This is a genomic window from Streptomyces sp. NPDC097595 (genome assembly GCF_044761525.1).
Classification (GTDB): Bacteria; Actinomycetota; Actinomycetes; order Streptomycetales; family Streptomycetaceae; genus Streptomyces; species Streptomyces drozdowiczii_A.
The window spans coordinates 55,008-168,038 of the sequence record NZ_JBIWCN010000017.1; the positions used below are offsets into that span (position 1 = coordinate 55,008).

At 69.0% G+C, this 113,031-nt stretch carries 102 protein-coding genes, 1 tRNA gene and 2 pseudogenes (1 of these 105 cut by a window edge); 54 read left to right on the forward strand and 51 right to left on the reverse strand.

Annotated features, from left to right (window positions below):
• The first annotated feature begins 95 nt into the window (after window positions 1-95).
• From hemL to ACIQZN_RS24695, 9 genes are all read left to right on the forward strand, one after another.
• On the forward strand, window positions 96-1,412 hold the full coding sequence (hemL, locus tag ACIQZN_RS24655; RefSeq protein WP_403997768.1) for a glutamate-1-semialdehyde 2,1-aminomutase: 1,317 nt from the start codon (window positions 96-98) through the stop codon (window positions 1,410-1,412).
• Complete coding sequence (locus tag ACIQZN_RS24660; RefSeq protein WP_403997771.1) at window positions 1,409-2,098, forward strand: histidine phosphatase family protein; 690 nt, start codon at window positions 1,409-1,411, stop codon at window positions 2,096-2,098. The genes hemL and ACIQZN_RS24660 overlap by 4 nt, the downstream gene beginning before the upstream one ends.
• 163 nt (window positions 2,099-2,261) lie before the next feature.
• Window positions 2,262-3,533, forward strand: coding sequence for a hypothetical protein (locus tag ACIQZN_RS24665; RefSeq protein WP_403997774.1), 1,272 nt, complete (start codon window positions 2,262-2,264; stop codon window positions 3,531-3,533).
• Between the two features lie 67 nt (window positions 3,534-3,600).
• Window positions 3,601-4,209: a TlpA family protein disulfide reductase gene (locus ACIQZN_RS24670; RefSeq protein WP_403997777.1), complete on the forward strand. Its 609-nt coding sequence runs from the start codon at window positions 3,601-3,603 to the stop codon at window positions 4,207-4,209.
• Between the two features lie 25 nt (window positions 4,210-4,234).
• Window positions 4,235-4,975: a cytochrome c biogenesis CcdA family protein gene (locus tag ACIQZN_RS24675; RefSeq protein WP_403998113.1), complete on the forward strand. Its 741-nt coding sequence runs from the start codon at window positions 4,235-4,237 to the stop codon at window positions 4,973-4,975.
• A gap of 6 nt (window positions 4,976-4,981) precedes the next feature.
• A complete protein-coding gene (locus ACIQZN_RS24680; RefSeq protein ID WP_403997780.1) occupies window positions 4,982-6,703 on the forward strand; it encodes a cytochrome c biogenesis protein ResB in 1,722 nt (573 codons plus the stop codon).
• Window positions 6,700-7,782, forward strand: a complete 1,083-nt coding sequence (gene ccsB, locus ACIQZN_RS24685) for a c-type cytochrome biogenesis protein CcsB (protein WP_403997783.1) — start codon at window positions 6,700-6,702, stop codon at window positions 7,780-7,782. The genes ACIQZN_RS24680 and ccsB overlap by 4 nt, the downstream gene beginning before the upstream one ends.
• 77 nt (window positions 7,783-7,859) lie before the next feature.
• The gene (locus tag ACIQZN_RS24690; RefSeq protein WP_403997786.1) at window positions 7,860-8,762 is read left to right on the forward strand and encodes an aminoglycoside phosphotransferase family protein; all 903 of its coding nucleotides are present in this window, start codon (window positions 7,860-7,862) and stop codon (window positions 8,760-8,762) included.
• A 54-nt stretch (window positions 8,763-8,816) separates the two neighbouring features.
• Complete coding sequence (locus tag ACIQZN_RS24695; RefSeq protein WP_403997789.1) at window positions 8,817-9,557, forward strand: hypothetical protein; 741 nt, start codon at window positions 8,817-8,819, stop codon at window positions 9,555-9,557.
• 35 nt (window positions 9,558-9,592) lie between these two features.
• Here the strand turns inward: ACIQZN_RS24695 and ACIQZN_RS24700 are convergent, their stop codons facing one another.
• Complete coding sequence (locus tag ACIQZN_RS24700; protein WP_403997792.1) at window positions 9,593-9,988, reverse strand: PLD nuclease N-terminal domain-containing protein; 396 nt, start codon at window positions 9,986-9,988, stop codon at window positions 9,593-9,595.
• A 73-nt stretch (window positions 9,989-10,061) separates the two neighbouring features.
• Window positions 10,062-10,871, reverse strand: a complete 810-nt coding sequence (locus ACIQZN_RS24705; protein ID WP_403997794.1) for a class I SAM-dependent methyltransferase — start codon at window positions 10,869-10,871, stop codon at window positions 10,062-10,064.
• 89 nt (window positions 10,872-10,960) lie between these two features.
• On the opposite strand from ACIQZN_RS24705, the gene ACIQZN_RS24710 reads away from it, so the two are divergent.
• The 5 genes from ACIQZN_RS24710 to ACIQZN_RS24730 are packed head-to-tail and all read left to right on the forward strand — an operon-like array spanning window position 10,961 to window position 15,200.
• Window positions 10,961-11,695, forward strand: a complete 735-nt coding sequence (locus tag ACIQZN_RS24710) for a GntR family transcriptional regulator (RefSeq protein ID WP_403997797.1) — start codon at window positions 10,961-10,963, stop codon at window positions 11,693-11,695.
• A gap of 36 nt (window positions 11,696-11,731) precedes the next feature.
• Window positions 11,732-12,070 (forward strand): hypothetical protein, encoded by a 339-nt coding sequence (locus ACIQZN_RS24715; RefSeq protein ID WP_403997800.1) that lies wholly within the window; start codon window positions 11,732-11,734, stop codon window positions 12,068-12,070.
• Window positions 12,071-12,120: 50 nt separating this feature from the next.
• Window positions 12,121-13,578 carry a menaquinone biosynthesis decarboxylase gene (locus tag ACIQZN_RS24720; RefSeq protein ID WP_330312495.1) on the forward strand — a complete coding sequence of 486 codons (1,458 nt, stop codon included), beginning with the start codon at window positions 12,121-12,123 and terminating at the stop codon, window positions 13,576-13,578.
• Window positions 13,575-14,492, forward strand: coding sequence for a menaquinone biosynthesis prenyltransferase MqnP (gene mqnP, locus ACIQZN_RS24725; protein ID WP_403997803.1), 918 nt, complete (start codon window positions 13,575-13,577; stop codon window positions 14,490-14,492). The genes ACIQZN_RS24720 and mqnP overlap by 4 nt, the downstream gene beginning before the upstream one ends.
• A gap of 60 nt (window positions 14,493-14,552) precedes the next feature.
• The gene (locus tag ACIQZN_RS24730) at window positions 14,553-15,200 is read left to right on the forward strand and encodes a UbiX family flavin prenyltransferase (RefSeq protein WP_403997806.1); all 648 of its coding nucleotides are present in this window, start codon (window positions 14,553-14,555) and stop codon (window positions 15,198-15,200) included.
• Window positions 15,201-15,226: 26 nt separating this feature from the next.
• On the opposite strand, the gene ACIQZN_RS24735 is transcribed toward ACIQZN_RS24730, so the two are convergent.
• On the reverse strand, window positions 15,227-15,364 hold the full coding sequence (locus ACIQZN_RS24735) for a hypothetical protein (protein WP_199879188.1): 138 nt from the start codon (window positions 15,362-15,364) through the stop codon (window positions 15,227-15,229).
• A 132-nt stretch (window positions 15,365-15,496) separates the two neighbouring features.
• On the opposite strand from ACIQZN_RS24735, the gene ACIQZN_RS24740 reads away from it, so the two are divergent.
• From ACIQZN_RS24740 to ACIQZN_RS24760, 5 genes are all read left to right on the forward strand, one after another.
• Entirely contained in the window at window positions 15,497-15,952 is a 456-nt protein-coding gene (locus tag ACIQZN_RS24740; RefSeq protein WP_199879187.1) for an Lrp/AsnC family transcriptional regulator, read from the forward strand.
• Between the two features lie 46 nt (window positions 15,953-15,998).
• Complete coding sequence (gene mqnE / locus ACIQZN_RS24745) at window positions 15,999-17,162, forward strand: aminofutalosine synthase MqnE (RefSeq protein ID WP_403997810.1); 1,164 nt, start codon at window positions 15,999-16,001, stop codon at window positions 17,160-17,162.
• A 124-nt stretch (window positions 17,163-17,286) separates the two neighbouring features.
• On the forward strand, window positions 17,287-17,811 hold the full coding sequence (locus ACIQZN_RS24750) for a GNAT family N-acetyltransferase (protein WP_403997812.1): 525 nt from the start codon (window positions 17,287-17,289) through the stop codon (window positions 17,809-17,811).
• 132 nt (window positions 17,812-17,943) lie between these two features.
• Entirely contained in the window at window positions 17,944-18,198 is a 255-nt protein-coding gene (locus tag ACIQZN_RS24755) for a DUF4229 domain-containing protein (RefSeq protein WP_403997815.1), read from the forward strand.
• Between the two features lie 409 nt (window positions 18,199-18,607).
• A complete protein-coding gene (locus ACIQZN_RS24760; RefSeq protein ID WP_403997818.1) occupies window positions 18,608-19,936 on the forward strand; it encodes a dicarboxylate/amino acid:cation symporter in 1,329 nt (442 codons plus the stop codon).
• Here the strand turns inward: ACIQZN_RS24760 and ACIQZN_RS24765 are convergent.
• Window positions 19,933-21,462 carry a recombinase family protein gene (locus tag ACIQZN_RS24765; RefSeq protein WP_403997821.1) on the reverse strand — a complete coding sequence of 510 codons (1,530 nt, stop codon included), beginning with the start codon at window positions 21,460-21,462 and terminating at the stop codon, window positions 19,933-19,935. The genes ACIQZN_RS24760 and ACIQZN_RS24765 overlap by 4 nt on opposite strands.
• Window positions 21,463-21,646: 184 nt before the next feature.
• Between ACIQZN_RS24765 and ACIQZN_RS24770 the strand changes: the two genes are divergently transcribed.
• Window positions 21,647-22,267 carry a TetR/AcrR family transcriptional regulator gene (locus tag ACIQZN_RS24770; RefSeq protein ID WP_403998115.1) on the forward strand — a complete coding sequence of 207 codons (621 nt, stop codon included), beginning with the start codon at window positions 21,647-21,649 and terminating at the stop codon, window positions 22,265-22,267.
• On the opposite strand, the gene ACIQZN_RS24775 is transcribed toward ACIQZN_RS24770, so the two are convergent.
• Window positions 22,257-23,069: a MaoC family dehydratase gene (locus ACIQZN_RS24775; protein WP_403997824.1), complete on the reverse strand. Its 813-nt coding sequence runs from the start codon at window positions 23,067-23,069 to the stop codon at window positions 22,257-22,259. The genes ACIQZN_RS24770 and ACIQZN_RS24775 overlap by 11 nt on opposite strands.
• Before the next feature lie 4 nt (window positions 23,070-23,073).
• The gene (locus ACIQZN_RS24780) at window positions 23,074-24,393 is read right to left on the reverse strand and encodes a 3-oxoacyl-ACP reductase (RefSeq protein ID WP_403997827.1); all 1,320 of its coding nucleotides are present in this window, start codon (window positions 24,391-24,393) and stop codon (window positions 23,074-23,076) included.
• Between the two features lie 76 nt (window positions 24,394-24,469).
• On the opposite strand from ACIQZN_RS24780, the gene ACIQZN_RS24785 reads away from it, so the two are divergent.
• The gene (locus tag ACIQZN_RS24785) at window positions 24,470-25,747 is read left to right on the forward strand and encodes an acetyl-CoA C-acetyltransferase (protein ID WP_403997830.1); all 1,278 of its coding nucleotides are present in this window, start codon (window positions 24,470-24,472) and stop codon (window positions 25,745-25,747) included.
• Between the two features lie 303 nt (window positions 25,748-26,050).
• A complete protein-coding gene (locus tag ACIQZN_RS24790; RefSeq protein ID WP_403997833.1) occupies window positions 26,051-27,964 on the forward strand; it encodes an AMP-dependent synthetase/ligase in 1,914 nt (637 codons plus the stop codon).
• 86 nt (window positions 27,965-28,050) lie between these two features.
• Here ACIQZN_RS24790 and ACIQZN_RS24795 read toward each other — a convergent pair whose 3' ends face one another.
• The 3 genes from ACIQZN_RS24795 to ACIQZN_RS24805 all read right to left on the reverse strand — a co-directional run bounded on the left by ACIQZN_RS24795 (window position 28,051) and on the right by ACIQZN_RS24805 (window position 31,199).
• On the reverse strand, window positions 28,051-28,431 hold the full coding sequence (locus ACIQZN_RS24795) for a hypothetical protein (RefSeq protein ID WP_403997836.1): 381 nt from the start codon (window positions 28,429-28,431) through the stop codon (window positions 28,051-28,053).
• 436 nt (window positions 28,432-28,867) lie between these two features.
• Window positions 28,868-30,178 carry a dTMP kinase gene (tmk, locus tag ACIQZN_RS24800; protein WP_403998117.1) on the reverse strand — a complete coding sequence of 437 codons (1,311 nt, stop codon included), beginning with the start codon at window positions 30,176-30,178 and terminating at the stop codon, window positions 28,868-28,870.
• 304 nt (window positions 30,179-30,482) lie between these two features.
• Window positions 30,483-31,199 carry a helix-turn-helix domain-containing protein gene (locus ACIQZN_RS24805; protein WP_403997839.1) on the reverse strand — a complete coding sequence of 239 codons (717 nt, stop codon included), beginning with the start codon at window positions 31,197-31,199 and terminating at the stop codon, window positions 30,483-30,485.
• Window positions 31,200-31,460: 261 nt separating this feature from the next.
• On the opposite strand from ACIQZN_RS24805, the gene ACIQZN_RS24810 reads away from it, so the two are divergent.
• The 7 genes from ACIQZN_RS24810 (at window position 31,461) to ACIQZN_RS24840 (ending at window position 37,932) form a co-directional block, all read left to right on the forward strand.
• Complete coding sequence (locus tag ACIQZN_RS24810) at window positions 31,461-32,129, forward strand: hypothetical protein (RefSeq protein ID WP_403997843.1); 669 nt, start codon at window positions 31,461-31,463, stop codon at window positions 32,127-32,129.
• Between the two features lie 41 nt (window positions 32,130-32,170).
• Window positions 32,171-33,157 (forward strand): ATP-binding cassette domain-containing protein, encoded by a 987-nt coding sequence (locus tag ACIQZN_RS24815; RefSeq protein WP_403997846.1) that lies wholly within the window; start codon window positions 32,171-32,173, stop codon window positions 33,155-33,157.
• Entirely contained in the window at window positions 33,154-33,930 is a 777-nt protein-coding gene (locus ACIQZN_RS24820; RefSeq protein ID WP_403997849.1) for an ABC transporter permease, read from the forward strand. The genes ACIQZN_RS24815 and ACIQZN_RS24820 overlap by 4 nt, the downstream gene beginning before the upstream one ends.
• 238 nt (window positions 33,931-34,168) lie before the next feature.
• Window positions 34,169-35,401, forward strand: a complete 1,233-nt coding sequence (locus ACIQZN_RS24825; protein WP_403997852.1) for an MFS transporter — start codon at window positions 34,169-34,171, stop codon at window positions 35,399-35,401.
• 117 nt (window positions 35,402-35,518) lie between these two features.
• The gene (locus ACIQZN_RS24830) at window positions 35,519-36,349 is read left to right on the forward strand and encodes a hypothetical protein (RefSeq protein WP_403997855.1); all 831 of its coding nucleotides are present in this window, start codon (window positions 35,519-35,521) and stop codon (window positions 36,347-36,349) included.
• Window positions 36,350-36,469: 120 nt separating this feature from the next.
• Window positions 36,470-37,300: an LLM class F420-dependent oxidoreductase gene (locus ACIQZN_RS24835; RefSeq protein WP_403997857.1), complete on the forward strand. Its 831-nt coding sequence runs from the start codon at window positions 36,470-36,472 to the stop codon at window positions 37,298-37,300.
• Window positions 37,301-37,335: 35 nt separating this feature from the next.
• On the forward strand, window positions 37,336-37,932 hold the full coding sequence (locus ACIQZN_RS24840; RefSeq protein ID WP_403997860.1) for a hypothetical protein: 597 nt from the start codon (window positions 37,336-37,338) through the stop codon (window positions 37,930-37,932).
• A gap of 31 nt (window positions 37,933-37,963) precedes the next feature.
• Here the strand turns inward: ACIQZN_RS24840 and ACIQZN_RS24845 are convergent, their stop codons facing one another.
• Window positions 37,964-38,143, reverse strand: coding sequence for a hypothetical protein (locus ACIQZN_RS24845; protein WP_403997863.1), 180 nt, complete (start codon window positions 38,141-38,143; stop codon window positions 37,964-37,966).
• A gap of 88 nt (window positions 38,144-38,231) precedes the next feature.
• On the opposite strand from ACIQZN_RS24845, the gene ACIQZN_RS24850 reads away from it, so the two are divergent.
• The 3 genes from ACIQZN_RS24850 (at window position 38,232) to ACIQZN_RS24860 (ending at window position 40,128) form a co-directional block, all read left to right on the forward strand.
• Window positions 38,232-38,687, forward strand: a complete 456-nt coding sequence (locus tag ACIQZN_RS24850; RefSeq protein ID WP_403997866.1) for a hypothetical protein — start codon at window positions 38,232-38,234, stop codon at window positions 38,685-38,687.
• Window positions 38,688-38,776: 89 nt separating this feature from the next.
• Window positions 38,777-39,400 (forward strand): RraA family protein, encoded by a 624-nt coding sequence (locus ACIQZN_RS24855; protein WP_403997869.1) that lies wholly within the window; start codon window positions 38,777-38,779, stop codon window positions 39,398-39,400.
• Window positions 39,401-39,477: 77 nt separating this feature from the next.
• Window positions 39,478-40,128 carry a DUF4333 domain-containing protein gene (locus tag ACIQZN_RS24860; protein WP_403997872.1) on the forward strand — a complete coding sequence of 217 codons (651 nt, stop codon included), beginning with the start codon at window positions 39,478-39,480 and terminating at the stop codon, window positions 40,126-40,128.
• 91 nt (window positions 40,129-40,219) lie between these two features.
• Here the strand turns inward: ACIQZN_RS24860 and ACIQZN_RS24865 are convergent.
• The 6 genes and pseudogenes from ACIQZN_RS24865 to ACIQZN_RS24890 form a co-directional block, all read right to left on the reverse strand.
• Window positions 40,220-40,653: pseudogene (locus tag ACIQZN_RS24865) on the reverse strand (IS5 family transposase); the annotation flags it as partial.
• A 53-nt stretch (window positions 40,654-40,706) separates the two neighbouring features.
• Complete coding sequence (locus ACIQZN_RS24870; RefSeq protein WP_403997875.1) at window positions 40,707-41,294, reverse strand: hypothetical protein; 588 nt, start codon at window positions 41,292-41,294, stop codon at window positions 40,707-40,709.
• Between the two features lie 155 nt (window positions 41,295-41,449).
• Window positions 41,450-41,734, reverse strand: a complete 285-nt coding sequence (locus ACIQZN_RS24875; protein ID WP_403997878.1) for a hypothetical protein — start codon at window positions 41,732-41,734, stop codon at window positions 41,450-41,452.
• Window positions 41,731-41,985 (reverse strand): type II toxin-antitoxin system Phd/YefM family antitoxin, encoded by a 255-nt coding sequence (locus tag ACIQZN_RS24880; RefSeq protein ID WP_403997881.1) that lies wholly within the window; start codon window positions 41,983-41,985, stop codon window positions 41,731-41,733. Before ACIQZN_RS24880 ends, ACIQZN_RS24875 begins: the two co-directional genes overlap by 4 nt.
• A gap of 81 nt (window positions 41,986-42,066) precedes the next feature.
• Window positions 42,067-42,312 carry a DUF397 domain-containing protein gene (locus ACIQZN_RS24885; protein ID WP_403997884.1) on the reverse strand — a complete coding sequence of 82 codons (246 nt, stop codon included), beginning with the start codon at window positions 42,310-42,312 and terminating at the stop codon, window positions 42,067-42,069.
• A complete protein-coding gene (locus ACIQZN_RS24890) occupies window positions 42,309-43,175 on the reverse strand; it encodes a Scr1 family TA system antitoxin-like transcriptional regulator (RefSeq protein WP_403997887.1) in 867 nt (288 codons plus the stop codon). The genes ACIQZN_RS24885 and ACIQZN_RS24890 overlap by 4 nt, the downstream gene beginning before the upstream one ends.
• A gap of 133 nt (window positions 43,176-43,308) precedes the next feature.
• On the opposite strand from ACIQZN_RS24890, the gene ACIQZN_RS24895 reads away from it, so the two are divergent.
• The gene (locus ACIQZN_RS24895) at window positions 43,309-43,728 is read left to right on the forward strand and encodes an ATP-binding protein (RefSeq protein ID WP_403998120.1); all 420 of its coding nucleotides are present in this window, start codon (window positions 43,309-43,311) and stop codon (window positions 43,726-43,728) included.
• A gap of 5 nt (window positions 43,729-43,733) precedes the next feature.
• On the opposite strand, the gene helR is transcribed toward ACIQZN_RS24895, so the two are convergent.
• Window positions 43,734-45,908 carry an RNA polymerase recycling motor ATPase HelR gene (helR, locus tag ACIQZN_RS24900; RefSeq protein WP_403997890.1) on the reverse strand — a complete coding sequence of 725 codons (2,175 nt, stop codon included), beginning with the start codon at window positions 45,906-45,908 and terminating at the stop codon, window positions 43,734-43,736.
• Window positions 45,909-46,166: 258 nt separating this feature from the next.
• Between helR and ACIQZN_RS24905 the strand changes: the two genes are divergently transcribed.
• Together ACIQZN_RS24905 and ACIQZN_RS24910 are read left to right on the forward strand one after the other, a co-directional pair.
• Entirely contained in the window at window positions 46,167-47,537 is a 1,371-nt protein-coding gene (locus ACIQZN_RS24905) for a serine/threonine-protein kinase (protein ID WP_403997893.1), read from the forward strand.
• Between the two features lie 35 nt (window positions 47,538-47,572).
• Window positions 47,573-50,155, forward strand: coding sequence for a bifunctional FO biosynthesis protein CofGH (locus tag ACIQZN_RS24910; RefSeq protein ID WP_403997896.1), 2,583 nt, complete (start codon window positions 47,573-47,575; stop codon window positions 50,153-50,155).
• 4 nt (window positions 50,156-50,159) lie between these two features.
• Here ACIQZN_RS24910 and ACIQZN_RS24915 read toward each other — a convergent pair whose 3' ends face one another.
• Window positions 50,160-51,080: an aminoglycoside phosphotransferase family protein gene (locus ACIQZN_RS24915; RefSeq protein WP_403997899.1), complete on the reverse strand. Its 921-nt coding sequence runs from the start codon at window positions 51,078-51,080 to the stop codon at window positions 50,160-50,162.
• A gap of 169 nt (window positions 51,081-51,249) precedes the next feature.
• Here ACIQZN_RS24915 and ACIQZN_RS24920 point away from each other — a divergent pair, with 169 nt between their 5' ends.
• On the forward strand, window positions 51,250-52,362 hold the full coding sequence (locus ACIQZN_RS24920; RefSeq protein ID WP_403997902.1) for an ADP-ribosylglycohydrolase family protein: 1,113 nt from the start codon (window positions 51,250-51,252) through the stop codon (window positions 52,360-52,362).
• Here the strand turns inward: ACIQZN_RS24920 and ACIQZN_RS24925 are convergent.
• The 4 genes from ACIQZN_RS24925 to ACIQZN_RS24940 all read right to left on the reverse strand — a co-directional run bounded on the left by ACIQZN_RS24925 (window position 52,350) and on the right by ACIQZN_RS24940 (window position 56,605).
• The gene (locus tag ACIQZN_RS24925) at window positions 52,350-53,918 is read right to left on the reverse strand and encodes a sodium:solute symporter family protein (RefSeq protein ID WP_403997905.1); all 1,569 of its coding nucleotides are present in this window, start codon (window positions 53,916-53,918) and stop codon (window positions 52,350-52,352) included. The two genes, ACIQZN_RS24920 and ACIQZN_RS24925, sit on opposite strands and share 13 nt — an antisense overlap.
• Before the next feature lie 442 nt (window positions 53,919-54,360).
• The gene (locus tag ACIQZN_RS24930) at window positions 54,361-54,561 is read right to left on the reverse strand and encodes a DUF397 domain-containing protein (RefSeq protein WP_403997908.1); all 201 of its coding nucleotides are present in this window, start codon (window positions 54,559-54,561) and stop codon (window positions 54,361-54,363) included.
• A gap of 223 nt (window positions 54,562-54,784) precedes the next feature.
• The gene (locus ACIQZN_RS24935; RefSeq protein WP_328900726.1) at window positions 54,785-55,642 is read right to left on the reverse strand and encodes a helix-turn-helix transcriptional regulator; all 858 of its coding nucleotides are present in this window, start codon (window positions 55,640-55,642) and stop codon (window positions 54,785-54,787) included.
• Between the two features lie 240 nt (window positions 55,643-55,882).
• Window positions 55,883-56,605: a GPP34 family phosphoprotein gene (locus tag ACIQZN_RS24940; protein ID WP_018104284.1), complete on the reverse strand. Its 723-nt coding sequence runs from the start codon at window positions 56,603-56,605 to the stop codon at window positions 55,883-55,885.
• Window positions 56,606-56,784: 179 nt separating this feature from the next.
• On the opposite strand from ACIQZN_RS24940, the gene ACIQZN_RS24945 reads away from it, so the two are divergent.
• A complete protein-coding gene (locus tag ACIQZN_RS24945; RefSeq protein WP_403997912.1) occupies window positions 56,785-59,094 on the forward strand; it encodes a serine hydrolase in 2,310 nt (769 codons plus the stop codon).
• Window positions 59,095-59,274: 180 nt separating this feature from the next.
• The gene (locus ACIQZN_RS24950; RefSeq protein ID WP_403997915.1) at window positions 59,275-61,101 is read left to right on the forward strand and encodes an MFS transporter; all 1,827 of its coding nucleotides are present in this window, start codon (window positions 59,275-59,277) and stop codon (window positions 61,099-61,101) included.
• Window positions 61,102-61,314: 213 nt separating this feature from the next.
• Here the strand turns inward: ACIQZN_RS24950 and ACIQZN_RS24955 are convergent, their stop codons facing one another.
• Window positions 61,315-62,199 (reverse strand): GNAT family N-acetyltransferase, encoded by an 885-nt coding sequence (locus ACIQZN_RS24955; RefSeq protein WP_403997917.1) that lies wholly within the window; start codon window positions 62,197-62,199, stop codon window positions 61,315-61,317.
• Window positions 62,200-62,249: 50 nt separating this feature from the next.
• Complete coding sequence (locus ACIQZN_RS24960; RefSeq protein ID WP_403997920.1) at window positions 62,250-64,340, reverse strand: restriction endonuclease; 2,091 nt, start codon at window positions 64,338-64,340, stop codon at window positions 62,250-62,252.
• A gap of 151 nt (window positions 64,341-64,491) precedes the next feature.
• Here ACIQZN_RS24960 and ACIQZN_RS24965 point away from each other — a divergent pair, with 151 nt between their 5' ends.
• Both ACIQZN_RS24965 and ACIQZN_RS24970 read left to right on the forward strand, forming a co-directional pair.
• Window positions 64,492-64,629, forward strand: coding sequence for a hypothetical protein (locus ACIQZN_RS24965; RefSeq protein ID WP_403997923.1), 138 nt, complete (start codon window positions 64,492-64,494; stop codon window positions 64,627-64,629).
• Window positions 64,630-64,803: 174 nt separating this feature from the next.
• Window positions 64,804-66,561, forward strand: a complete 1,758-nt coding sequence (locus ACIQZN_RS24970) for a hypothetical protein (RefSeq protein ID WP_403997926.1) — start codon at window positions 64,804-64,806, stop codon at window positions 66,559-66,561.
• Window positions 66,562-67,195: 634 nt separating this feature from the next.
• Here ACIQZN_RS24970 and ACIQZN_RS24975 read toward each other — a convergent pair.
• Both ACIQZN_RS24975 and ACIQZN_RS24980 read right to left on the reverse strand, forming a co-directional pair.
• Complete coding sequence (locus ACIQZN_RS24975; RefSeq protein WP_403997928.1) at window positions 67,196-67,393, reverse strand: hypothetical protein; 198 nt, start codon at window positions 67,391-67,393, stop codon at window positions 67,196-67,198.
• A 13-nt stretch (window positions 67,394-67,406) separates the two neighbouring features.
• A complete protein-coding gene (locus tag ACIQZN_RS24980; RefSeq protein ID WP_403997931.1) occupies window positions 67,407-68,162 on the reverse strand; it encodes a GntR family transcriptional regulator in 756 nt (251 codons plus the stop codon).
• Between the two features lie 78 nt (window positions 68,163-68,240).
• Between ACIQZN_RS24980 and ACIQZN_RS24985 the strand changes: the two genes are divergently transcribed.
• The 5 genes from ACIQZN_RS24985 to ACIQZN_RS25005 are packed head-to-tail and all read left to right on the forward strand — an operon-like array spanning window position 68,241 to window position 69,905.
• Complete coding sequence (locus tag ACIQZN_RS24985) at window positions 68,241-68,519, forward strand: hypothetical protein (RefSeq protein WP_403998123.1); 279 nt, start codon at window positions 68,241-68,243, stop codon at window positions 68,517-68,519.
• Between the two features lie 12 nt (window positions 68,520-68,531).
• Window positions 68,532-68,831: a hypothetical protein gene (locus tag ACIQZN_RS24990; protein WP_403997934.1), complete on the forward strand. Its 300-nt coding sequence runs from the start codon at window positions 68,532-68,534 to the stop codon at window positions 68,829-68,831.
• Window positions 68,828-69,007 (forward strand): hypothetical protein, encoded by a 180-nt coding sequence (locus ACIQZN_RS24995; RefSeq protein WP_403997937.1) that lies wholly within the window; start codon window positions 68,828-68,830, stop codon window positions 69,005-69,007. The genes ACIQZN_RS24990 and ACIQZN_RS24995 overlap by 4 nt, the downstream gene beginning before the upstream one ends.
• Window positions 69,004-69,228 carry a hypothetical protein gene (locus ACIQZN_RS25000; protein ID WP_403997940.1) on the forward strand — a complete coding sequence of 75 codons (225 nt, stop codon included), beginning with the start codon at window positions 69,004-69,006 and terminating at the stop codon, window positions 69,226-69,228. The genes ACIQZN_RS24995 and ACIQZN_RS25000 overlap by 4 nt, the downstream gene beginning before the upstream one ends.
• Window positions 69,222-69,905, forward strand: coding sequence for a GntR family transcriptional regulator (locus ACIQZN_RS25005; RefSeq protein ID WP_403997943.1), 684 nt, complete (start codon window positions 69,222-69,224; stop codon window positions 69,903-69,905). The genes ACIQZN_RS25000 and ACIQZN_RS25005 overlap by 7 nt, the downstream gene beginning before the upstream one ends.
• A 389-nt stretch (window positions 69,906-70,294) precedes the next feature.
• On the opposite strand, the gene ACIQZN_RS25010 is transcribed toward ACIQZN_RS25005, so the two are convergent.
• The 3 genes and pseudogenes from ACIQZN_RS25010 to ACIQZN_RS25020 all read right to left on the reverse strand — a co-directional run.
• Window positions 70,295-70,582 carry a hypothetical protein gene (locus tag ACIQZN_RS25010; RefSeq protein WP_403997946.1) on the reverse strand — a complete coding sequence of 96 codons (288 nt, stop codon included), beginning with the start codon at window positions 70,580-70,582 and terminating at the stop codon, window positions 70,295-70,297.
• 108 nt (window positions 70,583-70,690) lie between these two features.
• Window positions 70,691-72,346 (reverse strand): tetratricopeptide repeat protein, encoded by a 1,656-nt coding sequence (locus ACIQZN_RS25015; protein ID WP_403998126.1) that lies wholly within the window; start codon window positions 72,344-72,346, stop codon window positions 70,691-70,693.
• A 156-nt stretch (window positions 72,347-72,502) separates the two neighbouring features.
• Window positions 72,503-73,309, reverse strand: a pseudogene (locus tag ACIQZN_RS25020) (NB-ARC domain-containing protein); the annotation flags it as partial.
• 265 nt (window positions 73,310-73,574) lie between these two features.
• Here ACIQZN_RS25020 and ACIQZN_RS25025 point away from each other — a divergent pair.
• Window positions 73,575-74,570 carry a tyrosine-type recombinase/integrase gene (locus ACIQZN_RS25025; RefSeq protein WP_403997949.1) on the forward strand — a complete coding sequence of 332 codons (996 nt, stop codon included), beginning with the start codon at window positions 73,575-73,577 and terminating at the stop codon, window positions 74,568-74,570.
• Between the two features lie 76 nt (window positions 74,571-74,646).
• On the opposite strand, the gene ACIQZN_RS25030 is transcribed toward ACIQZN_RS25025, so the two are convergent.
• From ACIQZN_RS25030 to ACIQZN_RS25045, 4 genes are all read right to left on the reverse strand, one after another.
• Window positions 74,647-74,722 (reverse strand) — tRNA-Arg (locus ACIQZN_RS25030).
• A gap of 210 nt (window positions 74,723-74,932) precedes the next feature.
• Window positions 74,933-76,441 (reverse strand): hypothetical protein, encoded by a 1,509-nt coding sequence (locus ACIQZN_RS25035; protein WP_403997952.1) that lies wholly within the window; start codon window positions 76,439-76,441, stop codon window positions 74,933-74,935.
• Window positions 76,438-77,352, reverse strand: a complete 915-nt coding sequence (locus ACIQZN_RS25040) for a hypothetical protein (RefSeq protein ID WP_403997955.1) — start codon at window positions 77,350-77,352, stop codon at window positions 76,438-76,440. Before ACIQZN_RS25040 ends, ACIQZN_RS25035 begins: the two co-directional genes overlap by 4 nt.
• A 217-nt stretch (window positions 77,353-77,569) precedes the next feature.
• Complete coding sequence (locus tag ACIQZN_RS25045) at window positions 77,570-78,511, reverse strand: hypothetical protein (protein WP_403997958.1); 942 nt, start codon at window positions 78,509-78,511, stop codon at window positions 77,570-77,572.
• 118 nt (window positions 78,512-78,629) lie between these two features.
• On the opposite strand from ACIQZN_RS25045, the gene ACIQZN_RS25050 reads away from it, so the two are divergent.
• The gene (locus tag ACIQZN_RS25050) at window positions 78,630-78,992 is read left to right on the forward strand and encodes a helix-turn-helix domain-containing protein (protein ID WP_403997961.1); all 363 of its coding nucleotides are present in this window, start codon (window positions 78,630-78,632) and stop codon (window positions 78,990-78,992) included.
• Between the two features lie 219 nt (window positions 78,993-79,211).
• Here ACIQZN_RS25050 and ACIQZN_RS25055 read toward each other — a convergent pair whose 3' ends face one another.
• A complete protein-coding gene (locus tag ACIQZN_RS25055) occupies window positions 79,212-79,883 on the reverse strand; it encodes a hypothetical protein (RefSeq protein WP_403997964.1) in 672 nt (223 codons plus the stop codon).
• A 2,078-nt stretch (window positions 79,884-81,961) separates the two neighbouring features.
• Here ACIQZN_RS25055 and ACIQZN_RS25060 point away from each other — a divergent pair.
• Complete coding sequence (locus ACIQZN_RS25060) at window positions 81,962-82,141, forward strand: hypothetical protein (RefSeq protein ID WP_403997967.1); 180 nt, start codon at window positions 81,962-81,964, stop codon at window positions 82,139-82,141.
• A gap of 418 nt (window positions 82,142-82,559) precedes the next feature.
• Here ACIQZN_RS25060 and ACIQZN_RS25065 read toward each other — a convergent pair whose 3' ends face one another.
• The 5 genes from ACIQZN_RS25065 to ACIQZN_RS25085 all read right to left on the reverse strand — a co-directional run bounded on the left by ACIQZN_RS25065 (window position 82,560) and on the right by ACIQZN_RS25085 (window position 89,285).
• A complete protein-coding gene (locus ACIQZN_RS25065; protein WP_403997970.1) occupies window positions 82,560-83,363 on the reverse strand; it encodes a hypothetical protein in 804 nt (267 codons plus the stop codon).
• A complete protein-coding gene (locus ACIQZN_RS25070) occupies window positions 83,360-85,525 on the reverse strand; it encodes a Hint domain-containing protein (RefSeq protein ID WP_403997973.1) in 2,166 nt (721 codons plus the stop codon). The genes ACIQZN_RS25065 and ACIQZN_RS25070 overlap by 4 nt, the downstream gene beginning before the upstream one ends.
• A 414-nt stretch (window positions 85,526-85,939) precedes the next feature.
• Window positions 85,940-87,655 (reverse strand): hypothetical protein, encoded by a 1,716-nt coding sequence (locus tag ACIQZN_RS25075; RefSeq protein WP_403997976.1) that lies wholly within the window; start codon window positions 87,653-87,655, stop codon window positions 85,940-85,942.
• A complete protein-coding gene (locus tag ACIQZN_RS25080) occupies window positions 87,652-88,608 on the reverse strand; it encodes a protein phosphatase 2C domain-containing protein (RefSeq protein ID WP_403997978.1) in 957 nt (318 codons plus the stop codon). Before ACIQZN_RS25080 ends, ACIQZN_RS25075 begins: the two co-directional genes overlap by 4 nt.
• A complete protein-coding gene (locus ACIQZN_RS25085) occupies window positions 88,605-89,285 on the reverse strand; it encodes a hypothetical protein (protein WP_403997981.1) in 681 nt (226 codons plus the stop codon). Before ACIQZN_RS25085 ends, ACIQZN_RS25080 begins: the two co-directional genes overlap by 4 nt.
• A gap of 498 nt (window positions 89,286-89,783) precedes the next feature.
• Here ACIQZN_RS25085 and ACIQZN_RS25090 point away from each other — a divergent pair, with 498 nt between their 5' ends.
• The gene (locus ACIQZN_RS25090; protein WP_403997984.1) at window positions 89,784-92,591 is read left to right on the forward strand and encodes a BTAD domain-containing putative transcriptional regulator; all 2,808 of its coding nucleotides are present in this window, start codon (window positions 89,784-89,786) and stop codon (window positions 92,589-92,591) included.
• Window positions 92,592-93,116: 525 nt separating this feature from the next.
• Here the strand turns inward: ACIQZN_RS25090 and ACIQZN_RS25095 are convergent.
• The 12 genes from ACIQZN_RS25095 to ACIQZN_RS25150 all read right to left on the reverse strand — a co-directional run bounded on the left by ACIQZN_RS25095 (window position 93,117) and on the right by ACIQZN_RS25150 (window position 108,303).
• The gene (locus tag ACIQZN_RS25095; protein WP_403997987.1) at window positions 93,117-94,454 is read right to left on the reverse strand and encodes an MATE family efflux transporter; all 1,338 of its coding nucleotides are present in this window, start codon (window positions 94,452-94,454) and stop codon (window positions 93,117-93,119) included.
• 52 nt (window positions 94,455-94,506) lie between these two features.
• Complete coding sequence (locus ACIQZN_RS25100) at window positions 94,507-95,733, reverse strand: MFS transporter (RefSeq protein WP_403997990.1); 1,227 nt, start codon at window positions 95,731-95,733, stop codon at window positions 94,507-94,509.
• Between the two features lie 44 nt (window positions 95,734-95,777).
• Window positions 95,778-97,088: a Gfo/Idh/MocA family protein gene (locus ACIQZN_RS25105; RefSeq protein WP_403997992.1), complete on the reverse strand. Its 1,311-nt coding sequence runs from the start codon at window positions 97,086-97,088 to the stop codon at window positions 95,778-95,780.
• 66 nt (window positions 97,089-97,154) lie between these two features.
• Window positions 97,155-98,498, reverse strand: coding sequence for a M20/M25/M40 family metallo-hydrolase (locus tag ACIQZN_RS25110; RefSeq protein WP_403997995.1), 1,344 nt, complete (start codon window positions 98,496-98,498; stop codon window positions 97,155-97,157).
• Window positions 98,491-99,399: a sugar phosphate isomerase/epimerase family protein gene (locus tag ACIQZN_RS25115; protein WP_403997998.1), complete on the reverse strand. Its 909-nt coding sequence runs from the start codon at window positions 99,397-99,399 to the stop codon at window positions 98,491-98,493. The genes ACIQZN_RS25110 and ACIQZN_RS25115 overlap by 8 nt, the downstream gene beginning before the upstream one ends.
• Window positions 99,396-100,514 (reverse strand): DegT/DnrJ/EryC1/StrS family aminotransferase, encoded by a 1,119-nt coding sequence (locus ACIQZN_RS25120; protein WP_403998001.1) that lies wholly within the window; start codon window positions 100,512-100,514, stop codon window positions 99,396-99,398. The genes ACIQZN_RS25115 and ACIQZN_RS25120 overlap by 4 nt, the downstream gene beginning before the upstream one ends.
• Entirely contained in the window at window positions 100,511-101,680 is a 1,170-nt protein-coding gene (locus tag ACIQZN_RS25125) for a DegT/DnrJ/EryC1/StrS family aminotransferase (protein WP_403998004.1), read from the reverse strand. Before ACIQZN_RS25125 ends, ACIQZN_RS25120 begins: the two co-directional genes overlap by 4 nt.
• A complete protein-coding gene (locus ACIQZN_RS25130) occupies window positions 101,664-102,581 on the reverse strand; it encodes a hypothetical protein (protein WP_403998007.1) in 918 nt (305 codons plus the stop codon). The genes ACIQZN_RS25125 and ACIQZN_RS25130 overlap by 17 nt, the downstream gene beginning before the upstream one ends.
• A 158-nt stretch (window positions 102,582-102,739) precedes the next feature.
• Entirely contained in the window at window positions 102,740-104,029 is a 1,290-nt protein-coding gene (locus ACIQZN_RS25135) for a nucleotide sugar dehydrogenase (RefSeq protein ID WP_403998010.1), read from the reverse strand.
• Window positions 104,030-104,128: 99 nt separating this feature from the next.
• A complete protein-coding gene (locus ACIQZN_RS25140; protein ID WP_403998012.1) occupies window positions 104,129-105,220 on the reverse strand; it encodes a hypothetical protein in 1,092 nt (363 codons plus the stop codon).
• Between the two features lie 100 nt (window positions 105,221-105,320).
• On the reverse strand, window positions 105,321-106,613 hold the full coding sequence (locus ACIQZN_RS25145; RefSeq protein WP_403998015.1) for a glucarate dehydratase family protein: 1,293 nt from the start codon (window positions 106,611-106,613) through the stop codon (window positions 105,321-105,323).
• Between the two features lie 157 nt (window positions 106,614-106,770).
• On the reverse strand, window positions 106,771-108,303 hold the full coding sequence (locus ACIQZN_RS25150; RefSeq protein WP_403998018.1) for a hypothetical protein: 1,533 nt from the start codon (window positions 108,301-108,303) through the stop codon (window positions 106,771-106,773).
• Between the two features lie 361 nt (window positions 108,304-108,664).
• On the opposite strand from ACIQZN_RS25150, the gene ACIQZN_RS25155 reads away from it, so the two are divergent.
• The 5 genes from ACIQZN_RS25155 to ACIQZN_RS25175 form a co-directional block, all read left to right on the forward strand.
• On the forward strand, window positions 108,665-109,951 hold the full coding sequence (locus ACIQZN_RS25155; protein WP_403998021.1) for an ATP-grasp domain-containing protein: 1,287 nt from the start codon (window positions 108,665-108,667) through the stop codon (window positions 109,949-109,951).
• On the forward strand, window positions 109,948-111,228 hold the full coding sequence (locus tag ACIQZN_RS25160; protein ID WP_403998024.1) for an MFS transporter: 1,281 nt from the start codon (window positions 109,948-109,950) through the stop codon (window positions 111,226-111,228). The genes ACIQZN_RS25155 and ACIQZN_RS25160 overlap by 4 nt, the downstream gene beginning before the upstream one ends.
• Complete coding sequence (locus ACIQZN_RS25165; RefSeq protein WP_403998027.1) at window positions 111,225-111,935, forward strand: SDR family oxidoreductase; 711 nt, start codon at window positions 111,225-111,227, stop codon at window positions 111,933-111,935. Before ACIQZN_RS25160 ends, ACIQZN_RS25165 begins: the two co-directional genes overlap by 4 nt.
• Before the next feature lie 164 nt (window positions 111,936-112,099).
• On the forward strand, window positions 112,100-112,441 hold the full coding sequence (locus ACIQZN_RS25170; RefSeq protein ID WP_403998030.1) for a transposase: 342 nt from the start codon (window positions 112,100-112,102) through the stop codon (window positions 112,439-112,441).
• Window positions 112,442-112,508: 67 nt separating this feature from the next.
• A protein-coding gene (locus ACIQZN_RS25175) for an IS701 family transposase (RefSeq protein ID WP_403998033.1) crosses the window boundary here: on the forward strand, window positions 112,509-113,031 show its 5' portion. 716 nt of this gene lie beyond the right edge of the window; only the first 523 of its 1,239 coding nucleotides appear in the window; its start codon is at window positions 112,509-112,511; its stop codon lies off the right edge, out of view.

The window sequence follows — 113,031 nt, forward strand, 5'->3', positions numbered from 1 at the left end:
CCCCCGCCGTGCAACCCGATCATCGTGTCAGTGACCTCCCCCACGGGCGTGCGGTGAAACACCTGTCCGCAAAGACCGTCCGTGGCTCTGACACCATGGCATGTGTGAGCTTTCCCTATGACGCCCCAGTTTCGCAGACGCTTTTCGACCGCGCGTCCCTCGTGACGCCCGGCGGCGTGAACTCTCCTGTCCGTGCCTTCCGGGCCGTGGGCGGTACGCCCCGGTTCATGGTGTCCGGTACCGGTCCGTACCTCACCGACGCCGACGGGCGGGAGTACGTCGACCTCGTGTGCTCGTGGGGGCCGATGATCCTCGGCCACTCCCACCCCGAGGTGATCGCCGCAGTCCAGGAGGCCGTCGCACGCGGCACCTCGTTCGGTACGCCCGGCGAGGGCGAGGTCGCGCTCGCCGAGGAGATCGTCGCGCGCGTCGAGCCGGTCGAGCAGGTGCGGCTGGTGTCGTCCGGGACCGAGGCGACGATGTCCGCGATCCGCCTCGCCCGCGGGTTCACCGGCCGGGCCAAGATCGTGAAGTTCGCCGGCTGCTACCACGGCCATGTGGACGCCCTGCTCGCCGCGGCCGGGTCCGGCGTCGCGACCTTCGGGCTTCCGGACACCCCCGGGGTCACCGGCGCGCAGGCGGGCGACACGATCGTGCTGCCGTACAACGACCTGGAGGCCGTGCGCGCCGCGTTCGCCGCGCAGCCCGGCGAGATCGCGTGCGTGATCACCGAGGCGTCGCCCGGCAACATGGGCGTCGTCCCGCCGCTGGACGGGTTCAACGCGGGGCTCAAGGAGCTCTGCGCCGCCAACGGGGCGCTGTACATCTCCGACGAGGTGATGACCGGATTCCGTACGTCGAAGGCCGGCTGGTACGGCGTCGACGGGGTCCGCCCGGACCTGATGACCTTCGGCAAGGTCATGGGCGGCGGCTTCCCGGCCGCGGCGTTCGGCGGGCGCGCCGACGTGATGGCGCACCTGGCCCCGGCCGGCCCGGTCTACCAGGCGGGCACGCTGTCCGGGAACCCGGTCGCCACCGCCGCCGGGCTCGCGCAGCTGCGACTCCTTGACGATGCCGCGTACGCGAAGGTGAACGCGGTCTCCGCCGAGATCCGGGGTCTGGTGAGCGCCGCCCTGGACAAGGAGGGCGTCGCGCACACCGTGCAGGCGGCCAGCAACATGTTCTCCGTGTTCTTCACGGACGGACCCGTCCGCGACTACGAGGACGCCAAGCGGCAGGAAGCCTTCCGCTTCACCCCGTTCTTCCACTCGATGCTGGCGCAGGGCGTCTACCTCCCGCCGTCCGCGTTCGAGTCGTGGTTCGTGTCCACCGCCCACGACACGCAGGCCGTCGAGCGCATCGCCGCCGCCCTGCCCGCCGCCGCCCGCGCCGCCTCGGAGGCCACCGCATGAGTGAGAAGAATCCCGACGACATCACCGTGGTTCACCTGATGCGCCACGGCGAGGTGCACAACCCGGAGGGCGTGCTGTACGGCCGCCGGCCCGGGTACCACCTCTCCGACCTGGGCCGGCAGATGGCCGACCGGGTCGCCGAGCACCTGGAGAAGCGCGACATCACGTACGCCGTCGCCTCCCCGCTGGAGCGCGCCCAGGAGACCGCGACCCCGATCGCCAAGGCGCACGGCCTGGACCTCGCCACGGACGAACGGCTCATCGAGGCCGCCAACGTCTTCGAGGGCAAGACCTTCGGCGTCGGCGACGGCGCGCTGCGCAAGCCGGACAACTGGAAGCACCTGACCAACCCGTTCCGCCCGTCCTGGGGTGAGCCGTACATCGAGCAGGTCGTCCGCATGATGGGCGCGCTCGACGCGGCGCGGGACGCGGCCCGGGGGCACGAGGCGGTCTGCGTCAGCCACCAGTTGCCGATCTGGATCGTCCGCAGCTTCGTGGAGCGGCGCCGACTCTGGCACGACCCGCGCAAGCGGCAGTGCACCCTCGCCTCGCTGACCAGCTTCACGTACCGCGGCGACAAGATCGTCTCCGTCGGCTACTCGGAGCCGGCCCGCGATCTGGTCCCCGCGCACCTGCGGGCCGGCGCGAAGCCGGTGAAGGGCGCGTCGAAGGGCTTCGGCGCGTAGCGCCCCCCGGGGGCGGGGCTAGTACCTCTGTTCGGTCAACGTCCGGGGCTGGTTTCGTAAAGAATTTTGTGCTATCTGGGGGAACCTCCGTGTGGCTCCTCCCATCTAAGCGATTGCCAGTTTGTATGGACTTCAGGCAAAACGACCGCAGATGGGAAGCCGCATGCGTGAGATCAGCCGAAGGGGATTGCTCGGAGCCGGTCTCGGTGCCGCGGCCGCCGCCGGAATGGCGGGGTGCGGCACCACCGGTGCCTCCGGCCCCGGTGCCGGGGACGGAAGCCCGAGTCCGGACAAGGGCGCCGCAGGACAGAAGGCGGCCGGCGGAACCTCGAAGGGCACCGGGAACAAGAAGGACGTCCGCGCCATCGGCGACGGTTCCACCGCCTACACCGGCAAGCAGCCGAAGCAGCCGCAGGCCCCCGTCCCCCTGGAACCCGGGCAGAAGCCGCCGCAGTTCGTGATCTTTTCCTGGGACGGGGCCGGCGAGGTCGGCAACGGACTCTTCCCGCGCTTTCTGGAACTCGCCCGGGAACACGAAGCGTCGATGACCTTCTTCCTCTCCGGCCTCTATCTCCTGCCGGAATCGAAGAAAACGCTCTACCGCCCGCCGAACAACCCCGTCGGCGCCTCCGACATCGGCTATCTCACCGATGCCCACCTCAAGGAGACGCTGAAGAACGTCCGGCAGGCATGGCTCGACGGCCACGAGATCGGCACCCACTTCAACGGGCATTTCTGCGCCGGCTCCGGATCGGTCGGCAACTGGACCCCCGCCCAGTGGCAGAGCGAAATCGACCAGGCGATCTCCTTCGTCACCCAATGGCGCACCAACACCGGCTGGGACAACGAGGAATCGCTCCCCTTCGATTACCGCAAGGAACTCGTCGGCGGCCGCACCCCCTGCCTCCTCGGCCAGGACAATCTGCTGCCCACCGCCAAGAAGCTCGGCTGGCGCTACGACGCCAGCTCGCCCGGCGGCACCCAGGTCTGGCCCGTCAAACGCCAGGGCGTCTGGGACCTGCCGCTCCAGGGCATCCCCTTCCCCGGGCACACCTTCGAAGTCCTCTCCATGGACTACAACATCCTCGCCAACCAGTCGCAGAACTCGACCAAGGGAATGCCCTCCCGCTATCCCGGCTGGCGCGAACAGGCCACGCAGTCCTACCTCAGCGGATTCAAGCGCGCCTACGAGACGAACCGCGCGCCCTTCTACATCGGAAACCACTTCGAGGAGTGGAACGGCGGCATCTATATGGACGCCGTCGAAGAAGCGCTCAAGCAGATCGCCGGGAAACCGGATGTGCGCCTCGTCTCCTTCCGGCAGTTCGTGGACTGGCTCGACGTCCAGGACCCGGCGGTCCTCGACAAGCTCCGTACACTCCAGGTGGGCGAAGCACCCGCGGGCGGCTGGAACACCTTCTTTAAACGAGCCTGACAACGGGCTTTACGGGCACCGAGGGGGGCGCCCAAGATCCCCGGAACGGCCATGCGAAACTTTTCACATGAGCCATGGCCGCGCACCCCGACGCCGCTTCACGCTGCTCGCCGCCCCCCTGGCGGCCGCCGCCCTCGCCGTCACGCTGACCGCGTGCGACTCCGGCAGCAAGACCAGCGGCGGCGGCGACACCAACTTCGTCACGGGCAGCGGCGGCATCGCCACCGCGCCCAAGGGCGAGCGCACCGACGCGCCGGAGCTCGACGGCGAGACCGTGGACGGCAAGCAGCTCGATCTCGCCGACTACAAGGGCAAGGTCATCGTCCTCAACGCCTGGGGCTCCTGGTGCGCCCCCTGCCGGCTCGAAGCGAAGTACTTCAAGCAGGTCGCCGAGGACACGAAGGACAAGGGCGTGCAGTTCGTGGGCATCAACACCCGCGACAACTCCAAGAGCAACGCCGTGGAGTTCGAGAAGAGCCACGGGACGCCCTACCCCAGCTTCTACGACCGGACCGGCAAGCTCCTGCTGCGCTTCCCCAAGGGAACCTTCAGGCTCCAGTCCATCCCGTCGACCGTCGTCATCGACCGGGACGGCAAGCTCGCCGCCCGTTTCGTGGGCCCGATGGACGACACCGATCTGCACAAGATGCTCGACCCGCTGATCGCGGAGAAGTGATCAGGTGAGCACCCTCGCCGCCGCCATGCAGAACAACACCGTGCTCAACGGTGCCCTGCTGGTCGCCCTGCCCATCGCCCTGCTCGGCGGGCTCGTCTCCTTCTTCTCGCCCTGCGTCCTGCCGCTCGTCCCCGGCTACCTCAGCTACGTCACCGGGGTCAGCGGCGCCGACCTCGCCGAGGCCCGGCGCGGCCGGATGGTCGCGGGCGCCTCGCTGTTCGTCGTCGGCTTCACCGCCGTCTTCGTCTCCGGCGGCGCCCTCTTCGGCTACTTCGGCGACACCCTCCAGGCCAACAGCGGACCCCTCACGAAGGTGCTCGGGGTGCTGATGATCCTCATGGGCGCCTTCTTCATGGGCCTCATGCCGTGGATGACGCAGCGCGAATTCCGTATCCACCGGAAGCCGGTGACCGGCCTGGTGGGCGCCCCGCTGCTCGGCGCCCTCTTCGGCATCGGCTGGACCCCGTGCCTCGGGCCCACGCTCAGCTCGGTGTCCATCCTCGCGATGAACCAGGGCACCGCGGGACGCGGCGCCATACTGACCGTGGCCTACTGCCTGGGCCTGGGCATCCCCTTCGTGCTCGCCGCCGTCGCCTTCCGCAAGGCCCTCGGCGCGTTCGGCTGGGTCAAGCGCCACTACGCCTGGGTCATGCGCATCGGCGGCGGAATGATGATCGTGACCGGGCTGCTCCTGCTCACAGGTGCGTGGGGCAGCATGATGCAGGAACTACAGGGCTGGTCGGACGGCTTCCAGGTGGGGATCTGAGTACCAATGAGCAACACCACCTCCAACCCCTCCCAGGAGCGGGACCAGGAGAACGCAGCTGAGCTCGGCGCCGCCGGCTCCCAGCTCTCCACCGCCCCCCGCGAGGAGACCCTGGCGAACCTCCCCGTCATGGGTGTCATCGGCTGGATCCGCTGGTTCTGGCGCCAGCTCACCTCCATGCGGGTCGCGCTGATCCTGCTCTTCCTGCTCTCCCTCGGCGCCATCCCCGGCTCACTGATCCCGCAGAACAGCGTGGACGAGCTGAAGGTGCAGACGTTCAAGGACGCGCACACCCTCGTCACGCCGATCTACGAGAAGCTCCAGTTCTTCGACGTCTACAGCTCGGTGTGGTTCTCCGCGATCTACATCCTGCTGTTCGTCTCGCTCATCGGCTGCATCGTCCCGCGCACCGCCACCTTCGTCGGCCAGCTCCGCAGCCGCCCGCCGGGCGCCCCCAAGCGCCTCACCCGGCTGCCCGCGTACACCACCTGGCGCACCGAGGCCGACCCGGAGAAGGTCCACGAGGCCGCGCTCGCGATCGTCCGCAAGCGCCGCTACCGGGCCCACCTCGCCGGTGACGCCGTCGCCGCCGAGAAGGGCTACCTCCGCGAGGCCGGCAACCTGATCTTCCACATCGCGCTCATCGTGATGCTCGTCGCCTTCGCCTGGGGCCAGCTCTTCAAGTACGAGGGCGCCAAGCTGGTCGTCGAGGGTGACGGCTTCTCCAACACGATCACCCAGTACGACAACTTCAAGTCCGGCTCGCTGTACGACGACGAGTCGCTGACCCCGTTCAGCTTCACCCTGGACGACTTCGTCGGCACGTACGAGCGCAAGGGGCCGCAGATCGGCACCCCGCGTACGTACGAGGCGCGCGTGACCTTCTCCGACGGCGCGTACGGCAAGCCGGAGAAGAGGGTCATCAAGGTCAACGAACCCCTCGTCGTCAACGGCACCAAGGTCTACCTCAACGCCCACGGCTACGCGCCCGTCGTCTCCGTCAAGGACGGCCGGGGCAAGGAGGTCTACAAGGCCGCCGTGCCGCTGCTGCCGATCGACAACAACGTCACGTCGAGCGGCGCCATCAAGGTGCTCGACGGCTACCGGAACAAGAACGGCAAGACCGAGCAGCTGGGCTTCCAGGCGTTCTTCGTGCCGACCTTCGCGGGCAACGGCAAGGGCACGATGTTCTCGCAGTTCCCCGCCGCCGACTTCCCCGTCCTCGCGCTCAACGGCTACCACGGCTCCATCGGCGTCGACTCCGGCATCGCGCAGAACGTGTACCAGCTGGACACGAGCAAGATGAAGGAGTTCAAGGACGCCGACGGCAAGCAGCTCAAGCAGCGCCTCCTCGTCGGCGAGACGATGAAGCTGCCCGGCGGGGCCGGCTCCATCACCTTCGAGGGCCTCCAGGAGTGGGCGAGCTTCCAGATCTCCGAACAGCCCGCCAGCGGCTGGGCGCTCACCGGCGCCGTCGCCGCCATCGCCGGCCTCGCCGGCTCCCTGTTCATCCAGCGCCGACGCGTCTGGATCCGGGCCGTGCGCGGCGCCGACGGCGTCACCGTGGTCGAGATGGCCGGGCTCGGCCGCAGCGAGTCCGCGAAGCTTCCCGAGGAGCTGGCCGACCTCGCGGTCACGCTCAACGCCGAGGCGCCCACCGCGCCCGGCACCGACAGCGACGTCGCCGAGGCGTCCTCCGTAGAACCCGCCGAAGGGGCTGAGAAGTGAATCTCGCCGCCGCAACCAACGAGAATCTGGCACACACCAGCAATGTGCTGATCTATTCGTCGATGGCCGTGTACACCCTGGCCTTCTTCGCGCACATCGCGGAGTGGGTGTTCGGCAGCCGCAGCAAGGTCGGCCGCACCGCCGCCGAGCTGACCGCCGAGCAGGGCTCCGCCAGCACGGTGAAGGTCCAGGTCGCCGCGAAGGGCGGTTCGACCGCCGTACTGGAGCGGCCGAAGATCATCACCCGGTCCGCCACCGGTTCCCGGGACGTCCCGGACGGGCCCGGCGCCGCCGGCGGCACCTTCAAGGGCGACCTCTACGGGCGGATGGCGGTCTCGCTGACCGTCCTCGCGTTCCTGATCGAGGCCGGCGGCGTCGTCGCCCGCGCGCTGTCCGTGCAGCGCGCGCCCTGGGGCAACATGTACGAGTTCTCCGTCACCTTCTCCACGGTGGCGGTCGGCGCGTACCTGATCCTGCTCGCGCTGAAGAAGAACGTCCGCTGGATGGGCCTGATCCTGGTCACCGCCATCCTGCTGGACCTCGGCCTCGCGACCACGGTGCTCTACACCTCCAGCGACCAGCTGGTGCCCGCGCTCCACTCGTACTGGCTGTGGATCCACGTCTCCACCGCCATCATCTGCGGCGCCGTGTTCTTCATCGGCGGCATCGGCACCCTGATCTACCTCTTCCGCGACAGCTACGAGAACAAGATCGCGAACGGCGGGGAGCCGGGCTCCTTCGCCCACTCCGTGCTCTCCCGGATGCCGTCCGCGTCATCCCTCGACAAGTTCTCGTACCGGGTCAACGCGGCGGTCTTCCCGCTGTGGACGTTCACGATCATCGCGGGCGCGATCTGGGCGGGCGACGCCTGGGGCCGCTACTGGGGCTGGGACCCCAAGGAGGTCTGGTCCTTCATCACCTGGGTCGCGTACGCCGCCTACCTGCACGCCCGCGCCACCGCCGGCTGGAAGGGCCGCAAGGCCGCCTACCTGGCGCTGATCGCCTTCGGCTGCTGGATCTTCAACTACTACGGCGTCAACATCTTCGTCACCGGCAAGCACTCGTACGCCGGCGTCTGACGCACACCACGACACCGCCTGCCCGCCACCGGTCCGCCGGGGCGGGCAGCGGGCTTTCCCCGGGGGAGGGGCAGCGCATGACCATGCACGACGACCAGGTGGACGTGACCACCGAGACCGTCGCGGCCCTGATCCGCGAGCAGTTCCCCCAGTGGGCCGGCGAGGCCGTCCGCCCCCTGGCCTCCACCGGCACGATGAACACCATCTTCCGCATCGGCGACGGCCTCTCCGCACGCTTCCCGCTGCACCGCGCCGACCCCGCCGAGGCACTGGCCGCCCTGGAACAGGAGGCCCGGGCGGCCGCGGAGCTGGCACGGGCCACCCGCTTCCCCGTCCCCGAGCCCGTCGCCCTCGGCGCGCCCGGAGCCGGCTACCCCATGCCCTGGGCCGTCCAGACCTGGCTCCCGGGGACCAACGCCTTCGACGCCGACCCGGCCGCGTCCGACGCCTTCGCCCAGGACCTCGCGGACTTCGTCGCCGGCCTCCGCGAGGCCGCCACGCACGGGCGGACCTTCAGCGGCGGGGGGCGCGGCGGGGTGATCGCCGACCACGACGGCTGGATGGCCACGTGCTTCGAGGGGAGCGAGGGCCTGCTCGACGTGGCCCCGCTGCGCGCGCTGTGGACCGGCTTCCGGGAGCTGCCGCGCACGGCCCCCGACGTGATGAACCACGGCGACCTGATCCCCGGCAACGTCCTGGTCCTGGGCGACCGGCTCGGCGGCGTCCTCGACACCGGCGGCTTCGGCCCGGCCGACCCGGCGCTGGACCTGGTGGCCGCCTGGCACCTGCTGGGCCCGGGGCCGCGCGAGGTGTTCCGGCGCGCGCTGGGCTGCGACGACCTGGACTGGGAGCGCGGCCGGGCCTGGGCGTTCGAGCAGGCGATGGGCCTGGTCTGGTACTACGCGGAGAGCAACCCGCCGATGAGCACCCTGGGCCACCGCACACTGGCCCGGATCCTGGACCCGGGACGGGCCGGTTAAAGAGCCCGGATAAGGCTTGGTGGTGGGCGCATTCCAAGGCTTACGCTCCCGGCCATGACCAAATTCGTCGTCACGGTGTGCCTGCCGCCGACCGCGCCTCGGAAGGTTCCCCAGGCGGTGGCTGCGGCCATGGCGCCCTATGACGCCAACCTCACCGCGGAGTGGAATCCGGTGGGCCACTGGGACTGGTGGGCCATCCGCGCCGGCGTGGGCAGCGCCTACCTGGTGTTGCCGCCCCACGATGGCGACCGCAGGCTCGTCACGGCCACAACCGTCCCGCGCAGGAAGGCCAAGCTCGATCCCCTGGGACCGCTGGAATGCTACGGCGGGCCTCGGGGCCTGCTCGACTTCGACGGTATGCGGCAACGAGCGGCACGTAGGCACGATGCCCTGCTCGCCGCTTGGACGGAGCTGGCCGCGGTACACCCACCGGCCCTGCCACTCGTCGACTTCGTTGCCCGCCACGAGGCGGATCCCGAAAGTTACTCCCCGGCAGACGCCAGAAGGGATCATCTGGCCCAGCCGCTGGTGCAGGACGTTGCTCAGCGGGCCGTCAGGGGAGACCAGCACTTCGGCAGGTCATTCCTGCTGAACGACCCGGTCGCGTACTTCGCGCGGGAACACGAGGAAGCCCGGCAGTGGTCGGTCCGGTGCGCCATACCCGAATTCGCCTTGATCACCCTCGACGGGGCGTGGACGGACGCGGACACGGACGGCTATCTGGATCAAGCCAACCGCTACCTCGACGACCTCGACGCGGAGGCCGTCGTCATCGGCTTGCTCTGTCACTCCTGAGTTCGGTGCGGCGTCTGCGGAGTGAGGCGCAGGGCCTAGGCAGCGCCCTCCGCGCCTTCCGTGCCGTTCTCGCGGCGCTTCAGCTCGTCCTCGCGGCGGCGGAGGTCCGCCTCCCAGTCCTTGAGCAGGGCCTCGTCGTTCTTGTTCTCTTCCTTCAGCGACTTCAGGAAGTCCGGGTTGTCGTCCGGGGCCACCCACTGCTGACGGTGGTTGCGGTGCCACTCGGAGGGCGTACGGCCTCCGGCGGGTGCCTGGCGGACCTTGCCCGCGGCGAGCCAGACGATCGGGCCGACGATCCAGAACAGCAGGATGATGAAGACCCAGGCGATCTTCGGCAGGTGCTTGGCCTCGTCCTCCGGGGTGTTCAGGCAGTCGATGAACGCGAAGATCGTCAGCGCCAGCGGCAGAAGGTAGATCAAGGCCCGGAGCATGGTGGAAAGATCCCCCCGAGGAGAGTTGGCGGGGCAATACCCCGCCCCGGTGAAGCGCCAAGAGTAGCGGGTGTCATTTACGTCCCACGGCGAGCAGGTGGGAACTGGCGGCGAGCAGGTCCGGGTACGGTTCGGCCATGCGGGCGGCCGCCAGCGCGGAGGCGAACAGGCGCGATCCGACCAGGGATTCCCCCGTGTGGCGCTCGGTCGCTTTCAGGAGGGCCCAGGTGGGTCCCTCGACGCCGTACACCCGGGTCTCGGTGAGGCCGGCCTCGCGCATTTCGGCGTCCAGCTCGGCACCCGTGTGGAAGTGGGCTTCGGTGAAACCCTTCTTCCCGTCGTGCGATCCGGTGTCCAGGATCTTGGCGATGCCCTGCTGGAGCGAGTCGCGGTCCAGGTGGGCGAGGGCGGTGTGCTCGAAGAGCGAGGCGTAGCGGTTGATACCGGCGGCGGCGACGAGCCCGCCGGGCCGGACCACGCGGTATGCCTCCGCCAGGGCGGTCTTCCGGTCGGCGGCTTCCACGAGGTGGTAGAGCGGGCCGAGGACCAGGACGACGTCGTACGAGTCATCGGCCGCGCTCAGGTCTCGGGCGTCCCCCAGCTCGACGCTGCACCCGGAGCCCTCGGCTTCCGCGATGTGTCGTTGCACGGGGTCCACGAGATGGACGCGGTAGCCGTCTGCGGACAGCCATCGGGCGTGGGCGCCGGGGCCGCCGCCGACATCGAGTACGGAAGCCGGGGCGGCCGGCAGGTGTCGGCGGAGCAGCTCCTGGGTGCGGACCATCTCCAGGACTCCGTCAGCGGGGCCGGACAGCCGTTCGGACTCGTTGATCGTGGACGTATAGAACGCAAGGATTCCTGAAGGGACTTGGTATGCCGTCATGAGACCGTCCTGTTCCGGGCCGAAGCCGAGGCGGGTGCATCCCTCGGCTAACCTAACCGGTTGACCTGTCCAGCTACCAGGAGATCACAGTGCCGCAATTGAAGTACGAGCAGATCGCGGAGTCCCTGCGCGCGAGGATCTCGGACGGCGAGTTCGGGCCGGGTGACCTGCTGCCTTCGGGGCGCGACCTGTGCGAGCAGTGGTCGGTCTCGCGTGCCACCGTCATCAAGGCGATGGACGTGTTGCGCGGTGACGGGCTCGTCGTTGCCCGGCAGGGTTCGGGTTTCACCGTGGTGGAGACTCCTGTGGCGAGGCCGGCCGGGCGGCGTTCCGCCGGATCGACGCGTGTGTCGGGCGGGCGGCCGTTCAGGCGTCTGGGGGTGCCGGAGAAGGAGAAGCCGCCCACGAGGATCGCGGACGCGATGGGGCTCGGTGCCGGGCAACTCGCCCTTCGCCGGGATCGGCTGGTGCTGCTCGACGACGGCTCGCCGCTGTCGCTGGTCACGGCCTGGTTCCCGGAGGACGTGGCGGATGCCTGCCCGAAGCTGGCGCAGAAAGGACCGATCCCGGAGGGGACCACGCATTACGTGGCGCGGATGACCGGCCGGTCGCCCGCCCGGGGAACGGACGTGACCTCAGTGCGTCTCGCCTCCGACAACGAGGCCGGGAGCCTCGGGCTCGACATGCCTGCCGCCCTCGCGGTCGTCCTGCACGTAGCGAGCGACGGCGACGGCCGTGTCCTCGTGTGCGAGGAGGGCGTGACGCCGGCTCACCTCTGGGAGCAGGTGGAGAGCTACCCGATGGGTGGAAGCGTCGGCGAATAGCTTGACTGGACCGGTCAACCGGTCCAATCTCGGCTCATGAGTACTTCGGAGCACACCGATTTCCTCCATGCCCGGTTACTTCCGTGGACCCGGCCCGACGGTGGGCCCTGCTATCTGCAGACCGACGGCCACGGCTACGTGTCGCGCGTCGCGGACGAGATGGAGGCCGTGCAGCTCAGCATGGGCGCCGAAGTCCTCGACTGTGCCAAGCCGAACATCGCCGCCGCCGGATCGACGGTCGCAGAGCTGCGTTTCGCCGCCGCGAGGCTCGCCGAGTGTCTGACGGACGCGCTGCGGATCTCGGAAAGCAGGGGCATGCGGCTGCGGTGCGGCGAGGCGGCGGCGGAGTCTGCCGAGCCGGCGGTCAACGGCTGACGCGGGGAGCCCTGACGGCCGCCGCCGGGGAGGATGACAAACTTGTCCCCATGGCTTACGACGATCTGCGATCCCTCCTCCGGGCTCTGGAGCGCGAGGGCGAGCTCAAGCGCATCAAGGCCGAGGTCGACCCCTATCTGGAGGTCGGTGAGATCGTCGACCGGGTGAACAAGGCCGGCGGGCCCGCGCTGCTCTTCGAGAACGTCAAGGGGTCCTCGATGCCCCTGGCCATGAACGTCTTCGGGACCGACAAGCGGCTGCTCAAGGCGCTCGGGCTGAAGTCCTACGGCGAGATCAGCGAGAAGATCGGCGGGCTGCTCAGGCCCGAGCTGCCGCACGGGTTCGTCGGGGTGCGGGAGGCCTTCGGGAAGCTCGGGTCGATGGTGCACGTGCCGCCGAAGAAGGTGAAGGGCGAGAACGCGCCCGTCCAGGAGGTCGTCCTCACCGGTGACGACGTGGACCTGGACCAGCTGCCCGCGCTGTTCACCTGGCCCAAGGACGGCGGCTCCTTCTTCAACCTGGGGCTCACGCACACCAAGCACCCCGAGACCGGCATCCGCAACCTCGGGCTCTACCGGCTCCAGCGGCACGACCGGCGCACCATCGGGATGCACTGGCAGATCCACAAGGACAGCCGCAACCACTACCAGGTCGCCGCCCGGCGCGGGGAGCGGCTGCCCGTCGCCATCGCGTTCGGCGCGCCGCCCGCCGTGACGTACGCCTCCACCGCGCCGCTGCCCGAGGACATCGACGAGTACATGTTCGCCGGGTTCCTCCAGGGCAAGCGGATCGAGATGGTCGACTGCAAGACCGTGCCGCTCCAGGTGCCGGCCAACGCCGAGGTCGTCATCGAAGGCTGGCTGGAGCCCGGCAAGACGCTGCCCGAGGGGCCGTTCGGCGACCACACCGGGTTCTACACCCCGCAGGAACCGTTCCCCGCACTGACGATCGACTGCGTCACCATGCGGAAGCGGCCGCTGCTCCAGTCCATCGTGGTCGGCCGGCCGCCGACCGAGGACGGGCCGCTCGGGCGGGCCACCGAACGCTTCTTCCTGCCGCTGCTCAAGATCATCGTCCCGGACATCGTGGACTACCACCTGCCGGAGTCCGGCGGCTTCCACAACTGCGCGATCGTCTCGATCGACAAGAAGTACCCGAAGCACGCGCAGAAGGTGATGAGCGCGATCTGGGGCGCGCACATGATGTCCCTGACGAAGCTGATCGTCGTCGTGGACTCGGACTGCGACGTCCACGACCTGCACGAGGTGTCCTGGCGGGCCCTCGGCAACACGGACTACGCCCGCGACCTGGTGGTCACCGAGGGCCCCGTCGATCACCTCGACCACGCCTCGTACCAGCAGTTCTGGGGCGGCAAGGCGGGCATCGACGCGACGCGGAAGTGGCCCGAGGAGGGGTACACGCGGGACGGGGGCTGGCCGGACATGGTCGAGTCGGACCCGGAGACGGCGGCGATGGTCGACCGCCGGTGGAAGGAGTACGGGCTGTGAGCGCCGCAGAAGCGACCCTGGGGTCAGGGCCCGCGCAACCGAGCAGCAAGGTGAAAGCCTTCCTGCGGCTCGTGATGATCGAGCACTCCGTCTTCGCGCTGCCCTTCGCGTACATCGCCGCCCTGACGGCGATGTACGGGGTGGACGAGAGCATCCACTGGGGCACGCTGCTGCTCGTGACCGTCGCGATGGTCGGGCTGCGGACGTTCGCGATGGCCGCGAACCGGATCATCGACCGCGAGATCGACGCCCGCAATCCGCGTACCGCGGGGCGTGAGCTGGTGACCGGCGCGGTGTCCGTGAAGTCGGCGTGGACGGGGGCGCTCGTCGCCGTCGTCGTGTTCCTCGGGGCCGCCGCCCTGCTGAACCCGCTCTGCCTGGCGCTGGCGCCGGTCGCGGTGATCCCGATGGTGGTCTACCCGTACGGCAAGCGGTTCACGAACTTCCCGCACGCGATCCTGGGGCTCGCCCAGGCGATGGGCCCGGTCGGGGCCTGGATCGCGGTGACCGGCAGCTGGTCGGGGGACGCGGTCATCCTGGGGCTCGCCGTCGGCATCTGGATCGGCGGCTTCGACCTGATCTTCGCCTGCCAGGACGTGCAGGCCGACCGGGCGCACGGGGTGCTGTCCTTCCCGGCGCGCTTCGGTATCCCGGCCGCGCTGTGGGGCGCGCGGGTGTGCCACGTGGTGACGACGGGCCTGCTGGTCTGGTTCGGCCTCGCCACGGACGCGGAGGTCTTCTACTGGATCGGCATGGTGATCGTCTCGGTCGCCTTCGTGTACGAGCACCGGGTGGTGCGGCCGCACGACCTGTCCCGGCTGAACCGCGCGTTCTTCTCGGTCAACGGTTTCATCGGGATCGCGCTGTTCGTGTGCGCGCTGCTGGATCTGGTGGTGCGCGGGCTCACGGTGTGAGCGGTCCCGGATAGGCTCGGGGGTGTGGATTCCCGGTCTTCAGTGAGTCAGCAGCGGCGAATGCCTTGGATTGTCGGGGTTTCCGGCGCTTCGGGTACGCCTTTCGCCGCCGCGGTGCTGCGTGGGTTGCTGGCGGCGGGGGAGAGCGTGGACCTGGTCGTGAGCCGGGCCTCGCGGCTGACGCTGCTCGACGAGACCGGGATCGCCTATCGCGACGCGCACTGGCGCGAGGACCTGGCGGCCTGGCTGGCGCGGGGTGCGGACGGCAAGCCGGAGACCTTCGACGTGGACCTGTCGGGCGTACGCCACTGGGCGGCCGGTGATCTGGCCGCGGGTCCGTCCTCGGGGTCGTACCCGGCGAAGGGGATGCTGATCGTCCCGGCCTCGACGGCGTGCGTGGCGGGGGTGGCGCTCGGGCTGTCGAAGGACCTGTTGCAGCGGGCGGCGAGCGTGACGCTCAAGGAGCGGCGGAAGCTGGTGGTCGCGGTCCGGGAGACGCCGTTGAGCGGGCAGACGCTGAAGCAGCTGGTGGCCCTGGACGAGGCGGGCGCGGTCGTGCTGCCCGCCTCGCCGGGCTTTTACGCGGGGGCGACGCACATCCAGGATCTGGTGGACTTCGTCGGGGGGCGGGTGCTGGACGCGGCGGGTGTGCCGCACGGGCTGTACCGCCGCTGGGAGGGGGAGCTGGGTGGCGGCTCCCCGGGCTGACCGGGTGATCCGGGCTTTCCGGAGGGTCAGCGCTTCTTGGGCGCGCGCCGGGGGCCGCGGGTGCGGTCGACCCGGAGGGCGGCGGCGGGGTGGTGGGCACGCGAGCGGTTGGCCAGGTCCTGAAGCTCGCGCATCCGCGCGTAGGCCATCTCGATCGTGTACACGGTGTCGTCACTTCTGAAGATTCGTAAGCGATTTTTGGTTGTGCGAGAAGATTTGCAGGCTCTAACGCCTGCACGCCTTCGATTCTACACGTAGACTTGCGGTACTGCTGAACAATGGAAGGTTTCAGTCATATGGACGCGGTGGACAGGCAGCTCATCCAGGCCCTCCGGGAGAACGGCAGGGCCTCGTACGCCGAGCTCGGGCGGCTCGTCGGGCTCTCCGGGCCCAGCGTCACCGACCGCATCAACCGGCTGGAATCCGCCGGTGTCATCACGGGCTACCGCGCCACCGTCAACGCGGCCTCGCTCGGCCTCGGCGTCACGGCCCTCATCGGTATCTCGCTCTCCGACGCCGCCGACCACGAGGACGTGGCGCACCGGCTGAAGGACCTCGCGGAGATCGAGGACGCCTGGTTCATCGCGGGCGACGACTCGTACATGCTCAAGGTCCGCGTGGGCGACGTGGACGGCCTGGAGAAGACGATCCGCCGCCTCAGCTCCACCAAGGGCGTCTCGCGCACCCGTACCACCATCGTGCTCTCCACCAAGTGGGAGAACCGGGTCGGAGACCTCCCCGAGGAGAGCTAGGCGTACGGTGGCAAGGTTCGGTACGGCGAGGAATTGAGGAGCACTGGTGGACGCGGGACTCAAGCGCGAGCTGGAGCAGAAGGTCGAAGCCGGTGAGCGGCTGAGCCGTGAGGACGGGATCGCGCTCTACGAGTCCGACGACCTGGCCTGGCTCGGCGGGCTGGCCCACCAGGTGCGTACGCGCAAGAACGGCGACGTCGTCCACTTCAACGTCAACCGTCACCTCAACATGACCAACGTGTGCACCGCCTCGTGCGCGTACTGCTCCTTCCAGCGCAAGCCGGGGGAGAAGGACGCGTACACGATGCGCATCGAGGAGGCGGTGAAGCTCGCCAAGGCGATGGAGGGCGAGAACCTCACCGAGCTGCACATCGTCAACGGGCTGCACCCCTCCCTGCCGTGGCGCTACTACCCGCGCTCGCTGAGCGCGCTGAAGGAAGCGCTGCCGCAGGTCTCGCTGAAGGCGTTCACCGCCACCGAGATCCACCACTTCGAGACCATCTCCAAGCTCTCCGCCTCGGAGATCCTGGACGAGCTGATCGAGGCCGGTCTCGAATCGCTGACCGGCGGCGGCGCGGAGATCTTCGACTGGGAGGTCCGCCAGCACATCGTGGACCACAACACCCACTGGGAGGACTGGTCGCGGATCCACCGGCTCGCCCACGAGAAGGGGCTGAAGACGCCGGCGACCATGCTGTACGGGCACATCGAGGAGCCCCGGCACCGCGTCGACCACGTGCTGCGGCTGCGTGAGCTCCAGGACGAGACCGGCGGCTTCCAGGTCTTCATCCCGCTGCGCTACCAGCACGACTTCGTGGACATGAAGGACGGCAAGGTCCGCAACAAGCTCCAGGCGCGGACCACGATGGCGAGCGGCGCCGAGGCGCTGAAGACCTTCGCCGTCTCCCGGCTGCTGTTCGACAACGTGCCGCACGTCAAGGTGTTCTGGGTGATGCACGGCGTGCAGACCGCGCAGCTCGCGCTCCAGCACGGCGCGGACGACATGGACGGCTCGGTCGTCGAGTACAAGATCACGCACGACGCGGACAACTACGGCACGCCGAACAAGCTGACCCGTGAGGACCTGCTCGACCTGATCCGCGACGCGGGCTTCCAGCCCGTCGAGCGCAACACCCGGTACGAGATCATCCGCGAGTACCCGGGCCCGGACGCGGAGCGGCGCGAGTCGCCGCAGCCGATGCGGGTCTGACCCGGCGCGCGCCCGCGCGCGCGACGCTGCACGTACGAAAGCTCCGGCCACCGTCCCCGGCCGGAGCTTTCTCGCGTTCCGGACCCTGGTTGAACCAGCAAGCTGTAATAGTTAATCTGCACCTATGGCTCTTACATTCGAGGTGGACCCGGCATTCGACCGCCCCGTGCGCGACGGCATCGTCACGCTCTGGGCCGATGTCTCCAACGCGGGCGGCGCGGTGGGCTTCGTACCGCCGGTGTCGGAGGAGGACGTCCGGCCGGACCTGCTCAAGCACCAGGTGGCCCTGACCGAGGGGCGGACCCGGCTGATCGTCGGCCGCGACGAGGAGGGGCGCGTCGCCGCCACCGCGTTCCTGACGTTCAACCAGCACCGGCTGATGCGGCACTGGCTGTGGGCGTACACCGTGATGGTCCACCCCCGCCACCAGGGCAAGGGGTACGGCCGCGACCTGATGGCCGTCGTCGCGGACACGGCGCGCGCCATCGGGGGCATCGAGGCGATCCGGCTCACCTGCCGGGGCGGCACCGGCGCCGACCGCTTCTACGCCGCCTGCGGCTACAAGGAGGTCGGGCGCGTCCCCGGGGCGATCCGGGTGGCCGAGGGCGATGACCGGGACGACATCTTCATGCTGCTGCCGCTGGGCTGAGCGCCCGGGACGCGGCCCAGCGAATCGATCGATTGCGGGGCATGCTTCACTGGTCGGGCAGGACTGTCGTACGTAGAGAGAAGGCCAGCTGTGTCCGCTGCCAAGCCGAGCGCAACGATCCGGTACACCGCGATGCGTCTCAGCATCTTCGTCGGCTGCCTCGTCGTCGCCGCCATCGCCGTCCACTTCGGAGCGGTGCCGTCCGGGGTCGGGGGGTCCAACGTCGTCTGGGTCGTCCTGCTCGCCCTGGTGGTGTCCGCGCCGCTCAGCTTCGTCCTGCTGCGCAAGCAGCGCGACGAGATGTCCGAGCAGATCGTCTCCTCGGTCGACCGTGCCAAGGCCCGCCTGGAGGCCAACCGCACGCGCGAGGACGGCGCCACCTCATAAGGGGAACGTAAGCTCCGTCACACCCCGCACCTTTTTCCGTCGAACCCCAGCGCGGGAGCAGCCGCTCCTGTACTGGGGTTTTTCGTGTCTCCAGGCGGAGTTGGGGATTTCGGGGCAGTCGACGGCGGGTGCGGAGCGCTCTCCCGTACCAAAGAAGACCTTTGAGGTTCTCAAAGTTCAAGTGTTAACGTGTTCGACATGAAGACTGATGTGCGCCTCCGATCTGCCACGAGCGTCCCGCTCGTGGAGCGCCTTCACGTCGATCTCTGCCGCTGTATGTCCGCGGTCTGTTGCCGCAACGTCTGATACCGGCACCATGCAGCGGCGCCGCCCCCGACGCGGGCGCCGCACCCCCGTCCCCCGCACTGCGTCCCCGTGCGTCCCGATGCGTCACATCTGGAGTGTGTCCGTGTCCGCGAACCCCGCGTCCACCGCCGAGAAGCCCGCGGGCTCCGGCTTCCGCATACCGAAGGTCCCGTTCTGGGTTCAGATCGTCGCCGGTCTGGTCCTCGGCGTCCTGCTCGGCTGGCTCGCCCGCAGCCAGGACATCCACTGGCTGTACACCACGCTCGACAAGGTCGGCCACATCTTCGTCCAGCTGCTGAAGCTGGCCGTCGCGCCCCTCGTCTTCTTCGCGATCCTGGTGTCGATCACCAACCTGCGCAAGGTCAACAACGCCGCCCGGCTGGCGACCCGCACCCTGCTCTGGTTCATGATCACCTCGCTGATCGCCGTGGCCATCGGCCTCGCGATCGGCCTGATCACCAACCCGGGCTCCGGCACCGGCCTCACCCCGAAGGACGGCAAGCTCCCCGAGCACGCCGGCTCCTGGCTGGACTTCCTGACCGGCATCATCCCGGACAACGTCGTCACGCCGTTCGCCGAGCTGAACGTCCTCCAGATCGTCTTCATGGCCGCCGTCGCCGGTATCGCCGCCCTCAAGCTCGGTGAGAAGGCGCAGCCGATCCTGACCCTCAGCGAAGCCGTTCTGGAGCTCCTCCAGAAGGCCCTGTGGTGGGTCATCCGCCTCGCCCCGATCGGCACCGTCGGCCTCATCGGCTACGCCATCGCGGACTACGGCTGGGACCTGATCGGCAAGTACGCGACGTTCACCGCCGACGTCTACATCGGCTGCGCCCTGGTGCTGTTCGTCGTCTACCCGCTGCTGCTCGCCACCGTCGCCAAGCTGAGCCCGCTCCAGTTCTTCAAGGGCGCCTGGCCCGCGATCCAGCTGGCGTTCGTCTCGCGCTCCTCGGTCGGCACCATGCCGGTCACCCAGAAGGTCACCGAGCGCCTGGGCGTTCCGAAGGAGTACGCCTCCTTCTCCGTCCCGTTCGGCGCCACCACCAAGATGGACGGCTGCGCCGCGATCTACCCGGCGCTCGCCGCGATCTTCATCGCGCAGATCTTCGACGTGCAGCTGGGTGTCGGTGACTACATCCTGATCGCGTTCGTCTCGGTCATCGGTTCGGCCGCCACCGCCGGTCTGACCGGCGCCACGGTCATGCTGACGCTGACCCTGTCGACCCTGGGCCTCCCGCTGGAGGGCGTCGGCCTGCTGATGGCCATCGACCCGATCCTGGACATGATGAGGACGGCGACGAACGTGGCCGGCCAAGTTGTCACTCCGGTGATTGTGGCGGCGCGGGAGAACATCCTCGACCGCGACAAGTTCAGCAGCGTGGAGTCGTCGCCGGTCGATGCGGAACAGCCGCAGAAGGTTGCCGTCGCCGCCTAGCGTTCCGCTGCCGAAGACCGGAAGGCGCCCCGTACCGATACCTGGTGCGGGGCGTCTTCGGTGCCGTTGTCGTCGGCGCTCTGCGTCCCGGCCGCGGGTTTCTGCGGCCCATCGGCAGGCGTAATCGTGATCGATGACATTTCGGGCGGTGTGCGCCTGCCGCGACCGATGCTGAAGACATCCACGTGGTCGATCACCGTCGCTACGATCGCGCGGCGACGCTCAAGGGTTTCGGGGCGATCGTCACCCCAGACTGTGAGCGGACCGGCCTGCGTGCGGGATCGGCGAACGGCCGTCGTCGCTTCACGTGCGTGCAGAGTCCGGAGATCCGCGCGCAGGTGGGTCAGTGCATCGAAATAGTCCTCGTCGTCCATCCGGCCGTCCCTCCAGCGGCTCCGGAGTGCTTGGACCCGACTCTCCAGCAGGCTGATCTCCTTCGTGAGGTTCTGTGCGGGCTCCTCTTCTTCCCTCTCGGAGGGGCGGGACAGCGCAGATTCGATCATCTCGTTGAGACGCTCTTCGATCCACTCGTACTTGCGGCTCACCTTCCCGCAGCCCAAGCGGCCGTTCATCCCTCGCTGGCCTGAGTGGCACAACGTCCGTCGGAAGGTGCGTCCCTGGATGGTCGCCCACTGGACACGCATGACGGACCCGCAGTAGCCGCACCGCAGAAAGCCGGAGTACACGTGCTTCCGCTTGCCCGCGCCCTGCGCTGCCGGCGTGGCTCGCCCGTTGAGCAGAGCCTGGGCGTTCTGCCACTCCTTGCGAGTCAGCGGAGCCCCGTAAACGCTGTCGCCGATGTCCTGGCCCTTGTACGTGACGATCCCACCAGTCCGTTCTGACCGGTAGACGCGCTTCACCGACTGGATGGTCCAGGCACCACCGTGTGGCGTCGTAGAGCCCTGGGAACTCCAGTACCGTGCCACGTCGCCGGGAGTCCCTGGGTTCGGGCCGACCAGCATGTGGTAGCCCGCCCTGATGAGTTCGGCCTCATGTTCGTCCACTTCTCGGAATCGTGCCCCTTCCTTGAAGCCGAACTGCCGCTTGCCGCCGGCGTGCGGCTTTCCTTGCTCTCTGCGCTGCAGGAGAGAGTTGTTGATGCGTTCCGACATGCGTTCTGTCTCTTGCTGAGCCACCGCACCCTTGATCGTCAGGATCATGCGGCCATTTGCCGTCGCAGTGTCCTCGCCCTCTGTGGTGGCGAAGGCGAACCCGTGTTCCTTCTGTTCTTCCAAGAAGTGGGTCAGCTCGCTGATTCGCCGCGTCAAACGGTCGATGGAGTAGACAACGATTCCGTCGATGAGGCCGTCCCGGGCGTCTCGGATCATCTGCGCGTACTGGGGGCGGCGACGCTTGCTCGTGGTCGATGCCGACACGTCGTTCTCCGGGTAGACCTGAAAGACCCCCCACCCCATACGTGCGCACAGTTCTCGACACGCCTTCTCCTGACGTTGGATGCCGAGTTCCTCTCCCTTGCGGTCCTTGCTGATCCGCACGTAGATGCCTACGTGCTTCGGCTTGCTCATGGCCCAGCCCCGTTCGGATTGAGTTCCTGTGTACGGAGCAACGTGCATCCAGCAGATGTGGTTACGGGGTGACCGAACAGGCACTGGTTCCAGCGCGGTGCGACCGCGCGCGCCCCGTACGCTTACCGAGGAGTAGTGCGCGGGGGCGGGAGGAGTCGACGTGGGTGCTGTGCGGAACAAGCGGATGCCGCGGGCGGTGCGGGAGCGGCAGATGATGGACGCCGCGGTGCAGACGTTCGGGCAGCGGGGGTACCGGGCCGCCTCGATGGACGAGATCGCCGAGCTGGCCGGGGTGTCGAAGCCCTTGGTCTATCTGTACCTGAATTCAAAGGACGAGCTGTTCACCGCGTGCATCCGGCGCGAGGCGCAGGCGCTGCTGGCCGCCGTGCAGGGGGGCGTGGAGCCCGGGCTTCCGGCCGACCGGCAACTCTGGGAGGGGCTGCGGGCGTTCTTCACGCACACCGCGGAGAACCCGGACGGCTGGGCGGTGCTGTACCGGCAGGCGCGGACGCACGGGGAGCCGTTCGCCACCGAGGTCAACGTGATGCGCGAGGAGATCGTCGCGTTCGTGACCGGTCTGATCGGCGCCGCCGCCCGCGAGGCGCACCACGACCCGGCGCTCCCGGACCGGGACGTGGCGGGCCTCGCGCAGGCCCTGGTGGGCGCGGCGGAGGCGCTGGCCGGCTGGGCCAACGAGACCCCGGGCGTCTCGGCCCGGGAGGCGGCGGCCACGATGATGAACTTCTCCTGGGCGGGCCTGGAGAACCTGATGAACGGCCGCCCGTGGCAGGTGCCTAGCCCGTAGTCCCGGTCAGGTGCAGGCGCTCGCCGTTCTCGCCGCCGCGCAGCTCGAAGGCCGTGTCGTCGGTGGCGTACGTGACCGTGCCGGGCAGCAGGACCGGGGCGCGGAAGTCGGCCCGTACGGTGCGGACGGTGGCCGGGTCGGGGATCTCGGCCAGGCAGCGGGCCACGGTCCACATGCCGTGGGCGATGGCCCGGGGGAAGCCGAACAGGCGGGCGGTCAGCGGGTGGAGGTGGATCGGGTTGCGGTCGCCGGAGGCCGCCGCGTACCGCCGTCCGAGGTCGCCGGGGAGCCGCCACTCGGCGACGGCGGGGAGCGGCGCGGAGGGCTTCGCCGGTGCCGGCGCCTCCGTACGCGTCGCGTGCCGTGACAGATAGCCGCTGCGCGACTCCCACACCAGCTCGCCCGCGAGGCGCGCCTCGGTCGCCACGGTGACTTCGGTGCCGCGCCGGTGCGGGGTCAACTCCGCCGCGTACACAGTGAGTTCGAGCGAATCCTCCGGGCGGAGGGTGCGGTGGGCGCTGATCTCGATCCAGGTGTGGACGAGCCCGGTGACCGGGAGCGGGAAATCGCGGCGGGTCATCAGTCGCATGGCGAGCGGGAACGCCAGGACGTGCGGGTACGTGACCGGCAGCGGCCCGGTCGCCGGGAAGCCGCAGATCGTGCGGTACGCGGCCAGGCGTCCCGGTGCGGCGGGCGCGGCGGGCAGGCGGAGGCGGCCGGCGGGGAGGGTGGCGCCGGGGCGCCCGGCGCGCTTGAAGGGCGAGGTGACGGCGCCCCGGGCCAGCGAGAGGGTCAGGCTCATCGGGTCACGCCCCCAGCAGGCTCTGGCCGCAGACCCGGACGGTCTGGCCGTTGACGGCGGCGGACGCGGGCTGGGCGAACCAGGCGGTGGTCTCGGCGACGTCGACCGGGAGGCCGCCCTGCGCGAGGGAGTTCATCCGGCGGCCCGCCTCGCGGATGAACAGCGGGACGGCCGCGGTCATCTTCGTCTCGATGAAGCCGGGGGCGACCGCGTTGACCGTGACGCCGTGGTCGGCGGCTGCGCGCGGGGCCAGCGAGCGGACCAGGCCGATGATGCCGGCCTTGCTGGCCGCGTAGTTGGTCTGGCCGTTGTTGCCGGCGATGCCCGCGATGGAGGCGGTGGCGACGATCCGGCCGCCCCGGTTGACCGTGCCCGCCTTCAGCAGCGCGTCGGTGGTGCGCAGGACGCTGTCCAGGTTGACGTCGATGACCGAGGCCCAGCGGTCGGCGGCCATGTTGGCGAGCCGGCGGTCGCGGGTGATGCCGGCGTTGTGGACGAGGACGTCGAGCCCGTCCGGCGCGGCGGCGGCGATGCGTTCGGCGGCGTCCTCGGCGGTGATGTCGAGGGGGAGCGCGGTGGCGCCGAGCCGGTCGGCGGTGCGGACCAGGTCCTCCTGGGCCTGCGGGACGTCCAGGCAGATGACCTGGGCGCCGTCGCGGGCCAGGACCGAGGCGACGGAGGCCCCGATGCCCCGGGCGGCGCCGGTGACCAGGGCGGTCCGGCCGGCCAGCGGGGCGGCCCAGTCGCGGACCGGGTCGGGGGCGGCGTCGGTGACCTCGATGACCTGGCCGCTGACGTACGCGGACCGGGGCGAGAGCAGGAAGCGCAGGGTGGACTCGGCGGAGGCGACGGCGGACGGGGCGATGCGGACCAGCTGCACGGTGGCGCCCTTGCCGATCTCCTTGCCGAGCGAGCGCGTGAACCCCTCCAGGGCCTGCTGGGCGGCGGCCTGGTGGTGGTCCTCCGGTGAGGGCCGCACCCCGACGACGACGACCCGGCCGCCGGGGGCGAGCGAGCGGACGACCGGGTGGAGGGCGGCGTGTACGGCCCCGAGCCCGGCGGCGGTGTCCACGGCGGTCGCGTCGAGCACGAGCGCGGCGGGCCGGTCCGCGCGGGCGACGACCTCCAGGCCGGTGGCGGTGAGGACCGCGGCCAGTTCCTCGGTGACGGCGGACTCCCCGGCGGTGAGGTGGAGGACGGGGCCGGTGAGCGTCGGCGTCTCCAGGGTCCAGCGGCGCAGCCGGGCGGGCTGCGGGAGACCGAGTTTCCGGGTGAGGAACTTGCCGGGTGCCGTGCCGGTCAGGTGCAGATAGCGGTCGGCCATTGTCCAGACTCCCTGCTCGGTCGTAGATTTACTACGGAGTAAGGTTACTCAAGAGTCAGGAGCTGGTCGAGATGAGTTGGTCGAGTTGATTTCCCTCGCACTCCCGCAGCCCCGCCGGGTCGCGGTCATCGGCGGCAGCCGCATCCCGTTCGCCCGGTCCGACGGGCCCTACGCCCAGGTCTCCAACCAGCAGATGCTGACCGCCGCGCTCGGCGGCCTGGTCGAGCGCTTCGGGCTCCAGGGGGAGCGCGTCGGCGAGTTCGCGGCGGGCGCGGTCCTCAAGCACAGCCGCGACTTCAACCTGGCCCGGGAGACGGTGCTCGGCTCGCGGCTCGACCCGCGCACCCCCGCGTACGACGTCCAGCAGGCGTGCGGCACGGGCCTCCAGGCGGTGATCGCCGCCGCCAACAAGATCATGCTCGGGGCCATCGACTCGGCGGTCGCGGGCGGCACGGACACCACCAGCGACGCCCCGCTCGGTGTCAACGACGAACTGCGCCGGCTGCTGCTCTCCGTCCGGCGCGCCAAGTCGGCGGGCGCCCGCGCGAAGGCCCTCACGGGCGTACGGCCGCGGCACCTCGTCCCGGACATCCCGCGCAACGCCGAACCCCGCACCGGTCTTTCGATGGGCGAGCACGCGGCGCTCACCGCCCGGCAGTGGGACATCGGCCGCGCCGAGCAGGACCTCCTGGCCGCCACCAGCCACCAGCGGCTCGCCGCCGCGTACGAACGGGGCTTCCTGGACGACCTCGTCGTCCCGTACCAGGGCCTGGAACGCGACCAGAACCTGCGCCCCGGCTCCACGGTGGAGAAACTCGCCACGCTGAAGCCGGTGTTCGGCACGGACCACCCCGACGCGACGATGACCGCGGGGAATTCGACGCCCCTCACCGACGGCGCCGCGACCGTGCTCCTGGCGAGCGAGGAGTGGGCCGAGGCGCACGGCCTCGAACCGCAGGCGTACCTCTCGCTGTACGAGACCGCCGCGGTGGACTACGTGAAGGGCGAGGACGGGCTGCTGATGGCGCCCGCGTACGCGGTGCCCCGGCTGCTGGAGCGGGCCGGGCTCGGGATCGAGGACTTCGACCTGTTCGAGATCCACGAGGCGTTCGCCTCCCAGGTGCTGGCCACGCTGGCCGCCTGGGAGAAGCGGGGGCTGGCGCCCGTGGACCGGTCCCGGTTGAACGTCGCGGGGTCCTCGCTGGCCACCGGCCACCCCTTCGCCGCGACGGGCGCCCGCATCGTCGCCACCCTGGCGGGGCTCCTCGCGGAGCGGGACGTTCCGGGGCGCGGGCTGATCTCGATCTGCGCGGCGGGCGGTCAGGGGGTTACGGCGATCCTCGAACGCGCTTGAGCGGGGCGGGGCCTTCTCCCCTCCCCGCCCCTTCCCGAAACCGGGGCTCCGCCCCGGACCCCGCGCCTCAAACGCCGGCGGGGCTGAGTTGCCCGCCGTGGTGGGTTTCGGGGCTCCGCCCCGGGCCCCGCGCCTCAAACGCCGGCGGGGCTGAGTTGCCCGCCGTGGTGGGTTTCGGGGCTCCGCCCCGGACCCCGTGCCTCAAACGCCGGCGGGGCTGGATGTGTCGCCGTCCGGCCCCGACTCGCACGACCGGTCGTCCCCCCAGTGAACCGCCCGTCCCCCTTGCCAGAGGAGCCGCACGTGTCCACGCCACCCGTTCCTTCCCCCGCAGCCGCCGTCCCCGCCCTGGTCGAGCCGACAATTGAGCGGGACGTCAGCGGGGCCGTCCGGCAGGTCTCCGTACCGGCGTTCGCGCCGCCCGTCCGGCGCGGGTCGCTCGCCGAGATCCCGTTCGACAACGCACGCGAGGCGCCCGCCGACGCCGTGCTCAGCCGGAAGCAGCCGGACGGGAGCTGGCAGGACGTGTCGGCGGCCGAGTTCGCCGCCGAGGTGCTGGCCGTCGCCAAGGGGCTGATCGCGGAGGGGCTGCGGGCCGGTGACCGGATCGCGATCATGGCGCGTACGACGTACGAGTGGACGCTGCTCGACTTCGCGGCCTGGGCGGCGGGCCTGGTCACCGTGCCCATCTACCCGACCTCGTCCGCCTTCCAGGCCCGCTGGATCCTCCAGGACTCCGGGGCCGTGGCCTGCGCGGTCGAGACCGCCGACCAGGGCCGGATCATCAGCCAGGAACGCAAGCAGCTCCTCGGGCTCGCCCACCTCTGGCAGTTCGACACGGGCGCGCTCGGGCGGCTGAGGAAGCTCGGGCAGGGCCTCCCGGACGACCTCGTCGCCCAGCGCCGCGCGACCCTGGAGCCGGAGACCCCGGCGACCCTGATCTACACCTCCGGGACCACGGGCCGCCCGAAGGGGTGCGTGCTGACGCACGGCAACTTCTTCGCCGAGGTCGACAACGCGATCGAGCTGCTGCACCCGGTCTTCAAGTCGGTGAGCAAGTACCCCGCGTCGACCCTGCTGTTCCTGCCGCTGTCGCACGTCTTCGGCCGGATGGTCGCGATCGGCTGCCTGCGCGCCCGGGTCCGCCTCGGCCACGCGCCGTCGATCCGGACGGAGGACCTGCTCGCCGATCTGGCCGGTTTCAAGCCGTCGTTCCTGCTGGCGATCCCGTACGTCCTGGAGAAGGTCTACAACACGGGCCGGGCCACCGCAGAGAAGATGGGCCGGGCATCCTCCTTCGACCGGGCCGCGCGGATCGCCCAGCGGTACGGCCAGGCCGTCGAGGCCGCCGAACACGGCACGGGCCCGGGACCCGGCCTCGGGCTGCGCGCCGCGCGGGCGCTGTACGACCCGCTGGTCTACCGCCGCATCCGGGCGGCGCTCGGCGGGCATGTCCGGTACGCGATCTGCGGCGGCTCCCCGCTGGGGCGGCGGCTCGCGGCGTTCTACGCGGGCGCCGGCATCGAGATCTTCGAGGGCTACGGCCTGACCGAGACGACCGCCGCCGCCACGGTCACCCCGCCGCTCAAGCCCCGCCTGGGCACGGTCGGGTGGCCGATGCCCGGCACCGCCGTACGCATAGCCGACGACGGGGAGGTGCTGCTCAGCGGCGGTCAGGTGTTCCAGGGGTACTGGGACGCGGAGCGCGGGGTGTCCGTCCCGGTGCTGGACGGCGGCTGGTTCGCGACGGGGGACCTGGGCGCGCTCGACGAGGACGGCTACCTCACGATCACCGGCCGCAAGAAGGACATCATCATCACGTCGGGCGGCAAGAACGTCACCCCGGCCCCGCTGGAGGACTGGCTGCGCGCCCATCCGCTGGTCAGCCAGTGCATGGTCGTCGGCGACAACCGCTCCTTCATCACGGCCCTGATCACGCTGGAGGCGGACGGGCTCGCGCACTGGTGCCGGATGCGCAAGAAGCAGGACGTCCCGATGCGCGAACTCGTCCACGACGAGGAACTGCGCTCCGCGCTCCAGCGCGCGGTGGACGAGGCCAACCGCCTGGTCTCCCGCGCCGAGTCGATCCGCAAGTTCACCGTGCTCCCGGTGGACTTCACGGAGGAGGCCGGCCACCTGACCCCGTCCCTGAAGCTGAAACGGGACGCGATCGCGCGGGACTTCGCGGGGGAGATCGAGACGCTGTACCGGAAGTAGCGGGGCCGGGCTCGGACGGGGACGCCCGGAGCGGGGGTGCAGTCCTTCTGGCATTTTTATGCCGCTGCAGAATTAATGCGGCACGTTCATGCCAGCCCGCCCACGCTCGCCACCACCGGCACACCGAAGGCCCTGTAGGCGGGCAGTACATCCCGCTTGAACCCGGCGGTGCCGGGACTCGGGATGCCTACGCTGTTCAGCATGCCGTGCGCGCTCTCGGTCAGCCGGTGGGCGGGGTTCCCCGAACGCTGGTCGGCGAACAGCGTCTTGGTCACCACGGCACCGAGGCTGCCGACCGGCATCAGGCCGCCCAGCTCGGGGCCGAAGCAGCCGGACGCCGGCATCACCGGGTTCGCCAGGGTGAGTCCGCCGATGTCGACCGTCAAGTCCATACCGGTGTCGGCGGTTGCGTCGAACAGACGGTCGCGATCGTCGAGGACCAGTGGGCCGTCACAATCATCCGTCATATGGAAAAAGCTCCTCCGCGTCGTGGATGAATTGAGGATGTGTTCGGCATCCGCCTCTGTCAAGAGATTCCGATGAGATTGGTCTACGGATTCCCAGGACGCTGAAGGGCAGCTCACGCCCTTATGGCTAAACGATTCCACTTCACGGGGAAACTGGATGAGTAATCTCCGCCTCGCGGAAATAAAGACATCCTCGGATGCCGCGGGGTGACGAAATGCACCGCTCCTGGCGAGCCGAGCGCTGCGGTCGAGGCGCGGGAATAAGTGACCGGCGCATGCCGCATGGCATCGCCGGACAGGATGGACAATTCATCATGTAATGCGCAATGGGTGTTTCGTTCGAAGGCGGCGACGACGCGCACCGGGATCGGGGCGGAGCGCCCCGATCCCGGTGCGGTGCAATCCCGGCTCCGCCGGCGCACCACCGTCGCGGTGTTCAGCCGTTCCGTATGTGGCGGAGGATCGACTCCGTGACCTCCTCGCGGGTGGCGGTGCCATCGATGTGGACCAGCTCGGACCCGAGTTCCTCATAGGTGCGGGTGATGGACTCGATCCGGTCGGCCGACCTCTCCTCGAATTGCAGCTTCCCGCCGTCGCGTTCGTGCAGGCGGCGCAGCAGCTGGTCGGTCGGAAGGCGAAGGTAGAACGCGTGGTCGGGCCGTGGAATCCCCTGATTGATCGTCGCCAGGAAGCGGAAATCGACGCCGCGGTGCACGAGCACGCCGAGAGTGGCGTAGATGTAGCGGTCGCAGAGCACCACGGCCCCGCGCTCCAACGCCGGATTGATCACGTCCATCACATGCCGGCGCCGGTCGGCGGCAGCCAGTAGGGCGAGGATGTACGCGGTCTCCACCGAGCCGCCCTGGTCGTGGAAGACCCGGACCTGTGGCAGCTCCCGGTACCAGTCCGTGGGCTGGCGGGTCTCCACGACTTCGCGGCCCGTGGCACGAATGGCCTCGGCGACCCGCTCGATCTGAGTGGTCTTGCCCGATCCATCGAATCCGACGATGGATACGAGCAGTCCGCTGTCGGTGCGCTCCGGTTTGAAGAGTTCAGCCATGGCCGCGTCGTCGACCCTGCGCTCTGGCATGTTCCGTCCCTGTGCTCGTTCTGCCTGTTCCGCTTGTTCCGCTTGCTCTGCTTGTTGCGGGGCGCTGTGGGGCATCGTCACGGCTGTGCACTCTCGCGCAGCGTTCGCACCCCTGCCATGAACGTGGCCACCCTCGATTCGTCCGAACCCGTCGGCGTGCGGATACACGGTGGGCAGATTCTGCGGGGTGGTGCCGGAGCCGACGTACAAGGGGGCGCCGCTGACCTCGCGCGCCGTCAGCAGGTCCTCGGGGCTGGTCTCGAGCCCCGTGAGCTCGCCGGAGACGACGATGCCGTCCGCTCGCGCAGAGAGGTCTCTGACCTCGGTGGCAAGGCTGGGGTAGGCCAACGGCTGGGAGTGCTTGACCCGGGCATCGGCGAGGATCGCGACATCGCTGCCCAGGGCCCGCCGCAGGCGCAGGGTCTCGTGGCTGTTGCCCGTGACGATTCCCACCTGCACGGCAGTCGCACCGGCAAGGAGGAACTCAAGGGCGTCGGCTGCCGATTCGGCCCCTCTGCGGTTGGCTACGGGAATCCGATGGCCGCGGCGGCCTGCCAGGCAGGCCGGCGGCTTGATCTCGGGGCCAGAGAGACCCCCGACACCGATACCGATGCCCAGGACGGTGCACGTTCTCCGGGCCGCATGGTCTGGCCGGATTTCGCCTCTGCCCTCGGCGTCTCTCCGGCCAACTGGTCCCGGTCATTCACGTCGGTTCCCACGCCCACACCTCCACCACACGAAGACTCCCCCTCCGTCTCGCGGACAAAGTGACTATGCGTCGTTGCCGTCTTCACCGTCAAGAGGCGTCGTGTTCACTGTTGTTGGATTCTCAGGCATGGACAAATAGCAGGTCAGGGACCTTGCACCCAGAACCTCCATGAAGCGGAAGCAAGTGTTCGCCACTCCTCCACGTGGCGGACGGGTTCGGGGTCGTCATGTGCCTCTACGGTTGCGCCGGATTTCAGTCGACAGGTGCCTTCGTATGCAGGATGGCCCGCGCCTGGTCGGCGGCTCGGGCTATTGATTCGGATACGAAGTCCAGGTAGCGGGCCATGTTCTCCAGGCGGGTGCCCGCCGCCGTGTCCGCGCCCAGGACGGGGACGCCCTTGCGGGCGGTCTCGGCGAGCTGGGCCGTGGAGTGGGCGCTCGCCATCATCGACTCGTGCATGAGGTCGTTGTCGACGACATAGCGCTCGCGGCGCCCCTCGCGCTCGCGGCGGACCATGCTCTGGGTCTCCAGGAACGCGACCGCCTTGGACACGGAGGCCGGGCTGACCTTCAGGTGGGCGGAGAGTTCGCCGGCGGTGAGGCTGCCGGTGTCGCTGAGGGTCAGGGCCGCGAGGACCCTCGACATCATCTGGGGTGCGCCCGAGGCCGTCATGGCCGTCGTGAACATCTCCTCGTACGCGCGTACCGCCTCGGCGTCCCGGCCGTAGGGCTGCGGGTCCGGGTGCGCGTCGCGGGGTGCGGGCTTCTTGCGGCGGTGGGCGCGCTGGTCGGCGGTGCGGTGGGCGACGTCGGCGCGGTACCCGGCGGGGCCGCCGTTGCGCGTGACCTCACGGGTGATGGTCGACGTGGGGCGGTCCAGCTGCCTAGCGATCTCGGCGTAGGCCAGGCCGTCCGCCAGGCCCCGGGCGATCTGGCGGCGTTCCTGCTGGGTGAGCCTGCCTCCCGGCATCGCGTACTCCTTCGTGGCGCGGGTGCGGCCGTGCGGTGGCCGGTGTGCCGACTATAGCGTTCGCTGTCAGTTCATTGCAACGAATCGTGGAGTGGTTGTTGCGTTACCCCTGAGCTCATTGCTCCAACTTCGCTGTTCTGGCCTGCGGTTAAGCGACTTCGATGCAACAAGTGTGTTGCCGGGTTAGTGAATGCAACGTAGCGTTTCTCTCATCGGAAAGCGCGAACCACCCCGGTTCGCCGCACCCATGAGGAGCGCACCATGCCGAAGTTCGACACCCCCGCCGCCGTCACCGCCCGCGTCGACATCGCCGCCGGTCTCATCCGTTTCATCGCCGCCGACCGCGACGACACCGTGGTCGAGGTCCTGCCCGCCGACCCCTCCAAGAGCCGCGACACCAAGGCCGCCGGCCGCGTCGAGGTGGCGTACGCAGACGGCGTCCTGGACATCCGGGCCACCAAGGAGGGGCGCAACCGGCTCCTCGGCGAGTCCGGGTCCGTCGAGATCACCGTCCAGCTGCCCGCCGGCTCCCACGTCGAGGCGAAGGCGGGCGCCGCGGAGTTCCGGGGCGTCGGACGCCTCGGGAACGTCGTGTTCGAGGGCGGCCACCGCTCGGTCAAGGTGGACGAGGCCGCGAGCGCCAGGCTCTCCGCGCACGACGGTCCCATCGTCGTCCGCCGCCTCACCGGTCCCGGCGAGCTCAGCACCCAGCGCGGCGACGTCACCGTCGAGGAGGCCGTCCGGGGCGAGCTCACCCTCAGCACCCAGCTCGGCGACATCACCGTCGTCGCGGCGCGCGGTGTCCCGGCCGTGCTCGACGCCGGCACCGTCCTCGGCCGTATCGACAACGCCCTCGTGAACGACGGCGCCCCCGCCCTGGCCATCCGGGCGACCACCACCAAGGGCGACATCACCGCCCGCAGCCTCTGATCGCCTCCCCCCACCCCGAAAAAGCAGAAGGAGCCACACCCATGACGAACCCGGCCATCGCGGCGAACGGACTGCGCAAGGCGTACGGCGAGAAGACCGTGCTCGACGGGATCGACTTCAGCATCCCGGCCGGAACGGTGTTCGCGCTGCTCGGTCCGAACGGCGCCGGCAAGACGACCGCCGTCAAGATCCTCTCCACGCTCATCCCACCCGGCGAAGGGTCCGGCGCGATCAGCGTCGACGGCCACGACCTGGCCACCGACGCGCAGGCGGTACGCGCCGCCATCGGCGTCACCGGGCAGTTCTCCGCCGTCGACGGGCTGATCACCGGCGAGGAGAACCTGCTCCTGATGGCGGACCTGCACCACCTGTCCAAGGCCGAGGGGCGGCGGGTCACCGCCGAGCTCCTGGAGCGCTTCGACCTCACGGAGGCGGCGAAGAAGCCCGCGTCCACGTACTCCGGCGGCATGAAGCGCCGCCTCGACATCGCGATGACCCTCGTCGGGAACCCCCGCATCATCTTCCTGGACGAGCCGACCACCGGGCTCGACCCGCGCAGCCGGCACGGCATGTGGCAGATGATCCGCGGCCTGGTCGGCGACGGGGTCACCGTCTTCCTCACCACCCAGTACCTCGAAGAGGCCGACGAGCTCGCCGACCGCATCGCCGTCCTGCACAACGGGAAGCTCGTGGCCGAGGGCAGCGCCGAGGAGCTGAAGCGGATCGTGCCCGGCGGGCACGTCCGGCTGCGGTTCACCGACCCGGCGGCCTACCGGGACGCGGCGGCCCACCTCGGCGGCGACGCCGTCCGCGACGACGCCGCGCTGGCCCTGCAACTCCCCAGCGACGGAACCCAGAGCATCCTGCGCTCCATCCTCGACCGGCTGGACGCCGCCGGGATCGAGGCGGACGAACTCACGCTGCACACCCCCGACCTGGACGACGTCTTCTTCGCCCTGACCGAACCCGACACCGGCACCGCCACCGACGCCGTCATCCCCGCCCCGAGCAAGGAGTCCGTCCGATGAGTACCCTCTCCCTCGCCGTCCGCGACTCGTCGACCATGCTGCGCCGCAATCTGCTGCACGCCCGGCGCTACCCGTCGCTGACCCTGAACCTGCTGCTCACCCCGGTGATGATGCTCCTGCTGTTCGTCTACATCTTCGGCGACACCATGAGCGGCGGCGCGGGCCGCGACGCGTACATCGCGTACATCGTGCCGGGCATCCTGCTCATGACCATCGGCTCGACCACCGTCGGCACCGCGGTCTCGATCTGCACCGACATGAGCGAGGGCATCATCGCCCGGTTCCGCACCATGGCCATCCACCGGGGCTCCATCCTCTTCGGCCACGTCGTGGGCAGTCTGTTGCAGACGATCCTCAGCGTGGTGTTCGTCGGCGCCATCGGGGTGGCCATGGGCTTCCGCTCCACCGACGCCACCGTCCTGGAATGGTTCGCCGCCTTCGGGCTGCTCGTCCTCTTCGCCCTGGCGTTCACCTGGATCGCCCTGGGCATGGGCCTGGGCAGCCCGAACGCCGAGGCCGCGGGCAACAGCGCCATGCCGCTGATCCTGCTGCCGCTCATCTCCAGCGCGTTCGTCCCGCTGGGCTCGATGCCCGGCTGGTTCCAGCCGATCGCCGAGTACCAGCCCTTCACCCCGGCGATCGAGACCCTGCGCGGACTGCTGCTCGGTACGGAGATCGGCCACAACGGGTGGCTCGCGGTGGCCTGGTGCGTCGGCCTGACCGTCCTCGGCTACTTCTGGTCCAGGGCGCAGTTCGACCGGGAACCGAAGTAGGGCGTGGCCGGCGGACACCGCCGGCACCGTCTCGGGGCGGCGCACACCGACAGGACGTCGGCTGTGCGCCGCCCTCTTCGTATGCGGGCACACTTCTGTCGATATCAAGCATCTTGACATCAAGAGAATATCCGGGCAGGCTTCCGCGAGTCGATGGATCTCTTGATGTCGAGATACTTGGGGGTACGAGGTGTGGCGCGTCCGGGACGGGAACCAACAGGAGGGCCTGCTGGCCCAGTTGCGCAACCCGCCAGGCGGCCGCGACGCCCGGATCATGCTGCGCGCCCTGGCCGTCGACCGCACCGGCACCGGCCTGTGGGCGGCCTCCTCGGTCCTCTACCTCACCTTCGTCACCCACCTCAGCGCCCAGCAGATCGGCGTCCTCCTCGGCACGGCGGGCGTCGCCGGCATCGCGGGCTCACCCCTCGCCGGACGCCTCGCGAGCCGCTTCCCGGTGCGCCCGCTGCTGATCGGTTGCCACCTTCTGCGCCTCATCACGCTCACGCTGGTGCTGTTCTGTACGCGGTTCGAGGCGCTGCTCGTCGTGGTCGCCGTGACGTATCTGGGGGACAGGGCCGCCAAGACCCTGGAGATGCTGTTCGCCACCCGCGCGGCGGGCGAACGCCGCGCCGCCTACCAGGCGTTGTCCCGCAGTGCCGCCAACGCGGGCTACGGACTGGGCGCCGGGCTCGCCGCGATCGGCCTGGCGGCCGGCACGGTGGACGCGTACCGTGCGCTGATCCTCGGCAACGCGCTCTCCTTCCTCGTCGCCGCCGCGCTGGTGTGGCGCACGGGGGAGCCGGGTGGCCGGGTGGTGTCCAGTGGTCCCGTCGTGCGGTCCGAACGCACCAAGGGCCCGTGGCGGGACGGCGGTTACCTCCGCTTCGTGCTCCTCGACATCCCCATGAACCTGGACGACTCGGTGCTCGGCGTCGGCCTCCCGCTCTGGCTCGTCAGCCGCACCTCCGCCCCGCACGCCCTCGTCCCGGCGTTCCTGGTCATCAACACTGCGCTGGTCGTCCTGCTCCAACTCGCCGTTTCCCGAAGGGCGGAGGGCCCGCGCAAGGCCGTGCGGGCGGTGCTGCTGTACGGCGTCCTGCTCTTCGTCACCTGCGCCCTGCTGGCCGCGTCCACCGGTTGCGGCACCTGGACGGCGGCCGGGGTCCTGCTCGCGGCGGCCGTCCTGGTCACGATGGCCGAGCTGATGCGCTCGATCAGTTCCTGGGAACTGGCCGTCCTGCTCGCCCCGCCGGACGGACGGGCCGCATATCTGGGCGTGGCCGGCATGTCCCAGTCCATCCAGAAGTCGGCGGGGCCGCCGTTGCTCACGGGCGTGGTGATGGCGGCGGGCCCGGCGGGCTGGCTGGCCCTGGGGGTCGCGGTGGCGGGCGTGGCGGTGTGGCAAAGCCGCTGCTGCGAGCGCCGGTTGGGTGCGATGGAGGTGCCCGAGCCGGTGGCCGGGGCGGCCTGAACGCGGGCGGTGTCCCCGTCGCAGGACCCTCCGGCGGACGGCCCGCGCCCCGGCTCTACGCTGTGCCGACGCGGCCGCCCCGGGAGCCGGGGCGGGACCGCGATGAGGAGGGGACACATGCGAAGACACGTGCTGTGGGGCACGGTGGCCGCCGTGGCGGCCATGACCGTGCTCGGCACGACGGCGGCCAACGCCGAGGGGCGGGGCGACATCCGGGTCACGAAGGGGGTGACCAACAACGGCAAGAGCGTGGTCGTGGGCATCAGTAAGACGGTGACGTTCCCGGTCAAGGTGACGGTCAAGGACGACTCGGGGGTCGAGGGCCTGAGCCGGATCGACGTCGGCAACGCGACTTCCACCGCGAACGCGCCGGTGGAGACGGACAGCACGACGTGCAGGAAGCTGAGCGCCACCACGTCGGAGTGCACGGCGATGATGAGACTTGTGCCGGAGTACTTCCCCGACTACAGCGACAGGAATGCGAACGACGCGGCCGGCGGCTGGTGCGCCTACGGCATCGCGAGCGCGCGTGACGACGACTACTGGATCTTCGACTGCGTCGCCCCGTTCAACCTCAAGCGCGCCGCGACCCTGACCACGGCCGCGACCGGCCCGAGCCCGCTCAGCGGCGGCAAGCAGGTCAAGGTCACCGGCACGCTGAGCCGGGCCGACTGGGAGGCGCTGAAGTACCGGGGGTACGCCGCTCAGAGCGTCCAGCTCCAGTTCCGGAAGGCGGGCGCGAGCGCGTACAAGACCGTGAAGACGGTCAAGTCGAACAGCTCGGGCCGTCTCTCCGCGACCGTGACCGCGAGCGGTTCGGGCAGCTGGCGCTGGTTCTACCCCGGCACCTCCACCACCGCGCAGATCGCCTCGGCCGGTGACACGGTGACGCTGGGACCTGCGACGATGCGCGGTCCGTACGTCATGCACGCGGCCACTCGGGGCTGACGCGCCTCCGGGGGCGGCCGGGTGACCACGTACCCGGCCGCCCGCCTGTACGGTCTCGGCTTCACGCCCCCGACCGCATACGTTTGGGGCGTCACGGGACAACGACGGAGGTGCCTTCGTATGCGGATCGCCACCACGATCTTCCTCACCGACGAGACGATCACCCCGGTGCGGCTGGCGCACCAGCTGGAACAGCGCGGGTTCGCCGGGCTGTACCTGCCCGAGCACACCCACATCCCGGTGAGCAGGGACACCCCCTACCCGGCGGGCGGCGAGCTGCCCCGCGAGTACGGACGCACCCTGGACCCCTTCGTCGCGCTCGCCCAGGCAGCCGCCGTCACCGAGCGGCTGGCCCTGGGCACGGGCATCACCCTGATCGCCCAGCACGACCCCATCGACCTGGCCAAGCAGATCGCCACCCTGGACCACCTCTCCGCCGGCCGCTTCACCCTGGGCATCGGCTACGGCTGGAACGTCGAGGAGGCGGCCGACCACGGCGTCGAGTGGTCCACCCGCCGCCGCCTGGGTCGCGAGCGCCTTGCGCTGATGCGGGCGCTGTGGGCTGCGGAACCGACGGCGTACGAGGGTGAGTTCGGCTCCGTACGCGCCAGCGAGGCCCACCCGAAGCCGCACCGCCCGCAAGGCCCGCGCGTTCTGATCGGCGGTGCGGCGGGCCCCAAGCTCTTCGCCCGCATCGCGGAGTCGGCCGACGGCTGGCTGCCCATCGGCGGCGGCGGCCTCACGGAGGCCGTCCCCCACCTCCGCACCGCGTGGGAGGCCGCCGGGCGCGACCCGAAGGACCTCCACATCGTCCCGTACGCGGTCCTCCCGTCCCCCGGCAAGCTGGCCCGCTTCGCGGACCTGGGCATCGAGGAGGTCGTCCTCCAACTGCCCCCGGCCGAGGAGCCGGAGGTCCTGCGGACGCTGGACGCGTACGCGGCGTATCTGTAGGACCTAGCTGCTCCTTCGACCCTCGAGAGGGACCCGTGAACACCACCTACGACGAGCGGCTCGCCGCGTTTTCCCGTGAGCGGCTGGCCGGTCGGCCGGTGCCGGATGATCTGCGCGTGCTGCTGACCGCCCACTGGGAGGGCCGCACGGACTTCGCCCACCTGCTGGGGCTTGAGTTCTTCGAGGAGGGCGAGCTCCACCCCTTCCTGGACACCGGCTATCTGAGCGAACAGGAGCTGGCCGACCCGGAGATGCAGGCCGTCAACGCGGGGGTCGCGCGGGTGGCGGAGTACGTGAAGCTCGTCGCCAAGGGCGGCAAGGGGTGGGTGGGTTACTGGGTCCATCCGGACGAGCCGGCCGTGCGGCCGATCGAGCTGGACACGGAGTTCACCCTCTGGCAGATGACCGGCTCCACCCTGACGGAGGCCGTCGCCTTCGAGCAGGCCTCCTGCCAGGACGAGCCGGACGAGCGTGTTGCGTACGGGCAGCTGGCCGCCGAACTGGGCGCGCTGGGACTTCTGTTGGGCACGACGGACTACGGCGCGCTGGACGACAGTGAGTACGCGGTGGACCCGGAGAAGCTGATGGAGACCCTGATCGAGGAGGAGCGCGCCGCGCGCGGGCTGGGGTGAGGGGTGCGCGGGGGCGCGCTGAGGGGCCGGCTCATCCCCGTCGCGTCCGGGTCCGGCGAACTCCCCAGGCGATCCCCGCACCGCCGCCGACGACCCCGCCCACGCCCGTGCCGACGACGCCGCCCGAGTGGGCCACGCACACGTACTCCAGGCCCGGGCGGTCGGGTGCCTCGCGGACGTCCTCCAGCACGTACCCCTGTCCGTTGGTCACAATGTGATCACTGGTCCTCCGCAATTTCCCCACATCTCGTTCGGGGTAATACGGTCAGCCCACTCGACGAGACGTATGGGGGGACTCCATGCCCAAGGTGCTGAGCCGGCGCACGCAGATATGGATCGGTGGGGTAGCCCTGATCGCCCTGGGGGCGGTCGGCTGTTCGGACTCCGGGAAGGGGGATGCGGCCGCGAGCGCCAAGCCGTTGCCCGCGGTGACCGTGACCGTCACGGCCACGGCGACCGAGACCGCGACGCCCGCCCCGGCGCCCACGGTGACCGAGACGAAGACCGTGAAGGTGCCCGGGCCGACCGTCACGACGACGGTCACCAAGGCCGCCTCCACCCGGTCCGGCGGCGGGTCCTCCGGCGGCGGCACCAAGACCACGAGCACCTGCTCCATCCGCTCCAACGCCGGGAACTGCTACAGCGCCGGGCAGTTCTGCCGGAACAGCGACCACGGGGCCGTGACGACGACGGCGTCGGGCGCCCGGATCAGGTGCAGTTCCAGCGGGAACGCGTGGCGCTGGACGTACGCCTGACGGGCGGCGCCCCGACCCGCGCGGAACGAAGTGCCCGGTGCCGGGCGTTGAACGTGTCGGCATTCGTACGTACGGAAGAGGGGACACGCATGGACGACGTCACTGGCTTCGAGGACATCTCGCCGACCACGCTTGCCGATGTGGTCGGGCGGGCGCAGGTCATGGACGCGCGGATCCGGCCGTTGTGGACGCCCGTGCCGCGCGTCGCCGGGCCCGCGTTCACGGTGCGTTGTCCTGCCGGGGACAACCTCATGCTGCACGCCGCGATCCACCGGGCCGCGCCCGGTTCCGTCATCGTCATCGAGGCGGGCGACGCGGACTTCGCGCTGGCCGGGGGGAACGTGTGCGCCGTGGCGCAGCGCCGGGGGATCGCGGGGTTCGTCACCAACGGGGTGATCCGGGATCTGGCCGAGGTACGGGACATGGGCTTCCCGGTCTTCGCGGCCGGGGTCGTGCCCTTTCCCGGTACGAAGAAGGCCGTGACGCCGCTCAATGAGGACGTGCGGTGCGGTGGGGTGGTCGTGGGCGCCGGGGACGTCGTCGTCGCCGACGAGGAGGGCATCGTCGTCACCCCCGCCGGACGGGCGGACGAGGTGCTGGCCGCAGCCCGGGCCAAGGCCGCCAAGGAGGCGGCGGAGTCCCTGGACGACTGGGAGGCCGCCCACCGCGCCCGTATCGACAAGATCCTCGCCGACCAGGGGTACGCGGGCTGACCCGGCCGGGGGTCCAGACCCCGGTGGTAGCTTGGCAGGCCAGTCGTTGGCGTGTACATCGAGGCTAGGGGGACCCCATGAGGCAGCAGTCCGTACGGAGTCGGATAGCGGCCGGAGCGGCGGCCGGGACGCTGGCCCTGTTCTTCGTCTCGGGCTGTTCGTTCAGCTTCGGCGGCGACAAGGTCGTCAAGAAGGACGAGGTCGCCAAGCAGGCGTCCGCCGGGCTGAAGAAGGAGGTCGGGCGCGCCCCCGAGGACGTGACCTGCGAGGACGACCTCAAGGCCAAGGTCGGCGAGTCCGTCCGCTGCACCCTCACCGACGGCGGCAAGAAGCTCGGCATGACCGTCACCGTGCGGTCCGTCGACGGCGATGACGTGAACATGGACTACAAGGTCGACGGCGGCGCCGGAGCGGGCAGCGGCGCCTCCGCCGACCCCCAGCCCAGCGATTCGGCCCAGCCGTCCGACTCGACGGGCGCGGACAGCGCCTCCGGCTCCGTGGACAAGGCCGAGGTCGCCCGCCAGGGCAAGGCCGCCCTCGCCGCCCAGGCGGGCAAGGAGCCCGACTCCTTCTCCTGCCCGGAGAACCTGCCCGCGAAGGTGGGCGCCACGATCCGCTGCCAACTGGCCGACAGCGGTACGCAGTACGGAGTGACGGTCACCGCGAAGTCGGTTGTCGGCGGCAAGGTCAACATGGACTTCAAGGTGGACGAGACGCCGGGCGGCTAGGACTTGTCCGGTCGATCATGTGCGGAGCCGGATGACGAGGGCGGCTGCGGTGATGGTGCCGAGGTAGACGTAGCCGCGTTTGTCGTATCGGGTGGCGACGGCTCGGGAAACCGCCGCGCGAGCGGCCCAGGCCCTCACCCCTCGCACCACCTCCGCCAGGCAGGCGGCGAGGGACGGTGGCGGATCCGTGCGGGCACCGGCCGCGTGCTGGTGGGCCCGCACGGCGGTGGAGTCCACCGAGATGTCCCAGTCGATGTTGCCGACTGCGTCGGCTTCGGCCTGGACCTGCTGGAGCAGCCGTTCCCAGGTCCTGTCGGCCGACCACAGCCGGTGGCGTTCACAGACCGTCTTCCACGGCCCGAACCGCTCGGGCAGGTCGCGCCAGTGAACGCCTGTCCGCACTCGGTACAGGATCCCGTCGATCGCCTGCCGGTGGTCCCGCCACCGGCCACAGCGCCCGTTGCCGACCGGCAGGAACGGCCGCAGCCGTTCCCACTCGGCACCTGTCAGATCTCCCCGCCCCATGCCCCGACCAACGAGCAAGGCAGGAGATCGTCGCATGATCGGGCGGGCAAGTCCTAGCTGATCCGTGCCTGGTACTCGAAGCGGCCCGGAGCCCAGAGGCTGTGGTCATCGCTCGGTGTCACGCTCACGACGCCGTCGGTGAAGGTGATGACCGCGCGGCCGTAAGCCTTCCCATCGCTGGGCGCCACGACCCGGATGAGGATCTCGGAGAACTTGCACGGCCGGCGGAAAGGAGACGTGCGCGGCTGCTCCCCGATGTAGGTCGCCGTCAGGAGCACCTCTACCGGCTTGCCCGCGATGGCGAACAACACCGGCACCTCCTCCTTGACGGGGTTCTCCCGGGTGGCCTCACGAGCCTCCCGGCGCACCTCGAACACGTTGTCCAGGCCCCTCTCTTCGAGGAACAGCCGTACATCTTCGTTGAGGGCCACCTCCTTGCCCTCGGCGAGAGCGGCCCTGTCCTCCTTGCGCAGGTGGTACTTCACCAGCTCCGAGCCGGGCAGGTCGGCCAGCATCTGCCTCTGGTAGCTGGAAACAGCACCCGCGCTGACGGACACAGGCTCCTTGGCCATCTCGAAGTCGCGAGGGGACAGATGCCCCGCGACCCGGTAGATGCGGAATGGTCCATTGGTCGATGTCACGGTGTCGTCGATGTCCTCTCGAATTGCGGGCCTCGGTGCCGTGCCGGGTGCCTGCGACGGCACTCCCGCGCGGGACGGGGCGTACCCCGCCTCGGCCCCACCTTGTCGTAGGACCGTCCGCAGGCAGCCGTGCGCCGCGCTCATTCATCCTGAAGTCACACGTAAGAGGACATGCGCCAGGCCGGAACGGAGCCGGGTTGCAGCAGCGGCCGATGCCACCGGGAACGTCCGGCCCGTCTGGAGGCAGCCGGCCGCCGCTGGCATCGCTGACGCGAGGGGGCGTGCTCACACCGGTTCCCGCCGACCGCCCCCTCGGGAAGCGGGTTTTCGGCAAGCAGGTCGACGGCGTCCATGAGCTGACGCAAGCCGTCGGGGTCGTCCTTGAGGAACCGGGCAGCCTGGTCGATGGCGTGCTCGTCCCAGGTGATCAGGTAGGTCAACGCTGCTCCAGGCCGAGCCGCGCACGTACCTCGTCATGAGACACGGTCTCGACGGCTCCCGAGGCGCGGCGGGCCTGGTACTGAGCGAGAGCCAGAGCGTCTTCCAGTTCGGCGAGCTCCTGCGGGTTGATCAGTATGGCCGCAGGCTGGCCGTGGTCGGTGATGGTGATGCGCTCACGGGCGTTCGAGGCCCGGCGGACGAGCGAACCGAAGCGGGCGCGGGCCTCAGTGATCGGCAAGGTGTCACTCATGTAATCAAGTGTACACTTTACGCGCCCCTCGGCCAGTCGGTCGGACGGCGAGCGCCCGGGTGGGGCTCGCCGTCCGGCTTTTCAGCCCTGGCGGGCGTACGTGACGAACGCGGACCAGGCCGTCGGCGCCACGTCGAAGTGGGGGCCGGGGATGTTCTTCGAGTCCCGGACGTGGACGGTGGTCGCGCAGGACGCGACCTCGATGCAGTTGCCGCCCTCGCCGTCGCTGTAGCTGGACTTGCGCCAGTTGTAGGCGACCTCGATGCAGTTGCCGCCCTCGCCGCTGCTGTGGCTGCTCTTGAACCAGTGGAGTTGCTCGGTGTTCATCGCTCTCCCAACATCTTTTCAATGAGCGCCAGGGTCTCTCTGGGGGAGAGCGCCTGCGCTCGCATAATGCCAAAGCGTTCCGTGAAGACTCGCACCTCGGCCGGGTCCGTGATCAGCCTTCCATACCCGTAGGTCTCGGTGTACGCGGCCTCTGGGCGCCCCTTCGGCGTGACCAGGGTGAACGATGCGTTCAAGCTTGGGTGTTCGGTCCGGTCGGTTGTCATGACCTGGAGTTCGACGGTACGCATTTGCCCCACTGCCAGCAGCCGCTGAAGCTGCGCCCGGTGGACGGCTGGTCCACCGATGGGGCGCTGCAAGACGGCTTCCTCCACGATGAAGCTGAGGGTCGGAGGGGGCCAGCGCTCGAAGATCTGCTGGCGCGCCATCCGGTCCGCTACGCGCTTCTCGATCGTCTGCTCGTCCAACAGCGGTCGCCGCTGGGTGAACACCGCGCGCGCGTACTCCTCCGTCTGGAGCAGGCCGGGGATCACCTGGTTGTTGTAGTCATGTAGGGCCACCGCCTCCGCCTCGGTACGAGCGAAGTCCCGGAACCACCCCGGATGCCGCGCACGCGACCGCGCCAGCGCCTCCCGTACGTCATCAGCCGTTGCCGACAGAACGCCACCCGTGTCCAACGCCCGGTCCGCCAGGGCCAGGAAGTCCACCTGCGGGGTCCGCACCCCCCGTTCGATCGCGGAGACCAGGTCCTCGCCGCAATGGACCAGCGAAGCCAGCTCCCGCTGGTTCATCCCCGCGCGTTCGCGCAAGAACTTCAGCTGGCGGCCCAGCGCCCTGAACAGGTGCGCCGTGCCGTCCGATTCGGCCGGGCGCTCCGGCCGTTCCTCACGTTGGGTGTTCGTCATCTGCCCCGTACCGCCTTTGTCCGTCCGGTCACGGCCGACGCCCCGTACAGCCGGTCGGGCAGGCCCGTACAGCTTCTTGGAGTCGTGTGGTCACTCCTGGTCAGCGTATGAGGAGACGGACACGCTGGGTCACATCAATCCCGAAATCACCCTTGTGGGTGCTGACTTCGTCCAGCGCTTCAGCCCCACCCGTCGAGGCGCGCGCCTCGCCCGACGCCTCGCCGTGCAGCAACTCGACGCCTGGGGCGTGGCGTACGGGAGCCGGCTGTCCGACGACGTGGCCGTGGTCGTGGGCGAGCTGGCCGCCAACGCGGTGCTGCACGGCCATGTCACCGGGCGGGACTTCGAGCTGCGCGTGCTCCCCGAGGCGGACGGCATCCGCGTCGAGGTCTCGGACGCACGCGGCGAGCGGCGCCCGGAGCTGTGTTCGGGCGGGCCCGACGCCGAGGACGGGCACGGGCTGCGGCTGGTCGAGGCGCTGGCGGCGGAGTGGGGCGTCGCCGAACGCATCGTCGGCAAGACGGTGTGGGCGCGGGTGGCCCCGGGGCGGTGAGGCCCTCACACCCCCGACAGCACCACCAGCTCCCGCGTAGCCCGGGTCATCGCCACGTACCGGTCCACCGCCCCGCCCACCCCCGTCCCGAAGGACTCCGGCTCGACCAGGACCACGAGGTCGAACTCCAGGCCCTTCGACAGCGTCGGGGTCAGCGAGCGGACCCGGGGCGACGGCGGGTGGAAGGACGCAGGCGCGCCGATGACGCACGCCGTGCCCTCGGGGTGGGTCGTCAGCCAGGTGTCGAGGACCGTGGGGAGGTCCGTGAGCGGGCCTCGGCGCACCGGGATGCCGCTGCTGCGGATGGACACCGGGACGTTCGCGTTCGGCAGGGCGGCCCGGATCACCGGTTCCGCCGCCGTCATGATCTCCTCCGGCGTGCGGTAGTTGACGGTCAGCGCGGACAGGGTGATCCGGTCCAACCCGACCCGTTCCAGCCGCTCCCGCCACGACTCCGCGAAACCGCGCCTCGCCTGCGCGCGGTCGCCGACGATCGTGAAGCTGCGTGAGGGGCACCGCTGGATCAGCATCTGCCATTCCGCGTCGCTCAGTTCCTGCGCCTCGTCCACCACCACATGCGCGAACGGCCCCGCCAGCTCGTCCGGTTCGGCCGTGGACAGGGCGTCCGGGTCGAGCAGCGTGTCCTGGAGGTCCCGGCCGCGCAGCATCCCCACCGCGCCCTGGCTCTCGTCGATCTCCGCGTTCTCCAGGAGGCTGTCGATCGCCTCGGCCCTGCGCGCCCGCTCGGCGGCGGCCGTCGCCTCGTTGCGCCGCCTCCGGCGGGCCGCGTCCGGGTCGCCGAGCCGCTGCCGGGCCGCGTCCAGGACCGGCAGGTCGGAGACCGTCCACGCCTGGGGCTCGGAGCGCTGGAGCGCGGCCACCTCCTCGCGGGTGAGCCAGGGCGCGCACGTCCGCAGGTAGGCCGGGACGGACCACAGGTCGCCGACCAGGTCCGCCGCGTCCAGCAGGGGCCACGCCCGGTCGAAGGCCGTCATCAGCTCGCGGTCGCGCAGGAGCGCCTGGCGGACCAGGTGCTCCGGGACCTCCTCGTCCTGCCGGTCCGCGTGCTTGTCGGCCAGGATCGTCAGGATCTCCTCCAGCACCGCGTCGCGCGCCTCGTTGTGCGGGACGCCCGGCGCGGACTCGAAGGCCACGGCCCACTCGGCGGCGGTCAGCCGGACGTCCGCCCAGGGCGTCGTCACGGTCAGGCCCTTCGACGGCGGCTCCTCGTAGAACGCGGCGGCCGCCTCGACCGCCCGCACCAGCTCCGCCGACGCCTTCAGCCGGGCGACCTCCGGATCGGCCTCGGGCACGGCCGCCGCGCCCTCCGGGACGAGGTCGCGCAGGGTGCACGTGCGCACCCCGTCCTCGCCGAGGCTCGGCAGCACATCGGCGACGTAGCCCAGGTACGGCTGGTGCGGGCCGACGAAGAGGACGCCGCCGCGCCGGTTCCCGAGGCGCGGGTCCGCGTACAGGAGGTACGCGGCGCGGTGCAGGGCGACGACCGTCTTGCCGGTGCCCGGGCCGCCGTCCACGACGAGCGCCCCGCGCGACCCGGCGCGGACGATCGCGTCCTGGTCCGCCTGGATCGTGCCCAGCACGTCCCGCATCCGGGCCGACCGGTTGGTGCCCAGGCTCGCGATGAACGCCGACTGGTCGTCCAGCGCGGCGTGCCCGGCGAAGGCGTCCGGGGCGAACACCTCGTCCCAGTAGTCGCTGACCCGGCCGCCGGACCACCGGTAGCGGCGGCGGCTCGCCAGGCCCATCGGGTTGCCGTGCGTCGCCCCGAAGAACGGCTCGGCGGCCGGGGAGCGCCAGTCCGTCAGCAGCCGGCGGCCCTCGCTGTCGGTGAGGCCGAGCCGTCCCACGTACACCGGCTCGGAGCCGTCCGCCCCGGCCATGTGGCCGAGGCACAGGTCCAGGCCGAACCGGCGCAGCGTGCGCAGCCGGGCGGTCAGCCGGTGGATCTCGGCGTCCCGGTCCAGCCCCTGCCGGCCCAGGCCGCCCGGGGCGCGGCGGGCGGCGTCGAGGGCGGCGGTCAGTTCGGCGACGGTCTCCTCCAGGCAGCGCGCGATCGCCGCGAAGTGGCGCTCGTCCCCGGCGATCAGGGCGGGGTCCGCCTTGGCCTCGGCGCGGTCGCCGGTCAGCGCGAAGGCGCTCGTGGTGACAGTGGTGTGCATCGGTTCGGGCACTACGTGAAACTCCCAAATGCCGCAGGTGGCTGGCTCAGGTCAGCGATTGTGCGGGAGGAGGGGGGCCTTGCGGCAAGGCCCCCCTTGCGCTATACGTTGAGAGTGGCCGGAGGTGACAGTCCTTTCCCGGCCGGCCGGTGAACACCCCCCCGGCACCCTTCTTCCGCCCGCCCCGCCCGCCTCGCCCTGCATTGGCAGGCACACGGCATACTGGGCCGCCGGATCACCGGGGGGAGCGCCGAGCGCATGGCGTACGGAACGGACGGGGCGGACCTGCCCGAGAAGGTCGGCGGATACGCCGTGGAACGGCAGCTCGGCGCCGGCGGCATGGGCGTCGTCTATCTGGCCCGGTCCCGGGGCGGCCGCGCGGTCGCCGTGAAGGTGGCCCGTTCCGAACTGGCCGCCGATCCGCACTTCCGCGAGCGGTTCCGGGCGGAGGTCGAGGCCGCCCGGAGCGTCGGCGGTTTCCATACGGCACCGGTGGTCGACGCGGACCCCGACGCGCCCGCGCCCTGGCTGGCGACGGCCTACATCCCCGGGCCCACGCTCGCCGCGCTCGTGGCGGCCGAGGGCCCGATGGACGAGGCGCGGCTGCGGCAGCTGGGCGCCGCGCTCGCGGAGGCGCTGGCCGCGATCCACCGCTGCGGGCTCGTCCACCGCGACCTGAAGCCCGGCAACATCATCATGGCGGCGGACGGGCCGCGCGTCCTGGACTTCGGCATCGCCCGGGCCCTGGAATCGACCCGGCTCACCGCGACCGGGATGGCCTTCGGGACACCCGGATTCCTCGCCCCCGAACAGGCCCAGGGCCTCGAAGTCGGCGCCCCCGCGGATGTGTTCGCCCTGGGTGCCGTGCTCGTCGCGGCGGCGGGTGGCAGCGCGTTCGGGGCCGGGACGCCGATGGGGATGATGTACCGCTCGGTGCACGAGGCGCCGGAGCTGGGGGCGGTGCCGGAAGGGGTGCGGGGCGTGGTGGCGGCGTGCCTGGCGAAGGAGCCGGGCGAGCGGCCCGCGCCGGAGGCGCTGCTGGACCTGTTCGCGCCGGGGGGCCCGGCGTATGTGCCGGCGCGGCAGCCCGGGTCCCCGGCGGACGCGACGCCGCCGAGCCTCACCAAGCCCCTGGCTGACGCGACCCCGGCGCCGCAGTACCCCCAGCCGCCCGCGCCCCCGGCCTACCCGCCGAACTCCGCGAACCCCTCCCCGTACCCGCCGATGGCCGCGTCCCCCTACGGCCCCTCCCCGTACACCCCCTCGCCCTACCCGCCGCCCGCCGCGATCCCCAACAACCCGTACGCGCAAGGGCCGGCCGCAGGCACCTGGCAGCAGGCGCCCGCCGAGCCCGTCACCGACATCGGGTTCGTCGGGGTCGGCACCGACAGTTCGCTGGTGATCGACGCGCTCGGGATCGAGTTCCAGGCGAGCAACGGCCTTGAACTGCAATTCAGCTGGGCCGAGATCGGCCGGATCGAATACGCGGTGCACGGGCCCAAGCTCCTCGTGGTCACCGTCCGCCTGCGCGCGGGGGCCGTCCACACCTGGACGCTGGCCGCCCGCAACCGCTCCCGCCTGCGGGAATGGACCCAGGACCTGCCGCTGATCCTGGAGTACTACGCGTAGTCCGGCCGCCGGCCACCCGCTCGTATGCTCGGGGCATGACCGATCCTCAGAGCGGACACCCCACCACCAACTCGATGCGGCGCGCGCTCAAGCGCGCGCGTGACGGAGTCGCACTCGACCGGGCGGAGGCCGCCGCGCTGCTCCAGGCGCGCGGCGAGGACCTGACGGATCTCGCGGCCTCCGCCGCCCGGGTGCGGGACGCGGGCCTGGAGGCGGCGGGGCGGCCGGGGGTCATCACGTACTCCCGCAAGGTCTTCATCCCGCTGACCCGGCTCTGCCGCGACAAGTGCCACTACTGCACGTTCGTCACCGTGCCCGGGAAGCTCCGCCGGGCCGGGCACGGCATGTTCCTGTCGCCCGACGAGGTGCTGGCCATCGCCCGCGAGGGGGCGGCGATGGGCTGCAAGGAGGCGCTGTTCACGCTCGGGGACCGGCCGGAGGACCGCTGGCCGGAGGCGCGCGAGTGGCTGGAGGCGGAGGGGTACGACGACACCCTCGCGTACGTACGCGCCATGGCGATCCGGGTCCTTGAGGAGACCGGGCTGCTGCCGCACCTCAACCCCGGGGTCATGAGCTGGACGGACCTCCAGCGGCTGAAGCCCGTCGCGCCGTCCATGGGCATGATGCTGGAGACGACCGCGACGCGGCTGTGGTCCGAGCCCGGCGGCCCGCATTACGGCTCCCCGGACAAGGAACCGGCCGTGCGGCTGCGGGTGCTGGAGGACGCGGGCCGGTCCAACGTGCCGTTCACCACGGGCATCCTGATCGGCATCGGCGAGTCGTACGAGGAGCGCGCGGACTCCCTCTTCGAGCTGCGCCGGACCGCCCGGGCCTACCACGGCATTCAGGAGGTCATCGTCCAGAACTTCCGGGCCAAGCCCGACACCGCGATGCGCGGGATGCCGGACGCGGAGCTGGAGGAGCTGGCCGCCGCGATCGCCGTCGCCCGACACATCCTCGGCCCGTCCGCCCGCATCCAGGCCCCGCCGAACCTGGTGGACGCGGAGTACGCGCTGCTCATCGGCGCGGGCATCGACGACTGGGGCGGGGTGTCGCCGCTGACCCCCGACCATGTGAACCCCGAGCGCCCGTGGCCGCACATCGACGACCTCGCCGCCCGCACGGCCGAGTCGGGCTTCACGCTCCGCGAACGCCTCACGATCTACCCGGAGTTCATCCAGCGCGGCGAACCCTGGCTGGACCCGCGCCTGCTCCCGCACGTACGGGCGCTGGCCGACCCGGAGACCGGGCTCGCCCGCGAGGGCGCGATCCCCGAGGGGCTGCCGTGGCAGGAGCCGGACGAGGGGTTCAACGCCTCCGGCCGCACCGACCTGCACCGCACCATCGACACGGAGGGCCGCACCGGCGACCGCCGCGACGACTTCGACGTCGTGTACGGGGACTGGGAGGCGCTGCGCGAGGCGGCGGCCCCCGGGATGGTGCCCTCCCGGATCGACGGAGACGTCCGCGCGGCGCTGAGCCAGGCGGCGGACGACCCGACCCGGCTCACGGACGACCAAGCGCTCACGCTGCTGCACGCGGACGGTCCGGCCCTGGACGAGCTGTGCCGGATCGCGGACGCGCTGCGGCGGGACGTGGTCGGCGACGACGTCACGTACATCGTCACGCGGAACATCAACTTCACCAACGTCTGCTACACCGGCTGCCGCTTCTGCGCCTTCGCCCAGCGCCGCACCGACGCCGACGCGTACACCCTCTCGCTGGACCAGGTCGCGGACCGGGCCGCGCAGGCGTGGGACGTGGGCGCGGTCGAGGTCTGCATGCAGGGCGGCATCCATCCGGACCTGCCCGGCACGGCGTACTTCGACATCGCGCGGGCCGTGAAGGAGCGGGTGCCCGGCATCCACGTCCACGCGTTCTCGCCGATGGAGGTCGTCAACGGGGCCACCCGCACCGGTATGTCGATCCGCGACTGGCTGACCGCCGCGAAGGAGGCCGGGCTCGGCTCGATCCCGGGCACGGCGGCCGAGATCCTGGACGACGAGGTCCGCTGGGTCCTCACCAAGGGCAAGCTGCCCACGGCGACCTGGCTGGAGGTCATCAGGACCGCCCACGAGGTGGGCCTGCGCTCCTCCTCGACCATGATGTACGGCCATGTCGACCAGCCCCGCCACTGGCTGGGCCACCTGCGCACCCTCGCCGCGCTCCAGCAGGAGACCGGGGGCTTCACGGAGTTCGTGACCCTGCCGTTCATCCACACCAACGCCCCGGTCTACCTCGCGGGAATCGCCCGCCCCGGCCCGACCGACCGCGACAACAGGGCCGTCACCGCGATGGCCCGCCTCCTCCTGCACCCCCACATCACCAACATCCAGACCAGCTGGGTCAAGCTCGGCACGGAGGGCGCCGCCGAGATGCTCCGCTCCGGCGCGAACGACCTGGGCGGCACGCTGATGGAGGAGACCATCTCCCGCATGGCCGGTTCGAGTTACGGCTCCTACCGCTCGGTCCGCGACCTGGAGGCCATCGCAGAACTCGCCGGCCGCCCTGCGAAGCCGCGTACGACGCTGTACGGAGAGGTGCCGCAGGAGCGGGTGACGGCGGCGGGTGCGTCGGACGGGCACCTGCCGGAGCTGCTGCCGGTTCTGGGGGACTGAGGTCCTAGCCGGACGCCTCGTGCTCCCCCACCACCGCCTCCACCACCCGCAGTTCGTTCGCCGCCCGGACTGGGTCCGCGTCGGTGTCCAGCACCAGATTCAGCAGCGCCTTCCACAGCGCCCAGCCCCGGGCCCTCGCCCAGGTCCCGGGGTCCTGGGCGACGGCGGCCCGGAACGCCTCGCGGCTCTCGCCGTCGAAGAGGCCCCAGGCGATGACCAGGTCGCAGGCCGGGTCGCCCACGCCCGAGGTGCCGAAGTCGATCACGGCGGCCAGTTCGCCGCCCCGGACCAGGAGGTTGCCGGAGGCGATGTCGCCGTGGAACCACACCGGGTCCCCGTGCCACTCGGCGGCGAGGGCCGCCTCCCAGACCGCCCGTGCCCGGTCCGTGTCGACGCGGTCCGCGAGGAGGGTCAGGCAGCGGCGGGTCTGCGCGTCGTAGTGCGCGGGCGGGGTACCCCGGTACCAGCTGTGCTCGCCCGCCGCCGGGCCGCCGGTCGGGTCGCAGCGCTGGAGGGCGCGGAGGAACTCGGCGACCGAGACCGCGAAGCCGGGCAGGTCCTCGACGCGGCCGCCCGCCGCCGTCTCGCCGGGGAGCCAGCGCCGGACCGACCAGGGGAAGGGGTAGCCCTCGCCGGGCGCGCCCAGGGCGAGGACCGGGGGGACCGGGACCGGCAGCGAGGGGGCCAGACGGGGCAGCCAGACGTGCTCCTTCTCCACGGCGGGGACGTAGCCGGCGGCGGTGGGCAGCCGGACCGTCATCGCGTCGCCGAGGCGGTACGTGCGGTTGTCCCAGCCGTCGACCTCGACGGGGACCACGGGCAGGCCGCTCCACTGCGGGAACTGCGCGGCGATCAGCCGCTCCACGAGCGCGGCGTCGATGCCCGCGCGGCCGTCGGGATGTGCGTGGGGGAGGGGTGAGGGCATCGGGCGATCATCGCCCCCCGCCCCGTGCGCCGCAACGGAATTCGACGCGCCTCGGAGCCGTACAAAAACGTTCCGACTCCTTGGCCCCTGCACGCGTTCGATTACAGTGCTGCGCAGTTACCGCACGGTCGCACAGGGGAACGAAACCACGGCATACGGGAGTGGCGCGGTGAGTACAGGCATCTTGGCGGTCTGGGGGCGCGCCGAACAGCAGGACTTCCGCGGCCGGGTACGCGGCACCCTCCTCGGCGGCGCCATCGGCGACGCGCTCGGCGCCGGCGTCAGCGCCCTCACCCTGGAGGAGATCCGCGCCGCCCACGGCCCCGACGCCGTCACCGACTTCGTCCCCGCCCACGGCGCGCGCGGCACGGTCACCGCCGCCACCCAGCTCACCCTGTTCACCGTCGACGGGCTGATCCGCGCCCAGGTCCGCCGCGACACCGGCGCCTGGCACCCGCCCACCGACGTCCACCGCGCCCATCTCCGCTGGGCCGCCACCCAGCACGACTGGGGGCCCGACGAGCGCCGCGAGGACAACGGCTGGCTCGCCGCGCAGGAATGGCTCTACGTCCGCCGCGCCCCCACCCGGGAATGCCTGAACGGCCTCGGCGACGACCTCATGGGCACCCTGGACCGGCCCAAGCACCCCGCCGCGCACGACGCCGCCGCCCTCACCCGGTCCGCGCCCTTCGGGCTGCTCGTCGGCTGGGAGCCGCAGCTGGTGTTCCAGCTCGCCGTCGAGTGCGCCGCGCACACCCACGGCCACCCCACCGCCCTGCTCTCCGCCGGTGCCTTCGCGGTCGTCGTGCACGGCCTTGCGCGCGGCGAGACCCTGGACGGCTCCGTGCAGCACGCGCTGGGGCTCCTCGCGGACCGCCCCGGCCATGAACCCGTCACCGAGGCCCTGCGCCGCGCCCTCGGTGCCGTGCGCCGGGGCATTCCGGGGCCCGCGCTCGTCGAGTCCCTGGGTGCCACCGACTCCGCCGAGGAGGTGCTGGCGGTCGCGGTGTACTGCGCGCTCGTCGGGGAGGACGTGCGGCAGGGGCTGCGGCTCGCGGTGAACCACGGCGGCCCGTCCGCCGCGACCGGGGCGCTGTGCGGGGCGCTGCTGGGGGCGATGCACGGGGAGACCGCGCTGCCCCCGGCCTGGCTCGCCGAGCTGGAGGGGCGGGCCACCCTCCTCGAACTCGCCGACGACTTCGCCATGGAGATGACCCAGGGGCCCGCCCTGCACAGCCCGGCGACCGCAGCGCCGGGCTGGCTGGCCCGCTACCCGCGCTGATCCGTGGGCGCGCCCTCGGCGGCGGCCTCGTCCGGGGCGGCCTGGGCGGGCACCGCCGGGCCGTCCCCGTCCGTGTTGATCCGCTCGATCAGCGCGTCCCGTTCCGGGGTGTCCTCCGGGCGTACGAAGCCGATCACCACGTACAGCACCAGCGAGATCGCCAGCGGCAGCGCCACCTGGTACTGGAGCGCGACGCCCTCCTTCACCGAGCCGTCCAGGTCGTAGTTGGTGAAGTAGAACGCCAGCAGCCCCGCCGCCCAGCTGACGAGCGCCGCCGTCGGCCCCGACTTACGGAAGCGGCGCAGCAGACCCAGCATGAACGGGATCGCGATCGGGCCCATCAGCCCGGCGACCCACTTGATGACGACGGAGATGATGTCCTTGAACGTCGGCGAGTTGATCTGCGTCGCCAGCGCCATGGACAGCCCGAGGAAGCCCAGCGTGGACAGCCGCGCGGCCAGCAGCCCGGCCCGGCTGCTCCACTCGCGGGCGGCCTTGGAGAAGACCGGGGCGATGTCCCGCGTGAAGACGGCCGAGATCGCGTTGGCGTCGGAGGAGCACATGGCCATCGTGTGCGAGAAGAACCCGACGACGACCAGGCCCAGCAGCCCGTGCGGCAGCAGCTGTTCGGTCATCAGCGCGTAGCTGTCGGAGGCGTCCGGCTTCTCGGCGTGGACCAGCAGCGGGGCGCACCACATCGGGAAGAACAGCACCGTCGGCCACACCAGCCACAGGATGGCGGAGAGCCGCGCCGAACGGGTCGCGGAGGCGGCGGAGTCCGTGGCCATGTAGCGCTGGGCCTGGTTCCACATGCCGCCGTTGTACTCGAAGGTCTTGATGAAGAGGTACGCCAGCAGGAACGTCACGGTGTACGGACCGGCCGTCGGGTCCGCGTGGCCCTCGGGCAGCTTGTCCCAGACCGTCCACAGGGTGCTGAAGCCGTCCAGCTCGTGCATCGCGGTGACGAGCATCGCGAGCCCGGCGAACAACTGGATGACGAACTGCCCGAGTTCGGTGAGCGCGTCGGCCCACAGACCGCCGACCGTGCAGTAGACCGCCGTGATGATGCCGGTGATGAAGATGCCCTGAGTGAGGGTGATCCCGGTGAACACGGACAACAGGGTGGCGATCGCCGCCCACTTGGCGCCGACGTCCACGATCTTCAGCAGCAGCCCGGACCAGGCCAGCGCCTGCTGGGTCGGCACGTTGTAGCGGTTCTTGAGGTATTCCAGCGGAGACGCCACGTACAGCCGCGAGCGCAGCCGGTTGAGCCGGGGCGCGAACAGCTTCGCGCCGATGCCGATGCCGATCGCGATGGGCAGCGACCAGGTCACGAAGGACGTGACGCCGTACTGGTACGCGATGCCGGCGTAGCCCGTGAACATCACGGCGCTGTACCCGGACATGTGGTGCGAGATGCCGGACAGCCACCAGGGCATCCGGCCGCCCGCCGTGAAGAAGTCGCTGACGTTGTCGACACGCTTGTGGGACCAGAGCCCGATCGCGATCATCACGCCGAAGTAGCCGATGAGCACGACCCAGTCGAGACTGTTCATATGTCCCCTCCCGGGGTCCGCCTTGTGAACGGGGTGCGCACTTCGCCAGTACGGCCGCTCAGCGGCGCCCCGTGCGGGAGCGGGGACTTGGGGGATTGAACCGCCTGTGCGGTACCCGGGTCAAGGACCCTTCCGGTCATAGATGTGAACACAGGTCAACGAGAGGAACGATTTTACTCGTTCTTGACCCACGGGAGCGTTGTCGTGAACGTGACGGCGGCCACACGATGAGCGGGCGCTTCGCCAGGCTGTGAGCGCAGGGAAGCACGAAGAAGACCGCACGGGATGCGGGTCCCGTGCGGTCGAGTGAGGAGGGGAACTGCCGAAGAAATCCAGAGAATCCGGCCCGGAAACGGCGAAAGCCCTCTCGGCCAGGACGGCGGGCCGGTCGAGAGGGCTTGGTGCGGGCCGCGGCGCGAGCGCGCGGCCGGTTCGCGCGGTCTCAGAACCCGGCGGTGCGCGACACGTCCACGACGAACGCCGACCAGGTCTTCGCGGAGAAGTCGAGGACCCCGCTGCTCACGCTCTTCGAGTCGCGGACCAGCAGCGCGTGACCCGCCGCCGCCTTGACCTCCACGCAGTTCCCATTCGCGGAATAGGAGGACTTGGTCCACTCCGTCAGTGCGTTCTGCCGAATCGCCATAATGACTCCGATGGTTGTGCCGGTCGTTGGGCGGTGCGCCCAGCCGCTGCGCCCAGCGACTTGCGCTCAGCGACTTGTGAGGGACGCTACGCCGCAACATCATCGGCCGTGAGTGGCGTTCACTCGTTCGGATGACTTACGCCTGGGCGGTCTTCCGGCACAACCAGGCGGAGGTGTACCTTTCGCGCCGCACCGGGAATCTCAATGGCCGACGCGGAATTCGTCACGCTCCGCAGTTCTCCGCCGCTTGGAGGATGTACGCCCGGGACTGCTCCGCGCTCAGCGCCTTCGCGCGGAGATGTTCGTACATCACGGCATAACTCTGGACGTCGGGCGCCTTCTCCAGATACAGGTCGCTGGTGATGCCTTCGAGATAGACGACGCTCGCGTCCATGTCCTCCTGGAATTCGAGGATCGTGTAGCTCCCGTACATCCCGGGGTGCGCCCCGACGGTGTACGGCAGGACCTGGAGCGTCACGTGGGGCAGCTGGCTCAGCTCCGCCAGGTGCCTCAACTGGTCGGCCATGATCTGCGGGTTGCCCACGACGCGGCGCAGCACGGCCTCGTCGATCACGGCCCAGAACCGCAGCGGTTCGACCGGGTCGGTCAGCCGGTCCTGGCGCTTGATGCGGATCTGGATGCGCTTGTCGATCTCGGTGGGCGTGGCCTCCGGCCACATCCCCTCGATCGCCGCCTGCGCGTACTCCCGCGTCTGCAACAGGCCGGGGACGATCAGCGACTCGTACACCCGCAGGGACGCCGCGTCGGTCTCCAGACCGATGTACACGCTGTACGGGATGTCCCCGAACGCGTGCCACCAGCCCTGCTGGCGGGAGTCCTTGGCCATCTGCATCAGCGACTCGACCACGCGGCGGTCCTCGACCTCGTACACCCCGCAGAGGTCGCGGACATCGCGCTGGCTGATGGAACGGCGGCCGTTCTCCAGGCGGCTGATCTTCGACTGCGAGACCAGCAGCCGCTCCGCCACCTCCTCGGCGGTCATTCCCTTGACCTCGCGCAGTCGGCGCAATTCCTGACCCAACCGGCGTCGCCTGACGGTGGGATTGACGTTGGACGGCACGGAAACGGCACCTCCGGCTATGTAGCTGTGCGTATCTACTGCTGAGCAGATTGCCACCCCCGGACCCGGCCGCGCTGGGAAACGGCCACACACAGCGGCGCGGGGCAGTCGGTGATATCGACTGCCCCGCGCCTGGTGCGGCTCCCGAACCGGGTCTGGATGACAACGGTGCGGCTGTGTTCGGTTGTTGACGCGGTGGTACGGGTGGTGACGGTGGTGCTGCGTGGTGCGGATGCGGTCCTAGTGGGCCGCGGTGTGCGCCATGCTGCCGCGCCGTGAGGGCGACGGCACTTGCGGTTGCAACGGAACGCCGGCCGCCTGGGCGCGGCGCGGCTGTGCGACCGCCCCGTTCTGTACGTCCATCACGGCGTGCGCCACGAGGCCGCCCATCGGGTCGTGCCTGATCAGGTCCCGGAGCCGGGAGCGCGATGAACGCCCCTCGTTCCCGGGGTACAGGTGCTTGCCGAGTCCGACCGCGTGGGCCAGTGCGGCAAGCGCCGCGGTCCGCGGGTCCGGCGGTACGCCGGTGCGGATCGCACTGTCCAGCCTGGACCTGATGTCCCGGCTGATCGCCGTGTCCGTCGCCTGGTAGCGAGTCGTCGGCAGCACTCCGCACATCTGGCCCTCGACGGCATGCACCATGCCGCACCGCTCCAGATGAGCGAGGTAAATCTGGCGGAGCCCCAGCCGGGGTCCGCCGATCCAATGGACCGCCCGGACCGGACTGCCACGCCTGCGCAGCAGTTCCAGTGCGGAGTCCAGGGTCGGATCTCCTGTCGGCCGTGGCATCACCACGGCGATACGATCCCCGTCTGGGGCTATCCGTCCTGCCAGGGCCAGCTCCACTAGCTGGGCCCCGGCGAGGCCGAGGTCGAGCGACTGCGGCTGCGCTGTGGTACCCGTGGTCGGGTCCAGAGCGAGCAGCAGAAGCTCCTCCGGAATTGTTCTGCGGCTCCTGCCCATCCATGCCTCCCCGCGTGGATGAATGACAGGGTGACCCCTCTCACATCTTCCTGTCGAGGGTGCCTGGTGGCTTTGTACGGGAACCAGTAGGTATGTCGTTCTCGTCTAGCAGCCCGGCCAAGGGTTCACACGGGACACTGGTAGATGGTTCGGACAGCGCGGGTGGTTCCCCGCGCCGCATGGAGGAGGCATCGGTGGCGGGCGAGTCCCCCGACAAGTCGGAGCAGCAGCAGTCGTCGGGAACGACTCGCAACGAGCGCGATCCGCGTCTCGGCGTCTTCCGCGAACCCGAACCGGGTTCCGGTTCGGGGGCCGGTGAGGACGCGGGGGCGGCCCCGGAGGCCGCGGAGAGCGCTCCGGAGGCCGCTGAGGCCCCCGAGACGGCGCCGGATGCCCCGGAGGCGGCTGCGGACGCCCCGGAGGGCGCTCCGGACGCTCCGGACACCCCGGAGGCCGCTTCGGAGGCCGCCGAGACCGCGGAGACCGCGGAGACCGCCGAGGGGACGGTGGGGGCCGACGAGCCCCAGGCCGGCGCCGAGCCGGAGGCCGCCGAGCCCGAGGAGGGTGACGCACGCCTCCGGGCGGCCGTGGCCGCCTGGGTGTCCACGGCCGACGACGGCGACAAGGACCCCGACGAGTCCGCCGCCCCGGAGGAGCCCCGCGTAACCGATTCCCGCGACGACGACCCGGACGCCGAGCCCGAGCCGGACGAGAAGCCGGAAACCGCCGCGAAGCCGGCCACCGACCCGGAGCCCGAGCCGTCCACCGAGCCCGAGGCCAAGCCCGCCGCCGAGGCGAAGAAGCCGGCCGACGACAAGCCGGCCGACGACGACGCCCCGGACGCGAAGCCGCCCGCCGCGGAGGCGAAGGCGCCCGCCGGCGACGAGGCAGCCGACGACGCCCCGGGCGCGAAGAAGCCCGCCGCCGAGGCGGACGCGCCCGTCGATCAGCCCACCGCCGTCTTCAAGGCCCCCCGGCTGCCCAAGGTCGACCAGCCGACGACCGCGCTGAAGATCAAGCGGTCGCCGTCGGGGCAGCCCGTCGCCGCCGAGACCGAGTCGCTCACCGAGCGCACCAGCCAGTTCGTACCGCTGCGCGCCGACGACGTACGCCAGGCGCCCGCCCCGCGCCGGCCCGAGAGCCCCGTCGCCGGGCAGCCCGCTGCCCTGAGCGGTGCCGAGCGCACCCGGCAGCAGCCCATGCCGCCGAAGCCGCCGCTCGACCTGCTCGCCGAGCTGACGAACACCCCGCCGCCGCCGGAGACCCCGGTCCGCACGGCAGTGCGCAGGGTCAAGATCTGGACACCGCTGGTCATCCTCCTGCTCATCGCGTTTGCGATCGCGCAGATGGTGCGCCCGCTGCCGGACCCGTCGCTGACGATGACCGCGAAGGAGACGTACGGCTTCGAGGGCGGCGCCCCGAAGCTGCCGTGGCCCGAGCAGGGCCAGGGCTACATGGCCGCCACCGGCCTCGGCAAGGTCGACTCCTTCGGCGACCAGAAGCCCGTGCCGATCGCGAGCGTCGCCAAGGCGATGACCGCCTACCTCGTGCTCAAGAGCCACCCGCTCAAGCGCGGCGAGGACGGCCCGGACATCAAGATCGACGCCAAGGCCGAGGCGGACGGCAAGCTCTACACCGAGGGCGAGTCCACGCTGAGCACGGTGAAGGAGGGCGACATACTCACCGAGCGTGAGGCGCTGGCCGCGATCATGATCCCCTCCGCCAACAACATCGCCCGGCTGCTCGCCCGCTGGGAGGGGGGCTCGGAGAAGGCGTTCGTCGCGAAGATGAACGCCACCGCCGACGAGCTGGGCATGAAGAACACCACGTACACCGACCCCTCCGGGCTGACCGCCTCCACGGTCTCCACCGCCGAGGACCTGGTGAAGCTCGGCGAGAAGCTGGTCGAGTTCCCGGCGCTGATGGACATCACGAAGCTGCCGGTGTGGAAGGACCCCTCGGGTCACGAGTGGCGCAACTACAACACCCTCGTGCCGTTCGACGGCGCCCTGGGCATCAAGACCGGCTCCACCTCCAAGGCCGGCGGCAACCTGCTCTTCGCGGCGCACAAGATGATCGACGGCACGGACCAGCTGATCGTCGGCGCGATCCTGGGGCAGTACGACGACGTCTCGATCATCGACGAGGTGAACCGGGTCAGCAAGAAGGTGATGGTGGCCACGCTGGACCTGCTGGAGGGCGCCAAGATCGTCAAGAAGGGCGACGTCGTCGGTGAGGTGGACGACGGCATGGGCCACACCACCCCCGTCGTCGCGACGAAGGACGTCAAGGCCGTCGGCTGGTCCGGCCTCACGGTCAAGCTCGAACTGACCGACGACGGCAAGACGATCCCGCACGAGGCGGTCGCCGGTACGCACGTCGGCACGCTCACCGTGGGCCAGGGCCGCAGCCAGGTGAAGGTCGCCGTCGCGCTCCAGAGCGACCTCGCGAAGCCGTCGTTCGGCGACAAGCTGACCCGCATCGGCTGAGGACACGGGGAGGGGGGCGCCCACGCGGGGCGCCCCCCTCCGCCCCCGCGCCGGAACGGCCCCGCGTGTTAGCGTCCCGTGGGCAACGCGCGGACCCCGGAGCGCGTCTTTCGGCCCATGAGACCCGAGCAGGAGAGCCGGCCGAAACCACGCGTCCGGGGAGGGACGGGGAGAGACGCAGTGACCACCGCCGAGCCCACACGGGCGGACGCCGACACCGCCGGCACGGACCCCGCGCAGGCGAAGCGCCGCGACGACGGCGAGGGCGTCCCGGAGGCGCCCGGCCGGTTCGACGGCCTGAAGCAGCGCTGTCTGCGCCACCCCGTCCTGCTGACGACCGCGGTCGCCGCGGTCGCCCACATCCTGTGGTTCCTCTTCTTCGCCAACAGCGGCGGTGACATCGCGGCCCAGGACGCCTGGGCGGAGTTCGTCGGCCGGCACCCGGGCACGGCGTACAACCTCGCCTGGTACGGGGGCATGCACCCCGTCTCGTACAGCGTGGTCTCGCCGTATCTGATGTCCCTGCTCGGCGTGCGGACGACGATGATGATCGCCGGCACGGTCTCGGCCGGGCTGACCTCGCTGATCCTGTACCGGGTCAAGGCGGTCCGTAATCCCCTGGCCTGCTCGATGGCGGGCGTCTTCGCGTACCTGTGCAACGCGCTGTCGGGCCGGGTGACCTTCGGACTCGGCATGATGTTCGCGGTCGGCGCGACCGCCGCCGTGTTCTGCTGGCCGTACCGGTGGCGCTACAAGCGGTGGGCGAAGGCGGCCGTCGCCGCGTCGCTCGCCGCGCTCGCGACGGCCGGCAGCCCGGTCGCGGGGCTCTTCCTCGGCGTCGTGGCGGCCGCCCTGTTCCTGAACAAGCGGCGCCCCGGCGCGTACGCCCTGGGCCTCACCCCGGTCGTGGTGGTCGCGCTGTCCGCCTGGCTGTTCCCGTTCTCCGGCACCCAGCCGATGTCGGTCGCGACGCTGTCCGGGCCGTTCATCTTCTCGTGGCTCGTCTTCTTCCTCGTGCCGTCCGACTGGAAGACGGTCCGCGTGGCATCGGCCGTGTACGGGATCGGCACGCTGGCGACGTACGTGGTCGACTCGCAGATCGGCTCCAACGTCTCGCGGATGGCGATGCTGTACGCGGGAGTCGTCCTGCTGGCAGCGCTGCCGTACACCCGGCCCCGCTCGCAACGCTGGTACGCACTGGTCCTCGCGTTCGTCTCGCTGAACGTCTGGATCGGCTTCAAGGGCGTCGACGACATCGTCAGGACCGCCCCCACCGCCTCCTGGACCCGCTCGCTGGCCCCCCTGGTCAACCAGCTCCAGAAGGTCGGCGCCGAACGCGGCCGGGTCGAGGTCGTCCCGCCGAGCAGCCACCGCGAGGCGTCCGCGCTCCCGCGCTCGGTCAACCTGGCCCGGGGCTGGAACCGCCAGGCCGACATGAAGCGGAACCCGATCTTCTACGACGACACCCTGGACCCCATCAACTACCGCCAGTGGCTCGACCGCTGGGCGGTGCACTACGTGGTGCTGCCGCAGGGCGACCCCGACTACAGCGGCGCCCGCAAGGAGGCCGAACTCGTCGGCAAGGGCCTCTCCTATCTGAAGCTGATCTGGTCAAACAAGGACTGGCGGCTCTTCGAGGTGGACAGCCCGGTCCCCCTGGCCGACCCGCCCGCCACGGTGGAGCGCGCGGGCGAGGGCGAGCTGACGATCCACGTCAAGAAGGCGGGCCGGGTCCTGATCCGCGTCCCGTACTCGCGCTGGCTCGCCGTCGTGGACGAGGAGGGCAACGGCGTGGAACGCCCCCAGGAGACGGAGGCGTCCAAGCAGCGGGCGGACGAGAGCACCCCGAAGACCTTCGTCAACGAGCACGGCTGCCTGATCAAGATGGACGAGGACGAGGACGGCGACGAGTGGACGGAACTCCTCGCCCCGCGCCCCGGCACGTACCGCCTGGGCGCCCCGTACCAGCTCCCGCCGGGGACACCGTGCCCGGACGAACTGCGATGACGGCACATTCCAGCCCGTCCGGCGCTTGAGGACGGAACCGCTGCCGCACGACGAACCCAGCCGGTCCGGCGTTTGAGGACGGAACCGGTGCCGCACGACGAACCCAGCCGGTCCGGCGCTTGAGGACGGAACCGCTGCCGCACGACGAACCCAGCCGGTCCGGCGTTTGAGGACGGAACCGGTGCCCCCGGACCGGGGTCGAGTCTTCCGTCCTCAGGCGCCGGACCGGCTGGAATCCGCCCCCGCCAGGTCGTACACCGCGAAGTCCGCCACGGGCCGGTAGCCGACGCGCTGGTACACGCCGTTGCTCGTGGGGTTGGCCAGGTCCGCGAAGAGCAGCACCTCCTCCGCGCCCTCGGCGAGCGCGGCGCGGGAGGCGTGGGCGGTCGCGGCGGCCCCGTAACCCCGGCCCCGCAGCTCGGTCGGGGTGTAGACGGGGGCGACCCGGGTCTGCCCGGCGACCCGGGGCGTGAGCGCCGCCATGGAGACGGGGACGCCGTCCGGGGTCTCCCAGAGGGTGACGCGGCGGTCGGCGATCCGCGCGTCGGCCCAGTCCTCGGAGTCCCGGTGGCCGGCACCGTCGATGGCCCGCACGAACTCCACGTACCACCGCGCGATCAGCTCCCGGTCCCGCGCCTCCGCGATCCGGCCGCGCCCCTCCGGCGCCGGATCCGGCCACCGCAGCTCCCCGAGCCGGTAGAGCCGCAGCCGTTCGTGGAGCCGGGGCGCCACCCCCGTACGCGCCCGCCATGCCTCGGCGAACGCGGCGGCGGTCGCGTCGTCCGCGTTGACCCCGGGGACGGGGTCGCCCACGGCATGCAGATGCGCGGCCAGCGAACCGGCCTCCTCGGGAGAGAGGGGCGTGACGATCAGCCGGTACGGCGGCGTCCGGAAATACGTGGCGCGCACCTCCCCGCCCCGCTCCAGGACCCCGAAGACGGGCGCCTCGTCCCCGTACGCCTGCGAGCCCCGCGCGCGCAGCCCCTCGCCCACGGTCAGGGTGACGGTGTGCAGCGCGGGCCGCGACCGCAGGAAGTCGCCGGCGCGGGCGAGGAAGGAATGAACGTCGGGAACGCGACACCAGGTTGAGGAATCCATGGCACATCCTCGCGCGGCGGGGGCGGGGAGCGCCCGCGATTTTCGGCTGCCTACTCGACGTCGATCCCGTACTCCGTGACCAACTCCTCAAGGCCGCCGCGGTATCCCTTGCCGCCGGTGACGAACTCCCAGTCCCCATTGGCGCGTCGGCGGAACGAGCCCAGGACGAGGGCGGTCTCGCCGGGCCGGCCGTCCGAGACGTCCAGCTGGTCGAGCGGGGCGCGCTCGGCGTCGAGGAGCCGGATTCCGGCGTCGGTGAAGCCGGACAGATCGGCGTCGGGGTTGGCGACGGGGTCGATCGCGGCGATGATCACCAGCCGGTCCGCACGCGCCGGGAGCGCGTCGAAGGCAACCTGGATCGCGGCCTTGTCGGGCGCGACGGGGATCAGTTCGCGGACCGAACCGTCCGGAGTGCGCGGGTTGTTGAAGAACACGAAGTGGTCGTCGTCCAGCACGCGGTTGCCCTGGCAGACGAGCGCGCAGACGTCCAGAGCGACGGAGCCCGACCAGTACATGCCGAGCACGTTGTGGTCGTCGTTCCGGCTGTCGTCGTCGCGGCTTTCCGGTGCCGTCCGCTGGGCCGGGACCGATGGCTCGCCCCCGCCCAGCCGCCCCCGCAGTCCGTGCCGGTGCAGCAGGTCGACCAGCTCGGAACCCGGGACCAGCTCCAGCGGCTTGCCGTTGGCGAAGGTGTGCGAGCCGGGCCCGAACTTGGACGTGGTGACGAGGACGCCCTTGTTGGCACCGGCGTCCTGGACCGTCCCGTACAGATCGCGGACCGCCGTGGGCGGCACGGTGTTGCGGTAGCGCTTCACCTGGACGACGATCTTGCCGCCGCGTATCGGCGCCGGGTCCAGCGCGTCGACGTCGACGCCGCCGTCGTTGGAGCGCTGCGTGGTGACGGCCTGCATGCCCATGGCCCGGAAGAGCTCGGCGACCAGCGCCTCGAAGGCGAGCGGGTCCATCTCGTACAGGTCCGGCTCCTCGTCGCCGCCGTGCGTCACGACCCCGTTGCCGACCTCCTCGGGGACCCGTCCCGGCCGCACCGCGGCGTACTGGTCGGGGCGCGTGGACAGCTGCCCGCGCAACCCGTCCACCAGGCAGTTCACCGCGTTCACCTGCTCCAGGTGCAGCCCGGCGAAGTCCGCCCGGGTCGCCATGACCGTGCCGAGGAACATGGGCATCCGCCGCCCGGTCGCCGGGTCGTGGTCGTCCACGAAACCGTTCAGCGCGACGGACTCCAGGGCCCCGAACTCGTCGGCGGCGAAGAGATCGCGCAGGACGAGCAGCAGGCACTGGGCGAGCACGTCCCGGTACAGCGCCCGGCGCTGCGTGACCGGCCGGGGCGACTCCTTCTCCTGGTCCGCGTTGATCATGTACCGCACGGACTTCGCCTCGGGGACGACGTCGTACCGGGGCAGCTCCCAGTTCAGCACCAGCTGCCGCGCGCCCGAGTCGTACGCCGCCGACACCTGCCGGGGCAGCTCGTCGGGCCAGCCGGTGGAGGCGTAGAGCGCGGCCGAGAAGTACTCGACGGCCGCCTCGGCGTCCCCGGCGCGCAGTCCGGCGGTCATCTCCGCGATCCCGGCGTTGTGACTCCGGATCTCCGCCAGCCGGGCGTCCGCCCACTGCCGGTACTGCCGCTGGTAACCGGCGAACTGCGCCTGCCGCTGCGCCTCGGCCGCCTGCGCGGCCTGCCAGTCCTGCTCGAACCTGGCCCGCGCCTCGGCCTGCGCCTGGGCCCGCCGCCCGGCGGTCCACCCGCCGCCCTGTGCCTCGTAACGTGCGGGGTCGGGCATGGGTACGGGCTGCGCCAGCGGCCCCGGCGCGAAGGGCTCGACCTGCTCCGCCCGCGTCAGCGCCGAGGCCCGGAACGCCGGCGCCCGGCACCCGGCCGCCAGCAGCCCCTGCAACGCCTCGACCCGGTCGTCCAACTCCCGCGTACGCCGCCGCGCCTCGGCCTCACGCTGCTCCCGGTAGGCGGCCTTCTGCTCGCGCTGACTGCGGGCGACCTCGCGCTGATATGCCCGCTGCGCCCGCTCCTGATCCCGCTGATACCGGGCTTGCGCCTCCTGCTGGCGCTGCTGCTGCCGCTGCGCCTCGGCCCACACGGCAACCAACCCATTGGAGCGACGACTCATCCCGCCCAGGCCCTCCCCACAGCAGTGATGAAACAACTTTAGTCCGCAACGAACCCGGGGCCCATGAACTTGGCAGGGTTGGGGAGGAAGTCGGGGAAGCCGAGGGTGCGAGGATGACCCCACCCGTCGCGTGGACCTCGTGGAGGCTCGGATGCCGATCGCCCCATTGCCGTACATCGACGAGCACGAGACGGTCATCGAGGCGCCGGCCGAGACCATCTGGCGGGCCCTGAGCGAGACCCTGGACCACTCCTCTCGGGCCACCACCGCTTCTCGACGTACACCCTGACGTTCCACCTGGAAGCGCTCACCCCGCACCGCTCCCGCCTGACCGCGGAAAGCCGAGCCACGTTCCCGGGCGAGCAGGCCTGAACGCGGACTTTGGTTGTCCCTGCAACCTTTCAGCCCTTCCAGAGGTCTGGAAGGGCTGAAAAGATCTTGATTCCCTGGGGGGGGGGAACACATGAGAAGACGGACCCTCTCGGCGCTGTGCGCACTTGGCGCACTCGGCGCACTCGGTGGCGTGCTCGCGGCTCCGACGGCGGCACAGGCGGCCGACCCGCACCCGTCGGGCCCCTCGGTCCGGACCGACGAGACCCGGATCTACGTGGACTTCGGTACGTCCACGCTGCCGAAGGACCTGAAGGTGCTCCTGCGTGAGCCGGGCACCGAGACGCCGGTGGCGACCATCACGGAGTTCGACTTCGTGGAGGACCCGGACCCCTGCATGCCGTCCTGCCAGGACGACTCCGGTGAGACCGCCGTCGAGACCACCCCGCTGCGCCTGGCGGACCTGGGCCGGTACGCGGTGGACATCGAGTACGACGGCACCGAAGGTGAATCGATCCTCCACAAGGACGAGGCGGTCTTCGACTACCACCTGATCCCGCAGGTCAAGACGTTCGAGGTGAGCGGGAAGCCGGACGTGGAGCACAGGACGGTGACCGTCAAGGCGGACGCGACGCTGCGCGACCCGCGCGACGGCGCCGAGACACCGATGGCGGACGGCCGGCTGGTGCTGGAGACGACCGCGGCGAAGACGGGACTGACCACCGACGCCGCGGGTCATGTCGAGAGGTCCTTCACCTTCACGGGCACGGAACAGCACGACACGACGACGTATCAGAACGACGTCAGGTTGGTCCTCCGGCCGGCCGGCGAGGACGCCGCGCACGGTCTGACCCGCCAGGTCGAGGTCGGCTACACCACGACCGACATCACGCTGGACTCGCCCACGGTGCGGGGGGCGGACGGGACGGACGCCCCGTTGAGCGGCCGGGCCACCTACCGCGACAGCAACGGCGTCTCCAAGCCGGTCCCCGTCGGTACGCCGATGTCGGTGTACAACGTGCGGACCTTCAAGGCCGGGGAGGACGGCCGCTTCACCACCCAAGTCCCCGTCTACGGCACCCGACAGCAGAAGATCGCCCTCCACGGCACGCCATGGCTGTCCACCAGGTACGCGCTCGTCAGCCCCGACCCTACGACGAGCGCCGGCTTCCACAGGCTTCCCACGGTCACCGTCAGCCGGTACGAGAAGGTCACGGTGTCAAGCGTCTTCGACCGCTACGACCTCCCGGCTTCGACGACCCTGACGGTGAACCTCCAGTTCAAGGCGCAGGGCGCCACGACCTGGGTCACCAAGAAGACCATCGACAGCCCCGCCATCGCGGGCGACAGCTCCCGCACGGTCACGGCCGCGGACCTGCCCTACCAGGGCGTAGGCGTCTGGCGGTTCCAGTTCCCCGGCACCGAGCAGATCCCGGCCGGCCCCGCCCCGGAGTCGTACACGGTGTACCGCCGGATGACGGCCTTCCCGGAGTTCAACGCGAACCCCGAGCCGGTCAAGGCGGGCGCCCCCCTCACGATCACCGGCAAGCTCAACACGAAGAACGAGGACGACGGGCAGTGGTCCGCGTTGGCCGACGCGCGGATCGACATCTGCTTCCGCGCGAAGGGCACGACCACCTGGCGCGTGGCCGGCGTCGCCGTGACGGGCAAGGACGGCAGGTTCACGAAGACCCTCAAGGCGACCAAGGACGGCGACTGGCAGGCCAAGTACGACGGCGACGAATGGAATCACTTCTACAGCAACAGCCGCCTGGACTTCGTGGACGTCCAGCTCCCGCCCCGAGGCTCTTCCGGGCAGCCGGCGGGCGGGGAGGCCACGTGGCGCGGAGGCCCCGCGGTCTCGATGCGACACTCGGCGTCACGCGGGTGACAGCACCCGAAGGCCCCCAGCGCCGTGAGCAGCGCCGACGGCGCCGCGGCGGACCTGGTCTCCCGCGATAGCCCGCTTGCCGCGTTTGGCCGTTGCAGTCAGAACGCCCCGGACCATCCCGGCCCGGGGCGTTCCCCGCTCACACTCGTGCCCCCGGCAGGATTCGAACCTGCGACACCCGCTTTAGGAGTTCGGTCGGCCTTCCCCTGGCAGGGCGACGCAGCGGCTTGAGACTGCCGTGAGAGGCCGTGAACGACTGCCGTCATCCACCGTCGTTGATGTCAGCTGTGGATGTCAGATCGGCGATCGAGTGGGCTCGGTCATCGCTTCTTCCGGAGCTTCCGCATCTTCGCTTCGGCTTCCTTCTTCTTCCGCTGTTCCACCCCGTACGCGGACCACGACCCTTGATGCTTGGCACAGCGCGAGCTGCCGATGATCGCCTTGCTCTGACACCGGCCCCCGCTCTGCGTGGGAGCTCCGCACCTCGACTGCGACATCCCGTCCCCCCTTCTTCACGGCCCACCGTGGGCACCTCTCGTACGGTGCCCGCAGCTCCGGCGCAAGGTGAGGGCGCAGAGGGGTGGCGGTGGAAGCACATGCTGGCGTTCCCGGCGCATGTGGCTGACAGGGGTCTCTAGAACTCTCGGAACATCGTGGGCTCCCACTCAGGCGGAAGCGCCTGCGTCATGAAGACGTAGACAGGCCCGAACGGCGTCGCCGTCTGTAGCCCCTCCCATTGGTCCAAGTCGTTGGCGCAGTAGCGGCGCAACAGATCTTTCATCTGCTCGACCTCTTCATTGCTCAGCGGACCCTTGACCTTTGCTTCATCCATGTCCTGGCCTCACTCAACGGCTGACGGGGACCTCGTAGACGATCTCGCACAGGGCAGCGGGCACGACGATGTCCGCCGTCTCCACGGGCCGCCCCTCGTCGCTGTAGTACGTCCGTCGGATGTGCGTGACGAGCGCGGCCTTCTGGATGCCGAGGAGTGAGGCTTCCTCGGCGGTGGCCTGCCGTGGCTCTGGCTGTTCGACGGCGTGGCTGACGATGATGCCGATCTCGGCCATCCGGTTCACGACGCCGGCCCCGGCATGAGGCCCGCCCTCGGGAAGGACGACGAGGGTCCCGCCGGTGAGGTCGTACGGCTCCCAGCTCGTGGACAGCTGCACGGGCCGCCCGTCAGCAAGGAACTCGTACACGGTCCGGACGCACAGCTCGCCCTCACCGATCCCGAGCCGCGCAGCGATCTCCGCCGGCGCGGGCACCTTCGCATCGGTTCGGCTCTCCCAGCCGCCGTTCCGCCCGACGGCCTTCATGTCGGCTCGGAACGGGGACCCGTCGGGCTGCTCGCGCGCCGCGGACCGAACCATCCGCACTCGCGCCCGGGGCTCGGCCACGTAGGTCCCGGACCCGGCACGTCCTTCCAGCACGCCCTGGGAGATCAACAGTTCCTGGGCGCGGCGAACGACGTTCTCGCCCACCCCGCACTCCTGACCAATCTGGTCCCGAGAGGGCAGCCGGTCTCCGGGAGTCCACTCGTGCTCCGCGATCCGCTGCCGGAGTACGTCGGCGATGCGGAGATAGGGCGGCTGCTCAGGCATATGGAAAATCTAGTCCACTAGCTCTAATCTAGTTAACTAGCTTTACTGAAAGTGATCGCCGGTGACGGAGGCTGCCCTGTGCCTGCTCCAGAAGTAAGCGCGGAGGCCCTCGCTGCCCGGCTATCTGCCATCGGGCTCACCACACGCGTGGAGGAGCACGCCAGGCACACATCGATCGAAGCGGAGGTGCCGGAATCCCTCCCCGCAGAGACGTGGCGGGAGGTGCTGGAAGTGGTGGCGGCGGCGGACCGATTCGGTCTCCTGGCCACCAGCCTGGGCGGCCGAACCTTATGGGCCGCTGTGAACAAAGAGGTCCCCGCGACGGGCGATGTCCGGGGACCTGGCCATCAGCGATAGGAGCTGATCAGCATGTTCAACCGTATCCGCAGCGCCATCAGGCGCACCAGAGAGCGGTACGGCCAAAGGCCTCGGCACCGCGAGGTCTTAAGGCCCTCCCGCCCGACGCTCATCCTCCCCAAACCGTCCGACGAACTGACGCTGCTCCTCCGACAGCTCACAGACCGCGCGGACTTCCTCACGGGCGAGGAGACGGCCCTCGTCCGCCCGTACATCCTGGCCTTCGAGCAGCACACAAGGCAGAACTCGGCGCCGGTACCGCACCACCTCCTCACCCACACGTGCTTCGCGCCGGCGGAGACCCTCGGATGACCCGCGTACCCTCGGCGGCCACCACGCCCTACCGATCCAGCGCATGCCGGATCGGCACCCACCACGAGTGCGCGCACTCCTCCCCGACGACGGCACCGATCGGCATCCCGGTCATCTACGAGGCATGCGCCTGCTCCTGCCACTCCGTGGCCACGTCACCGGAGGCAGCCTCGTGAACGGCTTTCCTGCCGGCGGCGCACTCGCCTCCCCGGTCGAGATCACCACGGCCACGGTGCAGCGCGGAGACGTCATCCAAATCGGCGGTCAACCGTGCCGAGTAGCTGACCTCCTCCAACTCCCCGGCGGCGCCAAGCGCCTTCTCTTCGAGTCGGGCGAACTCCTGACGATGGACACCCGTACGCGCCTGATCGCCGTACGAGTGCTCAGAAGGTGGTGACTGTCGTGCCGTCTCTCCGCGACACCATCGCCGACGACCTCAGGACCCAGATCACCGCCGGCCACCTGAAGGCAGGCGCCCGCCTCCCCTCGGAACCGAGACTCGCCGCGGACTACAAGGTCAGCACCCCGACCCTGCGCAACGCGCTGGCGCTCCTCCAGGCCGAGGGCCTGATCGAGAAGCTCCACGGCAAGGGCAACTTCGTCCGCCACCCCCTCCGCAGACTCACGTACACGGGAGGCCATCTCACCCCGGACACAGACCTCCACGTCACGATTCGCACGACCAACGTCCGAGCCCGCGGAGACCTAATTCCCCTACTCAAGGTCCCCTCGCGCACGCTGCTGACGGAGTCCCTCTACCTCACTTACCAGAGGGAGTCGCCGCACAGCCTGGCCTGCATCTACGTCCCGCAAAACCTGACGCCGGCGGAACTGCCGTGGTGTCGACCCGGTTGGGCTGAAACCCGAGAAACGGTCACCGCCCGACTCCCCACTCCAGAAGAGGCCTCCACCCTCCGGATCAGCTCGACGCTGGCCATCCTCGCGATCACTCGCGTCTCATCCGACGCCACCGGCCGCGTGGTCGAGGCGGCCCGCCTGGTCCTCCCTGGCGACCGCGCCAACGCACTCTTCATCACCCACCACACGACCGAAGAGAGGGGAACGGAAGAGTGACGGCCCAGAGCGAACCCGGCCTCCCGCCGTGAGCAGGCCCCGACAGGAGCCCTGCTACCTGAGCACCGACAACGAAGGCAGGCACCTATCCCGCCGGTGGGTACCCCTGAGTCGATTCAGCTCGAAATGTTCGTAAACCTTGCGACATACCCTATATGGGCGTTAGGGGAGAACTGGCAGTATTCCGAGAAGGTACTCGCGCAGCCGCAAGCCGTGGCCCATCGACTTTCGGCATAATTGAGGCTTTCAGGAAGGAAGGGCCCCGGAATTAACTCCGGGGCCCTTCTGTAACGCTTACTCAAGCGTTCAAGTGGATGTGCCTATCAGTCGAGGACGCCCGTTATTGAGGTCGCTCCAGATCTGGAAAATATTGAAATGGAGCAGCTTCATCAGAAGCTGACGTCTCCCTGAACGCTCTTGATCTGAACAATCTTCCCTACGTTGGCACGATCGCTGACCGTGATTCGAGCGTTTAGTACGTCGTCACGCTCGTAGCCCTCAGACGCAAGGGCTGCAAGCAGCTCCTCTCGGAATTTTGGATCGCTTTCGAGGTGACGGTCGATCGCCAAGCGAAGATCGCTCTGCGCTCCTTCAGCAGAGGGGGTTTCAGCAATTTGTTCCAGAGTCCTGACAGCCGCCTGGTCGCCAGCGAATTTTTGCCTCAAGAACTCGGACACTCGGGTCACGGTACGCCACGCTCCGCTACCGGCCTCGGCAAGAAACCCACCTGCCACGAGACTTGCGACTGCCATGGAAATAGGTTCGACCACTTCAATACCTTCCCTTCATTTTTCAATCTGTTCCGGGAATATGCTACCCCGAGCGATACTTTTGGCGGAGTACTCGCTCGCACTTGCAGCGTACTTTTCCGCCTTACTGGGATCTCCCAACTTCTCCCAGAGGGACGATAGCTTGTTGGCACTTATTAGCGCCTCACTCCATTGCTGCATTAGGACTTCCAAGCGGATCTGCTCTTCAAATGATTCCGTCGCATCCTTTTCCTCTTCGAGTTTTTCCAGCAGGGCACCCAATCTCTTGAGGCATTTTGCCAAAATTCTTGCCGAGCCGTACGAGCGAGCAACGCTTACTGCCTCTAGCGTATAGGGAAGCCCGGTACTGTAAGCGCCTTGATTTTCCTCGACTCGGCTCCGGCAGAGCGAGATTTCAATCAAGTTTTGTTCCTGCTCGTTATCACGAGAAGCCTGAATAGCCTTGTCTAGCAACTCAATGGCTCGACGCGTTTCTCCACGCCTGGCGTAGGAATCCCCCCAACAATGAAGAGCGCCAATCAGTGCCCCAGGGTCACCTTCAACCTCGCCCGTCTCTATAATTTGAGAGAATATTGAATCGGCATCACCCATCTTCCCCTCTCTGACGAAAGTGTCAGCCAGGTTATGTCTTGCCCAGATAAGTCCAGATGCGTCTCGATCCACTCGTGCAGTTTCTATCGCTTCGCGATGCACCGAATAGGCTTCGGTCAGCCGTCCCATGGATTCTAGTACTTTCGCCTTTCGAGTGAGTCGGATTCTAAGTGATTCCCGGTCGCCCCCTTCCCGTGCTGCTGCGATGGACTTGTCGTAAGCGTCAAGAGATTGCTCACTCATGGAACTTGAGGCGAGGCACGCAGCCATTCCTTGGTAGGTGAATCCCTGGTATCGGGGGTTGGCGTCGTTCCTTGTGGTTACCTCCAATTCCTTCTCGAAGAATTCCAGCGATTCCTTGTGGCGACCGATTCCGCTATAGAGGTGCCCAAGGGCGTGAAATGCGCGCGCCGCGTCGTACGGGTGGCCTACCGACTGCGCTATTTCGACGGATTCGGTGAATGCGGATATGGCCTGAGGGATATCCCATTGACTTGCTGCAGTCTTGCCTATTTCCCAGAGGATCTGAGCGCAACGGTGTACATCACCTAGATCGCGAAATCCCTGCAACGATTCCCGCAGGTACGATTGTGCGTCGCTGAACTTTCTGAGCTGCCGTGAGGCTTGCCCAAGGCCACCCAGCATGAGCGACTTGCCTTCAAGAGACTCACACTTGCGCGCCGAAATTAGCCCCGCCTTATTGCAGGTGATCCAGTCGACATAGTCGCTCTCCACCGAATGATACGCAGCCAACTCGTTGGCGGTTCGCCAGCTCAGCTCATTCCATCCACGGGTAGTGGCGGCCAGTACACCGGCAATGAGACTATCCTTCTCCAGGCGTACCCAGGAGTGGAGTGATGGGCCACCAGCCTCTAGGACTTGCAGATGCCATTCCAGGAGTCGATGGATGTTGTTTTCTATTTCCTGATGTGACTCTTGGGTGTGTGCTTGCTCCCTAGCGAAGAGTCGCATGAGATCGTGGATTCGATACCGCCCGGGAACCTCGTCGGCGGTAATTAGATGACGATCTGCGAGATCCTCCAAGAGGTCCTCAACCTCATAGTTGTCACTATCAGCCATCAGTGCGATTGATTCCGCACTGAAGGTCAAGCCAAGACTCAGCCCTACAGTGCGAAATATGCGTGAATGTTCTGGGCTTAGCGATTCGTAGGCTGTGGAGAAAACCGAACGAATAGTGATGTCGTCGGCCTTCAGGACTTCAAGTCGCCTTTGCTCATCACGGAGCCGTGACACCATACGGGCCAGAGGCCACGAAGGCCTTCTAATTAGTTGGGCGCCGATAATTCGCAATGCAATTGGTAGGCGCCCGCATAGCTCCAAGAGTTCATGGGATTCCTTTGTTTCCTCCGTGATTCGCGGAACCCCTAGGAGGACCTGAAGGAATTTGATGCACTCGGCCGGCGTCCAAACGTCGACAAGGATGTTCTGTGCGCCCTCGAGAGTCGCGAGTGGGCGTCTACTCGTTATGAGAGCGGCGCTCATTGCTGACGTCGGAATCAGATCGTTTACTTGTGCCGTATCGGCCGCGTCGTCAAGTACAACCAGTATCGCCTTCGTGGCGATCAAGGTTCTGTATGCAGTTACAAGGCTTTCGTAGTCATTGGGAAGTTCCCCGATGGAAGCCCCGAGGTTTCGGAGAAAGCGAGTCAGGACCTCAGTGGCCTCAATGGGCTTAGCGCTCGCTCCAGCGAGGCTGGCATAGAGGACGCCGTCTGGGAATCTGTCGGAAAAAGAATTAGCAGCCCTAGTCGCAATCGATGTCTTACCCACTCCAGCCATTCCGGAGAGAACGCAAATCGCAGGCGCATCGTTGTCAATGTTAATTGAGTCCGATATTTGACGGATTGCGTCCTGTCGGCCAGTAAACTCGGGGATGTCGCGTGGGGTTTGAAGTGGCCTCCTTCGTTGCTTGAGTTCCCCTCCGGTTAGTGATACGTGACCCGCGTGTTCGATCACTACAGCTTTGTCTACAGATGCGTGGTCGGTTATCCGCAGACTGGTGTGCTCGCCACCCTGGTGCATGTAGCCCCCTGCTTGGGCCAATCGATGAGTCAGGCCCAAGCACCTTACCGAGAACGTCGTGCGCTGGTGGGAGGTTTGGGCAACGTGGTACGGAGGTCGGTGGAGCGGGTTTGGCCGGTGGCCTGCCCGGGCTGGGGTCGAGCATGAGTAGGGGGCCGTACGCTGGTTGGCAACTCGGTCAGGCTTTGGGCCTGACCGCAATGTGATCGAGTGGCCCCCTGGTCTTGCTCGACGCGGGTCCCTGACCGGGGAGGTGGCTAAAGCCGTGGAGCCGACCGACCCCAGCCGCAGAGGGTTTCACCGCCCATCAACCCGAGCTGTCAGGCGTGCGGACGGCGGTCGGGCTGGAGCGGGGCGGAGACAGGAGCGCAGGCGCAAGCTCAGCACGTACGACAAGTACGAGACGCACGTCCGTCTCCACCTCGTCCCGGGGATCGGCTCCAAGCGGCTGGAGTCCCTAAGCGTCGCCGACGTCCGGCGTTTCCTCGTCCAGCTGGAGAAGAAGTCCACCGCCGCCACCGCCAAGGAGTCCCACCGCGTCCTGCGGACCGCTCTCACCGCTGCCTGCCGCGAGGAGCTGATCACTTGCAACGTGGCCACCCTCGTCGAGCCGCCTCGGTCGAAGGCGCGGGAGCTGAGCCCCTGGTCCTTGGACGAGACGCTCGACTTCCTCGCCGCCGCCCGCCGGGACTCGCTGTACGCCGCCTTCGTCCTCGCCATCGCCATGGGGCTGCGGCGGGGCGAGCTGATCGGCCTCCGCTGGGCCGACGTGGACCTGGACCGTCGCGTCCTCTACGTCCGCCAGCAGATCCAGCGGCGTCGGGGTGTCCTGTACGACGACGATCCCAAGGGGCGCCGCCGACGTGCCGTGCCGCTGCCCGCCATGTGCATCGCGCCCCTGCGCTGGCACCGGATGCGGCAGAACGATCAGCGGGCCAAGGCGGGGGAGGAGTGGAAGGGGAGTGACTACGTCTTTACGACGCGCACGGGCAGCCCGGTCGAGCCGCGGAACGTGTACCGCTCCTTCACCCGCGTTGCTGCCTCCGCCGGGCTCCGCGTCATCCGGCTCCACGACGCCCGGCACGGCTGCGCGACCCTGCTCACCGCCGCCGGCGTCGCGCCCCGCGTCGTGATGGAGATCCTCGGCCACAGCCAGATCAGCATCACCATGGACGTGTACACGCACGTCGTCCAGGACACGCAGCGAGAGGCCATCAGCAACATGGACCGGCTGCTCAAGAGGCGACCCGGTCGTCCCTGACCGTCGCCGTTGATGTCAGACGTTGATGTCAGAAGGGCCCCACCTACGGAAATCCGGAGGTGGGGCCCTTCTGAACTGGTGCCCCCGGCAGGATTCGAACCTGCGACACCCGCTTTAGGAGAGCGGTGCTCTATCCCCTGAGCTACGAAGGCAGGGATCTGTACAAAAATGTGTCTAAAACGGCGGGATGTAGAGAGCCGGTTTCTTGACATGTTTTGGACAGGCTGGCGATAGACCTGTGAGGGTCTTCTCGCCGCCGTCAGTGTAGCGGGTGGCGTGCTCGGGGTACGGGGTGCGTGGCGGGCTGGGGATCTTGCCCTGGAGGGCGGGGTTGGCCTTTGAGGCCTGGCTTGCGGATCTCGTCAGGAGTGGAGTGCGTTGAGGGCTCGGGTGATCGAGTTGTTCAGCCAGGCGTAGCCGAGGTAGATCAACAGGGCTCCGCGGGCACCGTATGCCGGGACTCGCTCATGGGGGTATGCCTGGTCGAAGCGGGAGTGGATGGACTCACTGTCCTGGCGGAAGCCTTTCAGGCGGCGGCCAGCAGGCGTGTCGGGAGGCACCTGGCGGAGGTGCTCGGTGCGGTTGAAGCGTTGCTTCTTCGTCTTCGGGTCGACTTGCCGGTCCTCGTCGGTCTCGTCGACACGGATTCGGAGCCGGTGCGTCTTGGTGGGGCAGGGGATGGTGACGCGGTGGTAGAAGCGGGTGCTGCTCTTTCCGTCACGGCATTCGAGTTCTTCGACGGGCAGAGGCGTGTAGAGCGTTTCGTTGCCGTTGATGAGGAGGCGTTCGCACACTCTGGCTTCGGCGACGTATAGGTCGTGGGAGCAGGGGCTGTCCTTGTCCTTGTACCGCAGGAGTGAGTGGGGTGTGAGTCCGTCGTGCTGTGGGGTGAACACGACGAGGCCTTCGGCGATGAGGGGTGCGCGGTGCCTGCCGCGCAGGGCGGCGTCGTAGGTGACGGCCTTGGTGCCGCGGGCGCGCTTGAGGACGCGCTTGACCATGGCGACCAGGGCGACGCCTTCCGATTCGCGCTCGGGGTCTTCCTTCACGGATTTGTGGCGGATGGATTCCAGGGCGAGGATCACGCGGCTGTGAGGGGTGGCGGCCAGGCGTACGGCGGTGGAGAGGAACTTGTTGCCGTAGACCTGTTTGCCGCCCCCTTCGATGCAGATGCCGGCATCTTCGTCCACGCGGCGCCGGCGGATCTCGCCGGTCCTCTTGTCGACCGTTTCGTGTTCGGAGTGCCCGGAGGGAGGTCTTGCGACGGTGGCGTCGCCGTGGATGACCTGCTGGCGCTCGGGACGGGCGCGGCTGGTTCTTTTGCTGGTTTCGCAGAGCATGCCGTGGGCCAGGGCCTGCTCAACCCACAGGTCGCTGCTGATGTCGCGGATCTTGTCGTGGGCGGGCTTGAGGTACCGCCGGAAGTAGTGATTCCAGTTGCTGCGGGTGGGGCCGGCCGCCCGCAGCGCGTCCGCGGTCTCGTCGCCCAGATGCGTGCGGATCGCTGAACGGACGCGATTCCACCAGTCCTCGTCCTGGAAGTGGGCGGCAGTCGCGCGTGCGGAGCCGAAGACGGAGATCGAGCACAGGAAGATCAGGTAGACGACGGGGGGATGGTGCGGGGGCCGGCCGACCGGTCGGGGCCCGGGCAGAGTATCGGCCGCGGTATAGAGGTCCGGGTTGTTGATCAGGTAGGCGAAACGGCGGTCGGTGATCAGGTGCGGGGCCTGTGGCCCGTGCGGTTCTCGTGGATCGCTCTTAGCTCCGAACGCGTCGTCGGGGGCGGTTGCATAGGTGTAGGGCGAGGGCGTCTTGGGCCTGCGGTTGGCCTTGGGAGTGCTTTTGGGGCGGGCAGCTTTGCGGGACGTCATCGCGGGCCCCTGTCCGTCTTCCATGCCAGTCCGGCAAGGGCTGCGGCGTTGTCGAGAGACGAAAGTCCGAGCCGCCGGGCGACTTCGGAGATCTGGCCGGTCTGCAATAGCACCTGGCGCGCGAGGTAACGGGTGATGTCGCGAGGTTCGACTTTGCGGGCTGCGGTGGCGAGGCCCGACAGGCGCGCGATGTCGTTGAAGCCCGCGCCGACGCTGGCCTGAGCTGCATATCGGGTGGAGGAGTCGCCGGTGACGAGGTGGTGCTGGCCTGGCCGGTACTCGGCCAGGTAGTCGACGCGCAGGCGAAGGACGCGGACTGCCCACGGGGCGAGCGGGCAGGTCCTGGAGCTGGTGTGTGTGCTGCCTTCGGTGGTCACGGTTGCTTGTGCGAGGTTCAGGTCGTCGGGGGTGGCCTGAGAGGTCTCGGCGCTGCCGAGGCCTGACAGCAGCAGGGCGAGCAGGGCGGAATGCCGGGTCGCGGGCATGCCGCGTTCGGAATGGAACTGGAGATTCTCGATTTCCGCGTCGCTCAGTTCGGCGCCGGTGCTGCGAGGCGGCCGTGGGATGGAAGGGGAGTCAAGCAGCGGTGCGGCCTGGGTCATGCCGAGGGCCCGGGCGTGCGTGAAGAGGGAGGCGAGGGCGGAACGGCGCTGGCGGCGGGTGCTCTTCTTCGGGACAAGGGTGATGTTGTTGCGTCGGTCGCGGCCGGGAGCGCCGATGAAGCTTTCGGCCAACTGTCCGGTGACATCATCCATTCGGTGGATGTCGTGGGCGTCGGCGAAGGCATGAAAACGTTCGCTGATCTGGATGTAGAGGTCGACGGTCTCGATGGCCATGTCGCCGTTGGCTGCCTGCTGAAGCCACTGGTGACTGACTTCCAGCAGGGCTCGGTGGATGGTGGTCCTAGCCATGCCGGATCACCCCGTGAACGGGGCCGGAGCGGGGGTGAACGTGGGCGAGCACACGCCGTGTCGCGCTACGGTGGGCTTTCCTCGCCTTGTGTGAGGGCATGCCGAAGCCCCCTTCCTGCACGGCGCTGCCGAGCGGGTAGTCGGGTGGAGGGTGAGTCCGGCAGCGCCGCACCGGCCAAGGAAGCTGGCGCTGCCGGACTGTTTTGTGTCCCGGGGCCTAAGTAACGCGATGGCCCCGGAGTTTTGCGGTGAGGGCCGTGATGGCCGTCAGATGGGCGTGCAGCTCGAGGACTTCCGTCGAGGTCAGGCGGGTCAGGTCAGCCAGCAGGACCGGTGGCAGCAAGAGCGACAGCAGGTCCTGGTCGGCGCCCGTGCCTTGAGGCTCCCGGTCGGTGCTTGTCCATTCGTCACGAGGGCGGGGGATGTCTGAGGCGGGCCGCTCTGGGCCTTCAGCCCGGCCTGCGTGTCCCTCTTGGTCGCTGTCGCCGGGAGTGGTCTCCGGGGTTTCGGGCGCACTGTTCTTCGGGGTTGGCTCTTCCTCTACGCCGTTGCGCGGCGTGGCGTCGTGCGGAGTGTCGGTGCCACGGGGACCGGGCTGGGTGGCCGTGTGGGAGGAAACCTCGAACCAGTTCAGTTCGCCTGACTCCTCAACGGTGACCAGACCGACGGCGACCATCAGATCGAGCAGGATGTGGGCCTGCTTGATGCGCTCCTTCTCGGCGCCGGCGGCTGTCATGAGCTTGGCCACCAGGCCTTCGCGTGAAACTGGGCCGTACCGGCAGCGGTCCTTGACCACCCGCGCGAACCACTGCCCCTTCCACTTGTCCCGCAGCGCCGTGAGTCCTTCGCTCTCGCTGCGCTTGAAAGCCCGGGCGACGTGCCGCCCCTTTTCGGTCGGCAGGTAGGTGGCCCGCCGGTGTCCCTTGACCAGCAGTCCGCAGTTCATGGCGAATACCGGGACCAGACCACAGTTCTTGGCGATGACCCCTGTTGCAGCCGACAGTTCCTCCGCACCCACCGGGTCGACTGCCGAGCAAGCCGCCACGAGGACCAGGAGGTACTGATCCGCACGCATTTTCGGAGCCGGCATGAGCCGCTCACCATGGCCCAGCCGGGCACGGCCAATGGCCGACTGGGCTCCCGCCTGTCGAGTCGACACTCAGACACCACACCTTTCAAACAGACAGGAGGCACAAGCCCCAACGATTGCTACTCTGATAGCAACTCATGATGGTCCGGGGTGCGCAAGCTGGCGTCTCGTCCGTCACACTGGTCGCATGCCCGGAGGAACGAGACGTGGAAAGAAGCCGCGCGATTACGTCGTGGCCGGTGAATGGCCGTACGCGGTGATGGACAACGTCCGGCAGGCTCAGGTCGGGCAGGCTCTCGCCCGGGCGCTGTCGGAGGCTATGGGGCGGCGCGGTCTGTCGGCCAACGCCCTGGCAACGGCCTCTGACGTGAACCGGCAGGTCATCTCCAACATCCTCGCCGGAACCGTGTGGCCCGACATGTTTACGCTCGCGAGCCTTGAGGAGGCTCTCGATGAGATGCTCTGGCCGCGGCACACTGAGTGGCCGACGGACGGTGATGGTGCCCGTCACCAGCCCATTTCCTCGCATCGCCGCGGCGACGAGGGCTAGATACTGGACGAGGCATTCGGACTGGAATAGTCCGATGATCTTTTTGTCGCATGGGGTTCGACCTCCCGATCGGGCGAAAAGCAGGCCGAAGAGCCCCTTGCCCCGAAAAGGCCCGGTAGCGTGGAGGTGCGGCCGAGAGTCGTGAGACCGCCCCCGCGCGTTTAGCGTCGGCGTGCGAAACCCTGCTGGCACGCGGGGGCGGTCGCCTGATGGGCGCTTCTAAACAGCCCCCTCTGTCGGGACCGGGATGAAGTAGCAGCGCTGCGGGTTGTCGTCCTGGTACTTCTTCACCAGGAACCCCTTCTTGACCAGGGCATCCAATACGGCGCGGGCACGATTGTGGGCCTTCTGGTCGGCTACGGCTTCCTGGCCCTCCAGCTGAGCCACCAGCAGCTTGGGGGTCCACTGTTGGCTGGGCGCGTCGTTGATGATCTGCAGGACCTGGATGCCACGCGGGCCGAGCTGCGCAGCCGGCACATCAACTGTGGCGGCGTGAGCACTTTCCTGGACCGGCGGGGTGCCTGCCGTCTCCTTCTCTGTGGGACTGGCCGACGCATCGGCACCGCTGGCGGTGTCCTCCCGACCGGAATCGGCGGCATCTGCGCTTCGGGCTGTTCCCTGGCGCTGTCCGCTACGGAGGGCGACCCCCGCCCGTGCTGCCGAGAGGAGGATCTCCCGTACGCGCTCAGCCTCTTCGCGAGTGCCCACCGTCTCTTGCCTCTGGGAACGCACGACCCCAATCTCGGAATTCAGAACGGCAACTCCCGACACCAGACGGGCAAGCTGGACGTCGCATTCGGCTTCCTTGGAATGACACTGATGGATCAGAACGTCCATGTCCGCCACTACCCAGTTGGGGTCGGCCGCGGCGGCACCGTCGGTGGGATGCATGGCGATCACCCTAGGGCCTAGTCGGCTCGGGAGCGCCCGATCTGACCCCAGCCGGGCTCATATGTCAGGAGCGCAAGGCGTGTTAGGCCTCAGCTCCTCAAGTCCTTGAACACAGGCGGCCTGTGGTCTCCTGCCCCTCGCGCAACGGCTCTTAAGAGTTGTTGTGAGACCAGCCAGGCGCGCACCAAACGCGATCTCAGCCCGGGCTCTGAGCGCCACTGCGGAGAGGACGGATGCCCTCAGTTTCCTTAGGGAGGAGGCGAGCTAGCACCCAGACTCGGCAGCCGAGCCGACGACTTCGGCCGCGATGCCGCGGTAGCCGGAACTCACGCACCAGACAGCGGCAACAGCTCGTGACCGTCGTGCGCGAAGGGGCATGATTCGCAGGCTGAGAAACCTCATTCCGGCCGACTGGCAGGCCGTCGCCAGCCTCACAAATCTTCCGTTCACCCATACGAGCGGCACGAGGGAACGCAGGTGACAGAGCAAGCGCACGCGCCCTGAACGCACCAGGCGTACACCGCTCCTGCGGTCGAAGCCCTCACCACAGCCGACAGCCATCGGGACCCCCAGCACCGCAGGATCTGGCCCGCCTCCGGCGACGCCCACCACCCCACACCCGGTGGCGCCCTCTGGAAGACGCGGGGCGCGGCAATGCTCCGGTTCTGCCGGCGGAACTGCCCGCCATCGTCGAGGGATACTGGGACGGCTGGCTTCCCGACGGGCCTCTCACCACCGACTGGGACTGAACCGACCGCCCGCGCTGCCGCTCATCCTTCTCGCCGCGACGACCCGGCACGGCGCCCCGGTCACCATTTCGGGGGACCGCCACCCTTCCCGCTTGGGAGCGTGCACCGGCGGGGCTACCGTCAGGACCGTGGCACACCAAGATTCCGGATCCGGCTCGACAGCAGCTGCGGACATCGCCTTCCTCAAGGAGGAATGGAGCCGCCGGCGCACCAGGGCCTGCGAAGAACTGGACTATTACGACACGCTCCTGCAATCGGTCCAGGACATCGAAGACGTCAAAACTCTGTGGGAACAGCTCGCCACCGGCCCCGTCCTCCACCCCCTCTTCCTGCCCGCACGGCACGAACCCCCTGCAGCCGCCCCCGGCCCCGCACCTGGCGAGCCGACGGCCGAACAGGTTCTCGCACTGATGCGGCAGGCCCCCCCGCCTGTGGCGCGCCAAGGACATCGCCTCCGCCCTCTCTCACCCTTCCCCGGCCACCGTGCGGCACCTTTGCCGGTCGCTGGTGCACGAGGGTGTCCTCGAAGAAGTTCGCCGCGAGGGGCGCCACCTCCTCTTCAGGATTCCCGCCCCAGCCGGTTCCGTTCCTTCTCCCTGAACCAGCCGTGGCTGTGCTTCTGGGAGGTCCGACGTTCCCAGGTGTAGATCATCTTCAACGGTTCGGCGGCGACGTCGACGAGTGCGGTGGGTCGATGGGGCTCCCGCGGCCACGAAGCCGCCCAGAATGCCAGCGGGCGCAAGCGGCACCTGGTCGTGGGCACCAAGGACCTGGCGTCGTTCGACGTGGGCACCCGGGCAGATGCCACCGACCGCGGCCAGGAAGTTCTGTCCCGCTGCGGCTGATGAACCCCGGGATCACCATCGTCCGGGCCGAGTCCGCCTGCCCCGGGCAGCTCGTAACCTGGGCCAGGACCCACCTGAACCGCGATCAAGACCATCAGCCGTCTGGCTTCGTCGTCCCGCCCCGGCACTGGGTCGTTGAACGCTCACACGCCTGGGATGTGCGCGCCCGCCGACATGCCCGCGACTGCACACGCGTCGTCCAGCGCTCGGAATCACTCACCATCTCTTGCGAAACCTTTCGGGGACTGACCTGGCGACGGTCGCGGTCACCGCCGCTCGGAAGCCACTCGGATCTCCGGGGCAAGTCTTCTCATCACCGGCAAAAGGCCGTCAGGCGACCGCTGGTATCGCCGCCGGGGCCCCGAGCCCTCGTTCGGGCCTTGCGTGAGCACGTGCCCGGCCGAGCCGTTTCCCGTGCGGCACCCCCGACGTCCACCTCACCGACGCGGGCCGCGCCGCGATCCACCGCCTCAAGAAGCTGCGTTTGGACCGCGCCGCCTGCCTCCACTACATCATGGACGCCTTCCACCGGTGGCTGTTCGACACCGCCGGCGACCGGAAGCCCATCAGCCCGGTGCTGTTTCTCGCCACGCCCGCCGCCTACTTCGCCGGGTCCGAGACCACCGGCACCGAGCGCTCGCCCACCTGGCACAGCACAAACTGATCGAAGAGATCGACACCGAGCCGCCTACCGTCGCCATCACACCCCAGGGCGTCAGCTCTGCCCTGACCGGAGGAAGCGCGCAGGACCACGTGAACCAGCCCCGCCCCGGCGTCACCTACAACAACTTCATGCCGAACGCCAAGGGCCTCATCATCGGCGAGCAGCAGCACTTCCAGGGCCGCAGGGTCTGGAACGACGAACGCGAAGCCCGCCTGGGCCTCTTCCGCTGGCTCCACCGCTACAACAGCCCGACGCCACTCCCGCCTCGGACACCGCAGTCCGATCGCCTACGAGCGAGCACCCCAAACAACATCAACTACGCTGGCCGAAGCCGCATAACCCGTGTTCAGGATCAGGGGTCAGGGCCCGACCGCACCTGCCCCGAACCCCCACTGAATACCTCGCCTCGAATCTCACATCAGTCGGCCCACTCATGGCGGGGGCGACGGGTGCGCCACCAGCGGGCGTCGGCGGGCACGGCAGGGTCTTCCTTCGTGAGTTCACGGAAGAGCGCGTCGACCTCAGCGGTGGCTGCGGCGAGAACCACACGTTCCGCCTCCGGGGACACGGCGAGCTCGTGCTCGAGTTCGTCCCGCGCCCTCATGTCCTCTGAGTACAGCTCCAGCAAGTAGCGTCCGGCCGGCGGCCAGCCGGACGCCATGCGTCGAACCAGCCGCTCCCAGATAGTCAGCGAGACCACGGCGGGACCGTCGATGTCGAGCGTCGCCGCAAGTGGGGTCGGAATCGGCGCTTCGCGGAGAACCTCCGCGAGCGGCGTTACCGCAGCGTAGGGGAAGGCCAGAGACGGGGCCTCGACGGCGTCGACCGTGTACACCGGCGGCTCATCCTCGGAGGCGAGCAGCCGGATCCGGACCGCAGCGACCCCGGGCTCCGACAGCCAGTATGTCGACGGATCGACACGGTCATCCGGGTACAGTACCCCCGCCCCGGTCCGCTCGGCGAGCGCCGCGGCCAACCTGGGCTCGCCTGACGAGCAGTTGGCGCCCTCCTCGTCCCGCACGTACACGTCGAGGCTCATCGCAACATCCCCGCGCAGGTAGTGGTACGTGCACAAGGCATCAGCCTTCCAGTCACGGGCGTCCTGGTCGCCGCCCTCATGGCACACATCCACCCGCCCGCCCGGCACCTCGACCGCGTCGGCAAACGCCGCAGAGAGGACGGCTGGATCAAGACGTCGGCTGATTAAGAGGTTCGCGATCACTCCGTGTACGTTCCTTCCCAGATCTTCCTGGCCTTCTCGACTGCTGCGGGGCTGCTCTTGAACTTCGGGTTCATCTCCAGCTGCTTCAAGGACTTCGGGTCGCCCTTCGCGATCAGCTGCAGCGCCGAGTACTCGACGCGATCCAGGTTGACGAAGCCAGGCCCGTCCTTCGGGAAGACCGTACCGTTCGGTTTCACCTCGTACGTACGACCGTTGACGCTGTACGTGTTGCCGTCCGGGAGTAGTTCGGCCTTGCCTTCGGCAATGGCCTTGATGTTGGGGGCGACGGTCTTCTCCTGACCACGGAGGATCACGGTATTCTTCTCCTTGATCTCACCACTCTTCGCGCCGCTGACGGTGTGTCGCGCGCTCGGCCGCTTGAGGATCTTGCCCGCAGCAGGGCCTCTGACATCGTCGCCCACCTGCCACTCGCAGTCGTTGTTGTGAACGAGTGCGGAGGCCGTGCCGATCCCCACATAGAAGCTGTGCAGGCCGTCAACGGTCAGGTCGTGGGTAGTCTGGCGCTGGGTGTACCGGCTCACCGCCGCAACCTGGAGGGTCGAACCGGAGGGCAGGCGGAGCAGGTCGCCGGCCTCGATCTCACCGGCGTCGGTCCAGCGGCGCTTGTTGACCAGCCAGAACGGATGCGTGTCCGTGGCGGTGACCGTGCCAGCAGGCGTTGTCAGGCGGGTGAAGTCCTTGTCGCCGTGCGTGGTGAACGTACGGGTGACTGTGCGCAGCGTCGTCAGACCGGTGACCGGGTCGGTCGCGAGGACCTCGTCGCCGAGACGGACGGACTCGATCGAGAAGGACAGACTGCCAGCGGCGAGGACCCGGGTCCCGGAAGGAAAGCTGTGCGGCGTGGCACAGCTCGCGGCGTCCCGTTCCGACTTCGCCTGGCTGGCGAGCTTCTCCGCTTCGACCTTGGCGAGGGCGCTGGCGTCGATGAAGGTGTTGGCCCGTACGGGGTAGCTGAGGGTGACCTTGCAGCTACAAGCCTGGGCTCTGGCATTGGCCTGCGCCTTGTTGCGGGCTGAGACCGAGGCGTAGAGCGGTCCGGCTCCGGGGTTGGAGCACTTCAGCGTGCCTGAGACTTTGTTGCCCTGGACGGGGAAGGTGCGCTGTGGGCTGGTGCACTGGCCGGCGGGTTTGCCGTCGATGGAGAAGGTGGCGCTCATCACGGCGGTGACCTCGCCTTTGGTGACGCGTTCCTTCCGTGCGATGGAGCTGACTTCGCCGCTGAAGTTCTGGGTGGCAGTGCAGCCCGACGAGTTGCAGTCCATCTCGCCGGAGCCGTCCATGGTGAAGTTGATGCCGTGGTCGGTCGCGTCCTTGAGCTGGGCGGCGTACTTGACCAGGGTGTCGAACATCTTGTCGGCGGCGTCGGCGAGGATGGGAGTCAGGTCCATTCCCTCGCCGTCGCCGGACTCCAGCGGCCCGGTGGTCACCTTCGGGGGTGCTGTCAGCTCCTCTCCGTTCTCCAGCTGATCCTTCATGTCGGAGAGGCCTTCGCGAAGGTCATAGGCCTCCAGCCTCAACACCCGGTGCGGCTTCTTCTTCGTCACCAGCAAGCGTCCGGCCGAAGTATCGATGCCGAGCGCAGGCGTTCCGTTGACGCTCAACGGCTGCTGGTCAGCCGCTGTCTTCGACTCGCTCGACGTCGGCGGTGACTTCTCCAAGTCAGTCAGGGCCTTGGCCAGTACGGCCGCCAGCTTCGGCGGGGCGATGGTGCGGGCCAGCGCCTCGTCCATGAGACCGGAGCCGTCGTTCAGCCCCACCATCCACTCACTGGGCGAAGCCTTCTCGCCCGCCGCAACGTCTTCCCTGGGGGAGGGGTCGACATGCCACCGCATGAACGTCTTGCCGCCGATGCGCAGCACGTCCTCGGCGTTGTCGTCCTTGCCGGTGCTGTTCCGGCCAGAGGAGGTGGTGCCGAACTGACTGCCGCTGGCGGTGACGGTGATCTCGTTCTCGGTGATGCCGAGAAACGAGGTGTCCTTGTAGCGCAGGCCAGGGGCGTTGGCCAGGTCGTCAACAGCCTCCTTGAACGGCTTGAGGTTCCGTTGGGCCGCCTGCACCTCATCAGAGTCGGAAGACGAGAAGGTCAGAGACAAGAGTCCGGCCACCAGCGCCACGATGACCAGACCGACAAGGCCGGCCAATGATACTCGTTGACGTCCAGTCAGAGCCTGGATCCGTGCCACCCACGGTCTGCTGGACGGTCGGCTGCCGGGCATCGGAGGCTGAGTGGGGGGCCCGGGCGTGGCAGGGGCATGTGGTGCCGACGGAGCGGCGGTCCGTGATGGCGCCGGACGTGGGGGGCTGGGCGGTGTGGTGGTATTGGTGGGCGGTTTCGGCACCGAGGGGGCCGGCTTGCCCAGTGGCGGTGGTGTGGGGCGGGGTGTCTGTTGCCATGTGGCCGGTTGTGTGTCGTCGGCTCGTTGTTCTGCAGGCCTGGTCCAGTAGTGGTTGGGCTCCACGGCGAATCCTGTTCTTTTGGGGTGTTCGTGGCATGGGAGCCTGGTGACGGCCGGAGACGCAGGTGTCGCCTTGCAGGGAATGGGCAGCCGCCGGTCTCAGGCGACACTTGCGCAGATGGTGTCCTGGCCGTCGTGGACTCTCCAGGTGTAGTCCAGGCCGCAGTCGCCCTCGGTGCCCTCCCCCACCACGGTGATCTGCATGATGAAGCCGTACTCCACCGGCACCTTGCTCGCGTCGCAGTCCCAGACCGTCATCAGGCCCGCGCCTCCCGGCTTGCCCTCCGACTCTTTGGCGAGGAAGCAGGTTCCCTCCTGGAACTGCCTCTCCAGGCACAGAGTGGTGGTCGTGGCGTCGTCGTTCACATGGGACCAGGCGGAACTGTCCGCTCCGTCCTCGCACGCGTCGGAGTCGTCGGTCACGTCGGTCACGCTGACGTAGGCGGTCGTCCAGTCGCACGGCACGGTGTCCGGTTCGTCCTCGCTCCATTCGCCGTATCCGTCGTCGTGGACGTTGAGGCAGTCTCCGGGGCTTACGTCCGCGAACGCCTCGTCGAGGGGGTCGGGCTCCTCGGGCGTGGGCGTTTCGTAGGAGTCGTCCTCCGAACCGTCGTTGCCGCCGGTGCTGGTGCCACCGTCGGAGGACTCGTAGCTGGGCTCGGGTGGGGTGTATGTGTCCTCGGAGATGGTGGGCTGAGACGAAGCATTTTCAGCGGAGTCGGAATCGTTCTGCGCAACCCCGACAATGACGAGGAGCAAAAGCAGGCCGGCGGCGGCAAGAGCGCCTGCGGTCTCTTTGAGGGACGACCAGTTGATACGGACTGGGGACGCCGCCGGTGTGGGTGCGGTACCCGGAGCGCTGCTGGTCGAGGAGGTGCTGTTGGGACGGGGCCTGTTCCGGCCAACGGTGGCTGCGGCAGGGGTGGTGGAAGCCACGTGGCTGGTCGCGGTGAGTTGCTCGGCCCATGTGCTCGGGGTGGGTCTGTGAGCCGGATCGGGGTCAAGGCTTGTGCGGGCCAGGTCGGCGAGTTGCGGGCTGATGGCAGCCAGTGCGGCGGGGTCGGTGGTGGTCTGGTCGCGGGCGAAGAGCCGGATGGCGAGCAGGGCAAACTTGTAGCTGTCGCTGGCGATGGTGGCCTTGTCCTCACCAGCGGGGACTTGCCAGTCGGGTGTTTCGGCCTGTGGGAGGGCGGTGGCGCCGTGCAGGCGCATTGCGTCGCAGTCGATGAGGAAGCACTGAGGTGCCGGATCGGTGGTGAACAGCAGGTTCTTGGGTGAGAGATCACCGACGGCAATACCGATGCGGTGAAGCCGGCTGAGGGTGACTGCGAGGTCGGCCAGGAGCAGGACCCGGTCGCGGTCGCTGATGCTGAGGCCGATGCCGGCGATGTAGCTGTCGGTGTTGAGCAGGTACTCCAGGTTGGCCAGTCGCCGGGAAGCCGGGGATGTGCTGGTGAGGCTCTTGAGAGTGAACTGGAAGCGGTCGGGCACCAGGCGCATGAGCAGCCCGCAGGTCTGGCCGTTGCGCTGGACCACCGCGGCAGGCCAGGCCGTGCTGTCGCACAGCCACCGGCCCTCCGTGGCGCCCAGCGTGCGGGGCAGGTCCACCTGTGCCGCCAGCGCCGCGGCGTCCAGCTCGGCCAGGATCGTGGGGGAGTACTCCTTGTAGGCCACTTCCCAGCCGCCGCCGGCACTCTTGTTGATCTTCTTGTTGGTGACCTCGTGCACCGTGCCCTGCCCGCCTTGGCCGAGCCTGCGCCCCAGGGCGAGCGTGCTGTATTCGACGGCGGGTGTGGAGTCGGGTGTCGCGTTCACGTCGGTACGTCTCCGGGGTGTGGCCAGATCGCCAGCAACGTGCGGTCGTCGTCGAAGGTTTCCCTGGAGAAGTCGAGGAGGTGTGCCAGCCATGCCGGGGATGTCGGTGCGGTCAGGTGGTGGGCGAAGAGGGTGCCGACCAGGCCGTCGCCGTCGCCGAGCGGATCCGCGAAGCCGTCGGTGCCTACCAGCAGGACCTGGCCGGGCTCCAGCCGCACCCTGGTGGCCTCCAGCACATCGGGGACGTGAGGAAGCGGAATGACCTCGTTCGAAACCAGCAAGGTGTCGGAGCCGGTCTTGGAACTGAACAGCGGCCGGAATCGCTTCAGAGGCTGCTCCAGTACCCAGGCCGTCGAATCCGCGATCCGGACGAGTTCGGCCGTGGGGCCTTCCGGGCCGGGGCGTACGACGCCGGCCACCAGCGTCGTGGCGTAAAGGCCTGCCACCTCGCCCGGCTCTGGTTCTCTGCCCTCCAGGCGCCACAGAGCCAGCTCGCGAAGCCGTTCGGCGGCGTACCGTGTCACGTCCTGGAAGTCGAGCGTTTCCCCACCCGACGACAAGAGGTGCAGCATGCGTTCCATCGCGGCCTTGCATGCCTCCACGGCCCCGAGTTCCGCATTCGCGGCACTGGACACCCCGTCTGCGACAGCGAACGCGATGCTCCCGGTGGCCTCGTGGACTGCGGCACGCGCCGAGTCCTGGCGGGGCTGGCGGTAGTAGCGGTGCTTGGAGCCGCGCACCGATGCGAAGCGCAGGCAGAGAGCCGGCGTCGACCAGCCGTCGCACTCGGTATCAGGGAAGTCGTAGGCGTACTGACCCGGCGGCCGGGCCTCGAACGCAGGGCCCGGCGTCCCCACGGTGACCTGCTGCCACGGCACGGCCCGGACGGCGGAGGACGGGATGGGCGGAGCGGGCGCCGCCGGCTGGTGACCGTGCACGGGTGCGTCCATCATCCGACCTCGTCGATCGCCATGCTGAACTGGTCCGGGCGGTTCACCACGAGCTCCGGAACGCCCGAACCCAGCGCGTGGCCGGAGGCGACAAGGCTCGCGGTGAGAGCGTGGAAGAACTCGGCGACCGCCTGACCGATGTCGGTTCCGGGCTTGGCCACGAACGCGAACTCCGGCCGGGTGGCCACTTCCACCATTGTGGAAGCCCGGGCGTCACCGATGCCGCAGGCCACGATGTTCGGGGCGGTCGGCGTCGCAGCCCGGTCGGTGAGCCGGCCGTGCGGCTGCTGCCAGGCCCCCTTGTCCGTCGGCTGCCCGTCGCTGAGGAAGAACACCACCGGCCGGTGCACCTTGTAGCCCTCACTGCGCAGCCACCGGACGTCCGCCGGGATCCTGGTCAGCAGGTCCTCGAAGGCCGCCTCGTAGCTGGTCAGGCCCCGGATCTCGATCTTGGGCAGACTGGTCTCGTGGCGCATGTCGGCCACCGCCAGGCGTACCTGCACGTCGTCGGAGAATCCCAGTACCGCCAGCCGCAGTTTGGCCGCGACCATGGGCTCGGCCCGCAGCCCCTCGCACAGCGAGTTCAGGCCGCTGGAAAGATCTCCCTCGTACGGGGCCATCGACCCCGATTCGTCGGCCATCACATAGGCCGGCAGCAGTACACCCTTGGTTTCCGCCATGTGCACGTTCCTCGCTTCCGTTCCGCACGTCGCATCGCGATGGCCTGATTCCGGCCAACCAGCTGCTGACGGCTGGGACTTGCCTCATTTGCGCGCCGACCGCAGGTGCCGCAGCGATACCCTTCCCAGGAAAAGGCGATCTTGCGGACACCCAGGTGCCGGGGCCGTCCGGCGCGAACAGGCCGAGCAGAACGGGGACGCAAGACCCACTTGTGGCCTTCCGTCCCCGACCCGAACTGCCGGGGGATGCCGTGCCGAACTCCGCTGCACACAGGTGACGTCACCTCCGGCCCTGCGCGGACTCGCCAACCATGACCGCAGGTGTTTCTGCGCGGATGAAATTTTGATGATGTGCGAGGTGGCATGAGGGGCAGCCAGGGGACCCCGACTGACGGCGGGGCACCGGAACGGCTTCGAATCGACGTACTCGGCCCGCTCTGCGTACGCCGCGGTACAACAGCACTGGACGTCGGCCCCGTGCGAAGGCAGGCCGTGCTGGTGGCTCTGGTTCTGGGCCGGAGCGGGCCGGTCAGCTACGAGCAACTGCTCGACGATGTATGGGGCACACATCCGCCGGAAACCGGCCACCGCGTACTTCCCAGCTACGTCTTCGCGTTGCGCAAAGCGCTCGACCCGCAAGGAACCAGGCCGGGAACTTCGGTGATCCGGGGCGGCAGCGGCGGATACCGCTTCGTCCTCGACGACCTCGAAGGTGACACCGCCGAACTGGAGGCGCATGCCCAGGCGGCGCGCCGGGCGAAAGAGGCGGGCGACCTGGCCACAGCCACCGACAGGTTCACAGCTGCGCTCGCCCTGTTCCGGGGAGAGCCTCTGGCCGGGCTGCCCGGCCCGTTCGCCCGGGGCGAGCGGCAGCGGCTGACGGAACGCCGCGTCGCGCTCCAGGTGGGAAGACTGGAGTGCCTGGTCGGGCTCGGACGCGCCGGCGAAACCCTCGACGCGCTGGCCGTGCTCACGGGCGCCGACCCACTCAACGAACCACTGCTGGCCTTGCGGATGCGAGCCCTGTACGCGGCCGATCGGCAAGGCGATGCGCTGAGGGCCTTCGCCGACATGCGCGTACGCCTCGCCGACGAACTGGGCGTCGATCCCGGCCCGCAACTCCAGCGCGTTCATCAGGCGGTTCTGCGGCGTGAGGAGACTTTCCTCCTCGGTACAGCGCCGATCCGCCCCGGCCGTGTCCGGCGGCCGGTGAACGAACTGCCCGGCGCCGTCGGGCGCATCGACGGACGCGCACGCGAACTGGACCTGCTGACCGCACCGGCACCAAGCGACACGGTGTCTCTCACGACCGTCGACGGCACCGCGGGCGTCGGCAAAACCACGCTCGCCCTCCACGCCGCCCACCAACTGCGCGCCGACTTCCCGGACGGTTGCCTCTACGCTGATCTGCGGGCACACAGCGAAGACCAGCAGAGCCTGACACCACAACGAGTCCTGCGCAGACTGCTCCGGTCCCTGGGCGAACCCAACACCGAAACGCTGAGCGACCTCGACGAGCTCACAGCGGCGTGGCGCACCGCCACAAGTTCACTAAGGCTCCTGCTGGTCCTGGACGACGTCGCGAACGCACGGCAGGCCGCCCCGCTGCTTCCGGCCGGGCCGGGTTGCCGTGTACTGATCACCAGCCGCCGCCGCCTGGTCGAACTCGACGCAGACATCAGGATCACCCTGGAACCGCTGGAGGTCGGCGGTTCGGTATCACTGCTGCGACACCTGGTGGGCGAGGAACGCGCGGACAAAGAGCCAGAGGCAATGGGCGAACTGGCCCGGCTCTGCGACGGCCTGCCACTGGCACTGCGGATCATCGGGGCACGGCTGCAGACCCGGCCCACGTGGACACCCGCGTTCCTGGTGCAACGGTTGGCCGGGGACGAAGGCCGGCTCGCCGAACTCAGCGCCGGGGAACGCAGCGTCGAAGCAGCCTTCAGCCTCTCCTACGACCAGCTCCCTCAACGGCTGCAACGCGCATTCCGGGTCCTGGGACTCGTTCCGACGGCCGAGTTCGACAAACTGGCCTCTGCGGCCATGCTGGGCTGCCCACCCTTCGAAGCGGAGAACGTACTGGAGGACCTCGTCGACGTCAGCCTCCTTCAACAGCCCGGGCCAGGCCGCTACCGCTTCCACGACCTGGTCCGGGCACACGCACGTCGCCTCGCCCGGGCCACGCCCGAGGAACATTCCCCGGCACGCACCGCACTGCTCCGCCTCTACCTGGACGCCGGCCGCCTCGCCAGCGACTGGGGACCCAGCGGATTCCCCACGGGTCCGCAGCCCGCCAGCACCCTGTTCGCGGACTGGCAACACGCCGAGCGATGGCTGGACGCGGCAGGCACCGAGCTGCCCGACGTCGTCGCGCACGCCGCCGCGCTGGGCGAGGCCGACCACGCCTGCTGGATCGCCGAGGCACTCACCGACTACTTCCTGCGCCGAGGCCAGTACCACGAGTGCCGGACCACCCTTGAGACGGCACTTCTCTGCGCCGATGAAGCGACCGACCGGCGGATGGTTCCCGCTCTGCGAAGCGGAATCGGAATGATCGACTTCTACCAGGGCCGGCCAGCGGAAGGTCACACATGGTTCACCACGGCCCTGGAGCTCAGCCGTCAGCACGGCGACAAACGTGAAGAGGCCCGCGCCCTGACCGGATTGGGAGCCGTCGCCTTCAACTTGGGACGGGGAGAAGAAGCTCTTCCTCAATTGACCGAGGCCTTGAACCTGTCCGAGAAGGCAGGCGACAGCTGGCTCACCAGCATGATTCTCAGCCTGCTCGGCACGGTCCATCAGTACCACGGACGTATCGAAGCCGCCCTGGACTGCTTCGGCTTGGTCTACACCCACGCCGAGACCAGCGGCAGACCCAACCTGCTGAGCCAGGCCCTGCTCTGCATCGGGGACGTACACCTCAGCCAAGACCGCCACCGCGAGGCGTACGGAATGTTCCGCCGCGCACTTGATCTGGTCGAACAGAGCGCGCCCACCTTCCAGCAGGCATTCCTGCTGACCCGGCTCGGCACCGCCCAGGAAACCAATGACCTCGACACAGCCCTGTCCCTCCACCACGAAGCCCTGGCTCTTCACGAACAACTCGATCCCCTGAAAGAACCGCATTACAACCGGCTGGAGATGGACATCCGCTGCCGACTCGGCCAGACATACGCCACCGCAGGCCGCCTCCGCGAAGGACGTGAACAGTTCCTGGCCGCGCTCGCCATCCCCGGAGCCGAATCACATCCCTTCGAGTACGCACGGGCAAAAGCTGGCCTGGCAACCTGCCAAACCACCTGACCCCGACGACCTGACGAAGAGGCGGAATAGGATGATTTGCGCACCGTCGTGAGACGGGTGGGTAGAAGGCAGGATGGCTCGCCCTGCTCGTCTGGTGGGCGCGGTATGTGGACCGGACCGCGCCGGCCGTCCGGGCGGCGCGCGGGGTCAGGTGGCGGCGGACGGCGGAGTGAGGGAGGTGAACAGGGCCTGACAAGTGTTCATCAGCCCCACGAAACGGTCGGTGGGTAGTGCCGCGAGCTCGTCGTCCGGCATCGCCATGAGCGCGTCGAAGGCGGCCGCCCCGTACGCTCGTGCCCTGGTTCGGGTGGGTCCCCGGTGCGGTGATCAGCTCGTTTTCACGGCGCTGACGGCCCACATGCGCGGTGGTGGTGTCGGTCTTGGGCCCCCGAGTCGTCGATGAAGATTACCCCGCCCTGGTGAGGAGCGGTCGCCTCCTGCGTGCGCAGCAGCTCAAGGTGCCGGTAATTGACCCGGTCGGCGTCCCAGGCGGCTGGCTGAACTGATCAGGGCCTTTCCTGATTGCTATCTGGTCCCGCCAGTGACGATCCAGCGGCCCGAGCGCGCCCGTGCCCATAGAGTCACCATCCGCACACTGATCATCAAGGTCATCGCCCACCACAGGTCAACCAGCCCACCGCCGCACACGAGGACGGCGAGGGCGGCCGAGATGAAAACCACGAGAGTCACGAGCATCGCCCACGCCAGATACGGTCCATCGCCGGCCCCCATGAGCACACCGTCCAGGACAAAGACGACGCCCGAGAGCGGCTGGCAGCAGGCGATCAACAACAGCGCTGGAACCAGAGTCCGCCGTACCTCGGGATCCGACGTGAACAGCGGTACGAGCAGTGGCCCGACCACGATGAGCAGCAGTCCCAGAACCACCCCGGACCAGACGCCCCAGCGCACCATGGACCGGCATGCCTCGCGGGCCGCGCTCCGGTCGCCCGAGCCCAGATGGCGCCCGATGATCGCCTGTCCTGCGATCGCGATGGCATCGAGGACGAAGGCCAGCAGACTCCAGAAGGAGAGCACGATCTGATGGGCTGCCAGATTCGTGTCGCCCAACTGGGTTGCGACCGCGGTGGCGACGACCGCCATCACACGCAGCGACAGCGTCCGGATGAGCAGGGGAGCACCGGTCCGGGCACAACGGCGGACGCCCGCGAGGTCCGGCCACAGGGGGATGCCGTGCCGACGGGCACCGCGCACTACCACGCGGAGGTAAGCGGCAGCCATGCCCCACTGGGCGACGACCGTGCCCCAGGCGGAGCCCGCGACGCCCAGCCCGGCACCGTGGACCAGGACAATGTTGAGGACCGCGTTGGCGGCGAACCCGCTTGCGGCGACCCGGAGCGGAGTTCGGGTGTCCTGCAATCCCCGGAGCACCCCGGTGGACGCCAGCACCATCAGCATCGCGGGAACACCGAAGACTGCGACACTGAGGTAGGCCGTCGCGTAGGGGGCCGCCGGGGCTGAGGCCCCGAAGGCCTCCACGAGCCACCTGACCGAAGGAAAACCCGCCAGGAGTACGGCGCCGCCGAGCACCAACGCGAGCCAGATGCCGTCCATCCCCTGGCGCACGGCCCCAGGGATGTCATCGGCTCCGATCCGGCGGGCGACGGCAGCGGTCGTCGCGTAGGCCAGGAACACAAAGACGTTCACGCCGGACATGAGAAGTGCCGTGGCGACACCGAGCCCGGCGAGTTGCTGCGTTCCGAGACGACCGACGACGGATGTGTCCACCATGACGAAGAGCGGCTGAGCCACCAGGGCGCCGAAGGCAGGTAGGGCGAGTGCCAGGATTTCCCTGTCTTGCCTGCGCCGGGGATTGAGCGCAGTGGGGTTGCGGGCGGTCATGACTTCTTGCCTCCGTTTCGGTGGTGTCGTCGGTCGGTACGTGTGCTGCCACTCAGACCTTGGCCACCGTCCCCGCCGTCCCGGCAGTCCCGCGAGTTCGGTCGGCCCACTGGACGACGGGCGAGATCAGCAGGCCGATCGACACGAACATGGCACTGAGCAGAAGCCAGCCCGGGACGCCCCCGCCAACCACCAGCAGAGTGATGACTGCCGGGGCGAGGATGCGCGACAGTGACAGTCCGGTCGCGTAGGTTGCCTGGTACTCGCCATGGGCGTCAGCCGGCGCGAGACCGAACGAGATGCTCCATCCGGCGGCCGACTGCCACAGCTCGCCCGCCACATGTGCCAGCGCGCCGAAGGCGAGGAGCCCCACCGCAAGCCAGGTCGACCGCCCGCCCGCCAGGGCGAACAGGACGCAGGCAAGGCCGATGGCCAGCCCCGCGCGCCGGGCCGCGCGTACTCCCCCGGCGACGGTGTCCGTCCCCTTCGTGGCCCGCACCTGCAGCAGCAGAACACTGGCTGTATTGATGCAGAAGAGTGCGGAAACCACCCAGCGGGGTGCGTTGGTAGCCCGGGCGATCCATAGGGGGAGGGCCAGCTCGAGAAGGTAGAAGTGCATGGACATCAGTCCGTCGAGGACCGTGAACGCGAGGAAGGAGCGGTCGCGCAGCGCGGCGAGACGCGGACCGACTCGCGGTGCGTGCGACGGGCTCACGGCCGGGATGCGCATCGTCGCCAGCGCCGCCAGCACGAAGGTCGCCGCGTCCCCCAGGATCAGGCCCACGTACCAGGGCCTGCTGTCGGCGACGAGGCCCAGCCCGGCGATCACTGAGCCGACGGCGAGGCCCATGTTGGCCGTACCGCGCATGACGGCCCGGGTCCGCACGCGCTGATCCGCCGGGACGAGCTGGGCGATCAGCGCCCCCTGGGCCCCTCTGGTGCCCGCCAGGGACACCCCGGTCAGGACCGAGACCGCCAGGAAAGCCGGCACTGAACGGACCTGGGTGAGGCATACCGAACCCAGGCACTGCACCAGGAAGGTGAGTACGAGGAGGTTGCGCGGCCCCCTGCGGTCCGCGACGTGTCCCAGCGGTATGCCGGCGACGACCGCGGCGGCCGCCCCCACGCTAATCCCGAGGGCGACCTGGCCGGCCGTGAGTCCCACGGACCGAGTGAGGTACAGGGCACTCACCGTTTGGTAGAGGCCGGTCCCCAGAGCGTTGACCATATTGGCAAGGATCATCATGCCGACCGGGCCGCGCGGTATCGCCGTACGCATCAGTAGTGCCTCTTGCAGGGGAGCAGGGGGAGCGAACTGTCGGCCTAGAGCTCGGCGAAGCGGACTTCGTCAAGGGGTTCGACTCCCGCGCTGTCCGCCGTCCAGAGCCGGTCGGACTCGATGATGATGTTGTAGTGGTTCGGGAAGTGACATTCGTCGAAGCCCGCCACGGTGCCGATCAGCCGATCGTCGGCCAGCTTCACCTCGTCACCCAGGGCGATGACCGTGCCTTCCTGGAACTCGACGAACCCGAGGAAGCCCACAGCGTCGATGCGGTCGCCGGGCGTGCGCGGGCGGTCCGTGGTGGTCACCAGCTCGTGGATCTCGCCCTTGCTGATGCAGCGGGTGCCCCACTCCGACAGCGTCATGCCCCGGCTCTCGCTAGTGTGGAAGAGCAATCGCACCAGGCGGGTGAGGGTGGGCAGCTTGGACCGCCGGTGTCCCGCCTCCTTGCGACCGAGAGCGTAGGCCTCCTCCACGAGTCCGACGATCTCTATGCCCGTACCGCACGACGCGCGCTGTGCGGCGACCTGGCTGCGGAAGTCGGCGAGGATGCCGTCGTACTCGTGCCGCAGCGAGGACTTGAACGCGGTGAAGCCCTCCAGCATGTCGGCACGCAGGACGGTGCCGTCAACCAACTGGACGACCACGTCCTTCGTCTCGCCGGTCGTCAGCGCCCAGTCCAGTTCCACGCGGACCGGAACACCGTCCGCGCTCACCAGATCCAGCTCCGCGACATACTCGATGCCGGAGCGGATGTCGGACAGCCGGGTACCGGTGAGGGTGAGGCTGCCGACGAGGACGTGCGCCATGTCCAGGGCGTTGGGGCCGTTGTCGATGAGGCATCCTCCCCCGCACCGTTCGGCGTCGAGGTACCAGCGGTCACCACCAATGTGTTCGAGGATGTTCTCGTGGTAACGAATGGTGACCTGGCTGATCTGCGACCTGTCCTCGGGAAGCGCCTCGCGCAGGTCGGTCAGATGGCGGTTGTAGCGCCGGTGGAAGGCAGTGAAGAGCGTCATGCCGGTGCGCTCCGCGGCTGCGGCCATCCGGTTCGCCTCGGCCGAGCCGACCGCCAGCGGCTTCTCGCAGCAGACCGCCACCCCTGCCTCGAGTGCGGCGATTGCGGCTTCCGCGTGTGCGTGGTTGGGCAGCGTGATGATCACGGCGTCGCACACGCCCGCGGCGAGCAGATCGCGATAATCGGTGAAGGCGGGCGTTCCCTGCTTCGCCAGTGGTTCCGTCTTCGCGGAGTCCAGGTCGCAGACACCAGCCAGCGTCGAGTCCGGACACCGCTCGACGGCTTCCAGGAAGAAGGGTGCTATGGCCCCCAGTCCGATGATTCCGTACCTCATGTGTGCAGCTCCTCTTCCATGTTCTTCATGACGTTCGGTCGCTTCGCCCAGCCGAGGGACCACGGCTCAGGCCGGCAGGTTCCCTGCGCTTCTCGCCCAGGCGCCGAAGCCCCAGACCAGGTCACGGCAGCGACCCGCGTAAGCCTCCAGATCACGCATCGCCACGTGCTCCCCGGCGGTGTGGGCGCCGTTGAGGTCCAGCCGGCCCGGCCCGCAGGCGACCACGTAACGGCCGGATGCAGCCGCCCAGATGGCATCGCAGGTGAAGGCAGAGCCGTCCCCGATCGCGTCGTGGCGGGGAAGCCCAGCGCCGGCCATGAGGCGTTCCATCGCCTCGTCCCTGTTGTCCAGCGGCGGCAGGCCCCGCTTCAGCCAGTCCAGATGGACGACCTGGCTCCAGTCCTGGACGAGCCGCCGGGCGACAGGGTTGGCGCCGAAGTGCCGCGCTACCTCGGCCGCCACCTGCGGCAGCACACATTCGACCGCTGCCGCCAGTTCGTCTGCGGCAGCGAGATCGTAGTACGCGATGTTCAGGCGCAGTTCTCCGGAGCCGTAGACCCGGTTGTGGGCCGTTCCTGTGTGCAGGCCGGATAGACAGACCTTGGCGCCGAGCCGTTCCGCCATCGGTCCCAGGACTTCTGCCAGACGACAGGCAACCATGCTGAGCGCCAACGTCGCGTTGTGCCCGTCGTAGGGGTAGTCGTCGGTGGAGTCGAGGCCGCGGACCGTGACGCGCGGCGTCATAGCGGCGCTGCAGGCGTCGAAGACACGGGCGCCCGTCGGCTCGGCGAAGACCATGAGGCGTCCGACCCACCCGGCCTTCACGAGCCATCGGGTGCCGTACACCCCCATCGCGCCGCCCTCTTCACCCGGCACGGAAGCGACCAGCACCTCGATGTCTTCTGCCAGGGAGGGGTCCTCGGCAAAGGCGGCGGCGGCTCCGAGCAGGGCTGCGACCCCCGGGCCCTTGTCGTCCACGGCACCCCGCCCGTGCAGCACCCCGTCCTCGATCCGGGGCGGAAGGTGCGGACCCACCGTGTCCATGTGGAAGTTGAACACCAGCCGCCGCTCGGGGGGCTGTGGCGCGCCCAGCGCCACCACCGCCGACGGCTGGCCCTGGAGGAAGGCTTCGCCGTGTTCGCCCACCGCGTCGAGGACCTGCGCGGGAACGCCTGACTGGTCCAGGAAGGAGGCGGGCGGCGCACTCAGTTCCCGCAGCGCGAACCCGCGCCCCGTGGCCCCTTCGATGAACACCCGCTGTGCGCGGGCGAGTCCTTCGTGGTCCCCGCCCTCCAGCGGTGAGACGGTGTCCTGCTCCATCAGATTCACCAGCCAGGCCACGTCGTCTGCGGCGAAGGCGACCGGCGCGCCGGTTCCACCGGCCAGTGCTTGCCGCGCGCGCTCAGGCATCGGTACGCGCCCGTCGTGCGAATGGGGCGGCCGGCACGGTCGCGACCGCGGAAGCCAGCTCCGTGAAGCGGCGGCCGTACGCGGTGTATGCGCTCTCCATCTCGGCGCCATCGGCGCTGATCCCGAGGTGCGGGATGAGCGCCACATGCGGCTCGATGCTGTACCAGCCCCGGTAGCCGGCGTTTTCCAGCAGCTCCATACATGCCCTCACGTGGGCGGCCCCTTCGCCTGGAAGGCCGAACACGGCGGAGCCGTCGGCGTCGCGGACTCCGTCCTTGACATGGACGTGCTCCACCCAGGGCAGGGTCTGCCGCAGGAACTCCAGCGAGTCGTAGCCGTAGGCGAGCCCGTTGCCGATGTCGAAGAGCAGCCTCAGCGCCGGACTGTCAATGCTGGTCACGAGGTCCAGCGACTGCTGGGCGCCCTGGCCCGCCCATCCGTTGCAGTTCTCGTGCAGCAGCACCACGCCGGCATCCTCGGCCAGACCGGTGAGGTGGCGCATGCGGCGGAACACCTCGGTGCGCCACTCACCCTCGGGCAGACCGTCGTTGGGATACGACATCACACGCAGGGTCCGGCATCCCAGGAGCAGGGCTCGCCGGGTGGCACGCCGCAGGATGTCGATCTCCAGCCCGAAGTCGCCCGTCACCGAGACTGCCCAGGACCCGATGGGAGTGTCCAGCACCGGCACGACCATGCCGACGGCCGTCAGGGTTTCGGCGATCGCCCGCACGGAGTCCTCGGGGAGATTGTGCAGTCCGACGCCGTCCAGGGACCGCACCTCGAGTGCATGGAAGCCGAGTTCGCGGTGTACGCGGATCTGATCCAGCAGTCCGGCCGCTGCTTCGTCACCAATGCCGCACAGACGCTCCGGTCCCACACCGGCTGCGGTCACGCTCATCGGGTCACGTCCTGGTGTCCGGCGAGGCACTCAGCGACCGCACCGACGACGAGGTCGACATCGGCCGGCGCCAACCCCGGGTACAACGGAAGCGAGAGCGACTGCTCTGCGAGGAGTCGCGCGCCCGGGAACGGGACCGACTCCGGCGGACTGGACACCGCCGAGCCATCGGGACACGACGACGGCATGGCCGTTTCGACCCCCTGAGCAGCCAGCCGGGCATGTACCAGTTCCCGGAGCGCGGTGCGCAGGGTCAGACCTCCGCTCGGCGTGGAGCACGTTTCGGGGCGGAGCACGAGGGCGCCCGTTCCCGCGGAGGACAGACCTCGGGCATAACGGTCGGCGAGTTCCCGCATCGCTGTCCGGCGGGCTCCGTACGACGGCAGCCTTCGCAGCAGGAAGGCCGCCACCGACTCGTCCATACGGCAGTTGTATCCGACCCTGATGTGTAGGAAGCGTTCGTTCAGGGCCTGCCCGTGGTTGCGGAGCATCCGGCTGCTCTGTGCCAGGGTCTCGTCGTCGGTAACGACTGCAGCCGCGTCGCCGATGCCTCCCAGGAGGTCGTCCGGGCCCAGCGGCACCACCGTCGTCACACCACGCGGACGAGGACGATGCGGTTCGGGCGTCCCCACCTCCACAATTGGCACGCCGAGCCGGAGAGCCGCCTCGTGGAGCCTGGCACGCGCCTCGTCCGAGCCTGCGGGACCGAGGAGGACCGCACGGGTGGCGGGCCCCACGGCGGCGGTGACGGCGGCGACGTCCGGTGCCCCGTCTTCGGGAGAGACATCCACGAGGACGGGCCGGGATCCCAGCCGCTGCACGATGCCGGACAAGGCTTCTGGACCCCAAGCTGGGACGATGACCTCGTCGCCGGGCCCACATCCCAGAGCACCGAGAGCGAGGAGCAGGCCGCCTGCCGTGGAGGCGCAGCCCACGGCGTGCGCGGCGCCCAGCTCGGCACAGAGAGCGGCCTCGAACCGTGCCGTGCGTGACTTGAGGATGAACTCGTCGGCCTCAGCGGCCTCCAGGACCGACTCCAGGATCTCATCGGTCAGTGCGGCATAGCGGGCGGCGTCGCCGCGGAGCAGGATACGCATCGTGGTGTCCTCGGTCATCGGGCGCCTCCGTGGAAAGCGTGGATCAGGTCGCACACCCGGTCGACCTGCTCGTCGGTCAGATCTGGGTAGAGAGGCAACCCGACAGCCCGTTTGGCAGCGGCCTTCGCCACGGGAACCGGATGGCGCGCTCCGGCCAGGTCGCGGAAGCAGGGCTGCTCGGTCAGCGGCCGGGGATAGTAGATCTCCGTACCGACTTGATGGTCCGTCAGGTACCGGATGAGCTCGGCCCGGTGATCGGTCTCGATGAGGTAGACGTACCAGACGGGAGCGCCCGGTTCCTTCGACTGCGCCATGACCGGGGTGGCCACCACCGGTGAGAGCGCAGCAAGCCGCCGCGTGTAGTGCGCCGCCAGCTCTGCCCTGCGGTTGATGTCCTGGTCCAGTACGTTCAGCCGGGTCAGGAGCACGGCGGCCTGGATCTCGTCGCAGACGCTGTGCGTGCCGACCGTAAGACTCCCAGGCCAGTGCCCGGTGGTCCCTCCCGCCGTCCTCAGCCGACTGACGCGCTCGGCCAGTTCGTCGTCATCGGTGAGAACCATGCCCGCGTCACCCAGTGCGCCCAGGGTCTTGGTGGGGAAGAAGGAGAGCACCCCGGCCCGGCCCCACAGGCCCGCATGCCGGCCGGCCGCTCGCATGCCGATGGCTTCCGCGCTGTCCTCGAAGAGTTCCAGACCATGCTGCTCGGCGATGTCGCGCAGAACCGCGATGTCCGCCATCTGGTGGAAGAGGTGCACCGCCATGATGGCCTTCGTACGGGGCCCGATGGCGGACCTCACGGCCTCCGGATCGATGGCGTACGACGTCGGGTCCACATCGACGAAAACCGGTTCGGCCCCCACGTGGGCCACGCACGATGCCGTCGCGAAGAACGTGTACGCGGGGACGATGACCTCGTCACCGGGTCCGACGCCCGCGGCCTGGAGCATCAGCGAGAGGGCGTCCGTGCCATTGCCGCACGCGATGGCGTTCCTGGCCCCGGTGTACTGCTTGACCCTCTCTTCCAGTTCGATGGCCAAAGGGCCTGACACGAACGTGCCGCGGGCCGCAGACTGCCGGATGAGTCCGGACAACTCGGTCCACTGCCGGCGTACCGAGGCAGCACCGCTGTAGAACGGTACCGATCGATTGCTGGTCATAAACAGCCTCTCACTCCCTGAAAGCATGAAAATCGGTCTGCCCCAGAAGAGACGGTGCGTTACTGGGGACGGCGGCAGCGGAGGCGGCTGCGAGCAGCTCGGTCACCCGCAGGTGAAGTTGCAGATCCGAACCCTCCGGCTGCCTTCCCGTTCCTGCGAAGTACCGGTAGCAGTCCTCGATGTACGTGGTCAGCGGCGCGTCCGGAAGCAGAGTCCGGTCGTGGTCGCCGGTTACCTGGACCTGGCCGTACGGATCGTCCGCGCCAATGGGGTAGTGGGCAACGATCTCTCCCGCGGTCCCGCGCAGCCGCAGACACCGGACGCGCACGGGCGAGGTGAGGTCGCTTTTCAGCGTGGTGACCAGGCCGTCACGATGACGCAGGCGCACCGTGGCGCCCCCGAGCCTCCGGGACTCGCCCGTCGGAGTCCGCAACGGCCACGAGACCGCCTCGAGACTTTCGGCATCCCCGAACAAGTGCAGGGCCAGCAGCATCTGGTGAGGGAGTTCGACCTCGAAGGCACTGGAGTGCGCTTCGTCCTCGAAGCCCCGCTGGAAACGCGGCTTGCTCTGCTCTATATGCAGGGAGATCGGCTGCCCGATCCGGCCGGACGCGAGCAGCCCCACGATGTGGCGGGTGATCGCACTGGATGGCCAGACCGCGACGGGCAGCACCTCCGTGTCGCAGTCACGGATCAGGGACGTCAGCTCACACGCCGCAGCAGGACTCTCCGCGAACGGCTTCTCCATAATCGCCTTACGGATACCCGCGGCGGCCAGCTCCCGTATCGTCTGCGCACGTTCACGTACGGGAGTCGCGATGTGGACCACGGCCGACGCCGGCGAGCCGAGGGTCGCCAGCGCCTCCGGCACCGAGCTCAGCCAGCGGGCACCCGGCAGCGGATCCGCCGGCCGCACCGGGTCGACCACCAGGGGCCCGCTCGGTGGTACGACCCCCCGCCCGGCGAGGGCGATGAGGCTGCGGTGGTGGAGATCCCGCCCCGCGTGCCCGTATCCGATGATCACCGATTCGACCCGGTCGTCCGCGGGCTCGCGTAGGGGTACCGCCAGGACTGGTGCCGGCACGGTCACAGGTGGAAGATCCCGTCACCCGCGGCGGCAAGGTTCCAGGTGTCAAGCACCAGCGGGGCCGCGTACCACAGCGGACGTTCGACGACCTGACGGTTCGCGGTCATGAGGACCACGCAGTCGTGGGCAGAGACGGTGGAGCGGTCCCACGTCGACCTTTCCAGGCGCTCGCCAGCCACCTGGAGTTCCTCCACGAACGGGTCGACGTAGGAGACCTTGGCGCCTCGCCGGGACAGCTCAGACATCACCTCCAGCGAGGGGGAGTTGCGCGTGTCGGCGACGCCGGGCTTGTAGGTGGCGCCAACGACAAGCACCTTCGAGGCGGATACGCTCTTGTCAGCGTCGGACAGCAGCTCCGCCAGCCGGTCGACCACCTGCATCGGGCGCTGCTCCGCGGCCTGGCAGGCCTGGTCCACAAGAGGCATGGCCACGTTCAGTTCGGCGGCCACTGACCGCAGGAAGTGGGGATCCACGGGGATGCACTCGCCTCCGATGCCGGGCCCGGGGCGATGTGCGAGGAACCCGTACGGCTTCGTCTCTGCCGCGTCGATCACGTCATGGACGGAGATGCCGATGCCATTGCACAGGGCCTCCAGTTCATAGGTGAGCGCGATGTTGACGAGCCGGAACGTGTTCTCGAAGACCTTTGCGGTTTCCGCGACTTCAAGACTCGCGACCGGCACCACGACCTTGCACACGGAGGCCAGTAGCCGCTGGGCGCGCAGCCCGCTCTCCTCATTGATTCCGCCAACGAGCTTCGGGGTGTTCTCCAGGTTCCAGCCCTCGGCGTTGGCGGGGTTGATCCGCTCCGGGGCGTTGGCCACGAAGAAGTCCTCGCCGGGCGTGAGACCGAGCCGCTGGCCGAGGCCGGTGGCGGCCTGGGCGGTGGTGCCCGGAGGGACGGTCGACTGCACGATGATGAGTGAACCGGGCTTGAGGCGCTCCGCCAGCATTCCGAAGACGCTGTGGAAAGCCTGCAGGTCAGGTATTCCGTCCGTGCTCGTCGGCGTCGGCACGCAGACGATCACCGTGTCGACTTCTGCGAGTACCTGGCTGTCGCTGGTGACGGCCAGCGCTCCACTTGTAACCGCAAGGTCCTCGTCGCGCACGTCGGCAAGGTAGGAGTGCCCGGCGCGCAGTGCGGCAAGCTTCGTCTCGTCGATGTCATACCCGGTCACATCGAGGCCGGCGTTGGCCAGGCCGAGCGCGAGCGGCAGGCCGGTGTAGCCCAGGCCGATGACACCCACCCTGGTCGGGCCGGGCATGGCGACGGTGTTGTCGGAGGTCATGGTGTCCCCGTAAGTGTTGTGGAGGCGATGAAAGAAGCGTCAGGTGGGCATGCCGAACAGCGTGTTCCGACGCATTGCGACGCGACGCGCGTCTGCGGACTACGGCTGTTCGCCCCTGCTCAGTGCAGCGAACCGCTGCCGATTCGCCGGGTCGAGGCGGGCGAATAGACGGGAGACCTCGTCGTGTGTTTCACGGTTCAAGAACCGCGCGTAGACGAGCCCTTCCTCGTACAGACAGCCGCGCAACACCTTGAAGTGGTGGGCCGACTTTCCGAAGTGGACGCGCTCAACGCCCAGCTCGATGGCGATGCGGACCGGTTCGACGTAGCCCACATTGATGTAGACGCGGGCGTCGTCCTGGGACAGTCCGCTGTTGCCGTACCGCAGAACATTGAGAATGCCGTGTCCGTGGAAGCCCATTGAGTATCCCGCCAGCCCGTCTGCCGACTCGGCTCCGCACCACATCGCGGAGGTGACGAGCCGGTCGAAGCGGCGGAAGGACTCCTCGGTGAACTCCACTTCCGGCCTCTGGTACTTGTCCATCAGCGCGCGGTGCTGATCCGCCATGACGGCGGCCAGGTCGCCGACCTTCTCCGGGCGTGTCAGCTCGATGCCGCTGCGGAGAAAGTGGTTCATGTCGTTGCGGAACCGCTTGCGCGGTCCGCGGGGCAGCGACGACAGGAACTCGTCTATGTCGTTTCCCGCCACCGGCAGGTAGAAGTCGCCTTCATAGAAAGAGGAGGCGAATCCGGCCGGTTCCAGCGCGCCCCGGAGTGGTTCGTCCGACCCGAGAACAAACGGCAGGACGACTGCGTCGAGTCCATGGGCCGCGGCCCAGTCCGTGATCTCCTCGATGAACCCGCGCAACGCCACAGACCCCACGGCGTACACCCGGGAACGGAGCCGGATCGGCACGCCGACGATCAGGTGTGAGGGCATCCGATCCGTCATGGCCGGATCGCCGGTGAAGTCGCCGATCCGGAAGGTGAGGGGGATGTGCTGACGGTAGACATAGGCCGGTGCGAAGGCGCTCAGCGAGCCGTCTGCGGCCCGGTCGTAAAAATACAGCACACGGGCACGGTCTCGGTGCTCCTCTTCCACGAAGGAGAGGAAGGGTTTGCCGAAGAGACAGTCGCCCAAGCCATTCAGCTCCGTCTCGCTGAAATCGGCGACGCTCTCTGATACCTGCATGTGCGTTCTCCTGCACTCACATCACTCGGATGGATCGGACGGACGTAGGGCAGCCGGCCAGTGGCCCGACGGGGCTCGGGCCGGCCGCCCGGCCTGTCGGTCAGAGGGAGGTGAAGCGGGGCACGGCACCGGTCCAGTCCGGATCCACGGCCTGCATGGGGGTCACGTCGTCACGGGTGCGGACGCCGGACTTCTCCCACTGCTCGTGCAGCCGGGCCACGGCGTCCAGGTCGAGCTCGACACCGAGCCCCGGCGCATCGGGAACCTTGACCTCGCCGTTGACGAAGGACAGTGCACCGGGCACCACGATCTCCTCCGTCTGCCACGGCGTGTGCGTGTCGCAGGCGTAGGCCAGGCTGCGGGACACCGCACCGAAGTGGGTCATGGCCGCGAGGCTGATTCCCAGGTGGGTGTTGGAGTGCATGGAGAGCGACAGACCGAAGGTGTCGCACAGGACGTCCAGTGCGACGGACTGCCGCAGGCCGCCCCAGAAGTGGTGGTCGGAGAGGATGATCTGCGGAGCGCCCTCGCGAACGGCCTCGGGAATATCCTCGAATGCGGTGACGCACATGTTCGTGGCCAGCGGCATGGCAACGCGACGCGCCACCTCGGCCATGGCCTGCGTGCCGTCGACCGGGTCCTCCAGGTACTCCAGTTCGCCCTCCAGTCGCTTGCCGACCTCCACGGCGACGTCCACGGTCCAGGCGGCGTTGGGATCGATGCGCACCGGATAGTCCGGGAAGGCCTCACGGAGCGCAAGCACGGTGTCGATCTCCGTGCCGGGCGGCAGGACGCCGCCCTTGACCTTGAGAGAGGTGAACCCGTACTCGGAAATCATGCGGCGGGCCTGCTCCACCATCGTTTCCGGGGTGAGCACCTCTCCCCAGGAGTCGGCCTCGTACGGCCGCGTCGGGTGCTCGGCCCACTTGTAGAAGAGGTAGGCACTGTAGGGCACGGCGTCACGTATCTTGCCGCCCAGGAGTTCGTGAACCGGGCGGCCGAGGGCCTTGCCCTGAATGTCCAGGCAGGCGACCTCGAACGCTGAGAAGACTGCCGCCCGGGTCTTGCTGGAGGCCGCGTTGGCCATGGGGTATCCCGCACCCACCGGGAGTTCACGCGATGCCTCGCGCTCGAAGGTGGAGAGCACCTCGACGACGGTCTTCGCCAGTACGTTGGTGGCGAAGGGGTCGGTACCGATCAGGCGCGGGGCCACGGCCCGCAGCCAGGTGAGCATCTGGTCGTCGCCGTAGGTCTCGCCGAGACCGGTGAAGCCGTCGTCGGTGTGCACCTGGATCACGGAACGCAGCGCGTGAGTCTGGTGGACGCCTTCGGAGTTCAGAAGCGGAGGGTCCTTGACCGCGATGGGCGTGATGTTGACGGACGTGATGATCATTCGGATTCGTTCTCCGGCTGTCGTGGTGGAAGGCACCCTGATTCCAGGTGTGCTGGTGAGGTGTGGTGTTGTCCGGCCGGTACGGGGCGGCATACGGCCGAAGCGGGCAGCAGGGGTTCGGGGAAGGCGGCGTATCAGGCCGCAAGTGCAGGCCGGTTCAGGCCGGGTCTGCGATGACCGTGTGCTCGTGGAACCAGTCATGGACCTCGGCGAGTATCCGCTCGACGTCCTGGCGGGACGTTCCCGTCACCAGGACGGAGGCGATCTTCTCCGTGCTGAGCAGGGCGCCCGTGAGGACCGTCCCTGGCTTCGCGTGCTGGTTGTAGGCGCTGACGCCCGGAACCGGGCACCGGTCCGGAACGTCGACAAGCGTGCCGGGACGGGGCGGGAACAGCATCAGTCCCGCCATCCGCAGGGGCCGCTCCGGGAGGAGGGGCGGATTGTTGGCCGAGAGGGACCTGATGTGAAACTCGGGAAGCCTGACGCCAAAGCCGAGTTCGATCATCTCCTCGATCAGGCCACCCCCCATCCGCGCGGCAATCTCATTGAAGACCAGGCCTGCTTTTCCGCCCTGGTCCCGGAACACCTCCGCGTGGAAGACACAGTCGTCCGGGGCGGGCAGGGCCGCCAGCGCCTTGAGGGTCATCTCGCGCAGTGGCTCGGCGAGCGGGTCCTCCGGGTCCATCAGCGCACTGCGGATGGAGCGGCCCTGCCGGATGTCGAGACAGGTGGTGTCGCCCTGGCTGGACGGCCAGACCAGCTGGACCTCGCCGCCCCGGAGTACACCGTCGATGTGGAACAGCTCGTGGTCGAGATAGGTCTCGACCAACAGCTGACCACCGTCGTCCGTACCCAGTTCGGGATGCCGGGCCAGCAGCTCCGGCAAGTCATCCGGCGACCGCAGCACCTCGATGTCCATCGAGCCCCCGCCGCGACGCGGCTTCACCACGAGTGGATATCCGTGCTCCACGACGAAGCCGAGAAGGTCCGTGGCATGCGTGACGGCGGCGAAGGGGAGGACCGGGACCCCTGCCTCCTGGAGGATGGACTTCATAGCGAATTTGTCGCGGAACGCTGTCACGTCATGAGGCGATTGGCCAGCAATACCCATGAAGGTCCGCAGCCGGGCTCCGCGCAGCAGATCGAACTCCGATACGGCAATCAGCCGCTCGAACCCCCACTTCTCATGCAGTTCTAGTGCCAGGAGCTCTACGTCCGCGTTGAAGTGGAAGTCCTTCACGATTTCGACGTGCGCGTAACCTGCGAGGACAGCGTCACGCTCTTCCGCGTCCGCCGGCACGGCCGCAGCATCCGTGATCAGGACGACCTCATGGGCGTCACCGAAGAAGCGGTCGTAGCGCCGCTGGATCAAAGGGGTCCGGTTGAGGACGAGGAACCGCATTCCTACTCCAAGAAGGGGGATGCCTGGTTGGTGGCCGACGGCTGTCGCCGGACCGGCCCGGGGGGCCGTATCGGCATGGAGGTGCATGGCCGCGTCGGTGCTACTCGTGGACGCATCCCTGCAGGGCCTGACTTGGGAAATGAGGCCCACAGCCTCGCTCAGTCCATCCATCGCCGCATCCGCTTCATTGCGGAGCCTCCCGCCGCCGGGTGTCGGACGGTCTGCCGATGCGCGATCAGCCAGGAAGGGGCAGCCCGGATATTGCCAACGATCGTGGTCGACCGTCAAGAGGAATCGATCTTCGAGCCAGTTCCGACTGCAATGATGCAGCAAGGAGTTGCTGCCCCTGCGGCTGGATCTCCTTACAACGAGGGGAACTTGAGGAGTACCCACCGAGGAACAAGCCTGCCTGCACGGCAAGGGATCTCCGCAGGCGTGTCTCAGTGTGTGGACGCCGGCGACTCTGAGGCATAGGCGTCCCACCCGCCTGCGTATAGTCAGCGACCTGTTCCTGAGTGGCCACCGCCCCACCACAGCACCGACCTTGACCAGCGAGGTTTGGTACGAGGGGTGCGACCAAGGCTTGAACAGGCGGAACCCACCTCATGGTCGAAGCACTCCGCTTCGCCTCTGCCCGGCCTGGAGAGACATGTCATCCACCAACGCCCGTCACGAGGAACCATCAGCAGGGAATCATCTGCTCGTCATCGGTGCGGTGAGGGATATCGTCGCCCGGGCGAGCAAACTCGCCCCTTCCCTGGCTACGTCAGTACTTTGCACTGCTGAAGAGGCCAAAGCACTGCCCAGCCTTGCGGAACACTTCCGTGTCATCGTGCTCCCAGACGGCGCACCCTTGGAAGACTGGTCCGGCGCCGCCAGATACATACACGCCGGCCGCCCCGTGAACCAGGTGCTTTGCTACGGCGAGGCTGGCCAGGAACCCGCGGCCGCCGTGTGCTCCGCCCTGTCTCTCCCCGGGCACTCCATGGAGACCGTGTTGGCGGTCAACCGAAAGTCACTCATGCGGGACCGGCTGGCAGCTGCAGGGGTCGACGACACTCGCAGCATCCGGGTCACCTCGCCCGAGGAACTGGCCTCCTTCGCCGCGAGGGTGGGCTATCCCGTCATATGCAAGCCCTCCGGTGGGGTTGGTAGCCAGGGCGTCGTAAGGATCGACTCGGCCGACGAACTGGCAGAGGGGCTGGCTCGCGCGCTCGCTCCGGCACTGGACTGCGCACAGGCCGACGTTATTGCGGAGAAGTTCCACCAAGGCGAGGAGTTCAGCGTTGAGACAATCAGCGAGGAAGGTCAGCACCTCCCGTTGTGCATCACCCAGAAATTCTTGATACCTGGCGGATTCGTCGAACTGGGCCACCAGGTGCCAGCCTCGCTCCCCTCCGGCATGGAAGACCGGATCCACCGTACGGTCACAGCGGCCCTCGACGCTCTCGGCGTGCGCAACGGCGCCACACACACCGAGGTGATCGTCAACGACCAGGACGTCCGCATCATCGAGACTCACCTGCGACAAGGCGGGGATCGCATCCCCTATCTGCTGCAGGCGGCACGTGATGTCGACATGGTGGAGGCGCTGGCCCACCAGAGTGCGGGCTTGCCCGCGCTCGAGCGGCTCTCGGCTCAGCTCATGCAGCCCCTAGGCGACGCCCCGTTCGCCGCCATCTGGTATGCGCTGCCCGGCCGGCCCGGTCGCATCGCCGAGGTACGTGGCGAGTCCGAGGCCCGGGAAGTCGCCGGGGTACGCGACGTCGTGCTGCGCCGCACCGCGGGAGACACCCTTGGCGCCGTCACCTGTTCCGACGACCGTCCCGCCTACTGCTGGGCAGTCGGCGCGACTGCCCAGCTGGCACTCGACGCCGCGCGGACCGGCGTTTCGAAGCTGAGCTTCGTCATGGAAGAGTTGGACGTATCACTGTGACCGCACTGGCAGCACTGCGGTCCTTCGTCGGCCGGCTGCGCCGCAGCTCGGCCAAGGAACGCGCGCTGGTCGCAAGTTGCCTGTCCGATGCTCTGGGCACCGGGCTCTTCATGGCAATGGCCGCCACATACTTCACCAGGACGGCGAACCTCGCGCCGACCCAGTTCGCCCTGGGGCTGTCCCTAGCTGGACTGATCGGCTTCATCTTCACCATCCCCATGGGGGTGATCGGCGACCGATTTGGTACGCGGCGCACACTCATCGCCATCAATCTCTGGCGTGCGGCGGGCATCAGCACGTACGTCTTCGTCTCTTCCTTCGCCACCTATGTGATCATCGTCCTAGTCACCGCCATAGCCGACCGCACAGCCGGTGCGATCAGCCAGGCGCTCGTTGCCGACTCCACGGACAAGGACGAGCGTCCTCGGTTGATGGCTCTGATCCGCTCAGTGCGTAACGTCGGATATTCCGTGGGCGGGTTCGCCGCCAGCCTGGCCATAGCCTTCGCCAACGACTGGCTGTACCGGGGCTTGATCCTCGGTGTCTCCCTCTTCTTCGTGCTCTGCGCCGGCCTCCTGCAGCGCCTCCCGGAGCGCCGGTCAACGGACCAGCGGCAGCGCCAGACGCGGCGCTGGGCCTTCAAGGACCGTGAGTACATGGCTTTCACGGGTCTCAACACCCTGATGAGCCTGCACATCACGACGCTGAATGTGCTGCTCCCGCTGTGGATTCTGTCCGCGCCGGGTATTCCCAACAGCTTTGCCGCGCTTCCGCTGACCATCAACACAGTGGTGGTCTCGCTGTGTCAGATTCCCGCGACCCGGCACGTGGTCTCCGTTTCGTCAGCCGGAAAGGCCACACTGTGCGCCGGAGCCGGGCTGGCCAGCGCGACTCTCCTTCTTGCGGCGGCGGCCTGGCCGGGAAGCGCGGGCGCAGCGGTGCCTCTCCTCCTATGCGGTGTGCTGGCGCTCACCGTGGCCGAGATGCTGCAGACCGCCGCGTCCTGGCAGTTCTCGGTCGACCTCGCACCCGAGGACAACCGGACACAGTACATCGCCACGTTCTACCTCGGCGGGACTGTGGAGCGCATCCTCGGTCCGGTCGCGCTCACCGCGCTCATACTCGCGTTCCGTTCGTGGGGCTGGCTGGCCCTGGGCACGGCTTTCCTGATCGGCGGTATTGCCACCTGGCTGCTCACCCGTCGGCACCTGATGGCGAAGTCCGCGCCGCTCATGGGTGAACGCACCAGCCAGCCGGTCGAGGTGGGGAGCACGTGAGCAGGGGCGCAGGTCTTGTCCTCGGCGGCTCTTCCGGTATTGGCGCCGCCGTCGCGGCCAAGGCGCAAGCGGCAGGCTGGAACGTCCTGGCGGCCTCCAGGCGAGGCGAATCTAGCGCCGCCGGAGTACGTACTGCCGTCTGCGACATACGCGACCCCTCGGCGGTGGCTCGCACGACGCAGGTCGCGGCCCGAGAGGGACGTCTGGACTGGGTAGTGAACGCCGCGGGTGTCGGGTTCTACGCGCCAGTCGAAGCGAAGTTCGCTGAACAATGGCAGAGCATCCTGGACACCAACGTCGTAGGGACACTCAATCTGATGGCTGCCTGCACCGGTTTGACCGAACCCGTGGGACATTTTATCCAGATCGGCTCTCTGGCGTCCCGGCGTCCCTCGCGTACTCCGGGCAACACGGTGTACGCGGCGGCCAAGATGGCCGGCGCCCAGCTCCTGGAGCGGTACCGCGAAGAGCTGCGGGCCGGGGGGATCGGTACGCGGGTCACTTTGATCACGCCGGGCTACGTCGGTGACACTGGATTTGGACGGGACTTCTTTCAGTTCAGTCCCGAGGCGGCGCAACCGATCCTTGAAGCGTTCCCTCCGCTGACTCCACAGGACGTGGCCCGCGTGGTCCAGTTCGCACTGGAATCGCCGGAGCAAGTGGAAATCAGCGAGGTGGTGGTGCGTCCGGTCGGCCAGCCCGACTGACAGTGAGAATGTGAGTGGTAGTTCTGCCAATGCGTCTCACTCGCCGACTTACTGACGTCTTCGACTGTCCTGTTTCGGATCCGCCGACGAGCTGAAGTAACCCCTTCGATGCCGACACCTGAACGGCAGGTCGCGTGGCGGCCTGCGGGTGGAAGTGGTCTGCCATGACTCGTGGCAAGCAGTTCCCGGAGGAGTTCAAGAACGACGCGGTCGAGCTGGTGCTCTCCTCGCCGGAGAGGCCAGTTGCGGACATCGCCCGGTCGCTGGGCGTGCATAAAGCGACGCTGGGCACGTGGGTGGAGCGTGAGCTGGGCCGGAGGAGCAAGGCCGCCGGCAACGACGGCGGCGACGCCGCGGTGAGCCGGGAGGTCGAAGCGCTGAAAGCGCAGGTCCGCGAGTTGGACCGGCTGCTGGCCGAGCGGAACCACGAGCTGGCGCATGCCCGGCAGGACATCGACATCCTGCAGAAGGCGGCCGCCCATTTCGCACGGGAGACGGTGCGGTGATCCGCTACCGCTTAGTAGTGCTTCGTTACCTTGAGTGATCTTGCCTGGTGGTGGGCATCTTCGAGGTGTGAAACTGGGGGATGTCGAGCGGCTCCGGGGTGAGTTGGCGGAGTTCGTGGGTGATGTGTTCGGGTCGTTGCCGCGGCAGGATCAGCGCCGGTGGGGTGCGTGCTATCTGCGCGGTCTGATGCTGGACGGGCGCCGTAAGTCGATCCAGCCGATGGCCGAGCGGTTGCCGGACGGGAACATGCAGGCTCTGCAGCAGTTCGTGAGCCAGTCGCCGTGGGATCCGTTGCCGGTTCGGCGGCGGATCGCCCGGCGGCTGTCGGAGGTGATCAGACCACAGGTGTGGGTGATCGACGATGTGTCGTTTCCCAAGTGTGGCCGCGCCTCTGCCGGGGTTGCCCGTCAGTATTGCGGAGCACTCGGGAAACGGGCGAACTGTCAGGTCGCGGTCAGTGTCCATGCAGCCACCGACACCGCGTCGTGTCCGTTGGACTGGCAGTTGTATCTGCCCCGGGAGTGGACGGACGAGCCGGGCCGCTGCCGCCGGGCCGGCGTCCCCGACGACGTCGTCCACCAGGAGAAAT

What these genes read in the sequence shown, in the direction of transcription:
- ACIQZN_RS24940 (WP_018104284.1), bottom strand. Translation starts at nt 56,605, where the DNA reads ATGGGCAGGAGCCGCAGAACAATTCCGGAGGAGCTTCTGCTGCTCGCT.
- ACIQZN_RS25155 (WP_403998021.1), top strand. Translation starts at nt 108,665, where the DNA reads ATGTCATCCACCAACGCCCGTCACGAGGAACCATCAGCAGGGAATCAT.
- ACIQZN_RS24810 (WP_403997843.1), top strand. Translation starts at nt 31,461, where the DNA reads ATGCCGAAGTTCGACACCCCCGCCGCCGTCACCGCCCGCGTCGACATC.
- helR (WP_403997890.1), bottom strand. Translation starts at nt 45,908, where the DNA reads ATGCACACCACTGTCACCACGAGCGCCTTCGCGCTGACCGGCGACCGC.
- ACIQZN_RS24680 (WP_403997780.1), top strand. Translation starts at nt 4,982, where the DNA reads ATGAGCAACACCACCTCCAACCCCTCCCAGGAGCGGGACCAGGAGAAC.
- ACIQZN_RS24965 (WP_403997923.1), top strand. Translation starts at nt 64,492, where the DNA reads ATGCCGATCGCCCCATTGCCGTACATCGACGAGCACGAGACGGTCATC.
- ACIQZN_RS24730 (WP_403997806.1), top strand. Translation starts at nt 14,553, where the DNA reads ATGCCTTGGATTGTCGGGGTTTCCGGCGCTTCGGGTACGCCTTTCGCC.
- ACIQZN_RS24855 (WP_403997869.1), top strand. Translation starts at nt 38,777, where the DNA reads ATGGACGACGTCACTGGCTTCGAGGACATCTCGCCGACCACGCTTGCC.
- ACIQZN_RS24880 (WP_403997881.1), bottom strand. Translation starts at nt 41,985, where the DNA reads ATGAGTGACACCTTGCCGATCACTGAGGCCCGCGCCCGCTTCGGTTCG.
- ACIQZN_RS25080 (WP_403997978.1), bottom strand. Translation starts at nt 88,608, where the DNA reads ATGATGGACGCACCCGTGCACGGTCACCAGCCGGCGGCGCCCGCTCCG.
- ACIQZN_RS24665 (WP_403997774.1), top strand. Translation starts at nt 2,262, where the DNA reads ATGCGTGAGATCAGCCGAAGGGGATTGCTCGGAGCCGGTCTCGGTGCC.
- ACIQZN_RS24860 (WP_403997872.1), top strand. Translation starts at nt 39,478, where the DNA reads ATGAGGCAGCAGTCCGTACGGAGTCGGATAGCGGCCGGAGCGGCGGCC.
- ACIQZN_RS24835 (WP_403997857.1), top strand. Translation starts at nt 36,470, where the DNA reads ATGCGGATCGCCACCACGATCTTCCTCACCGACGAGACGATCACCCCG.
- ACIQZN_RS24905 (WP_403997893.1), top strand. Translation starts at nt 46,167, where the DNA reads ATGGCGTACGGAACGGACGGGGCGGACCTGCCCGAGAAGGTCGGCGGA.
- ACIQZN_RS25085 (WP_403997981.1), bottom strand. Translation starts at nt 89,285, where the DNA reads ATGGCGGAAACCAAGGGTGTACTGCTGCCGGCCTATGTGATGGCCGAC.
- ACIQZN_RS25125 (WP_403998004.1), bottom strand. Translation starts at nt 101,680, where the DNA reads ATGCTTTCAGGGAGTGAGAGGCTGTTTATGACCAGCAATCGATCGGTA.
- ACIQZN_RS24780 (WP_403997827.1), bottom strand. Translation starts at nt 24,393, where the DNA reads ATGGCCGACCGCTATCTGCACCTGACCGGCACGGCACCCGGCAAGTTC.
- ACIQZN_RS24720 (WP_330312495.1), top strand. Translation starts at nt 12,121, where the DNA reads ATGGCTTACGACGATCTGCGATCCCTCCTCCGGGCTCTGGAGCGCGAG.
- ACIQZN_RS24970 (WP_403997926.1), top strand. Translation starts at nt 64,804, where the DNA reads ATGAGAAGACGGACCCTCTCGGCGCTGTGCGCACTTGGCGCACTCGGC.
- ACIQZN_RS24715 (WP_403997800.1), top strand. Translation starts at nt 11,732, where the DNA reads ATGAGTACTTCGGAGCACACCGATTTCCTCCATGCCCGGTTACTTCCG.
- ACIQZN_RS25115 (WP_403997998.1), bottom strand. Translation starts at nt 99,399, where the DNA reads ATGAGCGTGACCGCAGCCGGTGTGGGACCGGAGCGTCTGTGCGGCATT.
- ACIQZN_RS24805 (WP_403997839.1), bottom strand. Translation starts at nt 31,199, where the DNA reads ATGCCGGGAGGCAGGCTCACCCAGCAGGAACGCCGCCAGATCGCCCGG.
- ACIQZN_RS24675 (WP_403998113.1), top strand. Translation starts at nt 4,235, where the DNA reads ATGCAGAACAACACCGTGCTCAACGGTGCCCTGCTGGTCGCCCTGCCC.
- ACIQZN_RS25055 (WP_403997964.1), bottom strand. Translation starts at nt 79,883, where the DNA reads ATGCATCCCACCGACGGTGCCGCCGCGGCCGACCCCAACTGGGTAGTG.
- ACIQZN_RS24750 (WP_403997812.1), top strand. Translation starts at nt 17,287, where the DNA reads ATGGCTCTTACATTCGAGGTGGACCCGGCATTCGACCGCCCCGTGCGC.
- ACIQZN_RS24660 (WP_403997771.1), top strand. Translation starts at nt 1,409, where the DNA reads ATGAGTGAGAAGAATCCCGACGACATCACCGTGGTTCACCTGATGCGC.
- ACIQZN_RS24820 (WP_403997849.1), top strand. Translation starts at nt 33,154, where the DNA reads ATGAGTACCCTCTCCCTCGCCGTCCGCGACTCGTCGACCATGCTGCGC.
- ACIQZN_RS25015 (WP_403998126.1), bottom strand. Translation starts at nt 72,346, where the DNA reads ATGGCTGATAGTGACAACTATGAGGTTGAGGACCTCTTGGAGGATCTC.
- ACIQZN_RS25145 (WP_403998015.1), bottom strand. Translation starts at nt 106,613, where the DNA reads ATGATCATCACGTCCGTCAACATCACGCCCATCGCGGTCAAGGACCCT.
- ACIQZN_RS24890 (WP_403997887.1), bottom strand. Translation starts at nt 43,175, where the DNA reads ATGACGAACACCCAACGTGAGGAACGGCCGGAGCGCCCGGCCGAATCG.
- ACIQZN_RS24690 (WP_403997786.1), top strand. Translation starts at nt 7,860, where the DNA reads ATGACCATGCACGACGACCAGGTGGACGTGACCACCGAGACCGTCGCG.
- ACIQZN_RS24695 (WP_403997789.1), top strand. Translation starts at nt 8,817, where the DNA reads ATGACCAAATTCGTCGTCACGGTGTGCCTGCCGCCGACCGCGCCTCGG.
- ACIQZN_RS24770 (WP_403998115.1), top strand. Translation starts at nt 21,647, where the DNA reads ATGCCGCGGGCGGTGCGGGAGCGGCAGATGATGGACGCCGCGGTGCAG.
- ACIQZN_RS25095 (WP_403997987.1), bottom strand. Translation starts at nt 94,454, where the DNA reads ATGACCGCCCGCAACCCCACTGCGCTCAATCCCCGGCGCAGGCAAGAC.
- ACIQZN_RS24795 (WP_403997836.1), bottom strand. Translation starts at nt 28,431, where the DNA reads ATGACGGATGATTGTGACGGCCCACTGGTCCTCGACGATCGCGACCGT.
- ACIQZN_RS24815 (WP_403997846.1), top strand. Translation starts at nt 32,171, where the DNA reads ATGACGAACCCGGCCATCGCGGCGAACGGACTGCGCAAGGCGTACGGC.
- ACIQZN_RS25040 (WP_403997955.1), bottom strand. Translation starts at nt 77,352, where the DNA reads ATGGCTAGGACCACCATCCACCGAGCCCTGCTGGAAGTCAGTCACCAG.
- ACIQZN_RS24765 (WP_403997821.1), bottom strand. Translation starts at nt 21,462, where the DNA reads ATGAGCAAGCCGAAGCACGTAGGCATCTACGTGCGGATCAGCAAGGAC.
- ACIQZN_RS25120 (WP_403998001.1), bottom strand. Translation starts at nt 100,514, where the DNA reads ATGACCGAGGACACCACGATGCGTATCCTGCTCCGCGGCGACGCCGCC.
- ACIQZN_RS24700 (WP_403997792.1), bottom strand. Translation starts at nt 9,988, where the DNA reads ATGCTCCGGGCCTTGATCTACCTTCTGCCGCTGGCGCTGACGATCTTC.
- ACIQZN_RS25110 (WP_403997995.1), bottom strand. Translation starts at nt 98,498, where the DNA reads ATGCCTGAGCGCGCGCGGCAAGCACTGGCCGGTGGAACCGGCGCGCCG.
- ACIQZN_RS24930 (WP_403997908.1), bottom strand. Translation starts at nt 54,561, where the DNA reads ATGGCGATTCGGCAGAACGCACTGACGGAGTGGACCAAGTCCTCCTAT.
- ACIQZN_RS24755 (WP_403997815.1), top strand. Translation starts at nt 17,944, where the DNA reads ATGCGTCTCAGCATCTTCGTCGGCTGCCTCGTCGTCGCCGCCATCGCC.
- ACIQZN_RS25135 (WP_403998010.1), bottom strand. Translation starts at nt 104,029, where the DNA reads ATGACCTCCGACAACACCGTCGCCATGCCCGGCCCGACCAGGGTGGGT.
- ACIQZN_RS24995 (WP_403997937.1), top strand. Translation starts at nt 68,828, where the DNA reads ATGACCCGCGTACCCTCGGCGGCCACCACGCCCTACCGATCCAGCGCA.
- ACIQZN_RS24775 (WP_403997824.1), bottom strand. Translation starts at nt 23,069, where the DNA reads ATGAGCCTGACCCTCTCGCTGGCCCGGGGCGCCGTCACCTCGCCCTTC.
- ACIQZN_RS24955 (WP_403997917.1), bottom strand. Translation starts at nt 62,199, where the DNA reads ATGGATTCCTCAACCTGGTGTCGCGTTCCCGACGTTCATTCCTTCCTC.
- ACIQZN_RS25050 (WP_403997961.1), top strand. Translation starts at nt 78,630, where the DNA reads ATGCCCGGAGGAACGAGACGTGGAAAGAAGCCGCGCGATTACGTCGTG.
- ACIQZN_RS24975 (WP_403997928.1), bottom strand. Translation starts at nt 67,393, where the DNA reads ATGGATGAAGCAAAGGTCAAGGGTCCGCTGAGCAATGAAGAGGTCGAG.
- ACIQZN_RS24850 (WP_403997866.1), top strand. Translation starts at nt 38,232, where the DNA reads ATGCCCAAGGTGCTGAGCCGGCGCACGCAGATATGGATCGGTGGGGTA.
- ACIQZN_RS24830 (WP_403997855.1), top strand. Translation starts at nt 35,519, where the DNA reads ATGCGAAGACACGTGCTGTGGGGCACGGTGGCCGCCGTGGCGGCCATG.
- ACIQZN_RS24670 (WP_403997777.1), top strand. Translation starts at nt 3,601, where the DNA reads ATGAGCCATGGCCGCGCACCCCGACGCCGCTTCACGCTGCTCGCCGCC.
- ACIQZN_RS24960 (WP_403997920.1), bottom strand. Translation starts at nt 64,340, where the DNA reads ATGAGTCGTCGCTCCAATGGGTTGGTTGCCGTGTGGGCCGAGGCGCAG.
- ACIQZN_RS24705 (WP_403997794.1), bottom strand. Translation starts at nt 10,871, where the DNA reads ATGACGGCATACCAAGTCCCTTCAGGAATCCTTGCGTTCTATACGTCC.
- ACIQZN_RS24915 (WP_403997899.1), bottom strand. Translation starts at nt 51,080, where the DNA reads ATGCCCTCACCCCTCCCCCACGCACATCCCGACGGCCGCGCGGGCATC.
- ACIQZN_RS25170 (WP_403998030.1), top strand. Translation starts at nt 112,100, where the DNA reads ATGACTCGTGGCAAGCAGTTCCCGGAGGAGTTCAAGAACGACGCGGTC.
- ACIQZN_RS25100 (WP_403997990.1), bottom strand. Translation starts at nt 95,733, where the DNA reads ATGCGTACGGCGATACCGCGCGGCCCGGTCGGCATGATGATCCTTGCC.
- ACIQZN_RS24925 (WP_403997905.1), bottom strand. Translation starts at nt 53,918, where the DNA reads ATGAACAGTCTCGACTGGGTCGTGCTCATCGGCTACTTCGGCGTGATG.
- ACIQZN_RS25105 (WP_403997992.1), bottom strand. Translation starts at nt 97,088, where the DNA reads ATGAGGTACGGAATCATCGGACTGGGGGCCATAGCACCCTTCTTCCTG.
- hemL (WP_403997768.1), top strand. Translation starts at nt 96, where the DNA reads ATGGCATGTGTGAGCTTTCCCTATGACGCCCCAGTTTCGCAGACGCTT.
- ACIQZN_RS24980 (WP_403997931.1), bottom strand. Translation starts at nt 68,162, where the DNA reads ATGCCTGAGCAGCCGCCCTATCTCCGCATCGCCGACGTACTCCGGCAG.
- ACIQZN_RS25140 (WP_403998012.1), bottom strand. Translation starts at nt 105,220, where the DNA reads ATGCAGGTATCAGAGAGCGTCGCCGATTTCAGCGAGACGGAGCTGAAT.
- ACIQZN_RS24910 (WP_403997896.1), top strand. Translation starts at nt 47,573, where the DNA reads ATGACCGATCCTCAGAGCGGACACCCCACCACCAACTCGATGCGGCGC.
- ACIQZN_RS24885 (WP_403997884.1), bottom strand. Translation starts at nt 42,312, where the DNA reads ATGAACACCGAGCAACTCCACTGGTTCAAGAGCAGCCACAGCAGCGGC.
- ACIQZN_RS24990 (WP_403997934.1), top strand. Translation starts at nt 68,532, where the DNA reads ATGTTCAACCGTATCCGCAGCGCCATCAGGCGCACCAGAGAGCGGTAC.
- ACIQZN_RS25035 (WP_403997952.1), bottom strand. Translation starts at nt 76,441, where the DNA reads ATGACGTCCCGCAAAGCTGCCCGCCCCAAAAGCACTCCCAAGGCCAAC.
- ACIQZN_RS24945 (WP_403997912.1), top strand. Translation starts at nt 56,785, where the DNA reads ATGGAGGAGGCATCGGTGGCGGGCGAGTCCCCCGACAAGTCGGAGCAG.
- ACIQZN_RS24740 (WP_199879187.1), top strand. Translation starts at nt 15,497, where the DNA reads ATGGACGCGGTGGACAGGCAGCTCATCCAGGCCCTCCGGGAGAACGGC.